Source organism: Butyrivibrio sp. FC2001, from assembly GCF_000424125.1.
Lineage (GTDB): Bacteria > Bacillota > Clostridia > Lachnospirales > Lachnospiraceae > Butyrivibrio.
Genome location: NZ_AUJH01000004.1, coordinates 288,358 through 378,286, shown reverse-complemented (window position 1 = coordinate 378,286; position 89,929 = coordinate 288,358). Strand labels below are relative to the sequence as shown.

Below are 89,929 nucleotides of genomic sequence, written 5' to 3'. Positions count from 1 at the left end.
TTTTTTTATCCATGTTCTACTCCACTAATCCCGATTTGCTTATTTCATTATCCTGAAATTCAAAGTTTTATTATCGTCGCAAGTTTCTTTCCGCATAGAATTCCAAATATGCAGCAACAACAACTCAGTACCACATATAATCCGCCATTCATATATTGTTTCTTCTCAAACAAATTAAAAGCTTCAAGGGAAAATGTAGAGAATGTGGTAAAACCTCCACACACCCCTGTCTTCCAGAAAAGAATGGTATTATCAGATACACTTTCTCGGTTACTGGTAATTCCAACAACGAATCCAATTAGTATGGCACCGAGGATATTTGTAATCAGAGTTAATATCGGAAAATAAGTCTTAACAGGAATCAGACTTATTGCATATCGCGCTACTGCACCCAAGGCACCACCAAGTGCTACAAATAGAAAATTCATATCAACCTCTCTATTGTCATATATACTGAAATTTAAAAAGTATTCTCTGCCTTACTCTTAAGATAGCTATCAGCCTTTTTAAGCATCTCTTTTTTGTTATCATACTCTATGGTATTGATAGCATCTTCAAGTTTAAGAATCTTCAGAGCTTTGACCTCGTCTGGTCTTGTTATGCTCGGAGATGAGTCTTTATACTTAGCAAGGAAATAAACTACCTGCTTTGTCACTCCAGGTTTTTCTGAAAGCGTATACTGTTCGCTTGCTCTAAATTCAGTGTCTAACTCGACTTTCAGATTTGTTTCTTCCTTTATTTCACGAAGCGCAGTTTCTATTTCAGTCTCGCCTTCTTCCATATGTCCTTTTGGAAAGCTGTGAGATCCGCTCATCTCCTCAACTAAAAGATATTTTATTACTCCACCGTCTATAGTGTATACTATTGCCCCGCAAGATTTTTCAAACTTATCATTGAATTCTTTTTTACCCAGTTCCATGTAAATATAAAGAGAAGGATCTTCTCCTAAAGCAATAACATACTCAGGCATTTCTTTCTGAATAAATCCCAACTTACGGTACAAATTTATTGCCTTGGCATTAGCTGGATGGGGATCAACCCACAGATTTTCAGCTCCTTGTTTAAAAGCTTCTTGAATAGAGTATAGTAGCGCCTGCGTTGCAATCCCTCGGCCCCTGGCAAATTCAAATAACTTAATATCCAAAGAAGCATTTTTAGTTTCCGAATCAATACGATATTGAGTCTCACCGCAGTATTTGCCATCTTCAAAAATTGAATAATGATTTTGCTTTGGTCTTGCAGATATGAATCTATCTAACCATTCTCGTACTGCTTCCCCTGTCTCATGCAATCCTCCTGGCCAGATATACTGCATGACGTCTTCATCTGCCCACAGGTTTTGTATATTCTTGATATCATCATATGTTGATTCTTTAATAGTTATCACTTAGTTCAGCCCCTAAATCTTTAGTTTGTCTTAGTCAGTTTTAACTGAAATCTAATCAGCGAAATGAATCACTTCTACAGATTATAATGTCCTAATTTTCTCCACAACTTTTTTAAACTCATCATATCTAATTTGCTCAGAAAAGGTTTCATACCCTTATTTTTTAATAGTTGAAACAAATAAAGAAAAGCCTTGTCATCAAGGCCTTTCCATTATAAAATCCATCTTTAGTTATCAGTTCTCGAATCGGCGAATTAACAAAAATATTGCGTCTTTGGGCTAACCTTCTAGGATGTCCAGTTCATCATCAATAGCTCTGGATACAAACTGGTTTATTGTGATTCCTTCATTGGCAGCATATAATGCAATTTTCTTGTGCTGTTCGGGTTTAATACGGACATTGAAGGAGCCTTTAAACTCACGCTCAGGCTCTTTACCAATCTTTTTGCAGTAATCCAGGTAATTATCTATACAGTCATGCATTGACTGGGAAAGCTCTTTTACCGATTCTCCATGAAAGTTCAGAGAATCATTGATTCCGAGAACATGACCGATAAAAATCTGATCTTCCTGGTCAAATTCTACCTTTGCATGATATCCGTTGTATTCCATCAGTGAACTTATCATTCTATCTCACCTACTTCCTTAAGAAATGCTATGACCATCTTTACATGATACCTGTACAGCTCATTGCCTGGGTGTGGACCGTCAAATTGAAGGATGCGCTTGGTTTCAACATGATAATAGCCTATTCCTGATCCTCTTCCGCCCTCGAACTTTTCGCAGCCACATTGCTTCATAAGTGCGTCCAGTTCTCTTATTGTAAAACTTGTAGGTGCGGGTTTTGACAGTAATTTTTCTAGTAATTTTGATTTCTTTGGCACAGTAATTCCTCTTGCAACTATTTTCTAGTTACAATATAACACTTTAGCCCTACCTCGTCAATTCCAACAGAGTAACAGCTAGCATTTCCTTATTTCATACATATCTTCATGTTTCAGATACAATACCTGATATGTCGGTATTATTAGTGTGTTCCATGGATCAGATATATATACTCCGCCTGTAGACGTTGCTGATTTCTTGAACTGGATCCATAGGTCATCTATCATATCTGACATGATGAAAAGTTTAAGATAAACTTTATCTGCTTCAGATTCGCCAATTTCGTAAAAACGCATCCCACCTACACAAGTAACATCTTCCAGAGTATATGACCGTAAATTTCTTTGCATTACAGGCCGGATGTTGTGTCCAAGGCAGGCTGCGCTGATAGCATCACTGGGCTCTTCGAAGCCCTGCATTATCCATGTGAAGCATATTGCGAGCAGTGTCATATCCGAATCACGGATACTGTCCACGTAATGTAAGGTGTTAACATCGTTTTCTGACAGTGAGAAAATGCCCTTGCCTATGATAGACATATATTTTGCGAATAAAAAGCAGTCAACCATATCATAAGAGTCATACTCTGCAGGCATAATACGGAAGAACTTCTTTATGCGCTCAAATGGGTTATATACTACATTCTGCTGATTAAACCACGTGAAGAAACCCGCTTGAAAACAATCATATGTTTCCGGGCGTCGATCAACATACATTTTCGATATTATAGGCGTTTTATCTGCTTCTTTAGAAAGAATAGGTGAATAAAGATAACTTATATTTGAAGTGTACACTTTCCCATATTTTTCAAAAGATCTATTGATCACATCTGTATCATAAAAGTCATTTGGATTAGTCCTGCAGCAAGGAAGGGGTAATAAATAAGCATTAAATCCTGTCCCTTTCTCATACGGACTGCATCTGATTCCTTCTGCGTGATAGAAATTATGTTCAAAAACAAATCTCCCATCCGTCCCTGTTCCCGGGTGGAAAGGGCAGGTCTTTACATAATGGAACTGATGGATTATGCTATGATATCCATCTTTCAGGCATTTGGGGCATATTCGCATATGATATGTACCAAAATAAGATCTTGCAGTGTTATAATCCATATGCGCAAAGATTTCCATTTTGTCTATATACCACTGGGGCAAAATTTTATTAAGGCACTCGATTGTTTCTAAACTGTTTCTGCAATGTCCATCCATCTGAAATCCTTCTATATATTTCTTCTCGTTGGTCGCTTCAGCTCCAAGCATTTTGAGCGCATGTTTACTTGAACATATGTTGACCCTGCAAAAGTTTGCAAGAATGCTGAATATGGATTCATAAGGTCTCACCCATTTTTTATCCCATCTGTATTTTCTGGAAAAAAGTAAATCCTCTTTATTTAGTGTATTCATCATCTGATTCACCATAGCCCGAAAGCGCTACACAACTTTCAAGTTCCTTTCTCGTAGGGAATGCAATTGGACTGCTTCCCAGTTTTCCATGCATATTGAGGCAGATCACCATTGAATCTATGAAATATTTCATGGGAATATCTTCTGCCGCAATCCTCTTTTGAATCCTTACACTCTGAAATGCTTCCCAGAAGTCATTGCTGATATCAAAAAAGGTCTTACCATCTGCGTAAGGAAAATAAAAATCCACAAGTCCATCCGATAATATTTCATAGTCTGTCATGCAAACATGAAGTTTATCTACCGAAGCCATGCAGAACTGGAGCTCTTTGGGATCCTGTATACCAAAGGAGTCTCAGTCTTGCTTGTATCAAACCTGTACGCAGGTATGGAATGGAGATAGTACCTTTCAATTTCATAGGCCTCTTTTACTGAAACTGATTTAGTGGTAACTTTATGGGTGTTCATATAATCAGTACAGGAGGCAAGGAGCTTGACGTTTAATTCGTCGATGCTCTTTACTCTTGGCACTGGCACCATAAAGTTCTTTCTTGCATAACCTACAAGGTTTTCAACAAGTCCTTTTTCATTTCCACTAGCTATGTTGCAGAATTCAGTATTAAAGGCATAATGGGCAGCAAATGCTTTGTATCCATCGGTTGCTTTGGCATGCTTTCCAAAGCCTTCTTTGACAGCCACCTTGGCGTTATCAAAGATGAGTCTTGAAGGAACTCCGCCAAAGAAATCAAACATCTTTTGCTGGGCTTCAAGAAAAGACTCCATGTTCTGGGAATAATAAGCCTGAACAAAAACAGCGCAGCTGTTGCAGAGTCTCCCACAGAAGAACTGTACTTTGGTTTTTTGCCCATCAATGTATGCAGTGGCTTCGCCCCAGTCAATCTGACCGGCATCGCCAGGATCATACTCTAGCGGAATGTCTGCCTGTGGTGGGATATCCATTTCAGCACGAAGCGCTTGGACAAGTTTTCTGATCGTTGATTCAGCACCTCGGAAGCCTTTTTCAAAGACAAGGCGGTCATAGATGCGCTTGGCTGTGTGCCACTGTTTTGAGAGATTTTCTTTCTTATCTTCTTCAAGACAGGCACGGGCAAAATCAATAACTTCCTGAGTAACCACCTCAGAGTCCCGATGATACGGTTTCCGCTCATCAGGATGTGTATCGCCTCTGCAATACTTTTTAACGGTCTGCCGGGATATCCCCAGTTTTCTGGCAATGGACCGTATGGATTCGCCATCGTTATAACGGCTGCGGATTTGGTAGTAGAGATCCATTTCAACTATCATCACCTTTCTCCCTTCATGATTTTTTCATACATAAAAATCATAAAAGGCTCAACGCAAGGTGGTAAACTTTTTCGCTAGCGAAATGGATGAAACTGGTCAACTTTTATAATAGCGTTTACAATTTTGCTGATCTTTGGAAGAGACACTTTAAATGGACACTCATTAAAACTTTTCACATCATACCTTAATTCATTATTAAAAAAACACCAAATACCCCATGATTTTGATGTTTACAACAAATATACTGCATATGATATAAAAATTTTTTTACATCATATGCAGTATATCTATAGTCTTGCTATCGCTTTTCCCCTAATGATATTAACACAGTACACTCTTTAGTAAAGTAATGGTTTCCAATATTTGTCATAGAGTTTTCCAGCATATTGGTCATTTTCTTCATTATATATGATACATGGCTTCCATTCCGACTCTGGTATAATGTCTATATCTCCATCATAATTCCATAATGACAACTTTCCCTTTATCTCAAATGGTTTTATTGGTCTAGGATTTTCTAATAGCCATGCATAGTCCACAAAATAATGATAAATATAGTCTTCAGGTGGAAGTAATGATCCTTCGCAGTCTCCACTGTCAAATCTTCTTATATCTTTAAGAGTTACAACTCCTAATGCGTGGCTTGATATGCACCCACGTTGCTTCTTTGCAGTCGAACAAATCAGGATATCACCTCTATAGGCAGTATCCCATGAGCGAATTTCAATTGTCTTTCTACCTGCTATAATTGCCATTGCATAATATGGATGTACTGATAATGCCTTCATAATTTGCTCCACAAAAACTTTTTTATGTAAGTTCACTTGCAATTTTTATTTTTCTATATGATTTGAACTATCTATCATAGTAATAATATCTTTTAGCTTAAAGAGCTCATCTTTAGAGAAAGTAACGCCCTTCCCCATCTTTTCATGTGTGGGTGACCATTCTCTAATATCATATTTAGGTTCTTTTCCGTGCCACGAAACGAGATTCAATTCCTTTTTCCAACCGGAAGGAGCTTCTGATATTATTCCTATATGTTCCATGATTTCATAGTTTTCACCTTTAAAAACAGAAGATTCCTGCGCCAATGCTTCTCTCTTTGAATCCGTTATAACAGTTTCAGTAGTATCCTTAGTCTTTCGAGAGGGAGAGTTATTAGTAGCTGTCGTTCCCAATCCTATGTAATATTCCTGGACTTTCCTAAGACGATTTTTGTCAGCGGCATAAACTATAAGGTATTCCCGCCCATAAGCATTTGTTTCTACTGACGCGCAGCCTTCTGCACCATATGTAGTTGCTATAGCCGAAATAGCATCATTAACTTTTCCTCTTTTTATGCATAATACACCATCAACTAATTTAACATATGGCTTCATGGTTTTTGACAGATTATCTTTTAATATTCTCATATTTTTCCCTTATCCATAAAAAATATGCGGTGCCGTTTTGGAATTATAAGTAGGTATTGGTATTAGATTCGCTGCTATAATCACTAATAATTTGTCCTGCTAATACAAATGTCTAATAATCTCTGCCATAATTCTCCATAAACAATACTTGTGCTAATTTAAACATCAATCAATAGTTGCCTTTATTCTATTCTTGAGTCTTAATGGAATATCATCTTCCGAATCCCACATTATCGTATTTTTCTGTGCGATATCAAAATGTAATTCTGTTCCATTCTTACATAACTGTATAACTGGTTTACCTAATCCCATGGCATATCCTTCTTCAAAATATGCCCCATTGTTTTTATGTGTTAAATCCACAACTACAAAACGACTATTTCTGATATAACTTAATAATTCTGGGGTAATAAGCTCATTATGTTCTACTTCATCTATCAGAATCGGGTTATATCCAGCATCTCGTATACCCATCTTAATTGCATTTCTTAAATTCATTGTATCTTCCCCAAATTTCATAGCAACTAAGACATTTCGTCCCTCACCCGAATTTCTTCTCAAGCGATCTATTCTTTGGTATCCTTCAGCTGTTATGGAAATATCACTTAAATAATCCCCTCCAACAGAAGCTCCACCATCTATATATCCAGACTCACGGAGATAATTCATCATAAAAAAAGCTTGGTTAATGAGAATATTCTCATCAAGCTTTTCATTAGTGTTTCCCCTATATCTTTCAACAAATGTCAATCCAAACCACTCATATTTTGATAATTTTATTTTTTGGCCAATATACTCTCCGATTTCATCCAATTTGAGCAAAATCATATCAATTTTCTCAGCAAAACTTTTTGGATACCATGAATTAATTATATCTTCATCCATATGGACTGGGTGGCCATGCTGCAGCCCTTCTTTTTCTTTTTCAGCTATATATTCATCACATTTCTCTTTAGGCAAAGTAGTATGATATCTATATTCAATTTTTCCAAAGCTACTTTTGAATCTCTTATAAAACAAATATGAAGCCAATTTAGATTTATCTATATTTCTATGTAGGGCATAATTTATAGTAAGTTGATATCTCCCACAAACGGGACACGTGTAAAAAGCGGTATCCACATCGTAATCAGCCTCAAAAGATGCTTCTTTATAACCGCAAATCTGACAATCTTTTATATCTGACATACATCCTCTTATAATATTATTTCCTTTAATTTAGTTAATTCATCCTCTGTAAGAGTTACCCCTTTACCCATTTTCTCATGGAATGGTGCCCAATCCCTGATGTCATACTTAGGCTCTGCCCCATTCCATGAAATCTTATTAAGCTCTTTTCTCCAGCCCTTGGCGTTCTCTGAGAGAACGCCTATTTCTTCAACAATTTCATATTTAAAATCTGCCATTACTTCACTTCCTCACTAATTTTATCAACATATTCTTTCACCACTTTTGAGCTATCATGAGGACTTATTGTCTCTATGAGTACTTCTTCACTATCTTTAACACCAAACTTCTCTATGAAGTCATAATAACTGTTTACCCACTCAAACTTAATCTGATTTGAAACAGCTGCAAAATGAAGCTTTCCACACTTAATCTTATTACGCTCAACATCCTGAAGATTAGCCTCTGCCTTTCCTGCTTTTGTCTCCACGATAAAATAAATACCCAGGTCAGGATTTTTAAGACCTTCCTTCTTACACACAACAGCCCAGTCAGGAGAATAATTTCCGTATGGCGTATCTATTACAAATCCGCCCTTCTTAAGCTTTGTAAACATCAAGACATTCTCATTGTTTTCAAGCTTCTTGGCAAATTCATACTCACCGAAGCTGTCCATCTTGTAATATTCATTCATAGCAGCTTTTCGATCAGAATTAGCCTGGAATACTCTCCATTCCTTATCAAAATCTTCTTCGGATATGGTATCCAACTCGAATATATTACGGCTATCCAGCTCATATCCATTAATTACTTCGTAGGATGTAATATTTTTTGCCTTTGTGTCATTGAGCTTATTAAGGATCAGCTGTGTTACCTCATCAAGGATGTCCTGATTATTAAGAAGCTTACGTTTATCAACCCCAGCAATTATTTTGAAAATAGCCAGTCTCGGAAGCATAGTATGATACATAATATAATTTGCAATCTCAAAATCAGACTTTGGCACAACTTCTGCCTCTACAGTCATTTCCTTATCTGCATACTCTGCCTTCTTCATCTCCATCATTGAAGATTCATTATAAGTAGCATGTCCGGTCTCAACTTTATACTGGTTCTTTGACTCCATGAACATAAGCTTCTGATTGATATCAAAGGCACAGTCATTTATAAACTTGTCCTTATCAATCTTGAACTTGTACATAGTTCTCTGCATCAGATTCTTTCTAAGAGCCATATAAACTTTCTCAAATTCACCTTCAGTAACAAAGGCTCTTACTTTGTTGTCATAAGGCTCATTATCTCCATTACGAATTTCAATCTTTTTTGAGCCTTTCTGAATCATGAAGTCCACAAACTGCTTTTTAATAGCTTCAGCATGCTCATTCAATGTCTCATTTACAAAGTTCATTTCCTCAAATGCTTTTGTAATCTGTGCCGGATTACCTTTCAGAACATTATCCGTATTCATTACACCGGCAGATACCAATTCTTCCTTGAAAGTATCCACAAGTTCTGCTGTTACTTTTGCTTTTGGAACACCGGCTGCCTTCAGAGCAGAAATGAGAATTTCCGCTGTAACCTCATTTTTATTGAAGTTCATATTGTCATTGAAATCAGTCTGCAAAGCACTTGCAAAATGTTCATAATAATCATTCGCAATGACTGTAAGCTCATTCAGTTTTCTGTCAAGACATCTGTTTCCAGTTATATCAACAGGTAAACGAAGTCCACGACCTATTTCCTGCTTCTTTGCAATTTCTGAACCACCCGCCTTTAACGTACAAAGTGTAAAGACATTTGGATTATCCCATCCTTCACGAAGTGCAGAGTGTGAGAATATAAACGCCAATGGTTCTTCAAATGAAATTAGCTCATCTTTCTTTTCAAGAATAAGTTCAATTCCTCTGTCGATATCTTCCTGAGACTTAGCCTTAATCTTCATTGCCTCATCATCAAGAGCAGAATCCCAACCCTCTACATCAACAGCATTATTCTTTTTATCAACAGCGAAATATCCTTCACGAACCTTGAACGTATGAAGGTACTCCGGGAAGTATTCCTTATACTTTTCAAGAAAATGAGTATGAGTACTCACATAATCCTTATACTCTTCATCAAAAATACGAAGATATTCGCCTCTTCCATCTTCTGCATTAGGATCACGCACTTTATCTACAGAATCAATAAAGAACAAAGTCAGTGCCTTGATCTTTCTGCCGTTCTTCAGCAGATTAATCTGCTTTGCAAAATGATTCTGAATAGCAAGACGAATCTGGATTCTTACTGCCTCATTTTTCTGAATTTCATAATTGCTATGTCCCATCTCCAAAGAGATGATCTTGTCCCTCGTTGCTATCTGAAGCGGTTTCAGTTTATGTGGTTGTTCAGCAATACGCATATCCTCATATTGAGACAAACCACCAGAAAGCTCATAGATAGAAGTTCCGCCTGACACATTAAATGACTTAAATCTAATAGTGCCACCCTGTTCCTGAGAGAAAATCTCTACTCTTGCCTTAAGATCTGATGTAAAGGACAGATAGCGGATATACGGGAAGTCTTTCGGTATAACTCCATGTACGGTCTTGACTTCGATTTTCTTAACAAGATCCTTCTGGTATGCACCATATGAATCCAACTTATATATCTGGTTATATAGTTTCTTATGTGTAGCAGAATAACGAAGAGTAAACAAAGGCTCTAGATCTTCAATAGCCTGTAGAGACTTTGACTTTTTCTTTCCTGTACCTTCTATTTTCTGTGGTTCATCTATTATCACTATTGGTTTGATATATTTAATATCTTCCCAAAGAATCTGACCATACTCATCTTCAACACGAATCTTATTTGTATCCTTGTTGAATGCCTGTATATTCATTACACATATAGACAAATCGTTACTCTCTACAAGTTTTGAACTAATTTGTCTAGCGTTATTACTGTCATAAATAAAGCAGTGCTTTTGAATATCAATATTGTAAAGACGATTGAAATGATCCTTAAGCTGATCAATTGACTTCTCAACACCCTTACGAATTGCTATGGATGGAACCACAATAATAAACTTCTTAAAATCATACTCCTTGTATAATTCCAGGATAGTACGAAGATAAACATATGTCTTACCGGTACCGGTTTCCATCTCAATTGTAAAGTTGTTGTCATAAAGTTCATTGTCTGCAAAAAGCTCATTTTCAAGCTGTACTCCACGAAGGTTTTCAAGAAGCCTTCTCCCCGTAACTATACCGTGGTTACGTACCGGATCACCTTCACCTACTTTACGAATACGATCTGGTCTGTAAATGCCATCTATGCTTCTAGATAATCCTCTGAACAGTTCAACTGTAGATTTTACAGCCTGAACCTGATAATCAAGACTATCATCAAATTGGAATGTAATCCTATTTGCCATCGTCGGTTCCTCCTATATAAACTCTACAGTGTAAGTCTGCTTAGCTTGACTTGTATTTTTTTCGATAATTGCTTTCAATCTACGGAAGGTTTCATCCTTCAGTGCAATGTCATCTTTGAATGCCGAATCCCTAAAAATATATTTCACTGGTACTGGATCTATTGACGCCATTTTATCAATCATCGTTGTTGTTATTTCACTTTCAAGACAAATCAAATACGAATCAGCATACATGTATGTCCTATTCCCAATATCACTTAGCTTATCAATACTCTCTGAGAGAGGAACATCTCGTTGCCTAAGCATAATCTCGTAAACAATATCAACATCCTTTGAATCAGGCATAAAATCCATCATATCTGGTGTGCTTTCGATTTGTGTGAAATCCAACTGTCCATTATTTACAAGAGAATGCCATTTAATATTCGTATCCGAAGCTGTGAAAGTTTTATACCCGTAAGATAATCCATCTTCACTATATATGTAATCGCACACATTTTTTAAACGTGCACGCCCTATTTGGCAGATATCATCAAATCCTGCAGCCTTTGCTTTGGAATCTGCTTTTGTTTTTTCGGGGTATTGTACAAGAACAAACCTCCTATTCATACCATCTGATCTGTTTAAATCCATTATTGCATGTCCAAACGAACCAGACCCTGAGAAGAAATCCATAAAAATGTCATTTTCATTTGTGGTAACCATACTTGCTAAGTACTTTAACAAGACAATCGGCTTGGGATAGTCGAAATAGTCTCCAAGTTCTCCTAAATCAGCTGTTGCCTTTTGGGTTCCTCCTAATCCTTCCAAAACAGAAATGACATGGCTTTGACTATCACTACGTTTTTTTATACTCTCTATAGCTCCAGTTTTTGTCATAACAAACTCTGTTTCTTGATTCTTACTGTCTAAAACAGGATTAAATCCATTCTGTATAAACTCAACCAATTGAGCTTTTGCCGCCCATCCCGTAGTTGCCTCAACGCTATTAAGTAATTTACTATTCTCTACATCTATATCACAAGAATATTGTGGCCATTGAACGCTTTCTCTGCTAATATGACAATTATTAACATCCGCAGGAAAACCAGCCGGAATCGTAACTGTTGAAATAGGATTTTTGGGACCATTTTTAATTATAGTGTTTCTTATATAAGGATTATTAAGCTTGCTTTCATCACCCACATTTGGATCTACTACCGGCGGTGGTGGAAACAGAGATTCATCTTTTGCATAAAAGAATATATACTCATGACAAGTTTTAACCTTTGCCTGATTATCAAAATTCCCATCCGTTTTCCAGCAAAATGTCGCAATCAGATTTCTCTCTCCAAATATCTCATTGCAAATCTTCTTCAAATTATCCTGTTCAATATCATTAATACTGATAAATATAGCACCATCGTCCGTTAGTAAATCTCGTGCAATTAACAGCCGCGAATAAATGTTGTTCATCCAATTCGCATGATATCTATTTCCTGATTTCGGATTGACAACTAATCTTTCTCCATCTTCAGAAATTGCATTTTCATAGTAATCTGCTTCAATTTTGCTCATAGAAAACTTGTCTCTGTAAACAAAATCTTTTCCCGTATTATACGGGGGATCAATATATATCATTTTTATCGCGTTATAATAGTTTTGTCGTAAAAGCTTAAGAACTTCAAGATTATCTCCCTCAATATATATGTTCTCAGTCATTGTGGGATTAACACTTTTTTCAGCAGAATACTTTAATGTTCTTCCTATTACATCTTCCTGAGATAGCTTTTTAGCCTCTTTTTTACCTGCCCAAGTCAATTCATATTTTTCACGAGTAACCTCTCTAAACTCTCCCAGTTCTTCTTTCAAAGCCTCAAAATCAACCTCGCCATCTTTTACCACGCTTGGAAAAAGTCGACTGAGCTTTTCTATATTATCATTTGGAATACTATTTATATGCTCATTTACTTTTGTTATTTCCATTAGCCCATCTCCTTAAATGAATTCAACGGTGTAACTAACTTTAGCATCACCAGCGTTCTTATCTATGACAGCTTTTAATCTTCTGAATGTTTCATCCTTCAATGCGATATCATCTCCGAAGGCGGAATCCCTAAATATAAACTTAACAGGTACTGGATCAAGGTTTGCCAACCTCTCAATCATAGTTTGCTCTATCTTATCCTCAAGACATACAAGATAGCTATCCGCATATAAATATGTCCTCTTACCAATAGTTTCCAAGCTTTCTAATTCTTCATTCAACATTACATCTCTCTGGCGCAGGATTAGTTCGTAAACAATATCTTCATCTTTACTATTTGGCATAAAATCCATTAAATCTGGTGTTGACTCTATTTGTGATAATTTCAGCTGACCTGCTTCTAAAAGAGAATTCCACTTGATATTTGTATCTCCTATTTCAAATACTTTCATTCCTACTTCAGCCGATGGATAATTATTTTTTACACGCTTTCCAGCCCTTCGTATCCTGTCTATTCCAACGTCACAAATCGTATAATATCCAGCCTTATAAGCCTCTGTGCTCTCCTCGCATGGCTCCTGAATCTGTATTAAAACAAACTTGCGACTCATATTATCTTCACTATTCAACTCCATTACTGCTTGCGCAGTTGTCCCTGATCCACTGAAAAAATCCATGACAATATCATCTTTCCCAGGTGCACCTATGCGTATAAGAGCTTTAATAAGACTAACCGGTTTAGCATATTCAAATATTCCTTTTTTTTCAAAAAGTCCATCTGTTTCTGCCGCTGAATTCTGAGAAAATCCAAAGTCCAAAAGAATAGTCGGCATTGTTAAGCCTTGCCTCACTTCAGATAAATACCTCTTTAAAAAAGGAGCGCCCGATCCCTCTCTGAATCCAATTCTACCTTCAGCCAAAAACAAATCCATCTTTTCTTTATTAAATAACCAATATTTTCCCTCTGGAGGATAATAATCTTTGCCATCGGCAGGATTTTTAATTGGGTATACGCAAGACAATGTCATTCTTCCGCCTTTTCCATTAGCAGACAAATCTGAAGCCACCCAATCACCCTTTGGATCGTTATCTGGGTTTGAATATCTTGACAATGATTTTTCATCGCGTGGCAATAGACCAAGATTGACCATTTCTACATTTTTGGCATATACATATATGAACTCATGTATTCTGCCTATACTTCTGTCATTTGGTGGAGTCGCCCTTTTTTTCCAAACTAAGCACTCAACAAAATTCTTTTCCCCAAAAATCTCGTCACATATTTTTTTTAGATTGCCTGATTCTGTATCATCTATACTAATAAAAATAGCTCCATCATCACGTAATAAATCGCGAGCTAATTTTAACCTTGGATACATCATATTTAACCAATTGGCATGAAATCTATTCTGAGAATCTGTATTCTTAACAAATCTATTTCCAATATCATCTATATTGTTTTCTGCTAAATCAATAGATGCTTGGTCCTCTTTATAATTGTCTTTATAGACAAAGTCATTACCAGTGTTATAAGGTGGATCTATGTAAATCATTTTTACAGAACTATAGTAATTCTGGTGAAGAAGTTTCAGAGCTTCTAAATTATCCCCTTTTATGTATATATTTTCTGCATTCTCGTCTGATTCAGAAAAACACATTTTTAATGTTTTTCCCTTAATATCAGTCATAGCCTCTTTTTTTGCATTAGTTTTTCCAGCCCATGTCAATTCAAATTTTTCTTTCCCAGTCTCATTAAACTGCCCAAGTTCCTCCTTTAACGCATCATAATCTACTTCCCCATCCCTTATAATGGAAGGAAATAGTTTAGCAATTAACTCAAGCTTTCTACTATTACCATCAAATATTTTTTGAGAAATTCTTATATTATCCATTTTTATACCTTCCTACTTACTCAATTCCTGCTATTTATTTATCGGAACGATAGCTCTAAAAAAAGGAGACATTGACCTATTAACTGAATTTAATAAATTATTCCTACTATTCTCACATACATACTTTCCTAATTCTGCTTTATCAATTTCTTTTATTGAAATAATCCTATAATACTCTGATGGATAAACCCCTTTATCAAATAAATATTCTTTATAATAGGGTGGACACCCTGATTTAGGTTTATCTTTCACAAAGCAATCTATTACACACTGATAAGTACCATCCTTACCACACAAAATCATTGTTGGTTCATCCGTGTCCAATATTTCATTCATAAAACTATCAGATGGAATAGTTCCCACTTTTCCAAACCAGCAATAGCCATACTTGTTAACAACTTCAATATGCTTACTAATACAATTGTCAATAATATGTGTCCCATACTTTAACACTAGGAACTTTTGTCCTTCTTTCATATATTTCTTCTCCAATTCTCAAATTTCTTTATAATCTTTTTTATTTCTTTATTTGCAATTATTTTATCAGCATTTGTATGAATCTTTGTAACATCCTCTCTTGCCTTTACCAATTCCACAAACGTATGATATATCTGAATCGCTTGTGATTCACTGTACCAAACATTATCACTTAATAGTAGTTCTGTGTTAATATACGCCGACTTGTGTTCAAGCAAATACAATTTATAAAACCATTCCCGATAGAATACCAGCTTATCTGTCTTATTCTTTATCTTGTCAAATGATAAATATTCAAGATACTTTCCTATACCTTCCCCTGGCAGTCCATATGGATATTTCTGTGACAGATATAAGTCCTCAACCACAATCTGATTCTCTTCAGTCTGACTGAGACGCTTATCCGCAAATGAGTATTCCTCATCTTTACTGTCATAGAATCTCATGATGCAAAGCGGTTTTATTAAGCCTTGATATATACTCGCTATAAAATTAGCATCCTTTATGTTTTCCAACTCTATCTCGTAAAATTGTATGACCTGACATCGATACTCGTCATTGACCAACGATGGAATTTCTTCACCAGCAATTTGATAAGTCATCTTAACAGATCTGACAGACTCTTTTATCCGCCTTTTGTCATTAGGATTCAACTCCTTCGGAATAAAGTCCTTCAGTTTAATATCAAGGTTTGTTTCAAATCTTTTCGGAATATCAAACATTTACTCTACCACCAAAAATGATACTAATTCAAAATCGTCAACAGATTCATTTGCAAAGGCATTATTAAATCCGCTAAAGTCAAACATCATCTGAACTGCCTTTGACTCTTCTTCACCCTGGATAAACTTTATTGCTTTATTAAGTAGTCCTGAATAGAAGTCCATCTTTGTTGCATTATCGGTCTTGTCAAAGAATCTTTGGAACAATTCTTTTACAGGCTTGTTTTTGCTATAACATAACTTTCTGAATTGCTTAACCGTTTCTCGTGCCTGAGCATTTCCGTAAAGTATCTCACCATCATTTAAGATATAAATCATGTAATATGGATACAATGAACTGTCTGACTTAGGTTTTTCAAGTTCATTCCTGTGTTTAAAGCAGAATAGCACGCCCTTACTCTCATCATCAGTTACAGAGTACACTCCATTAGGCACCTTCTTAATCTCAGGATTTGCATTGATGTACTCAGAAAGCTCATTCAGGTATTCGTTCATGTTGAGGTCTGTCAATGATATATTTTCATTGGCATCTTCTATATCTATTACTTCATCCTTAAGCCTTTCCAATTGACGTTTACGAAAATTAAAATCATTCATTTCCGGTGTAAGTATATCTTCATCGCCTGTTGATACCAGGTTAAGAGTAGTCATCTTACCCTTTACTCTTTGCTCTAATCCTAGATATTCATTCAGTTCCATGTTAGGGAAGAAGTTTATCATCTGTATGCTCGTATTCTTACTTCCAATACGATCAATTCTTCCAAAGCGCTGTATCAGGGACACTGGATTCCACTGAATATCAAAGTTAATTACTGTATCACAATCCTGCAAGTTCTGACCTTCTGAAATACAATCTGTACCTATAAGAAGATCAACCTGTTCATCCGAAGGTATTTCTTTTTTCATCTTTGATACCGGTGAAAAGGCACAGAGAACGGAATTAAAATCATTGTCTACCTTCTTGTTATTTGTTCTTATTCCTCTTCCTGCTACCGTTGCAGTAAACACTCCGAATTGCACCATGTAATCTGATAACTCGTCATATAGATAATCTGCTGTGTCTGCAAACGCTGTAAATATTATTACCTTCTTATTACCTGAGTTATATGGAGTATTTGTAACCTTATCCACCAATATTTTCTTAAGATCAATTAACTTCTGATCTCTATGTTCATCAAGAATCTTTCTGGCATTCTTATGTATTTCCGTTACAACAGCCTTATCGGATTCAAGATCTTCTAAATAGTCATCCACACGAAGATGCTTGACATCAATTTCATATTTTCCTTCAATATAAACCTCTTCTTCATCAAAATCTGTTTCTTCCTCGTCAACTAGTCCCGATCCCTTACGAAGTAATTCTTCGGTTCTATCAATTCTTTCAAGCAATCTCCGCAGTGTTTCTTCAAATGAATAAACCGAGCTTTCAAGTCGCTTAAACAGATTGAATCTATGAAGAATGATCATACCTCTTGATTGTGTATCAAAAGATATCTTTCCGCCATGCTTACCTGAAAGAGAATATTTTTCCATATAATTTTTCTTATACTCTTCCTTGATGTAACTTGTAGGTGTATAGACAGACAGTATCAGTGCTTCTAATAAATCATTAGTATCTCTAAAGTTTAACAGTTCCCCCTTGCAATCTATATCGCTATTCTTAGTAAGTGGCTTATTCTTATCAGGAAATTTCCCTACATCTTTATTTCCATAGTAATTTGTAATATGCTTTCTGCTTCGTGATATTGTCATCAATTCAAGCAGTTTATAAAAATCCGATGGCAGACTATCAAGCAGTTCGTTCTTTGTATGACCTGGTTGTTTTTCCCATTGATTTATAATTGTTGATGATCTTCTCAAAAGATTGTCAATGCTTGATATGCCCTCGTCTTCAAAAGCAAAATCTTCATCATGCGTGATAATACTGAGCTGGTTCTTCAAATCTACGAGAGAGTTATTAACTGGTGTCGCAGAAAGAAGCAATACCTTTGTATTATTATTTCCATGCTTGATAACATCCTGCATAAGTCTTGCATATCGCGTCATAACAAGCTGGTCATTTTCATCGTATCTATCATTTCTGTTTCTGAAATTATGCGATTCATCTATAACAACAAGATCATATAACCCCCAGTCAAACTTTTTCAGATCCATACCTGACTTTGACATGCCTTTATATCTCGAAAGATCAGTATGATACATGATTCTATAATTAAACTGTTCATGCAAAAATGAATCTTTATAATCTCCTCTGAATGAATTCCAGTTATCATAAAGCTTTGCCGGTGTCAGCACTAACACACGATTCATACCGAGTTCAAAATACTTTATAACGGCCAATGCCTCAAAAGTTTTTCCGAGTCCAACAGAATCTGCAATGATACAGCCACCATATGTATTAAGCTTTCTTATTGCTGAAACGACGCAATCCTTCTGAAAATCAAAGAGTGCATTCCAGATTTCAGTCTTCTTAAACTTGGTACTGTCCTTTTCAAATCTCTCTACCCCAGTATCAAGCTGATGACCAAACAACTCATTCAGTGTGAAATAATATAAAAACTCCGGAGAATGCTCTTTATAAACATACTGTAAGCTTTTAAGCAGCTCATCCTTATAATCAACAGATATTTTTTCATTGAACCATATCTGATTAAAAGTATTGAGTGCACCAGCTATTTGTTCCTTATCCGCACTGCCGTTCAGGACCGTATCAAAATTTATGCTGTTCAGCATTTCTCTAGTATGCTTCTGCGATACTTCAAGTGATGAAGATCCCTGGATCATAAAATCATCATCTATGATTAACACATTTCCACCAACACGTATTCCAGGATTTACTTTCTTTATATTCACATGCTTTTCTATAAAATCATGCATACTCTTAGCTTTGGAAAAATGCTGCAAAGTATTTTTCTCTGTAATATCATATGCATTGAACAAAACATCTGTAGGATTGATTTCAAACTCATGAGATATTTCAGATTGATGAGGCAAGAATCTTGCATCTCTAATGACAAAATTAATCTCTTTGACATTGTTTAAATTATGCTCAAGCAAAGAAAAAACAGATAGCGTAAGCTTATCATTAACTATATTAATGACAGCATTGCTTTTACTGCTTAATACATCATTTATTCTCTTTATCATTTGTTCATTTGAATTAATGCTATCTTCCATCACCTAACTCCTCAGCTATTAATTAGGCTTATCAACCATACCTATAATTATAATTTATATGCTGTCCTAAAAAGCAGACTTTAATCATCAATATTGAATTCTAATCGTTTCAACAAAAAAATATAACTCACTAATGTGAGTCAACAGTTATCATATTTTTATCATTTCTAAAAAATAATTTTAACAAACCAAGTTAATATAAGTAAATATAAACGATTCTTGCAATAACATTTTTATATTCCATATTTTTCAAATATAGTTTTTCTTTTTGTTTCTATTTTATATTTTATTTCTCTACACATTATAACGCCGGAAACGGCGAAGTGATTGCTGTACAGACCGCCTAAGCGGTCTAGCAATCTTTTTGGCAAGCAGGGCATGTGGCTAGCCACATGCCATATTTTTCAGATTTCCGAACAGTCGGAATTCTGAAAAAATGCTTGTTAGGGAGGGCCCTAATACCCCTATTCAAATCAAAAGATTTGAAGCAACGCCCTTTCGGGCTAATTACAAAAAACAGCTTACCTATCCACTTCATGGTCTTCCTTTTCCAGAAAATCATGCACACCATCATGGTCCTTATCGAGAATGATATCGAGGTTTTTCTTAGCAACAGCTATCTCCATATAATCACGTTTTTCCTTATTATATGTTTTATATAATTCAGATTTTTCCAAATTTAGCTCTGCATATTGTTCCTTTAATACTTTTATAGTTGGGACCTTATCACCTTCATATTCCTTAAAACATTTTCTTGCTTCTTCATGTTCAGTAATCTCTTCGAGTAACTCTTTTTTTAGATTTTTGTTATACCCGCTCTTCTTATATTTCTGATATGCATCATTCGTTTTAGCATATGAAATAATAGCCTTTTGCAATGCAATGATCTTTTCCATCTTTGAATCTATTTTGATGATATCCGATTTCAATGCATTATATTTCTCATAGTGTTCCCCATGAACTCTGTTTAGATCTTCATATGACATTATTCCCAGGTCCGATAAAAAACTAAGCGTCTTAGCTGTCTGCTTCATATTAAATGATCTTGCCCACTTTTCATATCCAGGTCCTTTTCCTTCACTTATCTTTTTCTGAACATCTATTAGAAGTCCAAGCTTTTCTTCCTTGGATTTTCCATTTGGAGTGATATCTTTTATTCTACGACCTGCTATCGACTCATAATTCTCAGAAGGATTTTTTACTGTTTGCGCATATTCACCTCTGATCCTCTTTTTTACATCTCCTTCACGATAGCCTTCACCCAAAGAATCCAATCTTGCATATTTTTTATCTCCTGCCTTTTTTAGTTTTACATACTTTCCGCTTGCATCTACATCAATATCATATTGGTTTTTTAGTATTCTTAGGAATTCTTCCATTGTTCGTGGTTTTTCTAAAAATGCTTTGTCAATTGAAGCTCTGATATAATCCCTTTTACTTGGTTTTTTATGATCTCCAAGCCACTTGCCATATTTTTTTTTCCCTTTTTTAGGATTGTCTATAACTGATAGATTATTCTCCAGACATATTATGTCACTGACTTTTCTAAGTGCTTTTGCTGAACCAAGAAAGTCCCTAAATTTTCTTGAAGCATCAATGTTCACTGAATTGTATATGATATGATTATGGATATGTTTTTTATCAGTATGCGTTGCAACAATAAATTGATGCCGCCCTTTTGTAAATCGCATAGCCAATTCATATCCTAGTTTATTTGCAGTTGCGGGATCTATCTCACCTGGCTTAAATGCTTGACGGATCTGATAAGCTATCACATCATTTTTTCCTAATTTTCTTGTATGGTTTCGATCATACATCTGACGTAAAAAAGTAAATTCTTCATTAACGGTTTCCTTATCACATAAGTAAGAGCTTACGTATTTTTCATCCTCTGTTTTATCTGGATTCTTTATATAATCAGTTCTTAACCCCAATGACATTGAAACACTTTCTCCACCATGCGCATGCATAGCTATTATTCTTGTTGTTGCCATATTCCCTCCTAAAAAAGGCAGGTGAATACCTGCCTTTACACTTTTGTTATCATATTTATTTTGTTCAGGACTTCCTTCAGGTCCGCCCACAGCCCTTTATAATTATTTTGAATTTCCATCATGTCTTCCTTATAGATACTTCCTGTTTCATTAAGATGTCTGGCTATTTGATTTAGATTGTTTGAAGAATATCTCAGCAGATTTATGACTTCGGTTATCTCTTTCATCTCAACATTGATTATGTATCCATCTATTGCCATTTTGCGCATATATGAGCTCTTATTAGTTATATGAGAAGCCTTCATCCTTTCCTCTATAAGGACATTTTCCTCTTCTGTAACCCTAACAAAAATAGGTTTATTTCTATGTCTGTTATTTCTGCTCATTTAACTATCGCTCCATATCCTGACTATCAAGCTCAAATTCATTAATGACATTTTCTTGGTTATGCTGTACATTCAATTCTTTATATTTTTCCTTCTGCTTTTCTTCTGAATGATTACTGATTTTTGATACCTTATAATGCTTTGCTCCCTGTGATTTGCTTTTCCTTGGATTCTTACTTGGATTACTTACTGTATAACTGTCTCTGTCATCAGCTCCATCACTTTCATCCGGTGTATCTACACCTATCTCTGTATCGCTATATGCTATGTCACTATCTCGTTCCATAAGAACATCCCTACTATTTTTTTCTTGCTGCTCTTGATTATTTTGCATCTCATTCCTCCCAAATCTTGAAAAACGTATCCCTCTATCTGGTCTGCTATCTATATAAATATCTAGTTTTTCCCTGGCAAAACCATCCAGTTTAGCACCACTTTTCCCCTTTGCTATATGTCCCCTAAAAGCTTCCCTGTGTGCACTGATATACCCATTTATGATATGCACATCCGTATGTTTCCTTTTGGCATATTCTTGGATATTTACAAAATAGTCTGCTCCGGTTTGGGATACCTCCATCAATATTGCATCATCCTTTACTGTCTTTTCTCTGCTTTCAGAATGGTCCTTTTCAAATATATCTGCCATGTGACTTCTAAAGCTATAGCTCTTACCTGAGCCACCCCCTATGATCACGTGATCATTAACTGGGATATTCATTATCTTTCCTGCATTAACCAAATTCTCTGTGACTTTAACATCTGCGTAACTTGGTTCCACATTCCCGGATGGATGGTTATGAAACATGATCACTGACGATGCATTTGATAAAATAGCTGATTTAAAGACATTCTGTGTAGGAACTCTATTTTCAGCAGTATCCCCTATACTGACGACATTGAAATTTATAGGTCTGCCTTTTGCATCCAGATTTAGCACGCAACAGCATTCCCTGTCCATTTCCATTAAAGCTCCCTTCATGACCTCTATGGCTCTTTCAGGAGTAGTTACCGGCTTTTCACTATATAGAGGTTGTGCTGGTTTAAGTTTCAGTCGTACTTCCACCTGGTCCAAGGTATAAGTTCTGTCCGCCTTCATCAGCCATATCCTCCTCTTCAAATGATATTGTTACCATCGTTTTTTCATCTGCTAGTTTCATTGCTTTTATCATCTGCTCAATCAAGGGGTCATTATTCTGCCTCCTGTTATTATTCATTTATTTTTGGTCTCCTCTATTTTCAAGATTTTCATAGAATTCCTTGTCCCTGATCAACATTTCATCCGTAAATTCTTCAACATTATCGAGCACAGCATTAAAAAGAGTTTTATCATATCTGAGCCTCGTATCCATGTCCCGGAGCGCCATGTAATCATCAAAAAAAATGCAGGTCCTTACTCTGTCTGTAAGCTCTTTTTCATGAGGTTTCTTTATCACATGAGTAAAATCTACAATCCTTCGCCATCTGTCATTACCTACGTATTTAAGACCTGAAACTACAAAATTGAATTCATCAAAACTCATTTCCTCCTTAAATTTTTCTTTGGTTTTAACGTAGCTTTTCATTGCTCTCCTTATACAAAAGCCAGGGAATTCCCTGGCTTTCATTTACTTAAATGGTAATTCTTCCTCACTTATGTTTATGTCATCGGCTTGCTCAGTATTCATACTCTGATTTTTGCTCTCAACAAATTCCTGCTCTTCTGCAACTACTTCTGTGGTATATACCCTAATACCATCCTTATTTGTATAACTGCCAGTCTGTATACGTCCTATAACAGCTATCTTTTTCCCTTTACTAAGATACTTAGAGGCAAATTCGGCGCCATTTCCAAAAGTTACTATATTTATAAAATCTGCTGACTGGTCTTCGTTCTGCCCCTTTTTTCCCTTTCTTTCAACAGCTAGAGTATATCTGGCTACAGATACAGCATTTTCTGTATTCATATTCCTTACATCAGGATCCTTTGTAAGTCTGCCTATGAGAATGGACTTGTTCATGTGGTTTCCTCCTCTCTGTCAAAGGTCCCTGCCTCATCAAATGACCTGTCAACACTGTCCTCATCCTCAAATTGGAAGGTTTCTTCGAATTCTTCCGCCTCATCTGCATCCTTCTTGGGCTTATAAATGAAGTAGTAGAACATCACTCCGCCTCCGCCAATCAGGATAATTAATAGCGTAATGATCGGTAATGTGCTGTTTCCGTGTTCCTCCGGTTCAGGTGCTGGTTCCTCAATTGGTTCTTCTTCCACAGGTTCTACTGCTTTTGGTGGTTCCTCCTCAGCTATTTCCTGGACCTCAGCCCCTTCCGCAGCTTCTGCTAAAGCAAGAAGATCTCTCTCCTTCGTAGTGTCTAGAAAATATACGTTGTTGTTATCCTTATCAAAATCGATTATCAGATAGAACACATTTCCTGCATCCGTTGAAATAGTATAAAACTGTTTGGATCCTGCTTTAATATTGTCTACAACTGTTCCTGTTCCATCAAATGATAGTGGCTGAGGTTCCTGCGGTTCTTCTGGTTCCTCTGGCTGTTGTTCTTCCCCAGGATTCTCTGGCAGAACCCCATCTGCTGTAGCAGCATCAGTAGTTCCTCCATCTCCCTGTGCATATACCGGAACTCCCATAAGCAGAAGAGATAACATACATGTGCCGAGTACTGTTATTATCTTTCGTTTCATACCGCCTTTTCCTCCTGCTCTTTATCGAACGTCCTTTTTTCCATAGCATCCATCTCTTTTATCACAGCGTTCTTTTTCTGTCTGATACTGCTTAGTATCTCTTTCAGCTCCTCTGGTGAAATATTCAGGTCACGTATTCCCTTGACCATCTCACTATCCTCAATCTCAGTTTTCTTAGCCCTAAGTTGCTTAAGACGCTCCGTAGAAGCTTTCAGTTTTTCTTCAAGAATCTTCCTTTTTTCCTCTTCCTTTTCAATATCTAGATTTATCTTTTCTATCTGTTTATCCATAGCTCCTCCTCTCTCTATCGCTTATATCTGCCATAACTATAAAAGTGCCGCTTCCACCAAGCAGTAGTTATATTGCAGTACTTGACTGGGTCCCCACAGTTTATTACCTGGTTATTTCCTACATAAATACATACATGTGTTACTGTTTTCGACGTTGAATATGTTCCAGTAAGGAATATAAGATCCCCTGGTTTTACCTCATCAGCAGATATAACCTCACTATTGTCATATAGGTCCTGCGCTGTATATCTAGGCATTGATGCATACCCCGAATTGTTGTATACATAGTAGACAAATCCTGAACAGTCAAATCCAGCTGGTGTTGTTCCTCCCCATACGTATGGTGTTCCTACAAGTGAATCAGCCAGATAATATAATTTGGCAAAAGCAGGATCATCATTAAGAACATTCTTCGGGACCTGATAATGCTGCCTTGCACCTTTGTTCATTCCACTAGTCTCATCTATGTTATATCCATCCCATAGATATGATTTCTGCCCTTTTACTGACACCTGCGCCGTGAATCTCTGCGCACTCTCTTTATCTAGCAGCTTATACGCAGTATCGACTTCCCCATTATTATGAAGGTGAGCATATAATATATGATGATTTTCCTTGTGCGACCCTACTGCGTTTCCTGAAGCATCATAATCTGGAATAACTCTTTCTACCCAGGCATCATCTGTAAACCACTCATACTGAGTTTCAAAAAAATGATCGAGCTCCCCGACGACTTCATCCTTCGTGAAAGGTCTGTGCAAAAGCGCACTAAGATATGATGCTACTACATACGGATTATGTTCTACTGAAGCCACATCCGAAAAATCATATTCATCATATCCGGGGTAATTTTCACCTATCTTGTTTACCCAGTCTTTTAATTCAACTTCCCTGTCTTTGTAATATTGCTCGCATGCCATTATCTGTTCATCATCTGACAGATATGTGGAAGAAAGACCCGAAGCTTCTCCTGATGAAATCATCATTGAAAACAGTCCCATTCCTACATTCAGGACCATTATCATCATCAGAAGCGCTCCTGCTATCAGTAATAAATGCGGTCTTTTTATAAGTTCCATCGCTATATTCTTAACGGTATCAGCGCCTCTGCCTACCAGCGTTGTAGCCTGCTTACGCATTTTTACTTTCATCTGATGCGCTGGTGAATGTGCATTCTTATAGATCCTTCGGGAAAACTTTTTCTGCATGGCTTTTTTGTGAAATGCCCTGTATGCTTCATGTGAATCTGCTGGTCCTTTTTTCTTAACAATACTGGATACATTAAAAGACTTATCTGCACTTTTAAATTCTGCTTCGAATGTTTTGAAATCTCCATTAGCAAGTGCCTTTGTATATTCAGCATCCATTTTTTGTGCAGAGAATTTTTGCGCTTTTTGGTCCCTCTTTTTTTGCTTGGCTTTATGCTTGGCACGCATTTTTCCAACTTTACGCTCAGCTGACGCTTCTAAATTAACAAGTGTCTCTCCTCCGGAATCACCATAAGAATCACTTGAAGCGTTCTTTAGACTATAGCGAAAGGCATTCCTGGCATCTTTAGATGCACTCCCGGCAATGAACTTTCCCCCTGCTACTGCTTGTTTTCCAGAAAACTTAACTGCATCAGCCGCCTTGTCTTTTGCGAACTGTGCATTGGTTCCTTTCTTCACATATTTAAATGCTTCTTTGGCAGCATCCGTAGGCATGGTGGGTGTAAAGTATTCTGAGCCAAAGGCCGTTCCTTCTTTGTTCCTTTTCTTATAGGTCTTTTTATCAAGACCCATGTAATCACTGGCAAATTCAGTCATTTACAGCAGCTACCTCCTCAGGTTTGGTGGTGAGAACGTTATAAATCTTCCCTTTAGGGAAATCGTCTTTGAAAGGTATTATTTTATTACCAAAGAACATCAACCCCTCACCGGAATCTGTTTGCGTCACATAGTCTAATTCCTCATCCGATATTCCAAGCCTTTCTGCAAGGATATCCTTATCACGTTTTGATTGTGGAAGCATATATATGAACTCTGAATTGCTGAATATCTGCTCTATCTGAGATGACTTAAGAAGATCGGTGACATTCTGTGTAAGCCCTGTTGGAACGCCACCCCATTTTCTGAACCTTTTCCAAAACTCGATAAAATAAGCTGCTGTCTGAGGGTCCCTTAACATCAAATGAAACTCATCTATATCAAACAACGTTTTTTTAGAAAGGTTCCTGTTTTTTGATACTCTGGTCCATATAAAGCTCGTCAGTATGACAAGTGCAACTTCACGGAGATTTGCTGTCAGTCTTTTGATATTGAAACAAACCACTCGGTTATTAAGATCCACATCTGTATAATGATTAAAAATATTTAATGAACCTGTTATATATATCTGAAAGCAGTCCGCTATCCTTTTTGCTTTTTCATTTGGATGCTTTCTGAGCCTTTCATAAAAATCCTGTAATGTAGGCATTTCCTGTGCAGTAGGATTTCTATGCATGCCTTTCCAGTATTTCTCTTCCAATTCTTCATAAATAGACAGAGTGACTTCATCAACAATGCTTATCTCATCACCTTCCAGTCCCATTCTCACTCCGCCAACTTTATTGCTGGCAATCTGTTCAGCTATCGATAACATGAACTGGCACTTAGTCTTTATTGGATCTTCATCATCGAAACCAACATCAAAGTTTATATCCATAGGATTGATATGCTGCTCCGATGATGCAGAAAGATCTACTATCTGCCCCCCTATCAGTTTCATGGAACCCTGGTACTCATCTTCGGGGTCGATAACGATAATGTCATAGCCAGATTGAAGTAAGAAAAACATTATTTTTTCTCTCTTTCCGGCAAATGACTTACCACCACCGGGAACTCCCAGATACAACCCATTTGGATTCTTTAAAGTTGTCCTGTCAGCAAGTATGAGCTCATTGGTTAATGGATTTACCCCGTAATATGGTGATTTTGGCATAAACAATTTAGCTGACGTAAATGGATTTAGCATAGCAAGCTGGCTTGTCATTATTGTCCTTTGGATCTCTACTTTGTTTACACCTATAGGAAGACATGAAACAAATGCCTGCTCCTGCTGATCTCTTAACAAAATAAGCTGGCATGACTGCTGGCTTGCTATCTTGTCCAACTGCTCCCATGTAACTTTTAGATCATTCATGGTTTTTGCAAAGCAGCATACAAGCACGGTTATGTTAAAAAGATTTTCGTTACTGGAATTTATCTCATTAAGCATTTTGGCAGTATCTTCGCCATTTGCTGTAAGTTCAGGTGGAAGAATATCTATATCATATCCTTCATTAGATGCATGCTTTTGTTCCTTTATTTTTGTGGAATTAAGCTGCATATTTCTTTTCTGTATATATTTTTTTGCTTTTACCCTATCTATAGGGTCTATATGAATACTTACAATTATCGGAGTGTCTATAGAAAGAAGATCCGTTATCAGTCTGTCATCTACACGGGGACAGTCTAATGAGAGAAGCGATACTTTACCATATATGTCCCCCATCCTGAAATATTTGCCATTGACAGGAAATCTAAAAGAAATTGGTGCTATGAAATCCTTTGTTGATAATCCATTTTTCGAAAGAAGATTCCAATTGAATCTGAATTTATCATTTCCCTCAGGATGCATTGCTGCATGAAGTACCCGTAATCTTTCTGTACCATCTAAGACATGACTCTCTGCCTTAAGCCCGGCTTTTTTTAGATTTGCCTGTATAGCCTCATCAAGGTCCTTTGTTTTTTTAGCTGCAATTACCGGATTGTCTTCTTCTATGGTGTATGTAAGATATCTGTTCTTCCGGATTCCCTTGTTACCCTTGCGCTCCTTGTCAAAAAGAATATCTGTCAGTTCATCCCTTAATTCATCATAAGAGTCTCCTGTATCTTCTATGATCAGAGCCTTATTTAGTTCCTCCTGGGTGATCCTTGTATTCATGTATGTCATCTGAAGATGAACATCTTCTGTAAAGAAATTGTATAGGTCTGATAGTTTGCGAAAAACTGTCTCTTTATCTGGACTGTCTTTTAATACATAGTTGATGTCATCATAATTTATACTTTTAGAAAAGCGGTATCCTTCAAGCTGGCAAAGACCATTCTTATACATTGCCCTGAAAGGGATTGTATTTTGGGCAGTCGTCGGAAATTCTCCGTCCTTTTTTGCCTTCTTTATTGCCTTTTCCATGCGTTTTCTGTCTTTTATCGAAATTGGTGCATTAGCACCTTTTATAACTGTTTTCTTTTTAATCATGAATTATCCCTCATGCATCCTTTTTGGTCATACCCTTTTTACTATTTATTCTCAGGATTCTTTTTATCTTTTCCTTACGCCTTGAGCTGATTTTTTTACGTTCTTCCAGCCTCTTCTTCCCATCTCTGACCATCTGATCATATTTTTCTTCAAGTTTTCTCTGCTTTCTGATTGCATCAAATGAATTATTGGTCGCAAACGGTCTTTCAGAGCTGGTCAGAAACATCAGACGTACCTTATCCTTAATTATCTTCTCTAAATATCTTCCATGAACATCTTCATACGTCCCTATGAAAAATATCGGTATCGCCATAAAGCATATGATCAGGCAGGATATCGTTGTATCTATATGATTGTTCATCAGTATGATATATACCGGTACTCCGATTATCCCTATTGCAAGAAAGCTTAGTATCTGCCGTACTGTAAACCCGTATATCGGTCTGTCCTTTATCTTATTCAAATCACAGTGATTGTCCGTATATGCCATTTCTTCACCTCTGTTAATGTGCCCCTAGCGTCACATCGGCAACCTTCTTGGTTGAGAATAATCCCATGCAGAGTGCTATAACATACATGAGAGTGTCCCATATAAGATTTCCAATGGATCCGCCACCTGTTGTTGCAAGATTGACTATAAGAACATCGAAAACTGCAACAATTATCAATACAAAGAATCCCTGTAGCCCCAATGCAGCTATATTTTTTAAATAGTTCTGTCCTACGTTGTTTTGTCCCGAATCCATCAGTGTCGCCATAGGTATAGCCGCGGCTGAAGAATAAACAAGGATACTTATTACTCTGAAATACATAACTACTTTGCATAACGTTGCAACAATATTTACCATGAATTTACATATCTGAAGTTGAATTATTATGCTGAACATTGTTCCTATATCTTCTGGATCTACTGAATTCACAAGTTCATCAAGACTCGACTGCAACTGCATATTCACATTTGATGCCGCCATAGCTCCACCTGCCTTTTCAAGGATAAAACCGGTAACATCAAATATCGCCAGTATAATGTCATATGTCTTTGTCACAAGAACTATTCCTATAGATGTGAACAGTATCCACTTGAATACAGGCATGAACGTCATCTCTTTATATGTATTTCTATCTTGGATTATCTTTATGAAATTTATAGTCATTAAATATGCAAGTACCAGACATGCCACAGGGACTATCGCTGCATCTGATATTTTCTTGATCATCTCAAACAGAGATGCATCATATGTCCCCGGATTAACATCTGTAAGTTCAGTTATGGATCCAGTCAGCCCATTTAATGAATCAAAAAATCCTGCAGCTGCACCTTTTAACATTTCTAGCAGCACAGATTGAAAATAACTACTTAACCATTCCATTTCTCAGCTCCTTACAGAAAGGGCACTAAGCCCTTTCTGCTAACAAAAACTACTTTCTAATTCCCGGAACCAGTGGAGCAGTCACGATATATCCTGCCTGAGGTTTCTTTGTAGCATCTGTTCCTGTACCATTAACCATATCTTTGAGCTTTGGCACAAGTGTCAACCCAACTGCAATGATGATTGCACCACCTACAAACATAGAGATTCCTGTTGCCCTGATAGCCGGATTATTGTCTGCCTGAGACTTTCCTACTTCTACAAGTCCTCCAATAATCGCAGCCGCTCCAAGTAATGTGACTACTGTCTGGAGAAGATCGACTCCACTTTTAAAAAACTCCATTTTGATACCTGAATCCCAATCCCTTAATAGCCCATATTTGTCGGTTTTTTGCATTTTCAAGTAAACCCAAGAATACATTTGTCGCTATTTTGTCGCTCACATAAATGCATATTTTAGGTGGGATTCTCCTCCTTTCCTTTTTTATATTTATAAACGCAGCTCATCGCTGGATTTATACTGCATTTTCAGTAAGATCTATTTCATAACTGTCATATCTTTCATCTGCACACAAAAATGAATTCCTAAATTCGTCAAGATACGCATTTATATCAAATTTCTTACTACTGTCTGCATCTACTGTATATTTGTATAAAGGGTGTTTTGTACTGTCATATTTATCTGAATAAAAAGCCGGAACTCCTCGGAGCTTTACAAGGCACTTATTCCCTGGCATGTTTCCAATCTCTTCTACGCTCTTTAATTTTCTTCCTGTTTTCTTATAATTACTGCCAAAGCTCCTATTCATGCCATACGTATCACTCTGATCCATAACATCGATCGTTTCTTGTCCCAATAGTTCAGACCAATCTTTCCATGATGTAAATTCATTTCCTCCAAGGAAGCTCTTGACATCACATGAAGCCTCGATATTTTCTGCTTTTTTATCTCCATACAGGTCCACCAACTGGTTTTTTGCCTGGAAGAACATCCATAATGAGATACCTCTGGATCTAAGCTGCGATATAAGATGTTCTAGTTTTGGTATCTGTCCCGTGTTGTAGGTTTCATCCCACAATACTCTTACGTGATATTTTAAATGTCCTCCTTTTAGATCTGCTTTTGTCTTAAGCGTGTTGAACATCTGTGACAGAGCCATTGATACCATAAAATTAAATGTTGTATCTGAATCATCAATTATAAAAAACAGAACTGTCTTTTCATCGCCCACATTATCTAATTCAAGTTCGTCAAACTCCATGACACTTCTTACTTCATCTATATCAAATGGCGAAAGCCTTGATCCGACAGATGCAAGGATACTTCTTTTTGTCTTTCCAGCTGCTTTCTCAAATTTTCTATACTGCCTGACTGCAAATGTTTTTCCATATTCTTTCTCATGATCTTCAAAACGTATATCTACCTCACATTTTTCCTCCGGTTTTCCAGGCACTTTATCAACAACCTTTATTTCATCTATCAGATCTATCATAGTAAGCATATTCTGTTCATCTTTGGGATATGCTTCCATGATGTAGGCGATTATCGCTGTATAAAGAAGCTTCTCAGACTTTGGCCAGAACGGATCCTGTCCTTTTTCATCTGGCTCCTTTGTGTTTTCCATTAGCGTGGAAACAAGTTTTGAAACGTCTGTCTCCTTTTTTATATAAGCAAAAGGGTTATACCCCATCGATGCACCAAAATCTACGGTATTAAATACCTTTATCCTGTATCCCATTTTCCTTATCAGCCACCCACAGCTTTGGATCAGTGTTCCTTTCGGATCGACTATCACATAACTGGAATGAAACTGCAGAAGGTTAGGAAGGAGCACACTAAATGTCTTACCTGCTCCAGATCCACCATAAAATACAGCATTTTTATTTCTCCCCATGTACCATGGTTTTACTTTTTCCTGCATCGTAAGAAATTCAGTCTTAGAAAGGATGCAATTGTATCTGAACGTAGGGTTTACAAAAGGTTTTATATCCTTTGCTGTACCAAGCCTCGCTTCCCCATACTCTTTGCCAGGTCTTAGGTTCTTTCTCGTAGAATTTTTATATAGGACATACAGGAAGAGCCCTAAACATCCGCAAAGACCCATCATCATATCTATAGGATTTACCGAAACTATTGGGAACCCTAAAAGATTAGAAACATTCATCGAACTCAGTTTGTCAGATACTGAACCATCTACAGCCCTATACATATATGAAAATTTATCCATAATGTAAAACACTACGATATACGGCAACGTACTAATGATTTTTCCCGAATCAATCATCTATCTAGTTCCTGTTCCCTTTCTTCAAATCCTGAAATAATATCTGAAACAGTTCTTCCGTCTAAACCATGCTCTTTATCCTCTTTTTTGATATCATCCATTTGTTTTGTATTTTGATCCTTTTCTCCTGCTTTCTTCTTCGCTTCTTCCTGTCTCCTTTCTTTACCTGCTGCTAAGGACTTTTCAGATATTTCCTTATCTATTCCTCTTTCTTTTTCTTCTCCAAAAAAGTCTTCTTTTATGTCCTGTTGAAATTTGTTTCTCGCATAATCTTCAAAAAGGTGTGACATTACTTCTGCATTTTTCCCTGAAAAAAAGAAATGCACCTTATTTTCATCAAAATGATCTTTGACTATAGCAAAATCAACCCCGTTCTTTTTACATATATCTCCAAATTCCTTAAAGTCCGATGTGCTCACATCTACCCGTCCAACTGGACCTCTATTTTTTGAATCAAACTTTAAAAAGTCCTTTAGAGCATTATTACCTTTAAATACCCTAGTCCTATTTTCATACATCTTTAACGCTTTACCTATTCCAATGGCAGTTATTCTTCCTGCTTTATCTGTAATGTTATTCGTAACCCTTACTGCTAGATGTATTCCCTTTCTGGACGCGCTTTTTGTAAAGATTCTTGCATCCTCTTCTCTCATCTTTCCACCACCTCATGATCCGTTCCATATGCTTTATCAGGCTTTTCTTTTCATGATCCGGTATACCTGAATCAGTTATCATTTTTTTTATTGCAATCTCAGATTCTGATTTTTCTACTATCTTGTAGAAAATTTCTTGTCCCATATAGCTGTGAAGAGAAAGCCCCATTTCTTTTAATGATGCCTTACCTTCGTGTCCAAAAGACTGTTCCCCAAATAATGTTTCCTCTTCATTCATCAGTTTTCTCCATGTTGTAAATATTATTTTAATTAACGTTTCCCTCTTTCGTTATCGTATCCATAATATCTATCCCCAAAGTTTCACAAAGCCTTATATATTCAGTAATTTTAAACTCTCCTTCCCCATTTATTTTTTTATAAAATGCATATCTGCTTATTCCACAGCATTCTGCAAGTTTTGTAATTGGTATATTTGACTTTTTAATTATAGAATGTAACAATTCGTAATCAACTTCACATATTCGTAATATATTAATTTTAGCCCTCCATTCCCCAAACATTAACACAAATAATCTTTCATCAAGGCAAATATAACACCTTTGTTATGTTTTATCAACACAAAGATGAATATAATTCATGTTTTATTTATCGATATAAGATTAAATAAATACTTTTTAAACCGTGTCTCTGCTAATTTATAGCGTTAAAAAATTACATAAAATTAATATTTTCAGTTGCGCTATTTCCTATTCTTCGTGTGTTATAATAATAAAAAAATTATTTATATTAACTTGTGAGGGCATATGGATAAGCTATATGAAAACATCGCGAAATTTAGGCGAGACAACCACCTAACAATGACAGATCTTGCAAAATTGGTAGGTTATAATACCGGGACAATGATCACTCATATCGAACAGGGAAAAGTTGATCTTCAATATTCAAAGATTTTAAAATTTGCAGAAGCTTTTCGTGTATCTGTTCCAGAATTGGAAGGATTTACTGATTCGAATGAATTCATTGAATTAATGGAATGTTTACCTGAAGATGGCAGAAAGTATATGCAGGATGCTTTACGTTTTGCTGTATATACTTATGGTGTAAACAATAAGAACAATTCAAAAGGGGCTGTGAAAAAATGAGAAATCATTTTTTCCAGCTCCCTTTTATTGCTGTTTTCAATATTTAGTTTTTCCGGGTTCAATTCTCACATCTACAGAAAAATTCTAAACCCTCGGTTATTTACTTTTTCTTAATCCTCTTAACTTTTATATTAGGATTAAGTCCTGACTTCTCAACAAGCTTAACGTTATGTCTATAAACTTTCTTACTGGTCTTAAACTTGATGGTGCCCTTCTTTAAGGCTTTGAAAGCGCCTGCGCCGACCTTCTTGAGTTTTCCTCTGATTGTGATGTATCTAACTTTCTTTCCGCCATTGAAAGCACCCTTATCGATCCTGTTTACATTTTCACCTACATCAACTTTTCTAGCCTTCTTGCACTTCTTCATGAAGTTCTTGCGAAGTCTTGTTACTTTGTAGGTCTTTCCGCCACCTGTTACTGTGTCGGGAATTACGATATTCTTACCGCTGTAATTAATGGTTCTAAGATCAAGGTTTTCTCCACTTGCACCATTGTAGATATACTGAGCAAGCTGTGAACCATCCTTGTTGTAATCTGTAACTGTAATCTCTGTGTTATTACCACTTGTCTTGACTTCTGTTACTGTCTTTGAGCCATCAGGATGAACTACAGTGTCGGGATCTTCTGCAGCTGTTTCAGCGCCTTTCTTACGCTGTTCTTCAAGGTCTTTCTTACGCTGTTCTTCAAGGTCTTTTTCAAGTTTTGTGACGATATCAGCAAGTACCTTCTTGTTTGCATCGAGATCCTTTGATTTATCATACTTTGTCTCATCAATAGTTTTCTTTGCATCTTCTACAAGCTTTTTGCAGGCTTCGCTGTCATCGGATTTAAGGAGCCCATCTGCAGCTTTTTTCTGGGTTTCTTTTTCAGCTTTAAAAGCATCCTCTTCGGGATCACCTTGACTATTGCTTTCTCCCCCAAATACATATGGATCACTTTGTGTTCCATTTCCGGATATAGTTTTAATTACCCCCTTGTCATCATTTTTAGGAATACTTATAAGCGGTACCATTGATCCTGAATCACTTGGATTACCATTCTCATCACCAAAATACCCTTCCATATAATAAACCATATTCTGTGATTCAGTTCTGCGTATAATTCCGTACGTATTAGTAGTATTTCTAGCATTCTTTTCAGTCATACTATATTTATACTCAGTATTAGCCTTAAAGTATATTGGGGAGGTTCCCTCACTCAAAAGGATAGTATCTCCATTACCTAACCCTATATGATTAGCTAAAGCATTCTCAGAATATGATACCGCCTTCGCCACAACTCCCGGCATAAGTCCAGCCATAAGTGCAACTGCCAGCACATAGCTTAGCAGCCTTGAAAATACTCTTTTTTCAATCACTTTCATAAAAAAAACCTCCTTATAAGAAACGGTAGTGTCTAATCGACACTCCTTTTTTCTTTATAAATCCTCTATTTTTCGGGAGTTCAAAATAAAAAGAGCATTGACCTCCCTTTTGGTATAATGTTAACGACCAAGAAAACATCCCGCAAAGGAAACAATGCTCGTGAACATTATACTTTATTTACTTGAAATCATCCATCAGCTCTATCAACAAAACTGCTGGTTGATCAACTTTATCTGTAGATATATTCCGCTTAAACAGTGGGCTTATGAGGATTCTCATTCTCCCAAATATCAAAAATTTAAGATTGATAAGCTCCCTTTGATTCTGAATGTAGAGCCCTGGGATTACAGGGATTTCATGGCTTACCTTCAGTGGCGTTACCCGGATGACAAGCCCATCAAACCTATACGGCGTCGTACTGAATGTGACATTCCCGATGATTGCAAATGTCCAAGGTGCAACGCTCCCAAAATATACCTTTACAAGAATAATGGCTCTAAAGGCCAGCTCCAGTGTAAGGTATGCCAGACGCTTTTCTCACCCGAGGATAACCGTCATACTTCACTTAAGCTCAGATGTCCGTACTGCACTCACACTCTTGTTCCAAAGAAAGATCGTAAGCATTTCATCGTTCACAAATGTGTTAATCCCAAATGTCCTTACTACCTGAGCAATCTCAAGAAGGTTGATAAAGAAGATCTAGACGAAGACTATGGCAAGAACAAATATAAGCTTCATTACATCTACCGTGAGTTCACGATAGATTTCTTCAAGATGGATATAACCACACTTCCTAAGAATGCTTCATCCCTTAAGTTCACAAAGAACAATGCATATATCATGTCCCTATGTCTAACCATGCATGTTAATCTTGGCTTATCACTACGTAAGACTTCTCATGCTCTCAAGGATCTGTACGATATTTCTGTTTCACATCAGCAGGTGGCAAACTATTGCAAGACTGCAGCTTTGTGTATAAAGCCGTTTGTTGATACTTACCCTTACGAAAAGGGATCTGTATTCACTGCCGACGAAACTTATATCAAGGTCCTTGGTATAAAAGGCTTCATCTGGTTCATCATGGATGCCGCCAGCAGGGCTATAGTCGGATATCAGGTATCAGACAACCGTGGTGTCGGTCCATGCATCATGGCTATGCGCATGGCCTTTCAGCATCTTAAGGAACTACCTAAGAACTTCAGATTCATAGCTGATGCTTACAGCGCCTACCCTCTGGCTGCTCAGCAGTTTCTTATCAATGCTGGAGAAAAGTTCAAGTTCGATATCACACAGGTTTTAGGTCTTACGAACGATGATGCAGTATCTGCAGAGTTCCGCCCGTACGAACAGATGATTGAACGACTCAACCGCACTTACAAAGAATCCTACCGGCCTACCAATGGCTTTAATAACTACGATGGTGCCAACTACGATCTCGCATTATGGGTTGCGTACTACAACTTTCTTCGGCCGCATAAACACAATGGTTTCAAGCCACCTGTCTTAGATGATATGGTCATGAATGCTGGCAACATGCCTGGTAAATGGCAGATGTTAATAATACTTGGTCAACAGACCATTCTCAACATCCAACAGGGTGCAACCGCATAAAACGGAGCGGAACCGTTGTCAAGGAAAACGTGGAATACCGAAGCGGCAGCGCCGCGAGGATATGCCGCGAAAGTTCCTTGACATAAGGTTCACGGATAATCCTGATACATTGGTCAGCAAGTGTGCTTGCTGGCCTGCTTCCGGCGAGGACGGGTGCGGGCAGAGCCCGCTTAACGGGTCAAGGGACTGGTCCCTTGCAGGTTCTTAGGGCGGAGCCCTAAGCCCTCGGAGAGCTTGTCGGTATCAATATCTACATTTTCAAGGTTCTTTTGAGCCTTTTTTCTTTGGCTCATTTTTCCATAGCAGACTTTACACTATCTAAGAAACTGTTTACCTCTCTTCTTTGGCATTAAGCCAATCACTATTATTTATTATCGCAGATATTTATTAAACATTGCTTAAATAGTCAAGTTCTTTTTATTAAAAATAATAAATATAAAAAATAGCAATAAAAGGGAGCTGGAAAAAATGATTTCTCATTTTTTCACAGCCCCTTTTGCTTCAATCACTTATTACCATTCTGTTCTGCTATTACAATCGAAAAACATATTTATAAATCACTAATCGATTCATAAATATACTCATTCAGTACGTATATCTGCCCCACTCCCCATAATATCCCTTTAAGGACCAGATCTATGATCACACCTGCTAGTATGGTCATCAGGGCTGACTTCGTACTGACTGTTGGACTTATAAGAAATACTAGACCACATAATGCGAAAAATCCGGCTATCAGATATGCAATAACTCCATATATTCCTGATAGAAATTCAAATGCTGTATACAGTATTTTGATCAATAGATATATAGGCATATAAAGGACTTTTAACAGTATTCCTATCATGTCATTTCTCCTTTGTATAATTATATGTTTTGCCCGCTATATCGATGGATATATCTTCTCCATCAACATACATTGTTCCCGTCATTACGAGTATCTTGTCAATCTGGACCTTATATGTTCCGTCTCCATTTTTTTCCCAGGTACCTAACCCAGTTGATCCGTCATGGGCAATTTCTTCAATCTTTCCGTCTGCACTAAACTCGATGGTATTCCCATTCTTATCTACATATTTGCCTGTTATTGTGCTTTTCCCGGGACTTCCACATCCTGCAGCCATAGCACATATGAGTAGAAATATACTTATAGCTCTTCTTACTCTATTCATCACGCATTCACCTCCTGGAGTTCTGAAAGCCTGCTGTAATCAACTTCTAGCTGCTCCATCTCGTCCATCTTATAAGAATACTCTCTGAGTGCTGACCTGACTGGCTCATCAAAACCTACTTCTTCCAGTCCTCTGATAATTTCACCAGCACCCATTCCCATCATATGAGCCATAAATATTCCAGATTTCAGGCAGGTAACGTACTCATCATCATAATGATTTTCTGTTTTTATCTTGCGCATGGTTTTTTTGAATATATTATTTTTTTTACTCATTTTCTGTACACTCCTTCTGTTATTTTGAAAGATTATTTGTGTTGAAGGATTTGTACATTTTTCTCTGCTTAAAGCATATCTATTTCTACGTTAGATTTACTGATAATATATTTGATTGCGTTTATGAAGTCAACAATATATAGATAATTTCTTGTTCATGCTTTTTAATCTTTTTAGAATGCCAAATGCGTATATTTAAATATTTTTCATTATATTAGATTGTATAATACAAGCACTAATACAAATAACTAATATATATTCTATTATTTATTTGTATTAGATTAATATATTATATAATACATAAGTATTATGTATTATAATATATAATAGTGATATGTATTATACTATATATTAGTAATATACATTATATTATATATTACTATCTCTCTTATATATTACACTTATATCATAGTATTATATATGACATATATATTATATATTATGTATTAGTCTTATATATTATATATTCTATTATACTATATATTATATTACTCTATTATATCATATGCTATATTATATATTTGTATTATTTATGATATTATGCTATTATATTATATATAGCTATTAGTTCAACTATTAGTTATTCTATTATATTTTTGTATTACATTTTTATAATATATTTTTATAGGAGATTATCATGGCAATAAAAATAGCGATTGCAAATCAAAAGGGCGGGGTAGGGAAAACAACTACAGCAATAAATCTGGCAGATGCACTAAGCCATTTTCAATACAAGGTCCTTTTCATAGATCTGGATCCCCAGCATAATTCTACCAGCACATATGGAGCAGAAATTGATGGTGTTAACACAATAGTAGATGTATTAAAAAAAGACTGTACAGCCAAAGAAGCAGTACAGACAACCCCACTCGGAGACATCATTGCTGGCGACGGTCTACTTGCAATTGAAGAAAATACTTTTAATGCAAAGAAAGCAAGAGAAGGACTTTTAAAAAAACAGATTGCTGAATTAGATGATGAGTATGATTTTATAATTATGGATACTCCTCCGAATCTTGGAATATACATGATCAATGCCTTAACTGCAGCTGATGGCTGTATCATCCCGATCAAGGCAGAACAATATGCAGTAGATGGTCTTTCACTATTGATTGATACAGTCAATGAAGTAATAGAAGTTTTAAATGAAGACTTGAAAATATATGGTGTACTAATGACTTCATATGATTCTCGCAACAGCCTGGATGTAGGTATAAGAGAAGTACTTCCTGAAGTCGGTGCTCAAAAAGGATTCAAGACGTTTGACACCCAGATCAGAATAAGCCAGGACGTAAAGAAAGCTCAGGCTATAAGGAATACATACGATGATGAGGGTAATGTTATTGTAGCCAACAGATCATTATTTGAGAATTTCAAAAATAGTAATGCAGCTATAGACTATGTTAAATTCACAAAAGAATTATTGGAGGTAATCAATGGCTAAAAATACTGTGAAAACAAGCGCACTCGACATGTTCAGTGAAACAAAGCCCGTTCTAAAGAACAGAACTGCACAGATAAAGGCAGAAACTCCTAAGCAGCCTGTGCAAACATCTAAATCATCACCCAAGGATAGTAAGAATGAGACAGAAGCGAAAATAGAAACATCTTCTCCGGTTACTGCTGAAACAAATGCTTCTAATGAGGTTGAAAATAAACTTAGTGGAATAAGTTTGAAAATGTCAAAAGCTAAAGTTGAAAAGAAAAGCAGAGGGCGTAGTTTCTATCTGAGTGATAATATTTATGAAAGATTAGCAAATCAGGCTAAAAAGAATAACGTATCTATTTCAGAATTTTTAGAATATATATTAAAACAGGTATTATAATAAAGTTATCCACAACCAAATTTTACGGTTTTTATTGCTATAAATAATATATATAAAAGGTAGAGTCAACAACATAAAAATTAATTTGTTTGTTTAGGAGGTCCTGCAATCCAGACAGATACTGCATTTGCGGATTTTAAAACGTAGAAATTGGTTGTTAATCTCGTAGAAATTGGTTGTATATCACGTAGTCATTGGATTAATTTAGCGGTAATTTTGGTTTTTTGCATTAAATAATGCATCCAAAATTACCGTTTTTATATGACATTTCTTACGTATTCATATTAAAAGCGTAGAAATTGGCTTATGCAAAAGGTCTGAATAATCCGATCCAGTAAATTTTGGTTACAGTGATATAGAAATAAACCATTTTCTACGGAAATATGTAGAATCATTGCTATTTTACGTAGAGATTGGCGTATGAATACATCCAATTTCTACGGATTTATTAGCCATAAATGAAAAATGAGAATATGATACACCAAAAATACCGGGATAAGAGTGCATGACCATGCAAGTCAACAAAAACAGGATTTATTAAAGCCGCATATTTACTGGGGTTATTGTTTCCGAGAAATGGAAAAAGACAATAAATCTGCATACACCAATTTTTACGGTTTTAGCCATTATCACGTAGGGATTGGTGCATTTCTTTATAAGCTATGAACCATTTTCTACGTAGTTTCAGAATGGATATACATATTTCCAAAGGCGGTATAAATGGTGGGGTTAATAAACCATTATCTACGGATTATTATGTATTTCCGTAATAATTGGTGTTAATTTACACACCATTTACTACGGATTAATATTGACATGACCGTAGAAAATGGTTTAACCTAATATTAAATCCGTAGAGATTGGAGTATAATAATGAGCAATAAAGCAAATGAGCCTTTATATAGCCTTAGTTTTGTGAAATCCAACGAGATGATTTCAGCAAAATACAAATCATCTCTATTGGAAAATCAGGTAATGGCTATAGCATTGACCAGGATAGAAGTGAATAATGAAGATAAGGAATCTCCTTTAGAGGCGCGTCTTTATCCAAGAGAACTTAAGAAACTTGTAAGTGATGAACGTCATATTTACAGGGACCTTAAAGCATTATCCAAATCTATAACAGGGCATACTATGTTTCTTGAAGATGGTAAGGGGAACTTTAAAGCTTTTTCTGTAGTTCCTAATGCCACATATAAGGATGGCGTTTTCATCATCAAATTCAATAATGAGCTTAAAGAGCATATACTGGGACTTGAGAAAAACTTTACTACTCTGGAATTATCCGTAATGACAGATTTCACCAAAAACTCATCTTTCAGAATATATGAACTTTTAAAGAAAGATATTTATAAGAGTAAACCTGAAGTAAACGGTGGAAGAGTAGATGTCTTATATAATATCTCGGAATTCAGATTCATGATAGGACTTGCAAACGGCGATGATCCAGCTGTATCTAAAGAAATGGCGCGAATGGGGTCTCATATAGACTGGGATGTGCTATACAGCAAGCTTGATAAAAAGGACCGGAAATACGATGAATGGTATGAACTCCAGAGAAATGTTCTTAAGCCAGCCCAGCAGGAACTTGAAGAAAAAAGTGATATAAGGTTTGAGTATGAAGGTCTTAGGAACGGAAGACGAACATCTGAAATAATGTTCAGAATTTATAGAAATAAACCATCTACTTCAGTAATAACCAAAAAGAAGGTTATAGAAAGCCAGGAATCTTTCAGGCAGCTCGAAATGCCTTACGATCTGGAACAGTATAAGCCTTTATACGATGAATATGTTGGACATAATGATCTCACTAAAGAAGATATTGACATGCTTTTGAAGAAAGCGGATTTTAATGCAAATAAAGTTCGTGACGCAATTGCACTTGCTGATAAGCAGGGATACATAAACAATTATGTGGGATGGCTAATAAAATGTATTACAGATGATTATACCCATACTGAAGTTCTTGAGGGCAGTTCTGAGGATGCTGCAAGAATTAAAGAGATCATGAAGCAGTATGAAGAAGGTAAAAAATCTGGAGAGATACAGAGGGCTGCATGGGAAAGGGTTCAGTCAAACGAGGATTTCCCTGATTTTACTAATATGCTTGAGACGAATGGTGTCACACTGGAACTGGTCCTTTCTATTTACAAACTTGATGAAGTGCTCCAGATGTATGCAGACTGGAAAGTAAACAGACCAATAAAATTCTAATAGAACTTTCTAATACAAAGTATAATACATATATATATTATATTTATGTATTATATTATCTAATATATTACTTGAGCTAGGATTAATGTGGATCTTAGCGTATAATATTGATAGTCCTTAAAATTTTATTTTGGGATTAATGTGCTTGCTCCAGGGGATCTTCCCCTGGAGTTTTTTTGAAAATGCAGGCACGGTCCGTGATAATATAAGCGTGCCTTTGAATTAATTGGGAAACCCCATAGCACCCTTACCCGTTTCCCAAACCCTTCCCGGCATATTTTTCATAGAATTTCGGTATATCATTGCGTTGCTATAATAATATAGTTGAAGATCTTACTTTGCATAGATAATCTTTGTGGCATGATTCTTTTTATGAATCAAATCCCATACGTTTTCGCAGCTTTGGGGCTATGAAATTAAATAAAAGTATAACCGCAAAAAAGATAGTAAAATCAATCAGCTTTTCGCTGAAGATAATAGAGTGCTGAAAAAGGATGGAAAGTGCTGCATCAAATAGTAAAAATGCAACTGATTGTCCAAAGCTTTTAAATATGATATTCATGTCATTATTCCTTTATGAAGTTTATAGTTGCTGACATCGTCTTTAAAGTATGCCGGAGTCTATTATAAGCTTTTTACGGTTATCGCAGAAGTAGGAATCTATAGTTAAATTTCTCTGCTTAATTCTATTGTTGAAATCTTTCTGATAGCGTTAATCCGGTCCATGTTTCCTTTACATTATCAACTTCTTTTCATGCAAGCCATCATTCGTCACTGGCTAGAGCTCCTTTATTCATTTTTTTATTACAATACGTAAATCGATGTTCATGTACTTTAAGGATTTTTATCCTTTTTTGTTTTTGGCGGTCATATGATGCTTTTCGAGGAAAACATATTCTGGGATTTTGTTTTTTCGAGCTGATATCAGATATTTTGGATTTATATTTTCATCCTGTTTAAAGAATGTTATGTGATGAGGTTTTACATTGTTTGATGGTATTGATCTGTTTTGTTAATTTGCTAACTTACGTAGTCTAAGGGTACCATTCCGAGCAGCTTCGCAGGTCTGCCCGAGCTCCCAGACCACATGCTGCTGACTGCCTCCGAGGCAGTCTGAAAGATACAGCAAGAAATGAATGATTAAGTCCCCTCCTCGAACGGGTTCCCAAGGGAACCCCCTCTTATTTTGTGCGGATTTTTCAGGCCAGTTTTCCCTTTCATGTATAAATGCACTTTCATCGTTCCTCGCTCATCGGGCTTGCTGATGTGCATCGTAACAGAGGCATATCTGTCTTCAAGGGCTGCCCTACGGCGTCTCGTTCCTTGTTCCTTGAATCCATCTATGTCTCTGTTCCTGAAGATGCACGCAAACCCGAGAGATGAGCGAGGAACTCAGAAAGCACATTTATAAACACATGAAAGGAAAAAACAGGCATGAAAAATATCGCACAAAATAAGGAGCGCTCCCCTCCAGAATAAGTTCCGAATCTTGAAAGCACATTATAAGGCTCTCGTCAGCCTAGAAACCAAATAAAATTCAATTCAGTTTAATGGAGGACTTTAAAACATGATTACTAAAAATATGATTATTGAGGAACTTGAAAACAGAGGTTTTGTTGTAGATACCAAGATTGTAGTCAAGAACGGAATCGAGAAGAATGCAATCATAGTCAAGAGGGAAGAGGATGACAGAGTTGAGCCTACAGTATATGCAGAGGATATTATCCGCTCATCTTATGAGAACGATATGAGCCTTGAAGAGGTTATTGGCGGAATAGTTGAAATAGTAAGCAGAGAGTTCACTTTTGATATTAACAAACTTATGGACTCCGATTATTTCATGGAGCATGGTAGAGTTGGCATACAGAAAGAGGGAACAGAAGCCTTGGTAAAGCGCCACACACAGTTTGAGGGAATAGAGGAATATCTTTACATGACAGATGAATACAACGGAGAGAGCATTTCTATCAAGGTAACACCGAAAATGCTTGAAATGTGGGATATTTCAGAGGACGAAGCCTTTAACATGGCAGAGGACAATACAAGCAAGGAAACGACTATTAAATCAATGGCAGAGGTAATCAGCAATATGATGGGAATAGAATTAGCTGATGATATGAACCCCTTGGAGCAGATGTATGTAATCTCAAATAAGAGCAACATAAAGGGAGCAAGCGCAATCCTTGATACCAAGGCAATAGGAGAACTTGCGGAGAGGTTTAACGTTCATGAGTTTGTTCTGCTTCCTAGCAGTATCCATGAATGTATATTAGTTCCCAAGCTTGAGGGCATGACCATGAACGACTTTGAGAATATGGTAAAAGAAGTCAATGCAACAACTGTAAGCGCCGAGGATAAGCTGATTGACAGAGCGTATCTTATGACAGCCTAAAATATAGATTTTTAAGAAGTGGGGAAGAGCCGAAAGGCTTTTCCCTACGGAAAGGAAGGGCACAGTGAAGAACGAGGATATAATTTTTTCAAACCGGATAGAGTTGATGAAAAAAGGAGTCATAGGAAAGACCGGAAAACTTATTCCGGTTGAGGATGAACAGGGAAACAAAAAATTCATAGAAGAACCGGAGCAGATCCACACTTATGCAGAGTGGAAAAGGAGAGGTTTTACTGTAAGGCATGGAGAAAAAGCCGTTTCTCAGTTTCCAATATGGAAAAGGAGCAACAAGGCAAATGAAGAAAGGAGTGATGCAAGTGGCAACATGTTTATGAAAAAGGCTTTTTTCTTTAAGCAGTCCCAGGTAGAACCTACCGAGGAAATTGCAGCAGTCGGATAATGGAACAAAAAAGCAGTCAGAGCAGGGAATTATCACAGAAAACCTTTTGGTCACTGGCTGCTTTTTCCGCTGGGGGAGCCGAACCTGCCCTTTCCCCCAGACCCCCTTCCCCAAAAAGAGATTTGAACGGTGGACGTGAAAATTTAGCCGTTCAAATCTCTTTTATACGGGCGGCGCGGGAAACGGGATAATTAAGAGCGCCGCCCGAATTTATTGGACACCCCCCGACACCCCAGGCCTTAAAAAGAATGATGGCCTGCGCCCGGTTTCCAAACCTTCCCCAGCAGCGCCTTTAAGGCTTGAAAAAATGCGAAACATGATTGTTTCAGAACGTAAATTTAGACCTTTTCTACGTGCAGGATCTCATTTATAACAATGATTTTATTATAAAAAATCTTCTAGTATCTCTTATAATATTCTTAAAGCATTCACCAGTCTCGAAAGGATATCTATGAAGAATAAACTACAAAGTGTATATCCATTTCCGCTGAATTTCTATAGGGAGCTTTGTCTTGAAATGGATCTTGAAATGCCTGACTCCATGACAGAAGACGAAGAAAAAGGTATAGCATATATCATAGATGCTATTAAATATGATGAATACATGAGTATATTGCTGGAACATCTCCAATATGGCAGGACCTTTAAGAATATTGCAAAGGACAGGGGATATTCATACAGAAAAGCATCCGCTGTACTAAAAAAGGATCTAGAGAGACTTGTTAATTCTTATTATATCGGTCTGATATTTGGCTATGAAAAGTTTATCAAAACTACATCTGTAAAGGATTTGCGGTTATCAAAGCGTTCTATGCTGGCGCTTATTCGTAACAATATAAATACGCTGGCTGACATTAGAGCTATAGGGTGTGCAAAGCTAAAAGCTCTGCGGTTTATTGGGGATGAGTCATATAATGAAATAATCTTTAAAACATGGTTTTTGTGGGATTCGGAGAGACAAGTCAAGCTCAGTGCACGTTACAAAGATAATATCAAAGCTATTTTGACTGAAAAAGGCTGGAAAGCGAAAGAGATCAGGTCATTCATTGAAAAAATAGAAGATGGATGTTGTGATGTGTAATCAACGATTGTGAAGGGGGATAAGCTATGACTTATCAGGAAGTAGTACAACTGGCAAAAACTGATATTGCATCCAGGACTGATTATGGAAACAAGAAGATCACTTATGTGCCTTGTCCGCTTTGGGAAAACGGGAATCAAATTAATCTATGGACATATTGGCAGGGGCATCAGTTAAAGGATTTAGGCACAAAAAGAGTTGATGTATTACTAGTGGGGCAGGACTGGGGAAATCTTGATAATAATCCTGAAGTGCGCAAAAGTATTGAGGACATTCAAGCAGGTAAAAAGAACAGTTTTTATTATGTAAAAGACAACCCGACAGACAAGATGCTGATTAAGCTATTTCAAGTATTTGGGGATGATATTAAGATCATGACTCCTGATCCCGGAATGCGTCTGTTTTTCACTAACTATTCCTTAGGTTATAGAGAAGGACATCAGACAGGAGACATGACAAAAGGTCTCATGAAAAAGGATAAGGAATTATTTGAAGATCTTGTGTTAGTACTAAATCCGCGAATTATCATATGTTTAGGCAAAATAACTTATGAGATGGTTTCAGGACATCCCGTAAAAGGATTTGTTAAACAGTTACAAACTGGTGAACCGTTTAAAACTACATTTCCACTTAATTCAGATATTACTGTATATGGCGTTGCTCATCCAGGATCATGGGGACAAGCAAATATTGGCAGTAAAGAAATAATGATTCTGGCCTGGGAAAAAATCGCAAGAGATTATAATATTGCATTCCTGGAAAAATGAATAACACATAAAAAATGTTTCCTGCAGAATTAATATAGAATGAGCTTTGATATGTGGATATTATTAAATGATTTAATGTAAGAGAAATAGAAGAGAACTATGAGAAAAAATATCATAAAAAAAGAACTCATAAAGCAGTATATATGATGGATCTTTTTTAGACGTAAGAAGATCACAATATAAATATAACTAAACAGAGGATCACATTTATTGACGATGATATCATAAAGACAGCTGAAGAAACAATATGCAGAAATGATATAGGATCATTTGCAGTTCTGAAGAGCACAGATTCGATAATACATATTCGGGCTCCTTTTTTATGTGATAGTGATATTGGGAAATTAGCAAATGATGGGTTCAAATGCATAAATGAATTATGTAAACCGAAATAATATAGGACCAATGTGAACAATAATGACAGAGGGGTTATAAAAATCATATGATGGGATATACACATTCTATAATTGGATCCACAGGAGCTTTGGCTATAGCCATGGCAAATGGTGCCTCTGATCCGAAAACTTATGTTACAGCAGTAGTTGCTGGAGCACTAGGTGGTGTCATAATAGATATCGATACAAAAGATAATAAAACCAATCCTAAAGTTACTGATGCAGGAAGGACTCGACTAGCTACTCTTGGAGTTTTGCTTATCGGATTAACCCTGGACTTTTTTTATGGTAATGGGATTGTATACAAGATTACTGAAGGTAGCTCAACTGTCATTGGTGGGATAATAATTTTCCTCTTGATTCTAATAATAGGTTATAAATCAGAGCATAGAACATTTACACATTCTCTTCTTTTTATCATTCTTACAGGTGCTTGTGTAATTAATGTGATTCCTGAAGCTGGAGAATATTATCTGATTGGTGGAATTCTCCATCTGGCATTAGATGCATTGAATTATCCGTTTAACCATCATGGAATATGGTTATTATATCCAATAAAGAAAGGCAAAGGGTTGGCATTAGGATGGTGCAAATCAGCCAGAAAGGCTAATAAGGCATTATACTTTATGGGACTAATATTTTTTCTCATGGGTTCAATTTATTACTTTACATGTATTCAAGATATCAGATCGTTAATAGTTCCACTTCTGACATGTATTTATACAGTTATCAGTACCCAGATTGTAAGAATCAGGTCTGAAAGGGAGCAACGTCACATCATGCATATGCGTGGAGAGATATAAGCCTTTTTCTGGGCGGAGCTTGTTAGAATGATAGTAGTTCTAAATGGATATAAATTAATCTTAACTATTCGTTATATAAATCAACGTATTGTAAATAAAAAGCATCTTCTATAGATGGTAGCATAAAAATGATAAAAACAGTCTGTAAGTATTTTTGTACAGAAAGGGATAGAAATGGAAGATAAAAAATCATTATCACAGAATTGTGGAATCAGATGCCGCCAAATAAGGATGTCAAAAGGTATAAGTCAGCAGGAGTTAGCTGATAAAATGCATGTTACGGCTGCGGCTATTTCAAAATGGGAAAAAGAGGGTATTTCTAATATTGATGTGATTTCTGAGCTATCAAATATTCTTGGACAGGATATTACTGCAGATCAGATTGATCAGGAAGGTTCTATTGGAGAAATTGGCAAAGAAATTTTAACTCTTTTGGTCAAATGTAATGGCTATCAAGACTATTCTGATTTATGTAGTAATATGTATGGGATTCTCCGCGAAAGGTGCAAGGTTTTTGAAACAATAGTAATGATTTCCTTGCATCTATTATCTCACGGATTGCCCGCAAAGTCAGTAAATATCAGTGGTTATTAATTGTTGAGCACGCACTAAATTATTAAAGGCTGCCACTAGTGTGACAGCCTTTCTGAGTATATCTATTAGGCAAAGAAATGCTATTGATTAAAATTTCTTATATGCATATGTTGTTTTGCCAGAAACACCCGACTTAGCAATAAGCTTTTTATATTTCTTTAACTTATTCTTATACCTTACTAGTACTTTCATGTCTTTGTTCGTGCCAGAAAATGAATTTTTGTAAGTAGTCCTTAGACGGCGGGATCTGATCTTTATTGTTTTCAGATTTTTGCATCCTTGGAACGCAGCTTTTCCGATGACTTCGACATTTTCTCCGATGGTTATTTCTGTTAACTTTGTATTTCCCTTAAATGCCTTAGGAGATACACCTGTTACTTTATATGTGATTCCATCTATTGTCATCTCATCTCCGGTGTGGAATTTCTTGTCCTTCTTAGAGAAGCCTGTCAAATAGATTTCCTTATCACCTACAACCTTATAATTCCTGTTTGCAACATTAAAGGTTTCGCCTATCTGTTTCTGGCGGGGGCCCTGAACGGTAGTATTTTTAGTGTCTCCGAAACTTCGACTTCCAGAACCTGGAGTCTGGTCTTTATCAGCACTACCATCGCCTACAGGTGTGTCATCATGTGATTCGTTGTCACTGTTGTCTGCTTCTGTAGTCTCTTCCCCTTCCGTAGGATTGATCATCTGAGGATGCAAATCTATAACATATTTATTCTCATCAAAACAGTTATATGAGAATCTGTATATATCATCGCTGCCTTGAAGGTGATATTCAAATCTGGTCTGTGTCATATATGGTCCACGTGATATACCGGAATTAGGAAGTTCTCCTTCATAATTAGAATATACATAGGTCATTTCTCCATTTTGTACTTTATATGGAGTCGGTCCATAATCATCTAATAACTTAAAGTGGAACCACATCTTATGATCATCGTATTTATAATTGCGGTTTTCTATGCTCATACCATCGTATTTGAACTTATTGCCCCAAGAAACAGAGTCAAGGTCAAGATAAATATATGAGTAGCAAACAGCTTCAGTAATAACAAATCCTGCGGTATCATTCAGATCAAAAACAAGATCGAACCCGTCTGACGTAAGATTCTCAACTCTGGGATTGGAAATTGTAGGAGAAATAAGTTTCTGATAATGAGCGACATAAAGTCTCATCGTACCATTATAAGGACCTACATTGGGCTCTTTGCTTCTGTTAAGAGGACCTGCAAATGTAGCCCAATCTCTTATGTTACCATTTTTTCCGGTAACATAGACTTTTCCAGAAGAATCTATCTTTGTTACTATCATGGTGTGTGGATATTTATCGTTATCTGCACGCTGCCAGAATACTGCATCGCCTACGGATATCTTTCCAGCATTTGCGCCATTAGCGTATACATAATTACCAGTGCATTCAAGCTGATAAGACGTAAAACTGTCAAATGCTATGAGTTCCCTGTAAAGGGTTCCAACATAAGTACTACCACTAATAGGTAAGCCACCACCCTGTTTCATGCACTTAGTGACAAACTCAGCACACTGTACACTGTCAGGCAGAGAATTGTAGTTACTATATGCATACTGCATGGCTGCTTCAGCATTATACTCTACATTGTTTGGAACATATGGTTCAGCGGAGAACCCACCTGCAGAGACAGGTATTGCTGGCCCAAATAGGCATATGATTAACGATAGTGAAACAAAATAAGAAAAAATTCGTGACAATTTAGTCCCCATAAAAACTCCTCCCTAGAAACTATTTCTTACAACATTTGAGATTATAAGTCCCGATTATTAAAGAATCAAATGTTCATTACATTTAGAATTTTCTAATAATTGATAAAACTACAGAAATAATATCTCTATTATGCGCAGTTATTTACACATCTTAGATTTTCACTAAATTTTCTCACTATTTTGTAATGACTATGTCATCGTTGATTTCACTATATTGAGAAAGTTTTTCTTCATCCTGGTACTTTTCCAATTTGTATGGTTGATATTTACTGACTTTAAAAGCAATGCTAAGGCTGTAGCTCCGAATTTATCGGAGAACACCTTCTCCTGTGTGAAAGAAGAATACTTCTTGAACAACACGTTCATGAAACGCTGCTTTTCCTTGGTCAGGTTTTGAACAGTGACATAACGTGCGCGTGTGAGGTTTTGGAGAGCTTTGTAGCGATAGTCATCCAGATACACCTCTTTGTTGATTCTTCCAAAACGCAGGCAGTCCGCAATGATAAAGGAGTCCACGTAATCGTTCTTAAGGTTATTATGAATGCCCGGATCTTAGTGAATGGGATGAAATTACGGATATTATTTTAGAAGAAATAAAAGTTCATAATTCAGAAAAAACGTTTGAGGATGATTTCTGATATCAAAGACATGAAAAAGGTATAGTGACTGAAAAGGATTTGTACAAAATAATGGACATCACTTTTGGTATTGTAATAGTATCAGAAAGCAATGTATTTTCTTGGAATTACAGGAAGGAGAACATGCATATATGTATGGAGCAATTTTAGGAGATATGATAGGCGCCCCTTATGAATTTGACCGTGGCGATAAAACTAAGGATTTTGAGCTATTTGATAAAAGAAAATGGATAAGATACACAGATGATTCAGCCATGACACTTGCTGTAGCTAAAGCCATTATGTGTGCCGGGGAATATGCTGAAGAACTGGCGATGAAAAGTGCGCTCATATCCTGCATGCAGGATATAGGTAGCCGGTATGCTCAGGGTGAGTATGGCGGAAAATTTGCGATATGGTTAAGAACAGAAAATCCACAGCCATATGGCAGCTGGGGAAATGGCGCAGCTATGAGGGTTTCTTCAGTTGGATGGTTCTTTGACTCAGAAGAACGTACTCGTGAGGTTGCAAGATGGACTGCAGAAATATCACATAATCATCCTGAGGGAATTAAAGGTGCAGAATCCGTTGCTACTGCGATATATATGTTACGGAATGGGATGAGTAAAGAGGAAGTTAAGAGCTTTATAAATAAGGAATTTGGCTATGATTTTTCCCGGACCTGTGATGAGATAAGACCGGCTTATCATCATGTTGAAAGCTGCCAGGAAACAGTTCCGGAGGCATTGACAGCATTTTTTGAAGGAACTGATTTTGAAGACTGTATCAGGAATGCCGTTTCACTCGGTGGGGACTGCGATACACTGACATGCATTACAGGGAGTCTTGCAGAAGCATATTATGGGGTTCCGGAAGCATTTAAGAAAGAATGCGAAGCTCGCTTACCGGATGAGTTTCTGGATATAGTGAATCAAATCTATTGCAGGCTGGGACGCTCAAATATATGAGAGAGCAGGCACGATTAAGTCATAGGAGATTACCAGATGTGCTATGAAGATAAATGTATTGAAAGCCTTATTACGGCTGCAGATGCAGGGGATATAAGTGCTATGCAGGATTTTGTTGTGGAAACACTGAGTTCTGACGAATGGGATGATAATCCTGAAATAATTGAGAAAAGAAATGAATACTCTTGCCAGAGAAGGCAAACCGGAAGGTTTCATCTTTCTTGGGGATATTTTTTTACAGGGTATAAGCGTTGAAAAAGATGTAGATAAGGCAATCGATTATTACGAGCTGGCTGCGAATTGTGGTGAAACATTTGGCTATGAGGTCATAGCAGAAATGTATATCAAAGGTGAAGATGTTCCCCTAAATTATGAGAAAGCTTATGAACTGCTAGATAAATCTTCTGAGGTTAACCATGGTGAGTTACGTTCTGATTCAGGGTACTACTTCATGGGGGAGATGTATTTCTTTGGTCTTGGTGTAACAAAAGACTGGAATAAGGCAAAGAAGTATTATAAGAAGATCATCAGAAAATATAGTAATACAGGCAGTGACTATTACTGGAAGGCATGCGCAAGACTTGCAAGTATCTATGAATCAGTCAACGATCCGGATTATAAAGCATATGCAGAGAAATTGAAGAACGTTGTAGGGAAGTGTACCGAAGGGATGATAGATGAGCAAATTCTGGATTCACTGGGGAGATACGATCGGTAATGGGAAATAGAAAAACTAAAGAAAATCATTGATGCTTCAAATTATATATGAACGAAAATAATACTATCACATTTGCTAACTGAAATTTACTGTAAAATTTTCTACACTTTGAAATAATTTATTAAGTTTTACATGTATTAATTGAATAAATCCTTTACAAGCACAATCATATATAGTATATTATGTGCTGCTGCGCTTATTTTTATGATTTATTACATATAGCCCAACTTTATTATTGTAAACATTAATTAACCGCATGATTTATATATAGCGGTAAGGTCATTAAGCACTAAGAGGGAAAGGAAATGTTGAAGAAAAGTATTATTACGGCAGTAGGTGCGCTCTTTGCGGTTCTCACTATAGGAAATCCTATAAAGGCAGAGGCGATGGCAAATGGAAGAACATGGAGTACCTACATTACGCAGACTGGATATTTTTACGAGCAGTTAGACCCCAAATTAAAGAAGGCGTATCGTGCATACACAGAACTGATGGTTGAGCGCAGAGTGCGGTTCGTCACTTATTTTGACATTAATGCAAGGCTCGGCATAACTGATGATAGTGAAAAGGTGACAGAAGATGAGCAGCATGTCGTTGAAGCCGCATTGGGATATGACCATCCTGCAATAATAACAAGGATCAATGATTCTCATACACAGCTTGAACTCAATACTGATTGCATGAATGAAGTATTGAGCCAAGCAGCAGAAGTGGTGTCATCTTTTGGGGGGATGGAAAAGAATGAAAAGGTGAAGGGTTTTCATGATTATCTTGTCACTCATATTACATATAGTAAAACTGCCTCTCATGCATCAGATGCGTATGGAGCTCTGATTGGTGGAAAGTGCCTCTGCGTGGGATATGCTGATGCATTTAATCTTCTTTGCAATATGGCGGATATTGAGTGTGTTAAACAGGATGGCATGGCGCTTGAAAGGCATGTTTGGAATATTGTTCAGCTGCAAGATGGTGAATGGTATGAGGTTGATTGTACCTGGGATGACTGGGGGGATGACTCACCTGTTTTGTATGACTATTATCTAAAAAATAGAGCCTACATGAACGCACATAATCATGTGCATTATGAACGTGAGGAGACAGATCCTTATGGGTGTTATTACTGCATTACACCTCCGGTGGCAAATGGAACAAAGTATGAGTATAAACCGATATCCACACCAAATGATGCAATTGGCAATGATTCGGAAAATACTAATGGACAGACATCTTCGGCAGATTCGTCTAATAACGCTACTTATAATAATCAGCAGGCCGCAGATAACAATGCTGTGGCTCAAAATAGCAACGTACCCGACGATAAATCCGAAAAGAATATTGTAAGTGGCAAAGTATATGCTGCTGAATCCGGCGAGGATGTGACTGTAAGCGGTAGTGAAGCTTGCATTGTAAAAGGCAGTGGTAGCAGAATTCCTTCATATGTGACTGTAGATGGGCACAGCTATGAGGTTACTGAAATTGGTGATGAAGCTTACAGCGACAACAAGGATATCAAGAGCGTTACAATTCCATAGAACGTGAAAAAAATCGGTCGCAAAGCGTTTGCTGACTGCACAAATCTCCGCAAGGTCAAGTTTGTGGGAAAGAAAGTAAAGAAGATCGGAAAGAAAGCTTTTTGGAACATAGATAAGAAAGCAACCGTAAAGATCCCCAAAAAGGTCTATGATAAGTATGTAAAGCTCATTAAAAAGAGCAAGCCCACTAAGGGAATGAAGTATAAGAAGAAATAAGGCAAAGAGCAGATTTTAAAATATTATAGAGGCCAGGCCGTGCTATGGAAATCCATGGCATTGTCTGGTCTCGCCAATTAATATGCCATACCATATAATTAGAAAGAGTAATATACAGGTAGGAGTAATATCGTGGCAAGAGAACTGACTGATGAAGAAAAGAAAGCATATGACCAAATGCTGGAAGGTGCAAAACAGCTAAACATCTTCGGAGAAGAAGAGGCGCTTGATGCAAAGGATTTTATCATTTATCCATCAGATTATAATGAAGCGGAGATATCGTTATGAACAAAAAAATACTAGTAATATCAGATTCACATGGATATCCGGGATTTGCAAAAAAAGCCATTGAAAAGGAATCTCCCTTTGATTTTCTTGTTCACTGCGGTGATATCCAGGATTCTATTTCCTCCATAACAGGAGATGATCCATCCTATGAAGTAAAGATAGTCCGCGGCAACTGTGACTTTGGAAACAGTCTTCCACTTAACGAGGAATTCAAGGCTGGCTTCATAAACGTATGGGTAACACATGGAAATGCCTACAATGTTAAATATGAGGAAAGCCTTAAGACCTTAAAAGAGGCTGCTAAATCAAGATGTGCTGATCTTGTCCTCTTTGGTCACAGCCACTTTGCAGAGATTGTGAAGGACAAAGAAAATAATATCACTCTTGTAAACCCTGGAAGCATCTGCTATCCCCAGGTTACAGGTGATAAGGCTACATATGCAGTTATTACTGTTACTGATGATTACGAGATAATACCGGAGATCAAGGAAATAGAAGAACCCTTATAACCCAAAGCACCGCCACCGGGATCCTGCCAATGCAATGTGCTAAAAACGGCACATTGTTTTTTTTATATTATTTCTGAAAATAATATGATCGGCTTTTAGGGAGTTTTTTTATGAACGAGTTAGAGAATACAAAGAATATCATTGAGAGAAAGTATTATTTTGTAATTTTCGATGCTATAACCAAGTATCTTCGGGAAAATCCTGAAGAATTCTGGTTTGATGGAGATTATTGTTATCAGTATTGGTATGAGCTTGGGTTATGTGATTACAAGATTGTTGAGCTATACTCTGTAATGGATCAGGGAACAAAAATGATGGAAATAGTAGTAGAGGCTAGTATCGAGGTTTTTGATATGTTCGATATTGGATTGAACCGCAATATAACTGAGAAATTACGTATAGGAGCTAACATTGATTTCTGGTATGAGAACTTTGAAGTTGTATATAAGGCAAATTTCAAATTCAGAAAAGGATAACCTGTTAGCTGAGTTAAAAGGCACGTATCGAAAGATGCGTGTCTTTTTTGGAGGAAAGGAAGTTAGAGCACATCTGAATGAAAAAGAGGGATATATAAAAATATTACAATTATAAATTATTGCAAATTCATCGTTTCAATATGATTGCGTTTAAAATGTGAAAAAACTGTGTCCTTGCTGAATCTAAGATGTAAACGAAATTATAAACATTTTATAAACTTTATTAAACCGCATAAAACAAGTGTTTGAGCGCCTTGACAAATTTGGGGGGGTGATAGAATGAAAAATGTCACGAGGAAACGGTTACGTAAAACCGTATATTCATTCTTATGAAGGAGGGTCTCTTATGAAGGGATTAAAACGTTTTGGCGCAATGGCAATGGCTGCTGCGCTCACAGTTACTTTGGTTGTACCTGTTAATGTAAATGCAGCGGTTTATAGTGGTTCAGAGGTATATGATATAGACCGCACAGGAACATCTACTATTGATGAAAACGACAAAGTATCGCACAAAATTACATCTGAAACATATAAAAACAGAATTACTGGTGCTTCATGGGCAACTACTACTGAAGATGAAGATGCTGAGTGGAAAGCTCAGAATTACTTTAAAGAAATAAAGAAGGCTACTATAGGAACCGACGAATATGTTACTTGGCATTTCGAAGGAAATCCGGGAGAGAAAGTTGAGAGCGTTAAAATCAAGAGTGGAAAAGATGTAATTACTATAAAGAAATGCGGAAGCAGTGAAAAAGATGCTTATCCTACTTATGATGAGAACACAAAGCAAGCTTTCTTTAGAAACTATGATGGTTCAAGAGATGTTGTAGGAACTTATGATTCATGGGCTGATTTCTATAAAGCATACAAGTCACTTAAACGTACAAGATATGCTATGGAATATCGCATTTTCGGCAAGAAACCTGGAACAGCAAAGTTACAATACAAATTAGGTGGCAAGAAGCACAAGATTACAATTACTGTGTCTGACGACGCCAGAGCAATCCAGTCTGTTACTTATGCCGGAAAGAGACTTGATGAAACACGCGATAAGGACAGAAAGGGAAATAATGGTAATATTCTTGAGTCCCAGACAAATAATAAGGAAGGGATCAATTATGTTACCAAAAAGTCAGGAAAGATTAGTGTTAAGTTAGGAAAGGACTATAAGTTTGTAAAAGCTTTCTATGTAAAGGGCACTCCCTATGGCACTAAGAACATCAATATAGATAATTCCGATGAATATCGTATTGATAAAACTACAGGAAGCAGGATTAGAAGAAATCCTACAACCGGAATAGATCTTAACGGTGATGGAGATACTCTGGATCAGATTTATGGCATTGAAGAGAAGGATTTTAACGCAAATACTGTTACATTTGTAAAGAATAACAAGAAGATCAAACTTGATAAGATCCCTGATCAGGAAAAGACAGATATTACTAATACATCTGGTCCTGTTGGCGGAACTCAGTACACACAGGTTAGAAAGGAAGAATCAAAAGACAACATGGCTACAACAACTTTGTATGTTGTATACAAGAGCAAGGTTACAAAGACATATGGAATAAGATCATACAATATTACTTACAGAACAAGCAAAAAGTAATTAGTAATAATGTAAGTCTTATGTCCGGCCTGCATCTATGATTATTTCCATCAATAGAAAAAAGTTGGTTCGTGACAAAACCTTTTGTAGGCCTGATATAATATCAGCCCCTTGCCATTCGTGGCAAGGGGCTTTTCTTTTGTAATGATGTAATTGATAAAATTTGCGTTCCTTATTAAAAACAGGTTAATAGTTTCCAGTTAGAACATTACTTCTTGTTTACGAGATCCTTAAGAGCCTTACCAGCCTTAAACTTAGGCGCGATAGTAGCAGGAATCTTAATCTCGGCACCAGTCTGAGGATTCTTACCCTTTCTAGCTGCTCTCTTTGAAGTTTCAAAAGTACCAAAGCCTACAAGCTGTACCTTGTCCTTCTTCTTAAGCTGCTTTGAAACAACATCGATGAAAGCCTTAAGAGCCTTCTCAGTGTCCTTCTTGCTAAGGCCTGTCTCTTTTGCCATAGCATCAATGAGTTCTGTTTTGTTCATACCGTCATCCTCCTTCATAAGTATTGGATTTTGGGCACCAGCGCCCGGTTAGTAATGATTTTAGCGCAAAGGAGTGCATTTGTTAATATTTTATGGCAGATTTTTAGGCATATTTTCATGGCTTTTTATCCATTTTGACGCCTTGTAAAAAGGGTTTTCCCGCTTTAAAATCAAAATGAGTTTCCTGGGGGATGGAGATGTAGTTCTATATGGAAGGAGAAACCAAATGGACGTATCAAAAAAGGACTGGAACCTTTTCAGAGAGAACCTCCCCGAGTGGCAGGAAAGATATATGGAAAAGCTTGTTGAGGAATATAAGGCTATTCTTAACAGCGATCAGAACGCCTCAGATAAATACTGGGCTTTGGAAGGTTGCCTAAAGGCTGATAAGAGGAATCCCGGTGTTGTCATAACTGATATAAGCAGGTCAAACTTCTATGATCATCTGATCTCACTCATCAGGTACAAAGTGATCACTATGGAAGACCTTAAGGATTTCAGTGATGAAACAAAGGAAGTTCTAAAAAGAATAGTTGGTTAAGGAGAAAATGGAGCATGGCGGCAAATTGTTACTCAACAATTTTTGTAAATTACGGGGATGCTGACAGGGATATCCTTACAAGGCAGCTCAGGATGCTTAAGGAGAGATACCACTCATCTGTCGTACTCATGCTCGCATCAGATAAGGACAGTCAGTTTCTGGGTCAAAACGCAGAGCTTTTTGTCGATACAATAAATATTACAGATTCGGATGTGTCTGAAGCTGTGCTTGAATACTGTCAGAAAGGGCATATATCCGTTAAAGAAGCAACATATATGGGAGAGCTTTCTGATGGAGATACCAGACTTAAGGAAGCAGGTTTGGAAGTAAAGAACCCGGATGAGATGGCTGAGTCATACAAAAAGGCCATGGAAATGCTCCAGAAGATGGTTAATCCCATGTTAAAACGGTGAAACAGTCATGGAAAGCCTCAGAATAGCAGAATATCCTGTTACATATGGGATAATTGCGATAAACATATTGATTTTCATTCTTTTAAATACTGGAAAGCTGGATGTATCACGGCTTGGTTCGTCATACATAAATAGTCTTCAGGAAAAGCAGTATTACAGGATAGTGACGGCAGCATTTACACAGAAGGAATTCCTTCACCTTCTTTGTAATATGTATTCTCTGTACAATATAGGAAGGACACTTGAACATGTGTTAGAATCCTGGCTTTTTGCCGTATGCTATGCGGTGATTATGCTATGCGGAGGATTCATGTCAGCAAGGATACACAAAAAGATATCGCCATTTACGCTGTGCATAGGAGCATCAGGGGTAATCTGCGGTCTGCTGGGTATATATATGGTAATAGCATTTTCTGTAAGAGGTTTTTCTGGACTAAAATCAATGATACCTACAATGGTCTTACTTGCACTTATGACTACATCCAGGAAGATTGATTCTATTGGCCATTTTGCCGGATTACTTGTAGGAATCATTTGTGGTATTGTCATGGTAAGTGTATATAGTTTTGGATAGAAATTTGAGAAGAAGTTATGGTTTTTTCAACTGATGAACTACCACCACCGACTCTACGTCGGAAGTGGTTTTCTGCGGAGTTATCATAATAAAAATGCTTTGATTATTATTTTAGAAGTATTTATAATTGTTTTTTGAGATTTGGGTTTAGATGAGTGGGGATTCGTTATGTCTTTCTTTTTGAAAAATCTAATTAATTGCTAAGTCAGATATATCACCAAAATCCTACTTATATAGTAACTGTTGAGTTTTGAATTTTTTGTGGAGGAGTGTAATGAAAAAGGGATTCTTAATGTCTTTTGTTGTGGGAATGATTTTATTATTATGTCCCCTTAATACGCATGCAATGGGAGGATCAGAAAGAGATGTATCTACGAATTACAATATTGTTAAACAATTGATAGACAAGCAAGTTCATCCATCACTAACGCAAAGTCAAATAGATGAGTACTATGAACACTTCATGACAAAATCGGATTGGAGACCAGGACAGGTTTTCCCATATCCGAATGCTGGAAGTAATGTCGATACTATAAGTGATGGTAAATATACTTATAGCATTGGCTGGAAAAAAGGCTGCTATGCATATTCGAAATTTATTAATTGCGTAGTCCATGGTGGAACTGGCAAACAAAGCTCATCAGCTAAAAAGAATTCTGGAGGATGGAATACGCCAGAAGGAATAAAAGAATTGATTACCAAGAAAGCTCAGTTTGGAGAACATATAGTAATTAGCGATGTACACTCCGTAACCTTTCTTGCATGTGATGATAATGGTATTTATGGTCTTGAATTTTGGGAAAACAAAGGCTCACGAACACATTTAGTATATTATACATACGAGGGTTTCGCAGAGGGCGCAGGACAACATAGTGTATTTATTTGGGATGCTGAGACAGCTGAAAACATTTTAGGTTCGCTAGAAGTTTCAAATCCGAGAGTTGTAAATCTAAATTCAGACGGTTTTGATATAGCATTTGACTTAAAAAATGCTTCGGGGCGTACAGATTTGCAGTGCAATTGCTGCTTAGTAATATGGTGTGATAGTGATGTTTCATGGAAAGGTGATTTAACATTTGTATACAATGAAAGTTTTTCGTACGATGAAAACATTGCGTATGCTCATTTTGCTTTTGGGGATGACTTGACGCCAACATATATTACAATAGATGGTAGGTGGTATGGACGCTTTTTATGTTTACCAAGAACAGGTATAGAGCGCGGACCATATTTAGAATCTATAAGTTTAGGGTATAAAATACCTGGGAGAAATGATCAATATTGGGATGATTTCTATTTTTCATCCATGTTTATTGACATTAGATCTCAATTAAAGGATCCTAAGGAAGGTGAAGAGGTCACAGAATCTGACAATGGCGGAAATACGAATCCAGATGATACGCCTATTGGCGATGAAAATGCCAGCAAAGACCCTAGCAATGCGGGAAATAATCAGGCAAATGTACCTACAGTTAACACTTCACATGCAAAAAAGATTGGTGAGACATTTAATCTTGCATATAGGAATTATAAAGTAGTTGGTGATCGAGAAATATATCTGATAGGTGTATCCAAAAAGGATAAGAAAGTTCATGTCGGAGATGAAATGACAATTAACGGCATAACCTATCGGGTTACAGGTGTCGCTGCGAAAGCCTTTAAAGGCAATACCAAATTAACAGAAATTACGATAGGAGAGAACGTAGAGGTCATAGGCAAGGGGGCATTCCAGGGATGTAAGAATCTAAAAACAATAAAAATAAAGGCTCGAAATCTTCGTCTTGCTTACAAGAATTCTTTTGCCGGAACTAATAAGGAAATGAAAGTCTGGGTAAGGTTCAAAAATAGACTTAAGAAATATAAAAAGCTAATAGCAAAATCCGGGGTTTCAAAGAATACAAAGTATGCATTTAAGAAGTTTTGAGTTATGGTAAAGATATTTGCTGTAAACATGTAGAGTCCTTAGGAAGCAATTGCTTCCTAAGGGCTTTTTTGAAGATAACTTTCAACAACAGCTGTTTTTGTCACATTTGCTGATGGGAAATTTCTACTCCCTTAGGGTAAAATTGACCTACAGGACGAGGAATTACATCACCTTTCAAATATGGATAAATGAGGCCAGACGGTGCTGAGCGAATGCCCAGTATTGTCTGGTCTCGCCAATTAATGAGGCATGCCATATAATGATGGGAGAGAATATAAGGTAGGAGATCCAAATTGGCAAGAGAACTGACAGAAGCTGAAAAGACTGAATACAACACTATGGTAGAAACTGCAAAGCAGCTCAATATCTTCGGTGAGGAAGAGGAGCTGGATGCAAAGGATTTTGTAATTGATGCGATAGAAGAGGATCTATAACCCCAAAGCACCGCCACCGGGATCCTGCCACAGTGACGGTACCTTATAGGTTTCCTTTTGTATTCATTTTTGGTTTCCTCCTCTATGCTTATATAGTAGCAGGGAATGAAAGAAAATAAATTAACCAGTTTGGGAAAATAATAATTTATATTTTTCTATAAATGTGAGAAGGGATGTATGCCATGGATTCAGTATATATGGATAAAATTCAAGAATCACGCTCGAAAATGTTCTAAACTATGCGCATATAATGGTTTTTGAGGGAATGGTTTGGCGTGTATTTGGGGGAGAGTGTCAAGGGAAAACCCGTGGCTAATGAAAAAAATATGAAGCATAAGAGTTGCAGCTAATCAGTTATCCTGTGGTATCTACTTAATATCAGGGTGCGTATTTAAAATACGCGCTCTTTTTTTCTGTATTTTTGCGGCGGTCAGACAAAATTTGCCCATAGTCAGTCCCAAAAATGAAACAAATGCATCAGTTCTCTATATTTTTGCTTTTTTAAGGGTGTTTCGCGTTTGACATAGTGTGACTTTTGCCTTATTTTATGCGGCTTTCTGCCCTTTGGAAAAACCCAACCGAAAATGAAACATAGATTGTGGTATGCTTTTTTTAATGATTGAATATTTTAGGAGGTAATTTTGTATGTGTGATGGAGCAGAGAGATTTGAGGATGTGTTCAGGAAGGATGCACTTAGAGGAGGCCTCTGGGATGATAAGTTTATTGAGGATCTGTCAGCTTTGCCGTTTGTTAATGATGTTGAACGGACTGATACCGGTATCCGTTTAGAGTTTATCAAGGAAGCTTTTGAAGTTGATCCCAATAGATTCTGCAGAATGGGATCCGAGAACCAGTAAACATCTGTAATGCGAACGAGCCCTTATAATTCAAGGGCTCGTTTCATATATGCTATTGTATTGTTCGGGTAAAGGATTCATCACAGAAGAGAAAGGTGAGGTTATGAGCACCGAGTGCTGGGAAATACGCTACATCTAATCATAAGCTTTCATTACAAAATAAAGAAATTGTTATATATTACTGTTTAAAAGACCGAGAGCTATCACTGACAAAAGAACATATTATTAGTTGTGTTCTTCAGAATGTGGTATATCATGCTGAGACCAAATTTCCTTCGATTCATGACAAGACCGATGTGTATGATGCATCCGGTAACAGGTTAGCCCACATAGAAAGGAAGTTTTTTACTCTCCATGAGCGCCACTTTGTAACCATGACAGATGGGGCATCCTTTGAAATATCAAATGAGATTTTGCATATTATCAAAGATATTACGAATATCGTAGGTCTAGGCTGGCAGCTCAAAGGGAATATCCTGGGACTAAACTTTGAATTATATGATGAAAATGGAGAGATCATCGCTGTTATATCCCAGAAGATGCTTTCCATTCATGACAAATACTGCATTGATATTTATAAACCTGAACATGAAAAATCTGTTGTTGCCATTCTCATTACCCTTCAGCACATGATAAAGGACAGGGAAGCTACAGCAAGTACTTCATCATCAGCAGGTGCATCTAATTAAATCTTATGAGGTCGGATTTGCGAGTGATATCGGAGTCCGACCTTTTTGTATGTTATAGTTGTGATTGGATAAAAAAAGAATGTGAATAAAGGATTTAAGAAATGCATATGAAAAAGGTGCTAAAGAGGATGGGGCTTGTTGTAATTACGGCATTTAACCTTTTGCTCATATTTATAATATTAAGATTTTTATGGTATTTTCCCTCTTATTACCTTCATCTGGATTTTTCTCAGAACTACAGAAAAGTGGAGGGTTATGAAGACATAGTATTTACTTGCAATGATAGCGCATACAGTCGGACATTCTGTGGGCTTTCAAAAAATGCCATCGATGTAACTGGACTGGAGAAAGAACAACACGAGTCAGATGAAATATATGAAAAGCTTAGGAGCCTAGTAGGCGATGATTACTATATCGACCAGTACGTTCTGTCTCCTGATGAAGATCGGATTCTTTATGAGGAGATGCATCCCTGGGGAGCAGGTGCTCCGACAGATGATGAGGATATCTATTTTAAGGTTGTAGACCTTAATGATGGGAGCATAGTTACTCTATTTAAAGGACCTCAGCAGTTTTTCGATATTTATTGGAAATGATATAAAAAATCCTATAAGAAAATTAGCACTCTACTTGACAGAGTGCCAATTTGGTGTTATACAATATATAGAACAAAGGAACAGAGAAGACCATAAGGACTTAGGTTCCCTAGATCTGAACCCTCCGTCCCAATGCTCAAAAATAAATGTTTTTGATGCAAAGGAGGAAAAAACTATGTTAGCACCTAGTATTTTTGAAGAAAATCTTTTTGACAATCTGTTCAATTTCCCGGATTTCAGAGAACTGAACAACATGGAGCGGAAGCTTTACGGACGTCACGCCGACAGGCTGATGAAGACTGATGTTAAGGAAGAGGATAACCAGTATGAAGTTAGTGTTGATCTTCCTGGTTTTGCCAAAGAGGATATTAACCTTGAACTGAATGACGGATATCTTACAATCAGTGCTTCAAAGAACATGAACAATGACAAGAATGATAAGAAAGGACGTCTGATCAGGCAGGAGCGATACAGTGGCTCGATGCAGAGAAGCTTCTATGTAGGCGACCAGATCACAGAAGAGGACGTAAAGGCAGCCTTCCATCACGGAGTTCTGACACTTACCATTCCTAAGAAAGAACAGGAAAAGCTTCCTGAAAAGAAACATATCATGATAGCTTAAGAGCCAATAGGCTCCACATAATAAGAAATCTCCTAAAAGGCATCCCGAGACCAATCACCTCGGGATGTTTTTTGTATTATGATTTTCACGACAAATCAGCGCAAGAAAAGTCGGGTAATACTCATATTCTCGGATTAAACTAATAATATAAATATCAGAATGAGGTAGGAACATATGAATATACCAGTTACAACATTATTTATGCTAATGTCAGTAGACGGAAAAATCAGCACCGGATCAACTGATAACATGGATGTGGACAGGGATTTTCCTGAAATGGAAGGACTAAAAGAAGGACTGCATCAATATTACGAAATAGAGCAGACTACAGATTTGTGGTCATTTAATACCGGGCGTGTACAGGAAAAGATGGGAGTCAATGAGAAACCTATGCCCCCTAAAACACCTGTATCCTTTGTGCTTTTTGATAATTCCCATCTTACTGAGCATGGAATCAAGTACTTTTGTGAACTATCAAAACGGTTCGTGTTGATAACAACAAACTGGGAACACCCTGCTTTTAAAGTGAAAGCAGATAATTTGGAGATTATCTTTCAGGAAAACTTTTTCCTTGAAAAGGCTCTAGTGGACTTAAAGGAAAAGTATGGATGCGAAAGGCTTACTGTTCAAAGCGGCGGTACTATGAATGGGATGTTTCTTAGAAATGGGCTCTTTGATTTCGTGGATATTGTTGTAGCACCGGTCCTTATTGGAGGGAAGAATACCGCTACACTGATCGATGGAGATTCGATAACAACGAAAGAGGAACTTGGCAAACTCGGGATACTTAGGCTTACCAGCTGTGAAAAGCTTGAAGATTCATATCTAAGATTAAAATATGAAGTGGTGAAATAGCCTTGGACAGGCAGATTAATGAGGGAATCCGGGTTCTTGTTAACAGAGACTGGCGAGACGACAACAAGGACGCTTTCATCGAATATAGCAAAGGATTATCCATACCTTGAAGCGCAGAAAAGAGCCTTTGACAGGGCACTGATATCCTTCCTGCAGCTGGACATAGGTGAGGGCAGGGTATTTGCTGACAGTGAGGCGCTCCCTCAGACATGATGAGCCTATATGGGCAGTATAGGAGCTGAGAAAATGGTAATGATTTTCTATGAAAAAAAGAGAGAAGTAACTGGCTGTTTCAGCTAATTACTTCCCTTTTTTCATGGGCTGACTATTTCACAACCCCTTTCTTAACGATTTTATAGTAATTCCCAGGTTTATTTGATTTTAACGCGTTTTACTCTGCTCCACTTAGAATATACTTTACCCTGATCAGAGTTCTTATAGGATCGAATTCTGATATAGTAAGTCTTCTTGGATTTTAATTTTTTGACGGTCAGGCTGGTCTTTTTAGCACCTACCGTCTTTTTCTTTGCCGATTTAAAATCTTTGCTTGTTCCATACTGAACTTCATACCCTTTAATCTTGGAAACCTTCTTAAAGGTTACGGTAAATTTCTTTTTTTCAGCTTTGACTTTGCTGATTTTAACAGCTTTGATGGAATTATCAATTTTATCTTCTTCTGTTTCGGTAGAAGAAGTAGCAGTTACAGTACTGGAAGGGGTATTTTCAGTTGATGCCGTCTCACCAGTTGAAGGGCCTGTTTCACCGGAAGAACTGCCGGAATCTGTCGGATAATCCCTCTCTTTAAAACCATCAACATCTTTTGAATTAGCTTCCAGATAATCCCAGCAATTATCCGGATTAAAGGTATAATCTGATTTTGCATATTTTAATCTGATTCTATAAATATGCCCGCCATTTTTCGCAGTTATAGTCCTGCCTTTGGATAAAAAATTAAGTGTCCCTTCCCATTTAGTCCCTGCATTATCGGTATAGTCACCATACAGATACATTTCGCCCTTGTTTTCACTATTTCCAGCGATATCATTGCATGTATAATTACCTTTAACAACAACTCGGCCACTTTTATATACACTAAATATAGTGTGTGGGTGGTTGTATCTGCTTTTGCTTGTGTGATATATTAGCAAATCTCCATTTACTATAAGATCACCATAAATCATTGCAGGAGAATCATCGATAGTTAAATTACCATTAACAATTAGAGTTTCCTTATCTCCAATTTCAAATTGAGAAGTTGTCAGGTCACCATCAATTATTGTTTTACCATCATATGCCTTAGCTATTCCAAACATAGATGAGTACAGTTTTTTTCCAGGACTGGATAGTGTGACTGTCTTTTGACCTAAGAGCCCTGTGGCATTTATATACTTTGTAAAGATTATCTTATTACATTTTTCTAGATGTATAGTATGTATACGGGTCTCTTCATCAAGATCCAGAGTCTGAGTAGTTGGACTTGTTAAATAAAGATCGCCAAAAATTATTTCCTTTTTAACCTTAATATTGCCGTTAACATGGAAATTTGCAAAGAACTGCTGAATTGGAGAGTCTACAACTAAGTTTCCTGCTATAGTAGTACCAGAACCAAAGGTGGTATATTCTGCAGAAGATGTAACATATTTACCAGAAACCAGTTTCTGTATCCTGAAGTCTTTTCCTACGCTAACCTGAGAATTCAGGCCAGTATTCATTTTTCCTTCTTCCAAACGCAGATTGCCGTTAATATCAAGCACTGCATTATAATTCAGGGCAACATTACCTCTGGAAATAAAATCCTTCTTTACAGTTAGTTTCCCGTTAATTTCTACCGTGCCTTCCACCGTCAGATTGTCAACTTCCTGGACTCCGTCAACCTTCCAGGTCTCACCTTTTTTTACAATCTTGTCTGCCGCTTTAACATTAATGCCTGGTAACAGGCACAAAATAAACAGCATAGATAAACACAGTAATAGCTTTTTAATCATTTTCCCACTCATAAAACCTTTTTCCTTTCTCCCTTTTTGTGAAATTTGAAAGCTCCCATATATTTAGGAACATTTTACACATAATAAGATTTTATTACTGTAAAAACTGATTTACAAGTGCATTGTGGGGTGGTGTGTTAATTCACATTGCCTTTTTATTAACGGCTTTTTTGTCATATTTGGAATAGATGGTTGCAGTTTTTTGGAATCAGAATAAGGAGATTCAATAAAAAGGCCCTATAATGATATGATTAGTGATGAATCTGTGATTATAACTGAAGAAAATATAAAAGACATAAAGATAATTTCTGAAGGAGATTCTTATAGATTGGTTCTTTTTCTTGACAGCGAAGGTACAAAGAGGATTTATGAGGCAACAAAAGAGCTTTCAGAAACAGGTGGAAAAATAGGAATTTGCGAAGGACCATATCTTTATGCGGACCTTAATATATTCTTCGTAATTAATTCAGACCAAATAAATGTATTAACATTTGAAACCCTAGAGGAAGCAGAAGAACAAAAAATGTATATCTTATCTGGAAAATTGCCTTATGAGCTAGATGAAATAGAATCATATTCATATAAAAGGTAGAAGGGGGAGTAGAGATTTACGGGAGTCAACAAGGGTACATGCAATGTTTATGTTTATTCGATGAATGGGCTGTGTAAGAAAGTAGCTGTAACGGTTAAATAAACCTATAAGTTATTTTATTGAGGATGAGAAAATATGAATAAGGTAAACCTCAAAATAATATCGATAATAATGATGTGCTGTATTTTCTGCTGCTTTTTGACAGGATGTCCATCCCCTGCGGATGAATCCAAGGAAGCAGAAGGACATGTTAAGCAAGCGTTACCTATTGTAGAGGAAGCGCTTAATCAGGCATATCCCGATGCTGTTCTTGATAGAAAATCATTTCACGGAGTTAGTGGCATAGAAATCGGACCGGATCATGGTCTGACAGACTGGGTTGAAGGTCAGTATAAGGATGGAGGAATCGAAGATGTCCTGATTAATGTTAAAACTCGGAAAATATATACAACAGAAGACCAGGTTGCAGTGAGCATATATGCAATGAAACGGGCATATGGACTCTATAATGCTGATTCAGGAAATATGTATGGAAGTGTCGAATTTGATTTTGAGGCTCCTTATTGCAGTGAGAGTGATAAATACGGTAATTTCCCAAATCATGAATATGCTTCCGATTGATTCAGTTGTAGATGATAATTTCATGGATGAGCTACTGGATGGCTCGGAATATCACAAAACATATAATTTGCTTGTTGATGAAGATTTTGATATGAGAATCTTTGAAGAAACCGATTTTAGTCCGCTGGGGAAAAATGTTCGGGTTTATGTTGAGCAGCATGACAAAGAGTACCTTAAACAAATGAATACTCCGGGATTTACATTTGAACCAGGAGCAGAAGAGCCAATAGCTATTTTCGATTCAGATGATGATAACTGAATGGAGAAATCATTATATCCATTCGCAATTATATGTTCCATTGGTGGCATGGAGCATTAAGTCGAAGTAGTTCACTAAAATTTTAATAATCGTTTCACCGAATATGTCTATAATATAGATATAAAAGATTTTTATTTACTCCCTGCTGCAGCTGAAATGTGCTGCAGACCTGTCAAGCATACATCTCCTGTCCCGTGTTAACGGACAACAAACCTCTGCTAGGAGTTAAAGTTATGCGGCGGGGGAATCGTCCTCAGCGTTACTTTTCTTCTTGAACCGGCTGTCTATATAGCAGCCGGTTCCAATTTTTTAAAGCAAGAAGGAATTCGAAAAAATCTGCTAAATTTAAGCCTGCACTCTTCATATATAAATCACTCTTTCAAAACAGCTCTTATGTGTATATAATATCGATAGTATTTTTGAAATTCTATTTTTGGAGGGGTGTATGAAAAATAGTAAATCAATTATTTCTTTTATTCTTGCTGTATGCATTTCTTTATGTATGCTGTCTGTTCCGATTCCGGCACGTGCCGCAAGTTACCCGGCTAATCACTTAAACTGGCTGCAGAACCAGTCTGACTATCCGGCGATGAGAAGTGGTGGCTGCAGGGTATGTTCATATGCAAAAATTTTGAATGAACTCTTTGGCGGACGCCCGAGTAACGGACACTGGATGTACAATGGAAGGTATTTCGATCCGGATGTCCTGTTTGAATGGGCTGTTCAGCATGGCAGGATAACATCTTTATCAGATGTTACTGAAAAATCCCCTGTCGGGCAGACTGTGGTAGATTTTGCCGAGGAAGTTTTCTGTAAAAAAGCATCAAATGAGCTGATCCCGTTAAGTGGTAGTAACGAGAATAAGCGTACAAAGATTATTGACTATTGCAACCAGGGTTACAAAGTCGTCCTTGAGAGTGATCCTCATTTTACGTACGTAAAGCTGAACAATGGTGAACTATATGCTGCCGGTTCAGGTAATGGTTATAAAAAAGTAACAGATAAGGCGGATGGCTATGACCTGTCTTATTATGACTACATGAGGGTGTTTAAATTTGAGGATCTGAAACCTTCTGTTTCAGATGTTAGGGTTGAAAATATCACAGAGTCAGGGTTTGACGTGACATATAAGTTTACTGTTCCTAAATACGCAAATGTAAAGGGGATAGGTGTCCATATTGAATTCTATGCTGATCCCAATGAGGTTTCATACGGGTGGGCTGATTCTGAATGCAAGAAAGTTAAATTCAGGGTCAATGCAACCACCCTTTTAGACCAAGATTACAAGGAATCAAATTACTCTATATCCGGCGACAAGGCAACCGTTCATTTCGACCTGGTTGACGATTTTGAGAATTATTCACATATATGGCCTCAAGATCTTGATGGTAATCCGTATGGGGAGTGCTACTATAACAAGCTTCCAAAATCAGGCATGATTAGTACGCCTTACATTGCAACTATAGGAATTGATTACGAAAACCAAGCCCAGAAGGAAAACGGAGGTTGGTATTACTGTTGGGGGCCTGAGATTGAAGAAGGTAAATTTCCTGTAGATCTGAGCCGTGTGCTTGATGATCCAAAAGAAGATGAGGAAACTACGGAACAGGAGTCAGGTGATAAGCCAAGTGCTGATGATGCGACTCCTGTTGGAGAAGACAGAAATCCTGCTTATAACCCTCAGCCTGTCGAATCAGCATCAGAACCTTTGCAAATGAACCAAAAGACACGTTATTCCAACGTAGAGTACCGTGTATCAGGCGACAGGGAACTATCTATCGTGGATGTTTCGGGTAAGATTAAGAAATATCGGGTCCTGAGTGCAGTAAACATTGATGGCGTTACATACAAGATTACAGGAATCGATGCTAAAGCATTTAAAGGAGACAAAAATCTTAAAGAGATAACAATAGGAGAAAATGTTGAGGAAATAGGAGCAGGCGCTTTCAGTGGTTGTAAAAACCTTTCGAAAATAAAGGTTAAATCCAGACACCTTAGAAAATTACATAAAAACTCTTTTGCAAAAACAAGTAAGGACATGCAGGTCTGGGTCAGATATAAGGATAAATTGACCAAGTATAAAAAGCTCATCTCGAGGTCAGGTGTTTCATCAAAAACAAAATACAGCTATAAAAAATTCTAACAAATAGAAAATAAGCTGGTGATTATAAGAATTGCATTGGGAGGTAACCTTCTGATGCAATTTTTTATTGTCGTAATTGAAAAATATAAATGTTTATAAAATTATAATCTATGCACCTTAAGGACTATGGCTTATGGAAGTTATACGCGCTCTGATTTTCAGGATTTGTGCGGGATTTTAAAAATAGTCGGTTTTTCTGCTCATAATAACTTATTGCGTGGAAACCAATCGTATGAATAGCAAAACATATTATTATCTTAAATAGGTGTATGGTGTTATCTCCTTTTTAGAGGACTCATATATAGCAAATACCAAGTGGTATTTGGACATCTATGGTACGGAGCTAATCCAAATTATACCAAGACAGTAAATGAAGATTCCAAGGCGTTCATAAATAATCCGCAAATACAAATAAACGATTATCTATTGCAAAAATCTAATATGGGTCACTGCCGACTTGTTAAAGATGGAAAGCGCACTGCGCATGGCTGCGAAGAGTTATTTGTATCTACTATCTACAATAAAGCCTTGGAACGAAAAATAATAAATAATTTAAGCAACAAGGAACTCGGAATCGTTTTTTCCGGTGGAGCAGCTAGAGGCGCGTATGAAATAGGTGTTTGGAAAGCCTTAATTGAATTGGATCTTGCTAATAAAGTGACTGGGATTTCAGGAACGTCGGTTGGTGCACTTAACGCATTACTCTTCGCTCAGGGTGATTATGATGCTGCCGCTAACGTATGGGAACAGGTTCAAAAAAGAGATTTAATAAAACCAAGATTTCGGCTTAAGGAAAAATCAATAAATACCTTACAGCAAAATACAGAGCGTGCAAAAACGCCTGATGAGGTAGTGACAAATTTATATGATTGGATTAGGCAATTTTCAATCAGTCTAATTGATAATAATGTACCTAAGTTGATTGATCAGAGCATAAAGGATTACTCCTTCATGACAAACAAACTAATCTACACGTGTTTGTCCCTAAGAGGATGGCCTGTATTTCAAAATGCAGACAATGAATTAGATCCTGAATGGCATAGAGAATGGTATGTTCCATTAAATATTCTTGATAATACAGATTTAAAAACGATTGTTACAGCATCGACAAGGATTCCTGTTGTTTATCCCAAAAGCAGTATCAATCATATGTCGTTCGTTGATGGGGGAGTAACAGACAACACGCCTGTTAAGCCCTTACTTAACGCTGGCTTTAAAAAGATAATTGTAGTCCATCTGGATAATAGACAATATCAAGAATGTAATATTATCCATAAAGAAAATTCTACCGTATATAATATTGTTCCTTCTGGAGATCTGAAAGGATATTTATCAATTGATAGAGGCCTTACGCTGGGGAGAAGAGAAATGGGTTATGAAGATACAATAAGATTTTTAGGCTTTTTTCTTGAAAGAGGAATGATTTGATGATTTTAATCAGCAACTGGAATTGATAAAGGGTATGAGTGACTCGTTTGCAGGAAGAGTTTACATAATGGACTTATCAGATATGAAGATGAGGAGTTCGCTCAAAATATTACTTAAAATATTGCTTAATATAATGAGTAATGTTAAAATAAGAATGAAAGCGAGGTATTGATATGGCAGTAATTAGTCCTGTTTCAGATCTTAGAAATTATAATACTGTTCTGGAAAAGGTTGAATATGGTTCTCCGGTATATCTTACAGTAAATGGTCGTGGAAAATACACTATTAGAGACATAGAAGAAGACGAAGAAATAGAAAAGACTAAGGCTATGCTTCGTCTTATGTGTGAGCTCAATAAGGGACGACGTTCCGGAGAGGAAGAGGGATATGTTCCGGCAGCTGATGTCAGGGCACACTTCCGTAACAGACAGAAATGATTACTTATGACATTGATTATTCACCACAGGCCATAAGAGATATGGATGATATTTTTGATGATGTACTGTTGGTTTCATGCGACCTTGATATAACACACAGATATCTTGATGATTTGCAGGATAAGATTGAATCGATGTCCAAACACCCAAAAACAGGAACACCTCTGTATTATGAGGAATTGTTCACAGGGTATTATTCAGTAAGGTTTAAAGAGTATCTGGCATTTTACAGGCTTGAAGGAACCATGATGTATGTAGATAGAGTTCTACAGAGGAAGCGTGATTATATGTCAATTCTATTTGGTCACGTCAAGGATGAAGATAAACCTTTTTGACATAACAAGCAGAGAACTACCAGATTTTTTCAAGACTAAGCGCTTACTTTCCTCAGTTTAACAAATACTATTCATTAAAACCATGTCCTTAAGAATTAGCAAAACGACCAATCTAATATCAGACTTTAGATTGGTCGTTTTTAATTGACAAACTTTCATGAATAATCCCAAACCTATGAATTATATTTATACTGACATCATCGTCATAACACAATGAAAACCCTGCAAATAAGCCAATATGACACATTCGTCATATTGGCTTATGAAATACTTTAATACTTCACTGCGACACCGCGTAAAATTTCTGCACTTCGAAAAATTAGGATTTAACGGAATGATTTCGTATAACAAAAATTCACGGTGTGGCGTGTATTTACTATCGCTCTACCGTGAATCGTCTTTCCTTTATACTACCATTTTCCCTTATGGAAATCAATATAAAAATAATCAGTTACATCAGATTGATTCCACTCATATATTTACAACACATCTGGTTTCCCCCAAAAAACCTGCAATATCAATAATATAATAGGGACAAAAAAGAGCCCCATACAATGTGAGATAAATATTTCCTGTAGCGCATAGCTTTTTGCTGTATTCGATACAGGATAAATATCACCATATGCAGCACCAAAATAAGTCACTGTACTCAAATAAAAATGCTCATTGGTCCATATATTGCTTGTCTTCTCACCTGTCTGTTCGTTTATTGAGTTCTTCAAATTTATACTGCTTATTGGTATGTTTTCATGATTATAATTGCTAACATATATTTCTTTAGGATACAATTCACGATATCCATACTCATTCTGTCCGTATGTCCCACAAATTTCTGTTCTGCTATTTTCATCTTGGATATCTATAATTTTTATATTATTCTCATCTCTCTTTACTGTTATAGTAACTTGATCATATTTTTCTGAAAGTGGTATATCCTCATCTAGTATAGTAGCATTATTATTATTTCCACCAGATGGACCCTCGGAATATGCTAACACTTTTGCATATGAATTAAAATCCGAATAGGATTCATCAAATAATTCAGTAAAAATTGATATTACTGAGAACACAAGAACAAAATAGCTCATTAGAATTGCTGCTGAAAACTCCCATTTAATTATATTTTTATTTTTCTTGTACCTTTCCAATCCCTTATAAGAAAGGTATAGCAAGAAAGTTCCTTGAACAACGATAATGATAGCAGGAAGACTTTTTGCAGCCTTTGGAATAAGCCATGAAAGCGGAAAACCTATTATAGTCGGCGGAAACAATTGCAATCTAGTAATTATGTTATGTATTGATGACATTAGCACATATAACATTAACGCTGAATTAAGAGTATATAGGAAAATCATTCGTGGCTTATACACTCTCTTTTTTAGCTTAAAATACAGCAACCAACATATCAAAGTCACAAAAAAACATATCGGATTTCGAAATTCCACAGGACATATCCGGATTAATTCAAGAGTTATCCAGACCAATGGAATAGCAAGAATCACCGCTTTAATGGCATTGCAAATCTTTTTGATATCTTCTCCAAAAAGGGTATCCTTCTTTTTCTTATCTATAATGGTTATTTTACCAGAAATGTAATTGTCACTTTTTATTTTATCTCGAAAATCAGTTAATAACCGTTCTACCTTGCATTTTTCTGATGGTGAAACAAGATAAATATATACCTTTTTATGATAATTAGGCATAGCTTGATCCTTTATTATGGTTTTTTGTGTTTTTGATGTCTTATCTGTATTTTTTTCGTGAAGCGCTTTTGAAAATACTTTATGTTTTTTTTTCTCCTCTGTTTGGTAGTCCTGCGTTCTTGTTTTCTTTTCTGATGTCATTGTTATTTTTTGATTTCACCGCGATGTCCTTTGTCTTTTTAGTTTACTTTATCTTCTTTATGGTGGTGATATTGTTTGTTTCTGGTCTTCTTTGTTTGATTACGTTGATATTGTTGCCTATTTTAGGATTGGTTAGTAAATGTGATGTGTTATTCAAATAATGATCCTGCCGCTTCTGCAGCTTCATCAATCCTTGCTTCCTTATCTGATATGTAGTGCTTGGAAGTATCGATAGTACTGTGATGAAGAGCATCCTTTATTGCATAGATGTCCTTGGTTTTTGAGTATACTTTTGTGGCGAAGGTTGCACGCATCTTATGAGGTGATATGTTGTCAGGAAGTCCTGCTTTTTCGCAGTATTTTTCCAGCATTTTCTGTATGGCATTTACGGACATACGGGTTCCTCTGGTTGAGATGAAAAGAGCATTTTCCCTTGAAGAGCCCACCAACTGAGGTCTTGATTTTATCAAATAGTCGGTTATTGCATCATAAACTGGAGTAATAACGCGTACTTTGTCTTCATCGCCACCTTTTCTTACAATACGCAGATATATTTTTGTTTTATCAGTTTTGTCGATATCGGAAATGTTAAGCCCGACAAGTTCGGAAATACGCATACCGGTTCCAAGCAAAGTCATCATTATCGCAAGATCTCTTGAAACCATGCGCTCATTGTATTTAACTGCATGCTCAGACATTTTATCCTGACTTTTGATAGCGTTTAAAAGCACCGATACCTGAGAATCTGAAAGCTTTATTACATCATGTGCTTTAATTTTTGGGCCTTCTGTCAGAGCTGTCGGATTTTTAGTGATCATTTCATTGCCAATATAATATGTATACAACGTCCGGAGTACTGAGAGCTTCCTGCATTTCGCATTATTTGAAAGTTCCTTGCCGTTTTCAGACTTTGCCATGTAGGATTCGATATTGTTCTGGCGCAGTTTTTCAAGATCAGTCACTTCAAGGTGTTTTACCGAATCTTTTTTGGCAATTACCTGCACAAATCTAAGGAAAACATTTATTTCATACATATATCCAAGGATTGTGTTGGTTGAACGTCCCTTGGCTACCATGTGATCATAGAAATACTCGACAAATTCCGGCATTTCATTTAAAAGCTCATTTATTTTCTCATTGTTCTTTATATCAAGCTGATCCCTGTATTCGTGGCTCATAATCATCCACCTCTGTAAACCATAGTGTATATCTGATTAAATGCTGTCGGATGTCCGTTTTTGTAATGGCGTGCAAAATACGCACGCCAACAAAAAAGGCTCCCATCAAATTATAGCATATCTTTTGACAAAACTCGCATTTAATTGAAAGATGTATTGTCTGAATAATAACATTTCTTTTTCAATTTTTTACACGAAGTTTGCCAATAGGTGTCGGTTTTACATGATTTTTGCCAATAGATGTCAGTAACTGTCTTCATATATGTTCCGCTAGTGGCGTGCTATTGGATAAAAAGTCTTGCCTGAGTTCGTAATTGTAGAAATATATGATAGTAAGATATACCATGAAGGAAATCCCCTTTTTCAATTAATCCTACAAAAACTTTACGCTAGCAAACTGCACCCTGCCTCATGGCATTATCATCAATTGAATGCATCTGAATTCTGTTCCGATGCATTTTTCCTGTCGATCATTGCTCCGATCATCATACCTGCAAACATTCCAAGTCCTATTCCAAGGCACATACCTGTCGATACTTTGCCAATTATGAGATAACTTGCTATACATCCAACTGCAACTCCTATACCCATTCCCCAACTCTGACCAAGTATCATATATCTGTGCTTGGCTCTGTTCTTTTCAATCTCTTCTTTATTCTTTTCTGACATCTCCTTAACGTTTTTGGAAGTTGCTACTCCAAACAAAAGATAAACCGGTGCAAGTACTCCGATTAATACGATGAATAACCAGATTTTAGGTGTCATATTTTCAAGTCTCCTCTTTTAAGTTCTCCTAACAAGATATATTATAATCCTGCCCCAATCAAGGTAACATGGAAGAAGTGGTGAAATAGAAACTCATAATCTGTCCAAATGTTATTTGGGCAGGTTAGTATACCGGAACCATCCATTCTGCGTATGCTTTACGCTACCTTCTGCTCTAAATCCTGCAAGAAGGTTATCAATCCATCCGAACAATTCGCTTTTCTAACATTAATGGCAAGATTATCACTTATTAGGATATAGAAATTCTTATTGGTTTCAAATATCCTGTATATCTCATCGTAAGATGCCTTTATGCTTCCCACGTTACTGATCTGTTCGAGTTTTTCGCTGTCAAATGTGATAATAGCCACAAAGTTTCTAAGAAGCTTGTTGCTATAAAAATTCTTCCTGCATCTATAATTGAATAGAGAATAAAACAACACCGGCACTACAATAGCCAGAAGAATACTCTCTATAGCAAGCCTTAAGGAATGCGCAGGAAATGATATTACAAAGCCTGCAAGAAACATTATCTCGACGATCACCAGCACAAATATAATTGGTTTATGAATATTTTTAATGAGAAGCCAGTTGAAATCCTTGAGTTCATCGAGTTCCCATTCAACTTTGGCATTATACAGGATGTCTGTGTTTGACTCCACAGATCTGTATAGCTGTTCATAATCTGTATCATTAACCCCTGTTTCTGCAGTCCTAATTCTGCCGTTTACTTCTGTCTTAAGCTTCTGTATGAAGGAAATCAACTCCTCTGAACACTCTGACTTAATGATAGAAAAAGCCTGGATACTACTTACAAATATATAGAAATTGGTTTTTGTTTCAGTGATTTTGTACAGATCCTTATATGTGATCTTAGATGTTCCCTTTGGCCCATCAGATACCATGGCGTCTTCAAAAAAAGTATATGAAAAAGTGGTCCCATGCAACATTTTATAACTCTCGTAATTTTTCCTTATTCGTTTTGTTGCAAGAATATATATAATAATCGGGTAAAGTACCAGCACTATTGAGAAAACAAAAACATTTTCATAATTCCCTGTCCATACTCCGTTCACAATAAATGCTGCAAAAACTATTAAAGCAACAATTGCCGCTGTAATCCCGGCTTTGTTTTTGTATAGATATGTAGCCCAGAACGCTTTTTTCGCTTCCTCAAATGAATATTCCACCTTAGTCTTATATGACATACCGTAATTCCTCCTAAAATATGCAGCTATTAACTGCAATTAGTTCCCCCGAACCATTATACATTCAGAGAAAATTGCTTACAAGAAAAAGCCATCTTGGGATTCACTCAGGATGGGCTCTGTTAAAAATCCTTTCCGGCATGGATTTTGAGCGATACTGCATATCACTAACCTTATAAACTGTTATAAAGGCCTGGGGATCAACTCTATCTATAAAAGCCATGAGCTTTTGGAATTCGCTTTTATCAACTATAGTAATGATTTCGTTGTGTTCCTGCATGCGATAAGCGCCAATGACTTTATATATACTTGCCCCACTGTGAAGCTCATTAAGTATATAGTCACGGATTTCCTTTTCAAATGGGGAAACAATGCAAACTCTTCGTTTAAGCTTCTGATCAAAAATGAAATGATCCAGAATCATACCATTAAAATATGTTCCCAGAATGCTCAGTATCAATGTCTTAGTATCGTATACAAGGATAGACGATACAGCAACGCATAACCCGGCAGCTGACATGGCTTTTCCAAGTTCAATTCTCAGATACTTGTTAAGGATTTTAGCTACAATGTCCAATCCCCCTGATGAAGCATTTCTGTTAAAGAGAATGGCTATACCAATGCTTACAAAGAATATGTAACAGAGTACATCAAGAGTGGCATCCCCTGTAAAAGATACAAAATCTGGAAAGCATTTTTCAAAAGTTCCAATCACCACTGGCAGTAAAATCGATGTATAAACCGTCTTATATCCAAACTCTGCCCCACAGGTGATGAAGCCGATTATCAAAAGAAATACATTCAATATCATTGTTATCATCGATACTGGCAATGGTATAAAGTTCTTCAATACAATTGCCAGTCCGGAAATACTGCTGACCGATGCATGACTTGGCATGAGAAAAAAGAAGACCGCCGCTCCTATTATTATTGTGGCTAGTGTCAGAATCAATATTTCCTTTATCAGTGCTATTTTTTTCATAATAATCAATTTTCCTTTTGTTATCATATTCCGATTACTCTTCCGGATGCATTTAATATTAAACTGCACATTTTCTGACAGCTAAGGCTGCATCCGTCAGATATCCAGTCACTTATCATTTTGACACTTCCGTGTAAAACAAAGGAGGACAGATATTTTTTTTCATATTCTGTGATAGATGAATTACGCATGGATGCCAGCACAAATTTATTAAAATCCGGTAGTAATGAGCTTATATCTGATATAGGATTTAAGTTATCTTTTCCCAGAAATAAGATAAAAAAATCCGCATTGTCTTTTATGAACTGAAGTGCATTTACCAAATCATCAGCTATTTTCCGATCCTCGGCTAAATTCTCCATAACCAGAGCGGTTGTTTTAGATATATATATTGAAGCAATTTCGTTTAACACGTCATATTGACTGCCATAATATTTATAAAAAGTTGTCCTGTTTATGCCGGCTGTCATACATAATTCCTTTATAGTTATCTTTTCTATAGTGATATTTCCAAGCATTTGTATAAGGGAATTTCTTATACGCTCTTTTGTATGTAAAATCTTGGTCTCTCCGGAGGCTGTCATTGATACTCCTTTTCTGAAATCAACAGAAGTTAAATATTTGTCGGTTGAAATCAACACATGATGATTATATTATAAGCAAAAATAAACCGAAAGGAAATATAAGTATCTAAAATGAGAAAGTTAAAGGAAAAAAAGCCGCTGATATTCACCGTCTTAATTGCCGTGTTGTGCATGATTATTGCCTTTTTGATAAGAAATATATATCTAAATGCCACAGCAGGACCTTATGAAGTTACAAGAAAAGAAATAGCTGATTATTTCAGTGCACAGCTTAATACTCAGGAGAATACTGTAAAAAAAGGCGTGCAGCAGATTATGCTCGGTACAGTATCAGATAATTACGACACTACGCTTGACGCTTTGAAACATGTTAAAGCTGCCGGATATGATTATATAGAGATAAATGATTTCATGATAGAAAAATCTCCTTTTATAGTAAAGCTTTTGACAAAATTTGGTGGAATGGACATAGGAAACAGCGGTAATCAGGATTGGCATACGCTTATTTATGAGAGCGGGCTCAAGGTAAGCAGTATGCATTCAAATCTCGGTGCAATAGAAGCAGATCCTGAGAATGTTGCGAATCTTGCAAAAAGCTACGGCACAGACGTAGTTGTTATAACAGGAATGTACAGATTTGATTATAGCGATTTAAACGAGGTTGAGAGTCTGGCAGAGCGGTTAAATACTGCAGGAAAAGCTCTGAAAGAACACGGCGTAAAGCTTTTATATCATAATCACAACTGTGAATTGCAGAAGGTTTCAACGGATAAGACAGCTTATGATGTGATTATAGAAAACACTGACGATGAATATGTGAATTTTGAGCTGGACACATATTGGATGACTGACGGAGGCGCTGACGTCTATCCAATAATAGAAAAGCTCGGCTCACGTCTTAAGTACTGGCATATTAATGACAGAGGAAACACTCAAAAAGGACCATATATGACACCCATCCTTAAAGAAAAGGCCACAGAGCTTGGAAAAGGCAATATGAATCTTAAGGGCCTTTCTGAAGTCATAAAGGAAAAGGGTGTTATGGCAGTTATTTTGGAAACTCACATGAACTGGATTGACAATGATCCGGTAAAGAGTATCGAAGTGAGTTCGGAATTCATGAATAAATATTTTTAAACGTGGTTGAGATGAGGAAGATAATGCTTTGCGCAATGTCTCCTTTGGGCATACTTTGATCGACAATCCGGAATTACTGAGGCATTCATAGCTTCTATTATCATTTCCGCAAAAGAATCATATTTCTTTTGTATGTCATTCCCTGTAAAATTTCCTCATTGGAACTGCATTCCATGACATTCAGTCCTGAATGAAATGTGGAAAAAGACGCGAAGTGCTGATGTGTATCACAGAATGCCGGTATAAGAGAACGCTCCCCTAACTCTATCTTAGTAGAAGCGCTGTATTTTTCAGGAAGACTGTTTCCGACATAAACAATCCTTCCTTCATCCTCGACAAGATATCTAGCTGTTACATCATCCTGATTCACAGTCAGGATGTTCCCCTCATAAACCTTCATAGCCTTCCATCCTCCAGATACTCTATGTTTTTCTCAACTATATCCCTCGGAAAAACTGCACCGTAAAAGGCCTTGTATATCCCCAAAAGCTCATCCTTGATAAAATCGTGGGCCAGCCGTTCCTGATATATGGTTGTAATTTCAGCGCTTCGAAGCTTCCTTAGTTTCATTTGATCATATCCTCTGAATAAGCAAGGTGCTTTATCTTCTCATAATCTGCAGGGCAGATGTCTCTTACCTCATTTTCACCAACAAGCCTAAATCCATCGTAAGTAAACTTAGGCGTTGTGGCACAGGACATGAAACAATAGTTGCTTTTATCAAGGTTTTCTGCAGCAAAAATGGCTCCTTTAGGTATTACAGCCATGGCCTTCTGATCTTCCCCAGGACCAATTACAACTTCAGATACATTTCCATCTATAATCATGGTAATCTTAAGCCCGCAGCCCTCATGGTGGTACCAGATCTCATCACAGTCAATCTGATGAAAATGCGAAATATCCTCTCCTTCAAGCAGAAAATAGATACTTCCCATAAATGACCGGTTTTCATGAGAAAAAGGTGATGTGTAAACCTCTGCAAAACATCCGCCTTCAGGATGCTTTTCCAAATGGTATTTTTGTTTTAAATACTCTGCTCTTTCCATGACACCTCTTACTTACAGACTAATCTCTGCTGATTTATTCATTGGTCTAACACATCTGCAACTGCTCTTCCAAGCTCACTTTTTATTCGTTCAAGCTCACTGTTTATCTCATTCATTCTGTCTGCATCCTTGTTAAATGCATACGAACTAAGAAGTCCCCGATAAACACATTTTATCATAGCTAGGAAAAGTCTTAAACTTTCTTGATTTTTCAAAATGGTATTCTGTGTGGGCTTCCTATTTAATGCTTACGGATGATTTTTGAAAAAAGATAAAAAATAATGCAAAGTTAGCTTGACATAATATGCAAAGTAAACTATACTAAATTTGCAAAGCGAACTTAGCAAGAGTATGGAGGCTGTCATGAAAAACAAAATAAAGGAGTTAAGGAAAGTGAATAAACTTTCGCAATCTGAACTTGCTGATATTGTTGGAACTACGCGTCAGACAATTACCTCTATAGAGGTAGGAAAATATACAGCGTCTCTGATATTAGCGTATAAGATTGCACATCACTTCAATATGAACATTGAGGAAGTATTTGATTTTGAGAGCTTGGAGGAAGAAGACTAATGAATAACAAAAAAATGAATCAGATGAGAGAATCAATTAAAAAACAGAATTTTGCATATGTTGGAATTATACTACTTAGTGCAGCATTGTATTTTGTGTCACAGAGACCAACTATAACTGCAAGGTATGCAACATCTAATTATGCTGATTTCATGCAGGGATTTGTAATAGGAATGGTAATCGTATTGGACATCATAAGTATTTATCATCTTGTAAAGTATTCAAATGCTCTTAAGGATGATAAGAAACTTACACAAATCTATAACGAAATGCATGATGAGCGTATGTGTCATATCGAATCACTATCTGGGAAGTTTACAGTAAAGTTTGCAGCTATTTTCCTATTATTATTTGCAATAGTAGTAAGCTTTTTCAGTTTTGAAGCAGCAATTGCTATTATGGCAGCATTGTTTATACTGGGGATTGCCAAGAAAGTAAGCATGGTACACTATACTAGAACATATACGGGCGAGGAATAAAAAGAAAAGGCTCAAGTTTCTACGAAGCTTGAGTCTTTTCTTTTTGTACTTCATTTGTAAGCAACCAACTAGAGGGCTTTATATTTACCACTTACAAAAGAGTAAACGTAAAGCCATATTATCTGGAACTGTGTAAAATACTTGCTTCACTTTAAGATAAAAGCCGGAGGAATTATCCTTAGGCTTTTATCTGTTACATCATAAATTGCATAATTCATTCAGCTTATAGACTGTGCTAAAGCATCATAATTACTTTTTGATAGCTCTTAACAGTTTCCTCTTTTTGCTGCCCTTTACGCCTTTAAGCTTGATGACAGCGTCCTTGTTTATTTTCTTGAAAGCACCCTTACCGATTATCAGGGATTTATTAGCCTTAATTGTCACTTTCTTTAGCTTTTTACATTTATAGAAGGCTTTCTTTCCAATAGTAGCAACGTTTGAGCCTATTGTGACTGTCTTTATCTTCTTATTGTTCTTGCAGGCATTATCAGCAATTGCAATAACGGGATAAGTTTTTCCGTAAGCTGTAACGGTGTTTAGAGATGCCTTCTTTTTTGACGCTATCTTAATTGCGATTGCATTGCCGTTTCTATCAATTATGTAGGTGATACCATTAACGGTCACAGTTGACACTATATTTGCTGTGTCCACAGGTGATCCGTTTACAGAAAAAGTACCGTTCGAATCAGAAGCGTCCTGAGATTTTGGTTTGGAAAAAACAAATTTCAGAGTTCCATAATAAAATCTATAATCTTCTGACAGATCATCCATCGCATCTTTTTTGGCATCATTAGGCATTACAAACGTCACCTGATCCCTAATTGAGTTGGTAGGCAATACGGATATAGTATTTTTATAGGTACTCGAATCTATTTTATATACAATGTCATAGCTTCCGTTTTTATCCAGGTCCATTTCCATAGAGAGTTCATTAACTATCTTATAGTCGAATTCTGATATCATAGCCAGGTGCGCCACTGTGCTTGCCAATGCCAGGTCTTCAACTTCATAAGTACCATTTGTAAGGTCAATCTCAAATGAGCCTTTATTATATATTTTTTCAAGATCAACCGCAGGAAGAGTGACTGTCACAGGCTCTGAATCCGCAAACTTATTGAGATCATCGGATTTCGCTATAATCTCCAGTGGCTGTTCGTAATCTTTCATATCGACATAAAAATAGGAAAGACTCGTATAGGCGCAAGATATTGAGCGGGTTTTTGGATTACCAATCCGTATTTCCTTAAAGGTGCTCGCAGATTCCCAGGTTACTTTGTACCTAATGGCAGGAGTTCTACTGTTATCTACTTCTACCTTGATGCCTTCAACTTTGGGCGTTCTTTGGGATAGTGTCTTTGATACTTTTGTAATTTTGCACTCTTTATCAGATTGATATTTTTTCAGTGTGTTATAGTTTTTGGGGCTTGGAGAACATACCACATATAAGGTGATTTTCCCAAAATTATCCAGACTTTCATAGAAAAAAGGAACTGCACTCGGCTTAGAGTTAGCACGGTATTTCATTTCTGAACTTTTATAAATTTTCGTATCCCCATTTGTGATAAAAACAGTATAATATCCTTCTGATACTGCCTTGAATGTATAGAATCGGCCATCAAAGCCTACTTCTGTTGGTGCCTTAACACTTGTTGCAGCTTTCGAGTTTATGGACCCGAATCCAAATAAAGCTATCACACACATAAATGATGTGATAAAGAGTAGCAGATTTCCCCAAACTTTTTTCATTTCATAATTCCCCAAACTTTTTTCATTATGTATTATTTCGTTTTTTATTTACGCCATATAGCGCTTTGAAAGCTCCTCAATTACGTGAGCTGTGCTCTTTTCAACTGTTCCGACTTCAAAAGGACTATGAAGATTACCAATCTTGAGAAGCTCTAAGTATCCTTTTGTTCCACCTGCGCGGCAAAGGCGTAGATAGTCCTCCCAGGCTGCCTTTCTATCCTCTTTCATGCGCCCATAGTACTGGAACGCACAAATCTGTGACATAGCATATTCGATGTAGTAGAAAGGATAAAGGAAAATGTGCTGCTTCTGCATCCAGAAACCGCCTGCCTCCAGAAATTCATTTCCATCATAATCGCGCCATGGCATGTACTTCTGCTCTATCTCGTGCCATGTTCTTTTCCAGTCAGCTGCTGTGTACTCAGGATGTGCATAAACCTCATGCTGGAATTCATCAACACTTACCAGATAAGGAATTGTACTGAGCGCATCAAAAAGATGTGAAGTAACATATTTCTCAGTATTATCGCCAAAGAACAGTTCCATCCAGGGATAAGCAAAGTGCTCCATGGACATGGAATGAATCTCATTTATCTCAGCTGTTGAGCCGCGAAGTGCATTCACCTGAATTGATCTCATAGCAAGATATCCCTGGAATGCGTGACCGGCCTCGTGGGTAAGGACATCTACATCTGCCGAAGTTCCGTTGAAATTACTGAAGATGAAGGGAGCCTTGAAAAGGGGCATGGATGTCATGTAGCCTCCCATGCGTTTCCCCGGTCTGGTCTCCAGATCAAAGAGTTCATATTCTTTCATGAAATCAAAGAACTCTCCGGTCTCAGCACTCATCTCTCTGTACATCCTCTGTGCCTTGTCCACAAGCTCCTTTGCGCTTCCGATAGGTGCAGCATTTCCATCAGGGAATTTCAACTCCTCGTCATAGAAATAAAGTTTATCTATGCCAAGTTTTTCCTGCTGCGCCTTGCGCAACTTTGCAACAGCGGGTGTGATTATCTCTCTGACCTGTTCGCGGAATTTTGCTGCATCTTCCTGCTTATAATCAAAGCGGTTCCTATCGATATATGCCATATCAGTATAGCTTTTAAAGCCCATCTTAAGAGCCATTTCGTTGCGGAGTTTTACCATCTCTCCATACTGCGCCTCAAGCTCGGGACTGATTTTTTCATAAAGCGCAGCCCATGCTTCAAAAGCTTCCTTGCGCTCTGCGCGGTCTGTACTCTGCATGTGCTTGAGAAGTCCATAAAAATTGCACTCTTCTCCCCTGAAATCTGTCACCGCACTTGCGGTTGTCTTGGAGTATTCCTGACCAAGCTGCTCAGTGCGTATTGTCTCAGGGATAATCTTTTCATCACTCGTCATCAGTGAAGCATCCATCGTTCTAAGGAGCTGGGCACCAAATTCAGCCTCGAATTCCGGTCTGAATTTAGACTGTGTAAGAGCCTTCTCATAAGCATTGTACTGAGGGATGGTATTGGCAAATTCTTCCTGAAGCCATTTGATCTCTTTGTCGTAAAACTCATCCTTCATATTGATAGTATTGCGGACGTAAGCCAGAGTAGACATTGTCTCATCCGCCTGCTCACGCTCCTGCAGAGCATAGTACGCGTCCCTGACTTCCTCATAGCTCTTGGCATTAAGAACCTTTGCAGTAGCTTCTTCCAGAGCTTTTTTAAGCGCCTCCATATCCGGGCGCTTATATTCGATCTCACTAAATTTAACCGTTTTCACACCTTCTCCTTATATCTTGTTACCTATTAAACTGTTATGTTTACAGGTTGTATTTAACTTATTCATAAATCCTATAAAATAATACTATAAGAAGAGAAAACTTCCCACATTTTTTTGTAAGAGACAGTGCACGGTCTCCAATGCTAAAAGGTGTGATATGTGGTTTTATATCCATTTTGGTTAATTATTTTTCTATAATATCGTAAACAGCTTTACATGAAGCGCAAGCTTGGAAAAAAGGAATATGAGCTGTCATTCACAGAAGAATCAGATGGAACAAAGAAGCTTATCTCCGCTCTGCCAGTTATCCTACTAGCTCTACGTGAAGGAAGACTTGTCATCATTGACGAGCTTGATGCCAAACTCCACCCGAAGCTTCTGCGTTATGTGATCCTTCTTTTTAAAAATAAAGAGATAAACCGTCACGGTGCACAGCTGCTTTTCACTTCCCATGATATGTCTACTATGAAAAACTCCATCTTCCGCCGTGATGAAATCTGGTTTGCAGCAGAAAATGAAGCACACGAAAGTGATGTATATTCTTTACATGAAATGAGAAGCGAGGACGGAACACTAATCAAGAATACAGCCTCCTATGACAAGCAATATCTTGAAGGCCGCTACGGCGCAGATCCCTATCTTCAGAGCATGCTGGGAGGTGCGTTCAAATGAGTCTGAAACCACGTATCACGCGATATGGTCAAACCAGTGTGTAGAATTATGGTTTCTGCTTCATTTTAGCTTCTTGCAATCTGATCTTCATAGAAGCGAATACTGGCCGAAGCTCACGGATATTCTTAAATCTCTTGGAGAAGGAGAATACCGGAAAAATCGTGATGATATGTACCGGATACTATATCCTTACATGGATGCTGCCATCGCAAATGCCAAAAAGCTTGAAAAGATGAATGAAGGAAAATCTCCGTCCCAGTCAGCACCTGGCACGATGGTACACGTACTTGCCTAAAAGCTGAAGCCTTATCTTACAACCGAAAACTAAGAAAAATAGCCAGCACTTTGAAGGGTTCTCTTTCCTTTAGAATGCTGGCTTTACTATGTTGGGGAATACTATGGCACTAATGCGAGATTTCACAGGATGTTTGTAATGAAATAAGCTGTACTATCAAATCCAATATTAAAGTAATTCCATGTTGATCGATTTCTCAGTAAACCCACATTCCTTATACATTTCATATGCAGCGTGGTTCATTGCATTTACCTGAAGTTCTATTCCATCAGATCCAGAGCTATCTTTCAACTCTCTTACTTTTTCAAAAAACTGATGTCCAATTCCTCTTCCTCTATATTCCTTGTCAACAGCCATAGTATCAATAAATACCACTTCTCTTGTAACATGGGCAGGGCTTTCAATATGCTTGTATGTTACTTCAAGAACTCCGGCAACTACTCCATCCACATCAGCAACAAAAGCATTTCCACTATTTATCATAAGGTCAAAAACGTCTTCTGATATGAGGTTTTCATTAGATTTATAGATATCAGGTCTCCATGCTACATGCATTTCTTGAACCTGATTCATTATTCTCCTGACAGATTGATAATCCGCTTTTTCTACATTTCTTACCAATATATTCATTATTTTGTTTCCTATTAAGATTTATAATTGCTAAACTTGGAAAATCTCTTAAATGCTTCTTGATGACTAGCAGATTCTTGATAAAACTCTTTCATATCATCGCATGGGAATACATCACATGATGCACAAGAGTCTATTCTTTTTTCTCTGCAGCATTTGACGGGCATGCATTCATCTCCAGCTTTCCATTCTGTGAGCCGGCAAGAAGGGCACTTTCCTTCTGAGAAATCCGGACATTTCGAACAATTTACACCACAATATGCCAATTGCTCACGTAGCTGCTTTACAATTTCAGCCTGTTCCGCCGCAGACAACTCTGAAAGGTATATGCAGTACTCATTTGGATATCCCCCGACAAACTTCATATGCTCCATGCTTATCTGTTTAGGATCTGTAATCCATAGTACCTGTTCTCCCCAGAAATCTTCTATATATTTCAGTCGCTCTCCATTATAGATAATGTCCATGATACTCCTCTATTCTATCTATATCCGCCGGCATAGTAGCTTTTGTTTTTTACTATTCATATTAAATTGCCTTAGGTTTTCACGCTGCTTTTTCCTTGAGGCTCCACTTAGATGGTTTTGAAATAAAGAACAGATATGCTCCAGCCATGAACAACAAACCAGAGCAGCAAATGGATTGCTGTTGCCAGAAGCACTCCAAGCCATATTTGTCTCCAATGCCATCCCGGTATAAACGGACCGGCAATAGCGAACATCAGAACAAACAGCGCCGTTATACTTACCATTGTAGCATAGAAAAAGTAGTATTTATCCCACAAATACAGCGAATTGGAGAAGGTTGAAAGATATTAGCTTTTAGGTATTCTGCTAAGGACTGGATAGTTTAAGTTGTGTTTGAGGCTGATCAGCCTTCAATATTTAGAGTTTGCTTTTAATTAGAGCCCCTTTTTCTATTGAAGTTAGTGTGCCTGTCAGTGAACTTATTATTCGAAAAAGTGTCCCCCAAAAGAAATAAAAAAACATATGAATTTGCCCTAAAGTAATTATGTGTTTGCATCGATATATTTTCTGTGAGCAACAAGAACATTCAAATGGCCAGAATGAATGAAAGAACATATTTATGATTTTTGGAGGTTTTCACTTATGTATACTTACGAACTCTTTCTTTCAACAAATGTAAATGGCAAGAAAATCCACTTTATCAATACAAATCACAAGGTTGACAAGCTGAATAAATGGCTCAAAAAGCTTGTTAAGGAAAATACGATTACTGAAGACGTTGCAAATGCAGTTGCTTTTGTGTGGTAAATAGAAATTTTATCTTATGTTGATGTAAGGGTCCGGAAGGATCCTTTTTTCATGGCTATTTTAAAGTCATAAAATAGATAAGTGAAAATGGCAAAAAAACAGCCAGAGTGTCTCTGGCTGCTAAAAAAGGGAGAAGAAAAAGGAAATTGTTAAAGGCATTTTCATGTCGGGGCTACAT

101 protein-coding genes are annotated in these 89,929 nt (G+C 36.9%); 44 read left to right on the top strand and 57 right to left on the bottom strand.

Features of this window, described 5'->3' with window-relative positions:
- Positions 1–59 precede the first annotated feature (59 nt).
- The 34 genes from crcB to G601_RS21800 form a co-directional block, all read right to left on the bottom strand.
- Complete coding sequence (gene crcB / locus G601_RS0103865) at positions 60–428, bottom strand: fluoride efflux transporter CrcB (RefSeq protein WP_013282473.1); 369 nt, start codon at positions 426–428, stop codon at positions 60–62.
- Between the two features lie 32 nt (positions 429–460).
- Positions 461–1,387, bottom strand: coding sequence for a GNAT family N-acetyltransferase (locus G601_RS24660; RefSeq protein WP_013282472.1), 927 nt, complete (start codon positions 1,385–1,387; stop codon positions 461–463).
- A gap of 279 nt (positions 1,388–1,666) precedes the next feature.
- The gene (locus tag G601_RS0103850; protein WP_022766333.1) at positions 1,667–2,014 is read right to left on the bottom strand and encodes a type II toxin-antitoxin system HicB family antitoxin; all 348 of its coding nucleotides are present in this window, start codon (positions 2,012–2,014) and stop codon (positions 1,667–1,669) included.
- The gene (locus G601_RS0103845; RefSeq protein WP_022762335.1) at positions 2,011–2,271 is read right to left on the bottom strand and encodes a type II toxin-antitoxin system HicA family toxin; all 261 of its coding nucleotides are present in this window, start codon (positions 2,269–2,271) and stop codon (positions 2,011–2,013) included. The genes G601_RS0103850 and G601_RS0103845 overlap by 4 nt, the downstream gene beginning before the upstream one ends.
- Before the next feature lie 78 nt (positions 2,272–2,349).
- On the bottom strand, positions 2,350–3,675 hold the full coding sequence (locus tag G601_RS0103840) for a hypothetical protein (protein ID WP_026664526.1): 1,326 nt from the start codon (positions 3,673–3,675) through the stop codon (positions 2,350–2,352).
- Positions 3,659–3,958 (bottom strand): hypothetical protein, encoded by a 300-nt coding sequence (locus G601_RS0103835; RefSeq protein ID WP_207638016.1) that lies wholly within the window; start codon positions 3,956–3,958, stop codon positions 3,659–3,661. The genes G601_RS0103840 and G601_RS0103835 overlap by 17 nt, the downstream gene beginning before the upstream one ends.
- Positions 3,959–3,975: 17 nt before the next feature.
- The gene (gene istA / locus G601_RS21830; RefSeq protein WP_051205550.1) at positions 3,976–4,980 is read right to left on the bottom strand and encodes an IS21 family transposase; all 1,005 of its coding nucleotides are present in this window, start codon (positions 4,978–4,980) and stop codon (positions 3,976–3,978) included.
- A gap of 338 nt (positions 4,981–5,318) precedes the next feature.
- Positions 5,319–5,768 (bottom strand): ASCH domain-containing protein, encoded by a 450-nt coding sequence (locus G601_RS21825; protein WP_051205548.1) that lies wholly within the window; start codon positions 5,766–5,768, stop codon positions 5,319–5,321.
- A 45-nt stretch (positions 5,769–5,813) separates the two neighbouring features.
- On the bottom strand, positions 5,814–6,029 hold the full coding sequence (locus tag G601_RS0103820; protein WP_035790296.1) for a YdbC family protein: 216 nt from the start codon (positions 6,027–6,029) through the stop codon (positions 5,814–5,816).
- A gap of 531 nt (positions 6,030–6,560) precedes the next feature.
- Complete coding sequence (locus tag G601_RS0103815) at positions 6,561–7,583, bottom strand: hypothetical protein (RefSeq protein ID WP_051205546.1); 1,023 nt, start codon at positions 7,581–7,583, stop codon at positions 6,561–6,563.
- An 8-nt stretch (positions 7,584–7,591) separates the two neighbouring features.
- Positions 7,592–7,801, bottom strand: a complete 210-nt coding sequence (locus G601_RS0103810; protein ID WP_026664522.1) for a YdbC family protein — start codon at positions 7,799–7,801, stop codon at positions 7,592–7,594.
- Complete coding sequence (locus G601_RS21820; protein WP_081673371.1) at positions 7,801–10,974, bottom strand: restriction endonuclease; 3,174 nt, start codon at positions 10,972–10,974, stop codon at positions 7,801–7,803. Before G601_RS21820 ends, G601_RS0103810 begins: the two co-directional genes overlap by 1 nt.
- 12 nt (positions 10,975–10,986) lie before the next feature.
- On the bottom strand, positions 10,987–12,939 hold the full coding sequence (locus G601_RS0103800) for a site-specific DNA-methyltransferase (RefSeq protein WP_026664521.1): 1,953 nt from the start codon (positions 12,937–12,939) through the stop codon (positions 10,987–10,989).
- 12 nt (positions 12,940–12,951) lie between these two features.
- A complete protein-coding gene (locus G601_RS0103795; protein WP_026664520.1) occupies positions 12,952–14,832 on the bottom strand; it encodes a site-specific DNA-methyltransferase in 1,881 nt (626 codons plus the stop codon).
- 30 nt (positions 14,833–14,862) lie between these two features.
- Positions 14,863–15,309 carry a hypothetical protein gene (locus tag G601_RS0103790; RefSeq protein ID WP_026664519.1) on the bottom strand — a complete coding sequence of 149 codons (447 nt, stop codon included), beginning with the start codon at positions 15,307–15,309 and terminating at the stop codon, positions 14,863–14,865.
- Complete coding sequence (locus G601_RS0103785) at positions 15,306–16,031, bottom strand: DUF4391 domain-containing protein (RefSeq protein WP_026664518.1); 726 nt, start codon at positions 16,029–16,031, stop codon at positions 15,306–15,308. The genes G601_RS0103790 and G601_RS0103785 overlap by 4 nt, the downstream gene beginning before the upstream one ends.
- Entirely contained in the window at positions 16,032–19,178 is a 3,147-nt protein-coding gene (locus tag G601_RS0103780) for a helicase-related protein (RefSeq protein WP_242834373.1), read from the bottom strand.
- Positions 19,179–19,729: 551 nt separating this feature from the next.
- On the bottom strand, positions 19,730–21,202 hold the full coding sequence (locus G601_RS0103775) for a relaxase/mobilization nuclease domain-containing protein (RefSeq protein WP_026664516.1): 1,473 nt from the start codon (positions 21,200–21,202) through the stop codon (positions 19,730–19,732).
- 35 nt (positions 21,203–21,237) lie between these two features.
- Positions 21,238–21,588 (bottom strand): plasmid mobilization protein, encoded by a 351-nt coding sequence (locus tag G601_RS0103770; RefSeq protein ID WP_026493003.1) that lies wholly within the window; start codon positions 21,586–21,588, stop codon positions 21,238–21,240.
- 4 nt (positions 21,589–21,592) lie between these two features.
- Positions 21,593–22,684 carry a JAB domain-containing protein gene (locus G601_RS24655; RefSeq protein WP_081673370.1) on the bottom strand — a complete coding sequence of 364 codons (1,092 nt, stop codon included), beginning with the start codon at positions 22,682–22,684 and terminating at the stop codon, positions 21,593–21,595.
- On the bottom strand, positions 22,629–22,802 hold the full coding sequence (locus G601_RS26020; RefSeq protein WP_155834450.1) for a hypothetical protein: 174 nt from the start codon (positions 22,800–22,802) through the stop codon (positions 22,629–22,631). Before G601_RS26020 ends, G601_RS24655 begins: the two co-directional genes overlap by 56 nt.
- Positions 22,803–23,108 (bottom strand): hypothetical protein, encoded by a 306-nt coding sequence (locus tag G601_RS0103755; RefSeq protein ID WP_207638015.1) that lies wholly within the window; start codon positions 23,106–23,108, stop codon positions 22,803–22,805. It lies immediately after the preceding gene.
- Between the two features lie 84 nt (positions 23,109–23,192).
- Positions 23,193–23,585 carry a single-stranded DNA-binding protein gene (locus tag G601_RS0103750; protein ID WP_026664514.1) on the bottom strand — a complete coding sequence of 131 codons (393 nt, stop codon included), beginning with the start codon at positions 23,583–23,585 and terminating at the stop codon, positions 23,193–23,195.
- Positions 23,582–24,265 (bottom strand): CD1107 family mobile element protein, encoded by a 684-nt coding sequence (locus G601_RS21810; protein ID WP_051205543.1) that lies wholly within the window; start codon positions 24,263–24,265, stop codon positions 23,582–23,584. Before G601_RS21810 ends, G601_RS0103750 begins: the two co-directional genes overlap by 4 nt.
- Complete coding sequence (locus G601_RS0103740) at positions 24,262–24,555, bottom strand: DUF4315 family protein (protein ID WP_026664513.1); 294 nt, start codon at positions 24,553–24,555, stop codon at positions 24,262–24,264. Before G601_RS0103740 ends, G601_RS21810 begins: the two co-directional genes overlap by 4 nt.
- A gap of 14 nt (positions 24,556–24,569) precedes the next feature.
- Positions 24,570–26,360, bottom strand: a complete 1,791-nt coding sequence (locus G601_RS0103735; RefSeq protein ID WP_026664512.1) for a C40 family peptidase — start codon at positions 26,358–26,360, stop codon at positions 24,570–24,572.
- Positions 26,353–28,812, bottom strand: coding sequence for a VirB4-like conjugal transfer ATPase, CD1110 family (locus tag G601_RS0103730; protein ID WP_026664511.1), 2,460 nt, complete (start codon positions 28,810–28,812; stop codon positions 26,353–26,355). Before G601_RS0103730 ends, G601_RS0103735 begins: the two co-directional genes overlap by 8 nt.
- Before the next feature lie 10 nt (positions 28,813–28,822).
- Positions 28,823–29,275: a PrgI family protein gene (locus tag G601_RS0103725; RefSeq protein ID WP_207638014.1), complete on the bottom strand. Its 453-nt coding sequence runs from the start codon at positions 29,273–29,275 to the stop codon at positions 28,823–28,825.
- Positions 29,276–29,315: 40 nt separating this feature from the next.
- The gene (locus G601_RS0103720; RefSeq protein ID WP_026664509.1) at positions 29,316–30,182 is read right to left on the bottom strand and encodes a VirB6/TrbL-like conjugal transfer protein, CD1112 family; all 867 of its coding nucleotides are present in this window, start codon (positions 30,180–30,182) and stop codon (positions 29,316–29,318) included.
- 49 nt (positions 30,183–30,231) lie between these two features.
- Positions 30,232–30,579 (bottom strand): Maff2 family mobile element protein, encoded by a 348-nt coding sequence (locus tag G601_RS21805; RefSeq protein WP_081679482.1) that lies wholly within the window; start codon positions 30,577–30,579, stop codon positions 30,232–30,234.
- Positions 30,580–30,697: 118 nt separating this feature from the next.
- On the bottom strand, positions 30,698–32,422 hold the full coding sequence (locus tag G601_RS0103705) for a VirD4-like conjugal transfer protein, CD1115 family (protein ID WP_207638013.1): 1,725 nt from the start codon (positions 32,420–32,422) through the stop codon (positions 30,698–30,700).
- Positions 32,423–32,463: 41 nt separating this feature from the next.
- On the bottom strand, positions 32,464–33,120 hold the full coding sequence (locus tag G601_RS0103700; RefSeq protein WP_081673368.1) for a DUF3801 domain-containing protein: 657 nt from the start codon (positions 33,118–33,120) through the stop codon (positions 32,464–32,466).
- Positions 33,041–33,358: a hypothetical protein gene (locus G601_RS0103695; RefSeq protein WP_026664506.1), complete on the bottom strand. Its 318-nt coding sequence runs from the start codon at positions 33,356–33,358 to the stop codon at positions 33,041–33,043. The genes G601_RS0103700 and G601_RS0103695 overlap by 80 nt, the downstream gene beginning before the upstream one ends.
- Positions 33,359–33,386: 28 nt before the next feature.
- On the bottom strand, positions 33,387–33,641 hold the full coding sequence (locus G601_RS21800) for a helix-turn-helix domain-containing protein (RefSeq protein WP_035790239.1): 255 nt from the start codon (positions 33,639–33,641) through the stop codon (positions 33,387–33,389).
- Between the two features lie 243 nt (positions 33,642–33,884).
- Here G601_RS21800 and G601_RS21795 point away from each other — a divergent pair, with 243 nt between their 5' ends.
- A complete protein-coding gene (locus G601_RS21795) occupies positions 33,885–34,223 on the top strand; it encodes a helix-turn-helix domain-containing protein (RefSeq protein ID WP_035786997.1) in 339 nt (112 codons plus the stop codon).
- Positions 34,224–34,323: 100 nt separating this feature from the next.
- Here the strand turns inward: G601_RS21795 and G601_RS0103680 are convergent, their stop codons facing one another.
- Complete coding sequence (locus G601_RS0103680) at positions 34,324–35,586, bottom strand: cell envelope integrity protein TolA (RefSeq protein WP_026664505.1); 1,263 nt, start codon at positions 35,584–35,586, stop codon at positions 34,324–34,326.
- 154 nt (positions 35,587–35,740) lie between these two features.
- Between G601_RS0103680 and G601_RS0103675 the strand changes: the two genes are divergently transcribed.
- Positions 35,741–37,198, top strand: coding sequence for an integrase core domain-containing protein (locus G601_RS0103675; protein WP_442852388.1), 1,458 nt, complete (start codon positions 35,741–35,743; stop codon positions 37,196–37,198).
- A gap of 61 nt (positions 37,199–37,259) precedes the next feature.
- Positions 37,260–37,406 carry a hypothetical protein gene (locus G601_RS26735; protein ID WP_196812581.1) on the top strand — a complete coding sequence of 49 codons (147 nt, stop codon included), beginning with the start codon at positions 37,260–37,262 and terminating at the stop codon, positions 37,404–37,406.
- A gap of 342 nt (positions 37,407–37,748) precedes the next feature.
- Here the strand turns inward: G601_RS26735 and G601_RS0103670 are convergent, their stop codons facing one another.
- From G601_RS0103670 to G601_RS0103660, 3 genes are read right to left on the bottom strand one after another with little or no spacing between them, the layout of a single operon-like run.
- Complete coding sequence (locus G601_RS0103670) at positions 37,749–38,045, bottom strand: hypothetical protein (RefSeq protein WP_026493010.1); 297 nt, start codon at positions 38,043–38,045, stop codon at positions 37,749–37,751.
- Between the two features lies 1 nt (position 38,046).
- Entirely contained in the window at positions 38,047–38,370 is a 324-nt protein-coding gene (locus tag G601_RS0103665) for a hypothetical protein (protein WP_026664503.1), read from the bottom strand.
- Complete coding sequence (locus G601_RS0103660; RefSeq protein ID WP_026664502.1) at positions 38,370–38,645, bottom strand: hypothetical protein; 276 nt, start codon at positions 38,643–38,645, stop codon at positions 38,370–38,372. The genes G601_RS0103665 and G601_RS0103660 overlap by 1 nt, the downstream gene beginning before the upstream one ends.
- A 637-nt stretch (positions 38,646–39,282) precedes the next feature.
- Between G601_RS0103660 and G601_RS0103655 the strand changes: the two genes are divergently transcribed.
- From G601_RS0103655 to G601_RS21785, 9 genes are all read left to right on the top strand, one after another.
- Positions 39,283–40,089, top strand: a complete 807-nt coding sequence (locus G601_RS0103655; protein ID WP_026664501.1) for a ParA family protein — start codon at positions 39,283–39,285, stop codon at positions 40,087–40,089.
- A complete protein-coding gene (locus tag G601_RS0103650; RefSeq protein WP_026493014.1) occupies positions 40,082–40,471 on the top strand; it encodes a hypothetical protein in 390 nt (129 codons plus the stop codon). Before G601_RS0103655 ends, G601_RS0103650 begins: the two co-directional genes overlap by 8 nt.
- An 873-nt stretch (positions 40,472–41,344) precedes the next feature.
- Positions 41,345–42,685, top strand: a complete 1,341-nt coding sequence (locus G601_RS0103645) for a replication initiation protein (RefSeq protein WP_026664500.1) — start codon at positions 41,345–41,347, stop codon at positions 42,683–42,685.
- Positions 42,686–44,252: 1,567 nt separating this feature from the next.
- Complete coding sequence (locus G601_RS0103635) at positions 44,253–45,077, top strand: DUF5688 family protein (protein WP_026664498.1); 825 nt, start codon at positions 44,253–44,255, stop codon at positions 45,075–45,077.
- A 64-nt stretch (positions 45,078–45,141) separates the two neighbouring features.
- Positions 45,142–45,477: a hypothetical protein gene (locus G601_RS21790; RefSeq protein WP_035790237.1), complete on the top strand. Its 336-nt coding sequence runs from the start codon at positions 45,142–45,144 to the stop codon at positions 45,475–45,477.
- A gap of 451 nt (positions 45,478–45,928) precedes the next feature.
- The gene (locus G601_RS0103620) at positions 45,929–46,558 is read left to right on the top strand and encodes a DNA-directed RNA polymerase subunit alpha C-terminal domain-containing protein (protein WP_026664497.1); all 630 of its coding nucleotides are present in this window, start codon (positions 45,929–45,931) and stop codon (positions 46,556–46,558) included.
- A gap of 26 nt (positions 46,559–46,584) precedes the next feature.
- A complete protein-coding gene (locus G601_RS0103615; RefSeq protein ID WP_026664496.1) occupies positions 46,585–47,325 on the top strand; it encodes a hypothetical protein in 741 nt (246 codons plus the stop codon).
- Positions 47,326–47,767: 442 nt separating this feature from the next.
- Positions 47,768–48,523 (top strand): metal-dependent hydrolase, encoded by a 756-nt coding sequence (locus G601_RS0103610; RefSeq protein WP_026664495.1) that lies wholly within the window; start codon positions 47,768–47,770, stop codon positions 48,521–48,523.
- A 174-nt stretch (positions 48,524–48,697) separates the two neighbouring features.
- On the top strand, positions 48,698–49,117 hold the full coding sequence (locus G601_RS21785; RefSeq protein ID WP_035786966.1) for a helix-turn-helix domain-containing protein: 420 nt from the start codon (positions 48,698–48,700) through the stop codon (positions 49,115–49,117).
- A gap of 87 nt (positions 49,118–49,204) precedes the next feature.
- On the opposite strand, the gene G601_RS0103600 is transcribed toward G601_RS21785, so the two are convergent.
- Positions 49,205–50,863 (bottom strand): leucine-rich repeat protein, encoded by a 1,659-nt coding sequence (locus G601_RS0103600; protein WP_081673367.1) that lies wholly within the window; start codon positions 50,861–50,863, stop codon positions 49,205–49,207.
- Positions 50,864–51,052: 189 nt separating this feature from the next.
- Positions 51,053–51,406, bottom strand: a complete 354-nt coding sequence (locus G601_RS27295; RefSeq protein WP_255346153.1) for an IS110 family transposase — start codon at positions 51,404–51,406, stop codon at positions 51,053–51,055.
- Positions 51,407–51,632: 226 nt separating this feature from the next.
- Here G601_RS27295 and G601_RS21780 point away from each other — a divergent pair, with 226 nt between their 5' ends.
- The 8 genes from G601_RS21780 to G601_RS0103555 all read left to right on the top strand — a co-directional run bounded on the left by G601_RS21780 (position 51,633) and on the right by G601_RS0103555 (position 57,796).
- Positions 51,633–52,448, top strand: a complete 816-nt coding sequence (locus tag G601_RS21780) for an ADP-ribosylglycohydrolase family protein (RefSeq protein WP_051201081.1) — start codon at positions 51,633–51,635, stop codon at positions 52,446–52,448.
- 163 nt (positions 52,449–52,611) lie between these two features.
- Positions 52,612–53,166 carry a tetratricopeptide repeat protein gene (locus G601_RS0103585; protein ID WP_196812591.1) on the top strand — a complete coding sequence of 185 codons (555 nt, stop codon included), beginning with the start codon at positions 52,612–52,614 and terminating at the stop codon, positions 53,164–53,166.
- Positions 53,167–53,471: 305 nt separating this feature from the next.
- Positions 53,472–54,698: a transglutaminase domain-containing protein gene (locus G601_RS0103580; protein WP_026664492.1), complete on the top strand. Its 1,227-nt coding sequence runs from the start codon at positions 53,472–53,474 to the stop codon at positions 54,696–54,698.
- A gap of 3 nt (positions 54,699–54,701) precedes the next feature.
- Positions 54,702–54,914: a leucine-rich repeat protein gene (locus tag G601_RS0103575; RefSeq protein ID WP_026664491.1), complete on the top strand. Its 213-nt coding sequence runs from the start codon at positions 54,702–54,704 to the stop codon at positions 54,912–54,914.
- Between the two features lie 132 nt (positions 54,915–55,046).
- Positions 55,047–55,202, top strand: coding sequence for a hypothetical protein (locus G601_RS26010; protein ID WP_155829588.1), 156 nt, complete (start codon positions 55,047–55,049; stop codon positions 55,200–55,202).
- A complete protein-coding gene (locus G601_RS21775) occupies positions 55,199–55,711 on the top strand; it encodes a YfcE family phosphodiesterase (protein WP_051201082.1) in 513 nt (170 codons plus the stop codon). The genes G601_RS26010 and G601_RS21775 overlap by 4 nt, the downstream gene beginning before the upstream one ends.
- A gap of 110 nt (positions 55,712–55,821) precedes the next feature.
- The gene (locus tag G601_RS0103560) at positions 55,822–56,187 is read left to right on the top strand and encodes a hypothetical protein (RefSeq protein WP_026492981.1); all 366 of its coding nucleotides are present in this window, start codon (positions 55,822–55,824) and stop codon (positions 56,185–56,187) included.
- Between the two features lie 346 nt (positions 56,188–56,533).
- Positions 56,534–57,796 carry a hypothetical protein gene (locus tag G601_RS0103555; RefSeq protein ID WP_026664490.1) on the top strand — a complete coding sequence of 421 codons (1,263 nt, stop codon included), beginning with the start codon at positions 56,534–56,536 and terminating at the stop codon, positions 57,794–57,796.
- A gap of 208 nt (positions 57,797–58,004) precedes the next feature.
- On the opposite strand, the gene G601_RS0103550 is transcribed toward G601_RS0103555, so the two are convergent.
- Positions 58,005–58,283 carry an HU family DNA-binding protein gene (locus G601_RS0103550; protein WP_026664489.1) on the bottom strand — a complete coding sequence of 93 codons (279 nt, stop codon included), beginning with the start codon at positions 58,281–58,283 and terminating at the stop codon, positions 58,005–58,007.
- A gap of 226 nt (positions 58,284–58,509) precedes the next feature.
- Here G601_RS0103550 and G601_RS0103545 point away from each other — a divergent pair, with 226 nt between their 5' ends.
- From G601_RS0103545 to G601_RS26000, 11 genes are all read left to right on the top strand, one after another.
- Positions 58,510–58,824: a hypothetical protein gene (locus G601_RS0103545; RefSeq protein ID WP_026492984.1), complete on the top strand. Its 315-nt coding sequence runs from the start codon at positions 58,510–58,512 to the stop codon at positions 58,822–58,824.
- 14 nt (positions 58,825–58,838) lie between these two features.
- Positions 58,839–59,237, top strand: a complete 399-nt coding sequence (locus G601_RS0103540; RefSeq protein WP_026492985.1) for a hypothetical protein — start codon at positions 58,839–58,841, stop codon at positions 59,235–59,237.
- Positions 59,238–59,244: 7 nt separating this feature from the next.
- Positions 59,245–59,811 carry a rhomboid family intramembrane serine protease gene (locus G601_RS0103535; protein ID WP_026492986.1) on the top strand — a complete coding sequence of 189 codons (567 nt, stop codon included), beginning with the start codon at positions 59,245–59,247 and terminating at the stop codon, positions 59,809–59,811.
- Between the two features lie 274 nt (positions 59,812–60,085).
- Positions 60,086–61,735 carry a leucine-rich repeat protein gene (locus G601_RS0103530; protein WP_026492987.1) on the top strand — a complete coding sequence of 550 codons (1,650 nt, stop codon included), beginning with the start codon at positions 60,086–60,088 and terminating at the stop codon, positions 61,733–61,735.
- A 293-nt stretch (positions 61,736–62,028) separates the two neighbouring features.
- A complete protein-coding gene (locus tag G601_RS26005; RefSeq protein WP_155829590.1) occupies positions 62,029–62,169 on the top strand; it encodes a hypothetical protein in 141 nt (46 codons plus the stop codon).
- A 645-nt stretch (positions 62,170–62,814) separates the two neighbouring features.
- Positions 62,815–63,027 carry a hypothetical protein gene (locus G601_RS0103520; RefSeq protein WP_026492988.1) on the top strand — a complete coding sequence of 71 codons (213 nt, stop codon included), beginning with the start codon at positions 62,815–62,817 and terminating at the stop codon, positions 63,025–63,027.
- Positions 63,028–63,272: 245 nt separating this feature from the next.
- Positions 63,273–63,716, top strand: a complete 444-nt coding sequence (locus tag G601_RS25645) for an LURP-one-related family protein (RefSeq protein WP_026492989.1) — start codon at positions 63,273–63,275, stop codon at positions 63,714–63,716.
- A 107-nt stretch (positions 63,717–63,823) separates the two neighbouring features.
- The gene (locus G601_RS0103510; protein WP_196808800.1) at positions 63,824–64,312 is read left to right on the top strand and encodes a hypothetical protein; all 489 of its coding nucleotides are present in this window, start codon (positions 63,824–63,826) and stop codon (positions 64,310–64,312) included.
- A gap of 175 nt (positions 64,313–64,487) precedes the next feature.
- Positions 64,488–64,934: an Hsp20/alpha crystallin family protein gene (locus G601_RS0103505; RefSeq protein WP_022762324.1), complete on the top strand. Its 447-nt coding sequence runs from the start codon at positions 64,488–64,490 to the stop codon at positions 64,932–64,934.
- A 174-nt stretch (positions 64,935–65,108) separates the two neighbouring features.
- A complete protein-coding gene (locus G601_RS0103500; RefSeq protein ID WP_026664486.1) occupies positions 65,109–65,789 on the top strand; it encodes a dihydrofolate reductase family protein in 681 nt (226 codons plus the stop codon).
- A 36-nt stretch (positions 65,790–65,825) separates the two neighbouring features.
- On the top strand, positions 65,826–66,002 hold the full coding sequence (locus G601_RS26000) for a hypothetical protein (protein WP_155829592.1): 177 nt from the start codon (positions 65,826–65,828) through the stop codon (positions 66,000–66,002).
- A 158-nt stretch (positions 66,003–66,160) separates the two neighbouring features.
- Here G601_RS26000 and G601_RS0103490 read toward each other — a convergent pair whose 3' ends face one another.
- On the bottom strand, positions 66,161–67,786 hold the full coding sequence (locus G601_RS0103490; RefSeq protein ID WP_081673365.1) for a fibronectin type III domain-containing protein: 1,626 nt from the start codon (positions 67,784–67,786) through the stop codon (positions 66,161–66,163).
- Positions 67,787–68,021: 235 nt separating this feature from the next.
- On the opposite strand from G601_RS0103490, the gene G601_RS0103485 reads away from it, so the two are divergent.
- From G601_RS0103485 to G601_RS24650, 7 genes are all read left to right on the top strand, one after another.
- Positions 68,022–68,366, top strand: coding sequence for a hypothetical protein (locus tag G601_RS0103485; RefSeq protein WP_026492999.1), 345 nt, complete (start codon positions 68,022–68,024; stop codon positions 68,364–68,366).
- Positions 68,367–68,501: 135 nt separating this feature from the next.
- Positions 68,502–68,987, top strand: coding sequence for a hypothetical protein (locus G601_RS0103480; protein WP_026492998.1), 486 nt, complete (start codon positions 68,502–68,504; stop codon positions 68,985–68,987).
- Positions 68,974–69,246: a hypothetical protein gene (locus G601_RS0103475; protein ID WP_196812592.1), complete on the top strand. Its 273-nt coding sequence runs from the start codon at positions 68,974–68,976 to the stop codon at positions 69,244–69,246. Before G601_RS0103480 ends, G601_RS0103475 begins: the two co-directional genes overlap by 14 nt.
- Before the next feature lie 445 nt (positions 69,247–69,691).
- Complete coding sequence (locus G601_RS0103470; RefSeq protein WP_026492996.1) at positions 69,692–71,389, top strand: leucine-rich repeat protein; 1,698 nt, start codon at positions 69,692–69,694, stop codon at positions 71,387–71,389.
- A 315-nt stretch (positions 71,390–71,704) separates the two neighbouring features.
- On the top strand, positions 71,705–72,817 hold the full coding sequence (locus G601_RS0103465) for a patatin-like phospholipase family protein (protein WP_026492995.1): 1,113 nt from the start codon (positions 71,705–71,707) through the stop codon (positions 72,815–72,817).
- A 173-nt stretch (positions 72,818–72,990) separates the two neighbouring features.
- A complete protein-coding gene (locus G601_RS0103460) occupies positions 72,991–73,254 on the top strand; it encodes a type II toxin-antitoxin system prevent-host-death family antitoxin (RefSeq protein WP_026492994.1) in 264 nt (87 codons plus the stop codon).
- Positions 73,251–73,589: a type II toxin-antitoxin system RelE/ParE family toxin gene (locus G601_RS24650; protein ID WP_051201083.1), complete on the top strand. Its 339-nt coding sequence runs from the start codon at positions 73,251–73,253 to the stop codon at positions 73,587–73,589. The genes G601_RS0103460 and G601_RS24650 overlap by 4 nt, the downstream gene beginning before the upstream one ends.
- A 479-nt stretch (positions 73,590–74,068) precedes the next feature.
- Here the strand turns inward: G601_RS24650 and G601_RS0103450 are convergent, their stop codons facing one another.
- From G601_RS0103450 to G601_RS0103425, 6 genes are all read right to left on the bottom strand, one after another.
- Complete coding sequence (locus tag G601_RS0103450) at positions 74,069–75,433, bottom strand: hypothetical protein (protein ID WP_026664485.1); 1,365 nt, start codon at positions 75,431–75,433, stop codon at positions 74,069–74,071.
- 149 nt (positions 75,434–75,582) lie between these two features.
- Positions 75,583–76,611, bottom strand: coding sequence for a tyrosine-type recombinase/integrase (locus tag G601_RS0103445; protein ID WP_026664484.1), 1,029 nt, complete (start codon positions 76,609–76,611; stop codon positions 75,583–75,585).
- Positions 76,612–77,034: 423 nt separating this feature from the next.
- Positions 77,035–77,376, bottom strand: a complete 342-nt coding sequence (locus G601_RS0103440) for a hypothetical protein (RefSeq protein WP_026664483.1) — start codon at positions 77,374–77,376, stop codon at positions 77,035–77,037.
- A gap of 158 nt (positions 77,377–77,534) precedes the next feature.
- The gene (locus G601_RS0103435) at positions 77,535–78,584 is read right to left on the bottom strand and encodes a YcxB family protein (protein ID WP_026664482.1); all 1,050 of its coding nucleotides are present in this window, start codon (positions 78,582–78,584) and stop codon (positions 77,535–77,537) included.
- 103 nt (positions 78,585–78,687) lie between these two features.
- Positions 78,688–79,566, bottom strand: a complete 879-nt coding sequence (locus G601_RS21765; protein ID WP_051205559.1) for a YitT family protein — start codon at positions 79,564–79,566, stop codon at positions 78,688–78,690.
- Between the two features lie 23 nt (positions 79,567–79,589).
- On the bottom strand, positions 79,590–80,204 hold the full coding sequence (locus tag G601_RS0103425; RefSeq protein ID WP_155834447.1) for a TetR/AcrR family transcriptional regulator: 615 nt from the start codon (positions 80,202–80,204) through the stop codon (positions 79,590–79,592).
- A 57-nt stretch (positions 80,205–80,261) separates the two neighbouring features.
- On the opposite strand from G601_RS0103425, the gene G601_RS0103420 reads away from it, so the two are divergent.
- Positions 80,262–81,287, top strand: a complete 1,026-nt coding sequence (locus G601_RS0103420) for a sugar phosphate isomerase/epimerase family protein (RefSeq protein ID WP_081673363.1) — start codon at positions 80,262–80,264, stop codon at positions 81,285–81,287.
- 100 nt (positions 81,288–81,387) lie between these two features.
- On the opposite strand, the gene G601_RS0103415 is transcribed toward G601_RS0103420, so the two are convergent.
- From G601_RS0103415 to G601_RS25990, 4 genes are read right to left on the bottom strand one after another with little or no spacing between them, the layout of a single operon-like run.
- The gene (locus G601_RS0103415) at positions 81,388–81,687 is read right to left on the bottom strand and encodes a hypothetical protein (RefSeq protein WP_026491884.1); all 300 of its coding nucleotides are present in this window, start codon (positions 81,685–81,687) and stop codon (positions 81,388–81,390) included.
- The gene (locus tag G601_RS25995; RefSeq protein WP_155834446.1) at positions 81,684–81,857 is read right to left on the bottom strand and encodes a hypothetical protein; all 174 of its coding nucleotides are present in this window, start codon (positions 81,855–81,857) and stop codon (positions 81,684–81,686) included. The genes G601_RS0103415 and G601_RS25995 overlap by 4 nt, the downstream gene beginning before the upstream one ends.
- Positions 81,854–82,333: a cupin domain-containing protein gene (locus tag G601_RS21760; RefSeq protein WP_051205541.1), complete on the bottom strand. Its 480-nt coding sequence runs from the start codon at positions 82,331–82,333 to the stop codon at positions 81,854–81,856. Before G601_RS21760 ends, G601_RS25995 begins: the two co-directional genes overlap by 4 nt.
- A 38-nt stretch (positions 82,334–82,371) precedes the next feature.
- On the bottom strand, positions 82,372–82,512 hold the full coding sequence (locus tag G601_RS25990) for a hypothetical protein (RefSeq protein ID WP_155834445.1): 141 nt from the start codon (positions 82,510–82,512) through the stop codon (positions 82,372–82,374).
- 184 nt (positions 82,513–82,696) lie between these two features.
- Here G601_RS25990 and G601_RS0103395 point away from each other — a divergent pair, with 184 nt between their 5' ends.
- Together G601_RS0103395 and G601_RS0103390 are read left to right on the top strand one after the other, a co-directional pair.
- A complete protein-coding gene (locus tag G601_RS0103395) occupies positions 82,697–82,906 on the top strand; it encodes a helix-turn-helix transcriptional regulator (RefSeq protein ID WP_026490098.1) in 210 nt (69 codons plus the stop codon).
- A complete protein-coding gene (locus G601_RS0103390; protein ID WP_026491883.1) occupies positions 82,906–83,385 on the top strand; it encodes a hypothetical protein in 480 nt (159 codons plus the stop codon). The genes G601_RS0103395 and G601_RS0103390 overlap by 1 nt, the downstream gene beginning before the upstream one ends.
- Before the next feature lie 249 nt (positions 83,386–83,634).
- Here G601_RS0103390 and G601_RS26605 read toward each other — a convergent pair whose 3' ends face one another.
- Together G601_RS26605 and G601_RS0103380 are read right to left on the bottom strand one after the other, a co-directional pair.
- Positions 83,635–84,552, bottom strand: coding sequence for a leucine-rich repeat protein (locus G601_RS26605; protein WP_207638012.1), 918 nt, complete (start codon positions 84,550–84,552; stop codon positions 83,635–83,637).
- Positions 84,553–85,179: 627 nt separating this feature from the next.
- A complete protein-coding gene (locus G601_RS0103380; protein WP_026664480.1) occupies positions 85,180–86,880 on the bottom strand; it encodes a M3 family oligoendopeptidase in 1,701 nt (566 codons plus the stop codon).
- A 216-nt stretch (positions 86,881–87,096) separates the two neighbouring features.
- On the opposite strand from G601_RS0103380, the gene G601_RS0103375 reads away from it, so the two are divergent.
- Entirely contained in the window at positions 87,097–87,552 is a 456-nt protein-coding gene (locus tag G601_RS0103375; RefSeq protein ID WP_026664479.1) for an AAA family ATPase, read from the top strand.
- Positions 87,476–87,847 carry an RloB family protein gene (locus tag G601_RS25640; RefSeq protein WP_081673362.1) on the top strand — a complete coding sequence of 124 codons (372 nt, stop codon included), beginning with the start codon at positions 87,476–87,478 and terminating at the stop codon, positions 87,845–87,847. Before G601_RS0103375 ends, G601_RS25640 begins: the two co-directional genes overlap by 77 nt.
- A 168-nt stretch (positions 87,848–88,015) precedes the next feature.
- Here the strand turns inward: G601_RS25640 and G601_RS0103365 are convergent, their stop codons facing one another.
- The 3 genes from G601_RS0103365 to G601_RS26600 form a co-directional block, all read right to left on the bottom strand.
- On the bottom strand, positions 88,016–88,477 hold the full coding sequence (locus G601_RS0103365) for a GNAT family N-acetyltransferase (RefSeq protein ID WP_026664478.1): 462 nt from the start codon (positions 88,475–88,477) through the stop codon (positions 88,016–88,018).
- 14 nt (positions 88,478–88,491) lie between these two features.
- Positions 88,492–88,944: a DUF3795 domain-containing protein gene (locus G601_RS27175; protein ID WP_081673361.1), complete on the bottom strand. Its 453-nt coding sequence runs from the start codon at positions 88,942–88,944 to the stop codon at positions 88,492–88,494.
- Between the two features lie 107 nt (positions 88,945–89,051).
- Positions 89,052–89,228, bottom strand: a complete 177-nt coding sequence (locus G601_RS26600; protein ID WP_207638011.1) for a DUF6609 family protein — start codon at positions 89,226–89,228, stop codon at positions 89,052–89,054.
- Positions 89,229–89,586: 358 nt separating this feature from the next.
- Here G601_RS26600 and G601_RS25985 point away from each other — a divergent pair, with 358 nt between their 5' ends.
- Positions 89,587–89,751 (top strand): hypothetical protein, encoded by a 165-nt coding sequence (locus tag G601_RS25985; protein ID WP_155829462.1) that lies wholly within the window; start codon positions 89,587–89,589, stop codon positions 89,749–89,751.
- The last annotated feature ends 178 nt before the right edge of the window (positions 89,752–89,929 follow it).

Bases quoted from the DNA above. Each gene is read 5' to 3' on its own strand.
- G601_RS0103550 (WP_026664489.1), bottom strand. From the start codon at position 58,283: ATGAACAAAACAGAACTCATTGATGCTATGGCAAAAGAGACAGGCCTT.
- G601_RS0103580 (WP_026664492.1), top strand. From the start codon at position 53,472: ATGTTGAAGAAAAGTATTATTACGGCAGTAGGTGCGCTCTTTGCGGTT.
- G601_RS21780 (WP_051201081.1), top strand. From the start codon at position 51,633: ATGTATGGAGCAATTTTAGGAGATATGATAGGCGCCCCTTATGAATTT.
- G601_RS21820 (WP_081673371.1), bottom strand. From the start codon at position 10,974: ATGGCAAATAGGATTACATTCCAATTTGATGATAGTCTTGATTATCAG.
- G601_RS0103790 (WP_026664519.1), bottom strand. From the start codon at position 15,309: ATGAAAGAAGGACAAAAGTTCCTAGTGTTAAAGTATGGGACACATATT.
- G601_RS0103650 (WP_026493014.1), top strand. From the start codon at position 40,082: ATGGCTAAAAATACTGTGAAAACAAGCGCACTCGACATGTTCAGTGAA.
- G601_RS0103755 (WP_207638015.1), bottom strand. From the start codon at position 23,108: ATGAGTTTTGATGAATTCAATTTTGTAGTTTCAGGTCTTAAATACGTA.
- G601_RS21775 (WP_051201082.1), top strand. From the start codon at position 55,199: ATGAACAAAAAAATACTAGTAATATCAGATTCACATGGATATCCGGGA.
- G601_RS0103820 (WP_035790296.1), bottom strand. From the start codon at position 6,029: ATGGAACATATAGGAATAATATCAGAAGCTCCTTCCGGTTGGAAAAAG.
- G601_RS0103395 (WP_026490098.1), top strand. From the start codon at position 82,697: ATGAAAAACAAAATAAAGGAGTTAAGGAAAGTGAATAAACTTTCGCAA.
- G601_RS0103645 (WP_026664500.1), top strand. From the start codon at position 41,345: ATGAGCAATAAAGCAAATGAGCCTTTATATAGCCTTAGTTTTGTGAAA.
- G601_RS0103560 (WP_026492981.1), top strand. From the start codon at position 55,822: ATGAACGAGTTAGAGAATACAAAGAATATCATTGAGAGAAAGTATTAT.
- G601_RS0103445 (WP_026664484.1), bottom strand. From the start codon at position 76,611: ATGAGCCACGAATACAGGGATCAGCTTGATATAAAGAACAATGAGAAA.
- G601_RS0103780 (WP_242834373.1), bottom strand. From the start codon at position 19,178: ATGATAAAGAGAATAAATGATGTATTAAGCAGTAAAAGCAATGCTGTC.
- G601_RS21825 (WP_051205548.1), bottom strand. From the start codon at position 5,768: ATGAAGGCATTATCAGTACATCCATATTATGCAATGGCAATTATAGCA.
- G601_RS0103720 (WP_026664509.1), bottom strand. From the start codon at position 30,182: ATGGAATGGTTAAGTAGTTATTTTCAATCTGTGCTGCTAGAAATGTTA.
- G601_RS0103365 (WP_026664478.1), bottom strand. From the start codon at position 88,477: ATGAATATATTGGTAAGAAATGTAGAAAAAGCGGATTATCAATCTGTC.
- G601_RS26735 (WP_196812581.1), top strand. From the start codon at position 37,260: ATGCCGCGAAAGTTCCTTGACATAAGGTTCACGGATAATCCTGATACA.
- G601_RS0103635 (WP_026664498.1), top strand. From the start codon at position 44,253: ATGATTACTAAAAATATGATTATTGAGGAACTTGAAAACAGAGGTTTT.
- G601_RS0103655 (WP_026664501.1), top strand. From the start codon at position 39,283: ATGGCAATAAAAATAGCGATTGCAAATCAAAAGGGCGGGGTAGGGAAA.
- G601_RS0103810 (WP_026664522.1), bottom strand. From the start codon at position 7,801: ATGGCAGATTTTAAATATGAAATTGTTGAAGAAATAGGCGTTCTCTCA.
- G601_RS0103785 (WP_026664518.1), bottom strand. From the start codon at position 16,031: ATGTTTGATATTCCGAAAAGATTTGAAACAAACCTTGATATTAAACTG.
- G601_RS0103670 (WP_026493010.1), bottom strand. From the start codon at position 38,045: ATGATAGGAATACTGTTAAAAGTCCTTTATATGCCTATATATCTATTG.
- G601_RS0103555 (WP_026664490.1), top strand. From the start codon at position 56,534: ATGAAGGGATTAAAACGTTTTGGCGCAATGGCAATGGCTGCTGCGCTC.
- G601_RS26020 (WP_155834450.1), bottom strand. From the start codon at position 22,802: ATGAATAATAACAGGAGGCAGAATAATGACCCCTTGATTGAGCAGATG.
- G601_RS0103545 (WP_026492984.1), top strand. From the start codon at position 58,510: ATGGACGTATCAAAAAAGGACTGGAACCTTTTCAGAGAGAACCTCCCC.
- G601_RS0103850 (WP_022766333.1), bottom strand. From the start codon at position 2,014: ATGATAAGTTCACTGATGGAATACAACGGATATCATGCAAAGGTAGAA.
- G601_RS25990 (WP_155834445.1), bottom strand. From the start codon at position 82,512: ATGATAAAATGTGTTTATCGGGGACTTCTTAGTTCGTATGCATTTAAC.
- G601_RS0103840 (WP_026664526.1), bottom strand. From the start codon at position 3,675: ATGAATACACTAAATAAAGAGGATTTACTTTTTTCCAGAAAATACAGA.
- G601_RS0103460 (WP_026492994.1), top strand. From the start codon at position 72,991: ATGGCAGTAATTAGTCCTGTTTCAGATCTTAGAAATTATAATACTGTT.
- G601_RS0103520 (WP_026492988.1), top strand. From the start codon at position 62,815: ATGTGTGATGGAGCAGAGAGATTTGAGGATGTGTTCAGGAAGGATGCA.
- G601_RS0103740 (WP_026664513.1), bottom strand. From the start codon at position 24,555: ATGGATAAACAGATAGAAAAGATAAATCTAGATATTGAAAAGGAAGAG.
- G601_RS21795 (WP_035786997.1), top strand. From the start codon at position 33,885: ATGGATAAGCTATATGAAAACATCGCGAAATTTAGGCGAGACAACCAC.
- G601_RS0103660 (WP_026664502.1), bottom strand. From the start codon at position 38,645: ATGAGTAAAAAAAATAATATATTCAAAAAAACCATGCGCAAGATAAAA.
- G601_RS0103750 (WP_026664514.1), bottom strand. From the start codon at position 23,585: ATGAACAAGTCCATTCTCATAGGCAGACTTACAAAGGATCCTGATGTA.
- G601_RS21765 (WP_051205559.1), bottom strand. From the start codon at position 79,566: ATGAAAAAAATAGCACTGATAAAGGAAATATTGATTCTGACACTAGCC.
- G601_RS0103505 (WP_022762324.1), top strand. From the start codon at position 64,488: ATGTTAGCACCTAGTATTTTTGAAGAAAATCTTTTTGACAATCTGTTC.
- G601_RS0103390 (WP_026491883.1), top strand. From the start codon at position 82,906: ATGAATAACAAAAAAATGAATCAGATGAGAGAATCAATTAAAAAACAG.
- G601_RS0103480 (WP_026492998.1), top strand. From the start codon at position 68,502: ATGAATAAGGTAAACCTCAAAATAATATCGATAATAATGATGTGCTGT.
- G601_RS0103680 (WP_026664505.1), bottom strand. From the start codon at position 35,586: ATGAAAGTGATTGAAAAAAGAGTATTTTCAAGGCTGCTAAGCTATGTG.
- G601_RS0103485 (WP_026492999.1), top strand. From the start codon at position 68,022: ATGATTAGTGATGAATCTGTGATTATAACTGAAGAAAATATAAAAGAC.
- G601_RS21800 (WP_035790239.1), bottom strand. From the start codon at position 33,641: ATGTTTGGGGAATGGAGGGCTAAAATTAATATATTACGAATATGTGAA.
- G601_RS0103770 (WP_026493003.1), bottom strand. From the start codon at position 21,588: ATGAGCAGAAATAACAGACATAGAAATAAACCTATTTTTGTTAGGGTT.
- G601_RS0103620 (WP_026664497.1), top strand. From the start codon at position 45,929: ATGAAGAATAAACTACAAAGTGTATATCCATTTCCGCTGAATTTCTAT.
- G601_RS21805 (WP_081679482.1), bottom strand. From the start codon at position 30,579: ATGCAAAAAACCGACAAATATGGGCTATTAAGGGATTGGGATTCAGGT.
- G601_RS24650 (WP_051201083.1), top strand. From the start codon at position 73,251: ATGATTACTTATGACATTGATTATTCACCACAGGCCATAAGAGATATG.
- G601_RS0103450 (WP_026664485.1), bottom strand. From the start codon at position 75,433: ATGACATCAGAAAAGAAAACAAGAACGCAGGACTACCAAACAGAGGAG.
- G601_RS0103535 (WP_026492986.1), top strand. From the start codon at position 59,245: ATGGAAAGCCTCAGAATAGCAGAATATCCTGTTACATATGGGATAATT.
- istA (WP_051205550.1), bottom strand. From the start codon at position 4,980: ATGATAGTTGAAATGGATCTCTACTACCAAATCCGCAGCCGTTATAAC.
- G601_RS0103475 (WP_196812592.1), top strand. From the start codon at position 68,974: ATGCTTCCGATTGATTCAGTTGTAGATGATAATTTCATGGATGAGCTA.
- G601_RS0103510 (WP_196808800.1), top strand. From the start codon at position 63,824: ATGAAAAAGGTGCTAAAGAGGATGGGGCTTGTTGTAATTACGGCATTT.
- G601_RS0103435 (WP_026664482.1), bottom strand. From the start codon at position 78,584: ATGTCATATAAGACTAAGGTGGAATATTCATTTGAGGAAGCGAAAAAA.
- crcB (WP_013282473.1), bottom strand. From the start codon at position 428: ATGAATTTTCTATTTGTAGCACTTGGTGGTGCCTTGGGTGCAGTAGCG.
- G601_RS25640 (WP_081673362.1), top strand. From the start codon at position 87,476: ATGACAAGCAATATCTTGAAGGCCGCTACGGCGCAGATCCCTATCTTC.
- G601_RS0103440 (WP_026664483.1), bottom strand. From the start codon at position 77,376: ATGACACCTAAAATCTGGTTATTCATCGTATTAATCGGAGTACTTGCA.
- G601_RS25985 (WP_155829462.1), top strand. From the start codon at position 89,587: ATGTATACTTACGAACTCTTTCTTTCAACAAATGTAAATGGCAAGAAA.
- G601_RS0103675 (WP_442852388.1), top strand. From the start codon at position 35,741: ATGCTCGTGAACATTATACTTTATTTACTTGAAATCATCCATCAGCTC.
- G601_RS21760 (WP_051205541.1), bottom strand. From the start codon at position 82,333: ATGGAAAGAGCAGAGTATTTAAAACAAAAATACCATTTGGAAAAGCAT.
- G601_RS0103795 (WP_026664520.1), bottom strand. From the start codon at position 14,832: ATGGATAATATAAGAATTTCTCAAAAAATATTTGATGGTAATAGTAGA.
- G601_RS25995 (WP_155834446.1), bottom strand. From the start codon at position 81,857: ATGAAACTAAGGAAGCTTCGAAGCGCTGAAATTACAACCATATATCAG.
- G601_RS0103530 (WP_026492987.1), top strand. From the start codon at position 60,086: ATGAAAAAGGGATTCTTAATGTCTTTTGTTGTGGGAATGATTTTATTA.
- G601_RS26605 (WP_207638012.1), bottom strand. From the start codon at position 84,552: ATGAAAGATTACGAACAGCCACTGGAGATTATAGCGAAATCCGATGAT.
- G601_RS0103600 (WP_081673367.1), bottom strand. From the start codon at position 50,863: ATGGGGACTAAATTGTCACGAATTTTTTCTTATTTTGTTTCACTATCG.
- G601_RS0103420 (WP_081673363.1), top strand. From the start codon at position 80,262: ATGAGAAAGTTAAAGGAAAAAAAGCCGCTGATATTCACCGTCTTAATT.
- G601_RS26600 (WP_207638011.1), bottom strand. From the start codon at position 89,228: ATGGTAAGTATAACGGCGCTGTTTGTTCTGATGTTCGCTATTGCCGGT.
- G601_RS0103490 (WP_081673365.1), bottom strand. From the start codon at position 67,786: ATGAGTGGGAAAATGATTAAAAAGCTATTACTGTGTTTATCTATGCTG.
- G601_RS0103540 (WP_026492985.1), top strand. From the start codon at position 58,839: ATGGCGGCAAATTGTTACTCAACAATTTTTGTAAATTACGGGGATGCT.
- G601_RS0103415 (WP_026491884.1), bottom strand. From the start codon at position 81,687: ATGAAGGTTTATGAGGGGAACATCCTGACTGTGAATCAGGATGATGTA.
- G601_RS21785 (WP_035786966.1), top strand. From the start codon at position 48,698: ATGGAAGATAAAAAATCATTATCACAGAATTGTGGAATCAGATGCCGC.
- G601_RS0103815 (WP_051205546.1), bottom strand. From the start codon at position 7,583: ATGTCAGATATAAAAGATTGTCAGATTTGCGGTTATAAAGAAGCATCT.
- G601_RS0103375 (WP_026664479.1), top strand. From the start codon at position 87,097: ATGAAGCGCAAGCTTGGAAAAAAGGAATATGAGCTGTCATTCACAGAA.
- G601_RS0103665 (WP_026664503.1), bottom strand. From the start codon at position 38,370: ATGAATAGAGTAAGAAGAGCTATAAGTATATTTCTACTCATATGTGCT.
- G601_RS0103470 (WP_026492996.1), top strand. From the start codon at position 69,692: ATGAAAAATAGTAAATCAATTATTTCTTTTATTCTTGCTGTATGCATT.
- G601_RS21810 (WP_051205543.1), bottom strand. From the start codon at position 24,265: ATGAAACGAAAGATAATAACAGTACTCGGCACATGTATGTTATCTCTT.
- G601_RS0103735 (WP_026664512.1), bottom strand. From the start codon at position 26,360: ATGACTGAATTTGCCAGTGATTACATGGGTCTTGATAAAAAGACCTAT.
- G601_RS0103730 (WP_026664511.1), bottom strand. From the start codon at position 28,812: ATGATTAAAAAGAAAACAGTTATAAAAGGTGCTAATGCACCAATTTCG.
- G601_RS0103800 (WP_026664521.1), bottom strand. From the start codon at position 12,939: ATGGAAATAACAAAAGTAAATGAGCATATAAATAGTATTCCAAATGAT.
- G601_RS24655 (WP_081673370.1), bottom strand. From the start codon at position 22,684: ATGAAGGCGGACAGAACTTATACCTTGGACCAGGTGGAAGTACGACTG.
- G601_RS0103775 (WP_026664516.1), bottom strand. From the start codon at position 21,202: ATGGCAACAACAAGAATAATAGCTATGCATGCGCATGGTGGAGAAAGT.
- G601_RS0103610 (WP_026664495.1), top strand. From the start codon at position 47,768: ATGATGGGATATACACATTCTATAATTGGATCCACAGGAGCTTTGGCT.
- G601_RS0103700 (WP_081673368.1), bottom strand. From the start codon at position 33,120: ATGAGAGAAGAGGATGCAAGAATCTTTACAAAAAGCGCGTCCAGAAAG.
- G601_RS27175 (WP_081673361.1), bottom strand. From the start codon at position 88,944: ATGGACATTATCTATAATGGAGAGCGACTGAAATATATAGAAGATTTC.
- G601_RS0103835 (WP_207638016.1), bottom strand. From the start codon at position 3,958: ATGACAGACTATGAAATATTATCGGATGGACTTGTGGATTTTTATTTT.
- G601_RS0103615 (WP_026664496.1), top strand. From the start codon at position 46,585: ATGACTTATCAGGAAGTAGTACAACTGGCAAAAACTGATATTGCATCC.
- G601_RS0103695 (WP_026664506.1), bottom strand. From the start codon at position 33,358: ATGAATGAAGAGGAAACATTATTTGGGGAACAGTCTTTTGGACACGAA.
- G601_RS0103500 (WP_026664486.1), top strand. From the start codon at position 65,109: ATGAATATACCAGTTACAACATTATTTATGCTAATGTCAGTAGACGGA.